This is a genomic window from Nocardia aurantiaca (assembly GCF_009708175.1).
Lineage (GTDB): Bacteria > Actinomycetota > Actinomycetes > Mycobacteriales > Mycobacteriaceae > Nocardia > Nocardia aurantiaca.
Window position 1 is genome coordinate 115,344 of sequence record NZ_WMBB01000005.1, and the last position, 113,310, is coordinate 228,653.

The window sequence follows — 113,310 nt, forward strand, 5'->3', positions numbered from 1 at the left end:
CGCAGTCGTCGGTGGCGGTGCGTTCGGGACGGCTGGTCGACATCCCGGATCTGTTCGGGCCGCGCACCGAACGGCACCTCGAGGCATCGTCCGGCGATACTGAATCGCCTCGTACGGAACGTCATTGGCCGGCGAAGACGCGGACCGTGGTGCTGCTCGGCGCCTGCCTGGCCGCGGCGCTGGGATTGGCGGCCTTCCTGTTCACGCCGTCGGGGAACACGGAGAAACCGAAAGCGCCCGCCGCCGAGATCGCCGAGATCAGCGCGAATTTCCCGGGGCTGGTCCCGCGCACGCCCGAACTGGGCGCGGGCTTCGCCGCCGCGAGTTGCCGGGTGGTGGATCACGACACCAAGGACTTCCTGCCGCCCTGGGCCTTCGAGGGGTGGTCGGCCGCCTGGGACTGCCAGTACTCGGCCGACCACGACGTCCGCGAGTATGTCCTGTTCGCCTACGGCTCGGGGGCGGCTGCCCGCTCCGTGGCCAATCGAATTCACCCGGCCGGCAGCGCCTCGGAGAATTTGAGCTTCAAGGAGTCGTGCGGGGCAAAGCAATACACCAATCTGCGCTTCGACGCCTCCCCCGATACTCCCTCCACCATCTTTGCCACTACCTTCTTCGATGATCCCGCGCGGGAGAAGTTCCTCCTGTACACCCGCGGCACGCCCACCACGCCGAGCGGTGTCCTGGATTGGTGGAAGTCCCTGCCGCTCACCCGATCCTGATCGACGGCGACGAGCGCCACACTGCGCGCGGACCAGCCAGAACGTACTGATAGGTTCGATTCTGGGACGGCAGAAGGGAACGCCATGTCGAATCGCTACGCGCGGATCGCCTTCTCGGCGGCGGCGCGGGAACGCCAGAAACTCGCGGGCAGCTACCGGGACTACGGCGCCCAGCTCGAGCACGGCCGCGACGAGCCGCAGCCGCTCGAGCCGCGGGAGATGGGTTTCATCCGCGCCGCGGACTCCTTCTTCCTCGGCACCGCCACCCCCGACGGCTGGCCCTACATCCAGCACCGCGGCGGCCCCAAGGGCTTCGTCCAGATCCTCGACGAGCGCACCCTCGCCTTCGCCGACTTGTCGGGCAATCGCCAGTACGTGACCGTGGGCAACCTGACCGAGAACGACCGCGTCGCCCTGTTCTTCATCGATTACCCGCTGCGCGAGCGTCTGAAGGTCTACGGCCGCGCCCGCATGGTCGAGCGCACCGAGGACCCCGAGCTGGTCGACCGGGTGTCCGGGGCCTACAGCGGCGCGATCCGGAAGATCGCCGAGCGCGCCCTCGTCATCACCGTCGAGGCCTGCAACTGGAACTGCGTCAAGTACATCCGCCCGCGCTTCACCAAGGAGCGCCTCGACGAGGCCATCGCCCTGGAGCGCCGTGACGCCGCGGCCGAACACCAGCGGCTCACCGCGGAACTGGAGGAGCTGCGCCGCGAGAACGAAACGCTGCGTGTGCGAGTGGAGGCACTGAGCTCCGTCGCGAAATAGGTTCGGCCATCTCGTCGGCACGCTCATTCGGTGGACGTGCGCGCGGCGGGCCGATGTCATCGGGCGGGGTCCCGGCAGCGCTGCTCAGTCGGTCGTCGGGGCGGCCTCGTTCGCGGCGGCCAGCACGGCGGCCAGCAGGCCGGGCAGTGCGGCGTTCAGGTCGTCGGCGCGCAGGCGGAGGTGCGTATTGCCGTCGATTGTCACGCGCGTGGTGACGCCGGCTTCGCGCAGGATCTTGAAGTGGTGGGCGGCGGTGGACTTGCTGATGCCGTCGTAGGTCATCCCGCAGCGCAGCGGGGTTCCGGCATTGGCCAGTCGCCGGACTATCTCGAGGCGGATCGGGTCCTGCAGTGCGCCGAGCACCGCGGGTAGCGGGGCCACCGCGGGCAGCGCTTCGGTGTCGGGCATGAGCTACCTCACTCGGATACCTAGTTTGATAATCGTCGAACCTCGCGTAGGGTTTGGTTCGATCAGAATCAAACTTACCTGATGGAGGGTTCGATGACATCGACGGCGGCGATGGCGACTCGAGCCGAACAAAGCAGCCAGACCTGGGCGTACGCGCTCGTGCTCGCGGCCAGTGGAGTAGCGCTGGGGGTTTCGGGCGCGCCCGCCCCGCTGTACGGAATTTATCAGCAGAGCTGGCATTTCTCCCCGCTCACAACGACATTCGTATTCGCCGCCTACGCGGTGGCGGCCCTGGGCGCGGTGCTGGTGTCGGGGCGCATCTCGGATGTGGTGGGCCGCAAGCCGGTCCTGCTGGGCGCCTTCGCGACCATGATCGTGGGCCTGGTGGTGTTCCTGCTCGCCGACAATGTCGCCATGCTGCTGCTGGCTCGGACGCTGCACGGGGCGGCGGTCGGCGCGACCGTGGTGGCCGGCGCGGCGGCGCTGCTGGATTTGCGCCCGCACCAGGGTGCGCGGTCCGGGCAGTTGTCCGGGGTGGCCTTCAATGTCGGTATGGCCGTGGCGATTCTGGGTTCGGCGGTGCTGGCCCAGTACGCGCCGCATCCGCTGCGCACGCCGTATGTGGTGATCACACTGGTATGCGTCCTCATCGCGGCGGGCGTGCTGGCGCTGCGCGAGCCACACGGGGCGCGGCGGAAGCAGCGCATCACCATCGCCAAACCGGCTGTGCCGCAGGAGATCCGCGGCGACTTCTGGTTCTCGGCGCTGGGCGTGATGGCGGCCTGGTCGGTGCTGGGCGTGCTGTTGTCGCTGTATCCGTCGCTGGCCTCGGCCGAGACGGGTATTCACAATCTGGTCTTCGGCGGTGCGGTGGTGGCCTCCACGGCGACCGCGGGCGCGGTGGCCCAGGCCGTCGCGGGCGGGATTCCGGCGCGGCGCGCGGCCATCGTCGGCGATATCGGCATGGCGATCGCGCTGGTGCTCACGATCCCGGCGCTCGACACCCACAGCTGGGTGCTGGTGCTGCTGGCCGGATTCGCCCTCGGCGGCACCTTCGGTCTCGGCTTCGGCGGCTCGCTGCGGCACCTGTCCAACGTTGTGCCGCAACACAAGCGGGGCGAGACCATGTCGGCCTATTACCTGCTGGCCTACTCGGCCATGGCGGTGCCCACGGTGGTGGCGGGCTGGGCGGCCACCACCTGGGGACTGAGCACGGTCTTTCCGTGGTTCGTGGTCGTGGTGGCGCTGGCCTGCCTGGGGGCCGCCGCGATCGGGCTGCGGCGCGATGCGGAGGCCGCCTGACCACTGGCGACAATTGCCGCATCCGATGCGTGATCCGGCCGGGATCGCTATTCTTCGGCTATGCGGCGGCGGAGGTTGGGTGGGGCGGTGAGCCGGACGGCACACAGGTCGGGACCGCCGGTGTCGGCGCTGGTCGCCGTGGTCGGCGGGCTCGCCCTAGCGGGGGTTACCTGGTGGGGGCTGTTCCATTTCCTCGGCGCCACCGCCGAGACGCCGAATCAGCTTGATCTGGGCAAGATTTCGCTCGCGGTGACCGCGGGCGTCTTCGGCGCGGTCGCCCTGGTGGTGGCGTACCGGCGGCAGCGCGATGCCGAACGCGGGCGCTTCGCGGAGGTCTTCGCCGCCGCCGCCCGCCAGCTCGGGGATCCCGATGTGGCGGTGCGCATCGCCGGGGTCTACGCCATGGCCGGGGTGGCCGACGAATTCTCCGCCCGCTGGCGGCGGCAGCAGTGCGTGGACGTGCTATGCGGGTATCTGCGGCTGCCGTATCAGCCGGAGGAGGGCGCCAGCCACCTGGTCTCCAAATCGCAGCGCATCGAGGATCACGGCACCGCGGTGGAGCGGGTGTACACCTTCCGGCAGAACGATCGGCAGGTGCGCGACACCATCGTGCGGGTGATCGCCGAGCGGCTGCGGCCCGCCGCCGAAACACAGTGGTGCGACTGTGATTTCGACTTCTCGGACGCGGTGTTCGAGGACGCCGACTTCCGGCACGCCGTCTTCGCGGGCCGCAATACCCGCTTCACCAACGCCGTGTTCCTCAGCGGCCGCACCGTCACCTTCGAGCAGGCGCGCTTCGTCGGCGAGCGGGTCACCTTCCGCGGGGCCGTCTTCCGCAGCGCCGCCGTCTTCGATCGGGCCGTCTTCGCGCACACCGAGGCCGGCGGGACCGACCGAGACAACGTCGGCGCCACCTTCACCGAGGCCACTTTCGGCGCCGGGGTCAGCTTCGAGAGCGCGCAATTCCGCGGCGCGCGAACGGCGTTCGATCGCACAACGTTCGCGGGGGAGCGCACCGGCTTCGCCAACGCGTCCTTCGCCGCCGCCCTGACCACCTTCGAACGCGCGGTCTTCGACGGCCGGCGGGTCACCTTCACCGGGGCCGAATTCACCGGTGCGCGAGTCACGTTCGCGGATTCCCGGTTCTACGCGGAGTCGGCCTCCTTCGAGTGCGCGCATCTGGGCGCGCAGGTCCGCTGGCGCACCGGCCGCACCCAGGAGGTGTCCTTCGCCCGCACCGAGTACCACGGCAAGGTCTCCTTCGCCGATGCGGTCTTCGCGGGCCGTTCGGTGACCTTCGTCGGCGGCGACTTCTTCGGCGACATCTCCTTCCGCCGCGCCGCCTTCGACGCCCGCGCCATCACCTTCGAACGGCCGAAGGCATGGGTCGGTGTCCAGTTCGACTGGGACGCCAGTCCCGCCACCAAACCGGCCAATATCACCCCGACCGCGTGGCCGCCCACCCTCGCCGAATCCACCCCCGAACTCACCTCCTGAGCGCTCGCGGACTGTCCGCCGGTTTTGCCCGGAACTCACTCATGCGATAGTTTGCAAGCGAAATGAGTTGAGACAGGGGATCGTGTGGTGGGGAGCCACGGCGTCGGTTGGGTTGTCGGTCTGGGGGTGCTGTTGCCCGGCATCGCGGCGGCGCTCGCGCGCCGCAGCGGCGCCCGCGGACGCATGGTGACGGCGGGCCTGGCCGTCGTGGGCTGGGTGCTCTTGTTCGCCGCGGCGACCGTCGTCATCTCGCCCGTGCCCCGGGACACCATCGCGGGCACCGCCATTGCCGCGCCCCCGGAACTCGTGCAGGCCGTTCAGCCCACCACCTCCGCCAAACCGGATGCCCCCGATCCCATGGCCGCGTTGAAAGCCGGGGACTGCGTCGAGGTGCCCATCGAACAGGCCAAGGACGTTACCGGCGCCCCCACCTGGAAGGCCGGTTCGCCGGAGCCGTCCGACTGCAATTCGGTGGACGCGAACTACCGGGTGCTGCAGAACGGCCCGGACCCGTGTGCGGGACCGCTGTACACGCTGGAATCCGCCCCGAAGGACAAGGCCGGCAAGGCCCGCTACCACCTGTGCCTCACCTTCGACTGGCGCGCCGGAGTCTGTTACGACACCACCACCATGGACGTCCCGTCCAAGGTCGACTGCGGGGTGCCGGGCGACCACATCGTCCAGGCGACCGCGGTCCTCGAGAACGCCACCTCGGGGGCGGGCTGTCCCCGGGACGGTCGCGGCGCGGTCTGGGTGGTCTGGAGCAAACTCCAGCTCACCGTCTGCTTTCGCGGCGGCGACAACCCCGGGAAGTGACCGCCTACCTCCGCCGCCCGACGGTGATGACGTCGGGAATCAGCCACGAGGGCATGGGCCGGGCGATCTTGCGCTGATCGACGACCTCGAAACCCGCGTCCTCGAGCAGTTTCCGGGTTTCGCGCGGTGAGGGCGCGTGCGCCGGGAAGCGCGGGCTGCGAGTCAGCCGCTGAATCGGCCGCGACATCGGGCCGGAGGGACGCATGGTCGTGATGGCCACCAGGCCGCCGGGCGCCAGCACGCGATGGAACTCGCGCAGCGCGACCGGATGGTCGAAGAAGTGAAAGGCGCTGGTGGAGACCACCGCGTCCAGCTCGCCCGTGGTGAAGGGCAGCTGCTCGGCGGCGGCCTGCCGCCACTGGACGGCCGCGGACCGGGCGCGGGCCTGGGCCAGCATGCCGGGGGAGGCGTCCACGCCGTAGACGGCCTCGGGGCGCAGGTCGCGCTGGATGCGGGAGGTGAGAATGCCGGTGCCGCAGCCGATATCGGCTATGCGGCGCGATCCGGCGGTGCGGAGTTCGGCGAGGACCTGATCCTGCGGCGGGCGGTAGACGATCTGCTGCAGGGCGGCGGTGTCATAGACGCGGGCGACCTTCCCGAAGAACTGCGTCACCACGTGATTGAAGGCTCGATTGCCGGTGGTCAGCGATGTGCTCATGGATGCTCCTGTCCAGCCTCCATGGAATCAGATTTCAAACTGTCTGGGAAGGTCTGATGGAGTAGCGTCGGGCGCATGAGGATTCGTGGTGCCGTCCTGGAACGCATCGGGGCGGAAATGCCGTTCGCCGACTCGAAACCGATCGCCATCAGTGAGCTGGAGCTGGGCGAACCCGGGGCCGGTGAACTGCTGGTCCGGATCGAGGCGGCGGGGCTGTGCCATTCGGATCTGTCGGTGGTCGACGGCAATCGCGTCCGGCCGGTGCCCATGCTGCTGGGCCACGAGGCCGCCGGGCGCGTCGAGGCGGTCGGGCCGGGAGACGCCGATATTCGTGTCGGCCAGCGGGTGGTCATGACCTTCCTGCCGCGCTGTGGCGCGTGCGCGGGCTGCGCCACCGAGGGCCGCACCCCCTGTGAGCCCGGCAGCCTGGCCAATAATGCGGGCGAATTGCTCTCCGGCGGAAGGCGATTGCTGCGCGACGGCGCGGAAGTCCATCACCACCTGGGTGTTTCGGCCTTCGCGACGCACGCCGTGGTGGACCGCCGCTCGGTGGTCCCGGTCGATGATGACGTCCCGCCGGAGGTGGCGGCCGTCCTCGGCTGTGCGGTGCTGACCGGCGGTGGGGCCCTGCTGAATTCGGCGAAGCCCGGGCCCGCGGACCGCATCATGGTGGTCGGTCTCGGCGGTGTCGGCATGGCCGCGGTCCTGGTGGCCGCCGCGCTGCGCGCGGGCACCGGCGGCGAGGTGATCGCCGTGGACACCGTCCCCGAGAAGCTGACGATCGCCAGGGAGCTGGGCGCGACCGCCGCCTACACCCCGCAGGAGATCGCGGCCGGGAACATCCAGGCCGATGCGGTGATCGAAGCGGCGGGCAATATCCGCGCCTTCGAAACCGCGGTCGCCGCCACCGCCCCCGGCGGCGTCACGGTCACCGTCGGCCTGCCCGCCCCCGACGCCCGGGCCAGCATCTCCCCGCTGGGCCTGGTGGCTCACGGCCGTGCGATCATCGGCAGCTATCTCGGCTCGGCCGTCCCCGCCCGCGACATCCCGGAATTCGTGCGCATGTGGCGCGAGGGCAGGCTCCCGGTGGAACGCCTGGTCTCCTCCCGCATCCGCCTCGAGGAGATCAACCAGGCCATGGACGAACTCGCCGCCGGCCACGCCCTCCGGCAGATCATCGTCTTCGACTGACCGCGTTACCGGGATGTCCGCCCGGGCCCCGCTCCGCGGACCACTGGCCGACTCGCATCGGGTTGTCGGGCCGGACGAGATCGCCCGGCTCGTGACCTTCGTCGCCCCGCCGCCGTGTCGATCAATGGCGCGAACGTCCGGGTCAACGGGGGCGACACCGACCCTCACGCGGATCGAGGCATGCCCGGCGCGAACCCCGCCTGAGTCACTTGACCGTCAGGCTGACGGTCTTGGTCTCGGTCTTGGCGGGCAGCTTGGTGGTGTCGACCGCGAGGATCTCGCCGGTGTCCTGGACGCCGTTGGCGAGGATCTTGGCCTTCAGACCGAAGGGCGGTTGGTCGCCGGTGACGGCCTCGATGCCGAAGTCGCTGTCATTGGAGATGTAGAGCGTCTTGCCGCCGTCGGTGGTGGCCACGCCCTCGATCTTGTCGTGGCCGAAGAATTTGCCGTCCGGGTTCAGGCCGTCGAGCAGACCGCCCAGGTCGAGGCTGGTGGTCTTGGCGACGGGGGTGATGCCCGCTTTCTTCAGGGCGGCGATACCGTCGGCGGTGGTGACGGTGCCGACATAGACCTCGAGCGGTTTGCCCTCGATCAGCAGGCCCTTCTCCGGATCGTATTGCGCGCCGGGGATTTTCGCCTGCGGCCCGATGTCGGTCGCGCCGGAGATGTCGATGGTCCACAGCTTCTTGTCGGCCTTGGGGGCCTTGTTGCCGTCGCGCTCGTCGACCAGGAAGGTGGTGTTGGACAGCGCGGTGATCTCCGAGACGGCCAGCTTCTCCTTGGGCGCCTCGAGCGGGTAGGCGAATTCCTTGACCGCCTTGGTCTTCAGGTCCACGGTGACGATGCGGGTCACCGGGGTCTCACGCGCGTTGGTGACGCCGGGCTCGTTCAGCGCGCTCTGGATCATCCCGACCAGGGTGTTGCCGTCGGGGGTGATGGTGAGGCCCTCCATGCCCTGGTTCGGGGTGCGGAACGAGAGTTCCTTGGGCAGACCGCGTCCCGGCGCGAGCCGCTCCAGTTCACCGCCCTTGGCGTCGAAATGCACCAGGAACGGGCCGTATTCGTCGGAGACCCAGAAGGTGCCGTCGGGCAGGGCGACCAGGCCCTCGCTGTCGATGCCGTGATCGGTGGGGGCCAGCGTCTTTCCGCTCAGGTCGCGCATGGTCTCACCGGTGGAGGCGGAGGTATCGACCAGGCCGTTGAACGGCTGTCCGGCCGGATTCTCGAGCAGGATGGTCGATTCCACCACGGCCTTGTTGCCGACCAGCTTGAACTTGGCGATCTGCGGGGTGAAGTCCGGGACGGGAGCGATCTTCTCGTTCTTGCCCTTGCCGTCCACGTTCGGGCCGCGGTCGGTGAGCCCGTAGAACTCGTCATGGGAGCCGGGCGCCGGCGTGAACGCGGAACCGTAGCCGCTGGCCTGCACCGTCACTCCGCCGAACTCGCCGAGCGGCGGAATGTCGGTGGTGAACAGCCGCACCGCGTCGGTGGTGGCGACGGTGATGCTGTCCGAACCGGTGTACCCCGCGGTGGGCGTGTACACCAGCGCGCCGTCGGTGCGCCGGCTCAGCGTGCCGTGCTGCGGGTCGGCGACGGCGACCGCGGCCCGGCCGCCGGTCTTGGCCAGCAGCTGGTCCAGCGAGATCACCAGCGGCTGGCCGGCCGTGGCGGTGAAGTCTGCGGAGTCGGACCCCGAGGAGCAGGCGGTTGTGACTGCGGAGGCGCAGACGACGGCGGCGACGAAGGCGCGGCGGGTGGCGGGACGAATTCTCACCTGGGTGTCGTATATGTCCGATCACACAGTTGGTTGACGTGTACTTGAACACCCTTCGCCCAGCTCGTGAACCATGCGGCCACCGGCCTGTCGTCCCAGCGTTTCGCCGACCCGATAGGCTCGACGCAGTCTTTCATGGGTCATAGCGAAGGAGACCAGGTGACCACGAACCGGATCCGGGTGGGTGTGCTCGGGGCGCGCGGCAAGGTCGGGCAGGCCATCTGCGCCGGCGTCGAGGCGGCCGCCGATCTGGAGCTGGTCGCGCAGGTCGACAAGGGCGATCCGCTGGGGGCGTTCACCGCCGCGGGCGCCGAGGTCGTGGTCGACTTCACCCACCCCGATGTGGTGATGCCCAATCTGAAGTGGCTGGTGGAGAACGGGATTCACGCCGTGGTCGGCACCACCGGCTTCGACGCCGAGCGGATCGAGCAGGTCAAGGGCTGGCTGGCCGCCAAGCCCGAGGTCGGCGTGCTGATCGCGCCGAATTTCGCCATCGGCGCGGTGCTCACTATGCGCTTCGCCGAGCAGGCCGCGCGCTTCTTCGACTCGGTCGAGGTCATCGAACTGCACCACCCGAACAAGGCGGATGCGCCGTCGGGCACCGCCTTCCGCACGGCCGGGCTCATCGCGGCCGCCCGTGAGAAGGCCGGGGTGGGCCGCAGTCCCGACGCCACCTCCCAGGAGCTGGAGGGCGCGCGCGGCGCGGACGTGGACGGGGTGCGGGTGCACTCGGTGCGGCTGGCCGGACTGGTCGCGCACCAGGAGGTGTTGTTCGGCACCCAGGGCGAGACGCTCACCATCCGCCACGACTCCCTCGACCGCACCTCGTTCGTGCCTGGTGTGCTGCTGGGCGTGCGCAAGACGCCGCTGCGCCCCGGCCTGACCGTGGGCCTCGACCCGCTGCTCGACCTGTGAGCGCGAACGCCGAGAACAATTCCCGCGAGGTCCTCGAGCGGGTCGGTTTCATCGCCGCCCTGGTGGTGGTGCTCGGGTTCTATTTCGTCCTGCTGGGCCGGATCGCGATCGACCTGATCGCGTCCGGCAAGGCGGCGGCAGTGGGACTGGGCGTCGGCGTGTTCATCCTGCCGGTGCTCGGCGTGTGGATCGTGGCGACCAGCGTCCGCGCCGCCTTCGCCCACCAGCACCTGGCCCGGCGCATGCATGAGGAAGGCGGCGAGCTGGATGTGTCCGACCTGCCCCGTCGTCCGTCCGGGCGGATCGAGAAGGCCGCCGCCGACGCGCTTTTCGAGCAGGTGAAGCAGGAGTTCGAGGCGGACCCGGAGAACTGGCGCACCAACTACCGCGCCGCCCGCGCCTACGACTACGCCGGCGATCGCACCCGCGCCCGCGAAATGATGAAGCGCGCAGTGGAATTGGAGCGCGCGGAGCGCTCCGGCGCGCGGTAGCCGGGATTTCGCAGGAAACCTGCCGGTAGGTTGCGACCGGGGTAAAGTCCGCCGGGTGAGGTTCATGGTGGGTTATGCGCTGGCGATAGCCTGCGCGACGATGGGGTCGCCTGCGGCGGGATCGGCCGTGGCGCGCGCGGACCCCGCGCCGTCATGCGTCGAGTCGGAGAACGGCTACAAACTGGAATGGCAGGTCAGCTGGTCGATCTATGAAGCCGAGCAGCAGAATCCGGCGGACGGGCGCTCGGTGACCGAAGTGGATCTGCCGATCACCATCGCCGCGCCACTGGACAAGGTGTGGGACGTGTACACCGATCTCCGCAACGACATCGGCCGCCACTCCTTCCTCAGGGACATCATCGTTCACCGCGGCTGCGATGACGGCGATACGGTCATCACGGATTTCACCGCGCTCGAGGACATTCCGATAGGCCCGGTGACCTTCCCGGGTCACACCCAGGCCGAGCAGCGCCTGCACCCGAACGAGCACTACTACACCGCCGACAGCTGGGACGTCCCGAATGTGACCACCCACCAGCTGATCACCTTCACCGACAATGGCGACGGCACCACCACCGTCAACGAGCACCTGACGTTCGTCGCCGACGCGGCCCTGATCGACTTCACCACCGACAATGGCGTGGCCGCACACCGGGCCACCCAGGCGGGTATCAAGCAGGACATCGAAAGCGGCGCGCTCTGAGGCGATTTCGCTTTCGGAACGCCAGGGCGGTGCTCAGGATGCCGGGTGCACGGTGCGCCAATGCTCGGCGATGTCGATGCGCCGGGCCAGCCACACCTTCTGGTGCGACCGCACGTGATCGAGGAAGCGCTCGAGCGCCTTCGCCCGGGCGGGCTTGCCGATGATCCGGCAGTGCAGGCCCACCGACAGCATCTTCGGCGTGCCCGCCTCACCCTCGGCGTAGAGCATGTCGAAGGCGTCCTTCAGGTAGGTGAAGAACTCTTCGCCATTGGCGAATCCGGCGGGGGAGGAGAACCGCATGTCATTGGATTCCAGGGTGTAGGGCACCACCAAATGGTTCTTGTCGCCGACCTTCACCCAGTAGGGCAGATCGTCGGCATAGGAGTCGGAGTCGTAGACGAATCCACCGTGCTCGACCACCAGCTCTCGGGTCCGCGGCGAGTCGCGGCCGGTGTACCAGCCCTTGGGCGCCTCACCGAAGAGCTCGGTGATGATGCGTACCGCCTCTTCCAGGTGCGCGCGCTCGGTCTCGGCGTCCATCATCTGGTAGGAGATCCAGCGCAGGCCGTGCGAGCAGATGTCGTAGCCGTTCCGCTTGAAGGCCGCGACCGCCTGCGGATTGCGCTCCAGCGCCCGCGCCACCCCGAAGATGGTCAGCGGGATGGCGCGCGATTCGAACAGCCGCAGCACCCGCCACAGTCCGGCGCGGGAGCCGTACTCGTAGATGCTCTCCATCGACATGTGCCGGTTCGGGAACGCCGCCGCCGGAACGATATCCGACAGGAAGGTCTCCGAGGCCTGGTCGCCGTCGAGCACATTGTTCTCGCCGCCCTCCTCGTAGTTGAGGACGAAGTTGACGGCGATGTTCGCCTTGCCCGGCCACTGCGGGTGCGGCGGGTTGGGGCCGTAGCCGACCATGTCCCGTGGGTAGTTCTGATCGACATCGCTCATGCCGGCTCATTTTCCAGCTCGGCGCGCAGTCGCGTCCGAGCTTCGTCGGTAAGGCTGCCGTACAGCCGCAGCCGGGCCAGCCCGCCGTCGGGGAAGGCGTCCAGGCGTACCTGCACGACCGACGCGCCGGAGTCGATGAGGAAGCGGTGGCGGGTGTCGGGTTGCAGGCGGGTGCGGCCCAGCAGTTCGACCTCGGTGCCGTCGGCGCGAATTCCGGTGAGGGAGCCCGCGCCCGGGCTGTTGAACAAGAAGTACGAGGTGTCGATCTCGACGGCGGTGATCACGCCCTCACCGGCCAACCGCACCAGCACCCAGTCGTTGGTGTTCTTGTCGCGGCGGCGCGCGGTCTCCCAGCCGTCGTCCATGCTGCGGGCGCGGCCGGGCATGAGCACGTTCTGGGGGTGTGAGAAGAAGCGGTTCGAGCAGTCGGCGATCAGGCCGCCGTTCTCCACCGCGGCCAGGTCGAACGGGCCGGACTCCAGCCAGTCCAGGTCCGGCTTGGCGATGCCGTGCACGCGCAGGCGGGCAATGCCGCCGTCGGGGAACATGCGCAGCCGCACGTGGGTCCAGCGCTTGGGGGAGTCCACCGCGAACGGGTTCCGCGCATCCCCGGACACCTTGGCGCGCTCGACGATAGTGGTCCAGCGCTCGGCGGAGACGAGCTCGTCGACCGACGGATTGCCCTCCACCGCAATGGCTTCCACCGACGCCTCGGGCGGGTAGTTGCCTTTGAACCAGGCGGTGTCCACCACGACGCCCCCGATCACACCGGGCACGCCCAGCCGGATGATCGCGGTGTCGCAGTCGTCGCCGGACGGATGGCCGCCGTCGCCGCCGCGGCGCCGACGGGTCTCCCAGCCGTCGTACACCTGGCCCTTGTGGCCGAAGGTGGCGGGGGAGTAGGTGGCCTGTTCGGGCCGGATGAGGTTCTCCTTCTCGGCGAAGGACTCGTCATTGGCCCACAGCACGGCGCCGCCCAGGGTGCGCACGGCCAGATCGGGAAGCAGTGTGAAGTCAGCGTCGCTCATAGCGCCGGAACCGTCCTTTCTCGCAGTTGACGCAATACCTCGACGGTGGCTTCGGGGGAGATCGCGGTCACCTCGGCGGGATCGAAGGCGCCGCACTCCAATCCGCGCAGCACCACGGTCGCCAGCGCCTGCGCGGTGGCCGGCTCGTCCATCACCGCGCCGCCCTGGCGGTCCAGGTAGCGGCCGATACGTGGGGCGGCGATGCCCAGGCCCGCACGGAAGAAGGCGAAGGTGGCCAGCCAGCGGGTGACCAGGTGACCGGCGCCCATGTCCCAGCCCTGGTAGTAGCCGCGCTCGAGCGAGCGGGTGACCAGGCGGAAGTGCCGCGATAACGCCGCGCGCACCTCCGCGTCGGCGCCGAGGGGCAGCACCTGGGTGGAGCCGTCGCACACCCACACCCCGGTGGCGGCGGCAGCGGCCTGCATGACGGCCTTGGCGTGGTCGGCGACCGGATGCTCCAGTGACTGGAAACTGGGCGCGATACCGCAGGCGGCGCTGTAATCGTAAGTGCCGTAGTGCAATCCGGTGCAGCGTCCGGCCGAGCGCTGGATCAGCCGCGCGACCGGCGCGGTGCCGTCGGCGGCGATGATGGCCTGCGGGCTCTCGATCTGCAGCTCGAACCTCAGCGACCCGGCTGCCAGCTCGTGCGCGGATTCGATGGCCTCGCACAGGTCCACGGCCAGAGCGGCCTGCTCGACGTGGCGGATCTTGGGCACGGTGAACACGAAGCCCCCGGGCACGCCACCCGCGCCTTCGAGGACCTTCTCCAGGGTGCGCACGGCGCGTGCCCATTCCGGGGTGGTGAGGCCCTTCATGCGAATGCCGCGCGAGGATACCTCGGAGGGAAGGGCTTTCAATACCGCACCGGCGTGCAGGGCATCGCGGTCCTCGATCTCGTCGCCGCGGGAGCCGTAGCCGTCCTCGAAATCGAAGCGCAGGTCCTGGATGGGGCGCTCGCGCAGGGTCGTGAAAACCCGGTCCACGACGTCCGCACCCGCCAGCCCGATCAGCAGGTCGTGCTGGCTGTGCGCGAGTTCCACTGCGGCCGCGCCCCATTGGGCGGGCAGGTCGGCCGAGGCGTTCGCACCGCAGACGTACGCGGTGTGCACCGGCTGGCCCGGGCGGTCGCCCGGATAGAGCCGCAGCAGCTCCGAATCCACGGCCTGCAAACGGGATTCGATCCCGTTCACTGTCTCCGGTGACAGCGTCACGCTCGGGCCTCCTGTTCCTCGAGGGCGAAATCGGCGAGCGATCTCACGGACGTCTGCGGTAACGGAACCGCCAATTCCCCGCGGTCGGACTTACGCAGCCTCATGGTGGCCGACGACTGCGCGGTCAGTGTGGTGGCGGCGCCCCGTCCGCCACGGGCACCCCGACCTTCTCGGTGTATTCACACAGATCCCCCATCCCCCCGTAGCCGAGCACGATGGCGTCCGAGCTGTCGGCCTGCGCGGCCTCGCGGCAGGCGTCGGCGATGACCTTGCGCGCCTCGTGGTCCTCGAGTTCCCGGGATCTCGCGGGCGCGCGCCTTCGCGCGAATGCGTTCCCACGGACCCAACCCTAGTCCGTCGACGAGCCGAGCCCGCGGCTCTCACCGGTGGTGACCGAGGGTGTGGCGGGTGCCCGACCGAGTGTGGGTCAGCTCTCGTCGGTGTCGTAGCCGAGGGCCTTGAGCGAAAGGCGGTGCAGGGTTTCCCTTTCCGTCGGCGTCAGGCGGGCGAGCAGCACATCGGTAGCGGCGAATATCTTCGCGTCGGTCTCCTCACGGACCCTATTGCCCGCGGCGGTGATGGCCAGACGGTATTTCCGGCGGTCCTCCGGGTCGCGATTGCGGGTGACCAGTCCGGCCTGCTCGAGGCTGTCGATCAGCCGCACCACCTCGCTGCGGTCGATCTCCATGACGTTGGCCATCTCCTGCTGGGAGATCTCGTTGCGCTCGGCGAGGTAGGTGAGCACCCAGTGCTCGCGCAGCGGCGTCCCGAGCTGGGCGTGCATGGCCTTGTGCAGTTTGCCCAGGGCGTAGGTCGGGTGGCGCAGCAGGCCGGTGGGGTGGAACTCGGCCGGGCCGGAAGGTTCTTCGGTCACCCGCCGATTATATCTATTGTTGAGTAGTTCAATCATTGTTAGTCTCTGCAATTGAGTTGCTCATCAACTATCGAAGGAGAGGTCCGATGACGCAAATGCGTTCGGACACCGAGACATCCGGCGTCGGAGTGCCGGCTGATGTTCCCGCGCCCGCCGATTCCGAGAAGATCCCCGCGCATGTCTGGCGCACCGCCGCGGTGGTGGTGTTCGGCGCGGTCATGGGCATGTTGGACACCTCACTGGTCAATATCGGCCTGCGCACCATCGGGTCCGATCTCGGCGCGTCGCTGGCCACGATTCAGTGGGTGGCGAGCGGATATCTGCTCGCCCTTGGTGTTTCGCTCACCGTGTGCGGATGGCTGGCGCGGCGCGTGGGCGTGACCCGGCTGTGGCTGTGGGCGCTGGTCGCCTTCACCGTGACCTCGGCGGTGTGCGCCTTCGCGCCGACCGCCGGCTGGCTGATCGGCCTGCGCATCCTGCAGGGGCTCGCCGCGGGTCTGATGATCCCGGCCGGGCAGACGATCCTGGGTCAGGCGGCCGGGCCGCAGCGCATGGGCCGGGTGATGGGCGTGGTCGGCATCGCCGTCGTGGGCGCACCCGCCATCGGGCCGACCATCGGCGGGGTCATGCTGGCGCACTGGAACTGGAAGTGGTTGTTCCTCATCAACATTCCGTTCGGGCTGGCCGGAATGGCGCTCGGGTTGCGATATCTGCCACGGTCCACCGGCGCGGCGGTGCAGCGGCTGGATGTGATCGGACTGGTGCTCGCGGGAGGCGGGGTGTCCGCGATCGTGTTCGGACTGTCCGAGATCGGCACGACCGGGTCGGTGACCTCGCTGTCGGTATGGCTGCCGGTGGTGTTGGGCCTCGCCGGTCTGACCGGGTTCCTCGTTCGCGCCCGGCGTACTGCGCGGCCGCTGCTGGATATCCGGTTGTTCGGCAACCGGGCCTTCGCCGCCGCCACCGGTGCCGGCTTCTTCGCGGGCGGGGCCATGTTCGGCGTGATGGTGTTGCTGCCCTTGTACTTCCAGGTCCTGCACGGCTCCGGACTGATCCGCACCGGCGTGGATCTGCTCGGCTACGGCCTCGGCGGCATCATCATGCTGCCGTTGGGCGGACGGTTGACCGACCGGTTCGGCGGCGGCCGGGTCGCGGTGATCGGCAATCTCTGCATTGCCGCCGCCGTGCTGCCGTTCGCCTTTCTGCCGGTCGACGCGAACGGGATCCTGATCCAGTTCCTGCTGTTCGCGGCGGGTATGGCCACGGGTGTGGGCGCCATGCCACTGGTGTCGGCGGCGTACGCGGCGGTCCGGCACGACCAGCTTCCCGACGCCACCGCCTTCGTGAACATCCTGCAGCGGGTGGGGGGCGCGGTCGGCGTGGCGCTGGTCGCGGTAATCCTCTCCCGCGCAACGGCATTCGGATGGGCGACCGTGTCCGGCTATCACCTCGCCTTCGGTGGCCTGGCCGTCCTCTCGATGGTGGCCTCCGCCGCCTCCACGGTCCTGCGCAGCCATCAGCGGCAGGCCTGATGTGACGAACGGGCCTGTCGCCGGTCGGGGTTCCGCGCGACACTGACCTGGTGAAGGATTCCGAACCCCTCGCATCCCGCAGCAGCCGCGTCGAGCGGTTCCTGCGGGATCGCGGCGCGGACACCATCGACCACCCGGGCGGCACCCTCCTAGCGCATTTGCGGCGCGTCGCCGGCACCCTCGCGGCATGGGGCCACGACGGCGATCTCCAGCTCGCCGGGCTCGCCCACGCCGTATACGGCACCGACGGGTTCGACCTCGCGCTGGTCGAATTGCCGGACCGCCCAATGGTTGTCGAGCTGGTCGGCGCCCGCGCCGAGGCCCTGATCTACCAGTACGCCGCCTGCGACCGTGGAACCGTCTATCCTCGTATCGACGCGACTCCCGTTGTCTTCCTGGACCGGTTCACCGGCGGCGAATTCGAGCCCACCGCACTGGATTTCAAGGCATTCCTCGAGCTTTCCGTCGCCAACGAGCTCGATGTGGTCACCCAGAACGCGAAACTGGGAGCCGAATACGGCCCAGGGCTGTATCAGCTCTTCTCCCGCATCCGCCCGCACCTCACTCTGGCCGCGTGGTCGGCCTGCGGGTCCCGACTCGCGTCCTTCGCCGTCCGTGATCCCCGCTCCAGCTAGGTTGGAGCCAACCGAGGCGACTGCCACCGAAACCCGATCCGAAGGAGCGGCATGCGCGCAGCAATCGTCTTCCCGGTACTGGCCGCACTGGTTGTAGCGGCGTGCGGCACATCCTCTCAGACGCACGCGCCGAAGACGGACTCGCCCGGATCCCTGGTATCACAGCGAGCAATGGGCAATCTGGATTCCACGCTGACGGCGGCCATGTCGTCGGCCACCTACATCCGGTACCGGTCGACCTCCCCGGCGGGAAAGCCGATCGAGGTATCGGGGGCCGTCTTCCTCCCCATCGGCGAGCCGCCGCCGGGCGGGTGGCCGGTCATCGCCTTCGGGCACGGCACCTCCGGCGTCGTAAGCGCCTGTGCCCCGACCAATTCGCCCACCCTGTTCGGGTCCGCGCCCACGGTGGCTCAACTCCTGGCCGGTCACCGAGCCGTGGTGATGACCAACTATCAGGGCCTGGACGGTCCCGGTGACGCGCCATATCTGGACACCCCGTCCTCCGGCTACGACGTTCTCGATTCGATCCGTGCCGCGCGCTCCACCGGGCTGCCGCTGTCGCCCGATGCCGTCCTCGTCGGCGCCTCCCAGGGCGGCCGCGCCGCCGAATCGGCCGCCGAGACCGTGAAATCCTATGCGCCGGAACTGAAGTTCCGCGGTGTCGTGCTGCTGTCGCCCGCCCTGGAACTCCAGCTCGTCGACACCGTCCGCACGGGCGCCCTCAAAGCTCCCGATCAATATCTGATCATCCCGTATGTTGTTGCGGCAGTGCGCTACAGCACCCCGGGGTACCGCTACGACCAGATCCTGCACGGCGATCTCCTCACCGCCGCGCCGCATCTCGAAGCACACTGCGCCGGCAATCTCACACCCGCCGATCTCGCTCTGGGCGTCACCGCAACCCCCGCCGAGGCCCGCTTCGTCGACGACGCCGCGGCCCGTCCCTTCATCGATCTCCAGTCCCGGACCAACCTCCCCCAATCCGCGACCCCGCTGCCGACCTACATAGTCCGCGGCGACGCCGACAAGCTGGTGGATACCGCCTGGTCCACCGCCGCGATCGCCAAGATGTGCACCCTCGGCACCCCTGTCCACGACCTGACGATCCCCGGCGGCCACGACGCTCCCGCGACGGTGACCGCCCAATGGCTGTCCTGGATCGACGATCTGTTCGCGGACAAGCCCTTTCCATCGACCTGCCCGCGCTGATCGAGTGATCTGGTTCGACGGTTCCGTCGTGCGACCTTCGGCGAGGGCGACCAGTGTGTCGATGGTCGACGACGGCGCCCGGGAAAGATCTTGAGCCGCTGTACGCCATAGGCAGGCGACGCCGCGTCGGACAACCGGTTCGGAGTCAGGAGTCGGCCCAGCTCAGTAGTTTGTCGACCGGCCAGGTGTTGATGATGCGGTCGGCGGGGACGGCGTTGTCGAGGGCTCGTTGGGCGCCGTAGCCGAGGAAGTCGAGTTGGCCGGGGGCGTGCGCGTCGGTGTCGATGGAGAAGTGGCAGCCCAGGTCGAGGGCTAGTTTCATGAGGCGGGTGGGTGGGTCTCGGCGTTCGGGGCGGGAGTTGATCTCGACGGCTACGTTGTGGTCGCGGCAGGCGGAGAAGACCCGTTCGGGATCGAATGCGGATTCGGGGCGAGTGCCGCGGTTGCCATCCACGAGGCGGCCGGTGCAGTGGCCGAGGACGGTGGCCCGATTGCCGGAGACCGCGCGGACCATGCGCCGGGTCATGGCGGCGGGGTCCATCCTGAGTTTGGAATGGACGCTGGCGACCACGATGTCGAGTCGGTCGAGTAGTCCGGGCTCCTGGTCGAGGGTGCCGTCGTCGAGGATGTCGACCTCGATGCCGCTGAGGATGCGCATGGGCGCGAACCGGTCTCGGAGCTCGTCGATGACGTCGAGTTGCTGTCGCAGGCGGTCGGGGGAGAGGCCGTTGGCGACGGTCAGACGGGGGGAGTGGTCGGTGACTGCGCAGTATTCGTGGCCGAGCGCCCGCGCAGTGGCCATCATCTCCACGATCGAGGCCGAGCCGTCCGACCAGTTCGAATGCACGTGGAGGTCGCCCTTCAGGGCGGCTCGCAGCTCACCGCCACCGAGATCCTTTGCCGCGGAGCGCAATTGGACCAGCGTGTCGGGCTCTCGCCCGGACCACGCCTGCGCGATCACGGCCGCTGTCTTCGGTCCGATTCCGGGCAGCGACTGCCAATCGCCGGAACGTCCCAACCGCTCCCGCTCCGCATCGTCGAGGCCCTCGACGATATCGGCGGCGTTCCGGTAAGCCATCACCCGGCGGGAATTCTCCCGGGCCCGGTCCTTGAAGAACGCGATCATCCGTAACGCGACGACGGGATCCATGCCTCTCAGTGTGCCCGCGGATCCCGGCGACGTCGTCGCGGCTACGGACGTGTGGTGCGGTGCAGCAGGACGGCGGAACCCGTCACGACCACCAGACCGCCGACGATGAGGAATCCGTCCGTCGTATCGCGCAGGGACCGTTGCTCATCGAAGGTCCGGACCACCGCGCGGCCTTTGACGGTGTCGTGACACACCTGCCCAGCCTCGAGGGCGTGTCCGGAGCATTCCAGTGGCAGGAACAACCGAACGATTCCGACGATCAGAAGCACCAGGCCGACGCCGATTCCGATGATGTGTGCGATCGTCAGTGAGTGCCGGGTAGGCCGCATGGCATTCCTCAGAGCGTGGATCAGGCTCCCGGAAGCGTAGAGGTTGTGGTCGCCATGCGCAGCCCTGTGTGACAGCCACCGCTCGTAAGCGGGGGATCCCAGCCGGTTACGCCGAGCGGCGCGATGCGTCCGGTCATGCTTGCGGGGCTCCTTCCGGAGTCAGGGCTACGTGGCGGCGCAGGAAGTCGAGTTGGTCGGCGACGACGCGTTCGAAGGCCGCGCCGCGGTAGATGTCGAAATGGCCGTCGGCACAGGTGCGAACCTCACCGCGTGGCGCCCGCGCCGCGTAGCGCAGCGTGGGTTTCGCCGGTGCGACGGAATCGGTTTCGCAGACCGCGAAGAGGATCGGCACCTCGATGCGATCGGTGAGCCTGCCCGGTCGATCGGTCAGGATGTCGAACACGACGCGGGCCGCGGCCTCGTTACGGAAATCCGACCCGGGCGGAACCAGCGCCAAATAGCCGGATTCGGCGTCGGGCGCGGTCATCAGGGCGGTGCCGTGCACGGGCCCGGCGGTGGTGATCATGTACGGGGCTCGGCCCAGCAGAGCGCCGACGACGTCTCGGACACCGGCGAGAGTGGCCTTCACCGAATTGATCGGCGGAATCGCCAGGGTGGAGGCGATGCCATCGGTGAAGGGGCACTGGGCGATGGCGGCGACCAGCCCGGCCGGGCGCTGGGCCGCGGTGTAGATGGCGTGCCCGCCGCCGAAGGAAGTGCCCCAGGCCACGATTCGATCGCCGTCCACCTGCGGCAGCCGGCGCGCGAAGGCGATCGCGGCGGCCCAGTCGGCGCGCTGTTCGCGTGTCGAGAGCAGGTAGCGCGGCATGCCCTCGCTGTCGCCGAAGTGGCGGTAGTCGAACACCAGGCACGCGTACCCGGCGGCGGTGAACCGTTCGGCGTAGGCGGCCAGGCCCATGGCGCGGATCGCGCCGAGCCCGTGCGCCATGACGATCACCGGCGGGCGCGCGCCGGATCGGCCGTCGGGCAGGTAGAGGGTCGCGGCGCAGCGAGCGCCGTCCTCGGACGGGAACCACACGTCGTGTCGGGTTGCGCCCGTACCGGTTTCGCTCATCGCCCCACCGCCTCGGCGTCGCGGTTCCGGCGCGCGGCGACGCTGGCGGTCGGGCGGTCGGCGCGCGAGAGCCCGCCCGGGCGGGTGGCGCCGCGTCGGCGTTCCAGGCGCAGATCGCGCATGTAGTCGTCGAAGTCGACCTGGATGGTGTGGCGTTTGGAGGCGACGTAGCGACGCTGGAGGCCGCGCTGGTGCGCGGTGATCTCCCGCTGCATCTCGGCCGGTCGGGGCAGGTGATAACGGCCCTCGAGATGGTCGGCGATGAGGTGGGCCTGGCGTTCGGCGATCGGCATGATCGCGCCCAGCGGCTGCACGAGTCCGACGAAGTACAGGCCCGGCACCTCGGGGTGGAACAGACGGCGGTACAGACGGATCCGGTTGTCGTCGGACGGGTCCAGGAATCCGGGGTCGAAGAACGGGAAGCTGATCTTGTAGCCCGTGCAGAACACCACCAGATCCGCGGTCACGCGGCGGCCGTCGGTGAACACCACCTCGTCGCCGTCGAAGCGGTCGATGTTCGGCATCGGGGTGATGGCGCCGTGCGCGAGCCGGTCCAGGATGCGGCTGGACATGGTCGGATGTGCCTGAGCGAACTTGTGATTCGGCTCCGGCAATCCGTAGCGGGTCATCGGGCCGGTCGCCGCGGCCATCAGCTTGCGCGCCAGCGGCCAGCGCAGCAGCGACGGGAACCATTCGGCGGCCCCGATCTGATCGTAGGGGCGGCCCCACACGTACTTGGGGATCACATGCACGCCGCTGCGCGCCGAAAGATAGGTCTGGGCAGCGTGATAGGAGGCGTCCACCGCGATGTCCATCGCGGAGTTGCCCATGCCCAGCACCACGACCCGGCGACCGGTCAACTGGGCTTCCTCGGTGTAGGCGTGCGAATGCATGATCTCGCCGCGGAATTCGCTCGCGCCCGGGAACATGGGCTCGGGCAGGCGCGGATCCCAGTGATGACCGTTGGCGACCAAGACCGCGTCATACAGCACGGTCTCACCGGTCGAGAGGGTCACCTCGAAGGTGCCGTCCGGCTGGGGCGCGACGTGGTCGACGCCGACACGGAAGCGGATGCGGTCGGCGAATCCGAAATGCCGCACGTACGAGTCGAAGTAGTCCGCGATCTGATCGTGGCGGGCGAAGTCGGGCAGATGCCCCGGCATCGGGAAATCGCTGAACTCCATGCGCTGGCGCGAGGTGTTGATGTGCAGCGACGTGTACGCCGCTGACACACCGTTGCTGTTGCCCCACACCCAGTTGCCGCCGACCCGGTCGGACAGCTCGTAGCAGTCGACGTCGATGCCGCGTTCGGCCAGCACCTTCACCGCGGCGATCCCCGAGGAGCCCGCGCCGATGACGCAGACCCTCGGCTCGTTGGAATTGATGGACATGACTCGCACTCCTTTATGACCGGCGGTCATATGACCGGTGGTCACTGTAAGATCGGAGCCGTCGCCCAGTCAATAGACCGCAGGCAGAGGAGGTCGGTCGTGCCGACAGGAACATGGGACCGGCTCGCGCCACAGCGCCGCGCCGCGGTGGTCGCCGCGGCCGAGGCCGAATTCGCCGCGCGCGGGTTCAGCGGAGGCAGCCTCAACACCATCTGCCGCGAGGCCGGCGTCTCCAAGGGCAGCCTGTTCCAGTACTTCGCCGACAAGGCCGACATGTACGTCCACCTGGCCGAACTGTCCAGCGAACGGATCCGCTCCGCCATCGAGGCCGTCGCGAACGAACTCGACTGGGAGGCCGACTTCTTCGGCTCCCTCGAGTCCCTGCTCGAAGCCTGGGTCCGCTACTTCTACGACCACCCGCTCGAACGCGCGATGACCGCCGCCGCCAATCTCGAGCCCGACCCGGTCGCCCGCACCGCGGTCCGCGAAGCCGTCAACCGCCACTACCTGGCCGTCCTGCAACCCCTGTTCGACGCGGCGTCCGCTCTCGGAGCCCTCCGCCCCGGCACCGACACCCAGGTCCTGCTCTCCCTGCTGCTCCTGCTGCTCCCGCACCTGGCCATAGCCCCCCACGTCCCCGGCCTGGACCCGCTGCTCGGCCTGGCAGACGGCGACGCCGACCACGCCGTCGCCATCGCCCACCGCATGGTGAACACGGTGTTGGACCCGTACCGCGCCGACGGCTGACCGGTAGGATCGGGTCATGACCGAGCGCAAACCGCCCGGGCTCTCCTTCGAATCATGGATCGACAAACAGGTTCGCGAGGCAACGGAGCGGGGCGAATTCGACAACCTCAGGGGTGCGGGCCAACCCATCCCGTCCGGCGCCGCCGACGAAGACTGGTGGCTCCGAAGCTATTTGAAGCGTGAGGGCGTTGGTGCCGACGCTCTCCTGCCGGAATCGATCGTCCTCCGCCGGGAACGCGAACGCATCCAGGAAACCGTCCGAGACATGCCCTCCGAGAGGGAAGTTCGCGAAACGGTGACCTCCCTCAACGACCGCATAGTCAGCTATCTTCGCATGCCCAGCGGCCCGCACGTCCCGATCGGCCCGCTGAAGGTGGACGAGGTCGTCCAAACCTGGCGTGGCGAACGTGATGCGGCCCGAGCAGCGCGCACATCGGCCGTACCGACGCCTGCCTCCACATCCGAGCAAACCGTCGGACGCCGATGGTGGCGTAGAGGTCCGAAAGGCGAATAGCCGACGCCGATCGGGCCTCCAGCAGGATTTCGACACGGCCGACAGGGATCTCATCTTTGCGCTCGGTCAGCGGCCGGTGAAGGTTTCGTCGTCCCAGTCCGCACGGTCTCGCCGTGCCCGGATGTCATCGGTCGAGAAGAGGGGCCTCTTCACGGGCTCGCATCTGCGGTGAATTCGCCTGGGCCTCATCTTCTTCACGGAACGGCCAACGGCAGGGCGGGCGGGAAGATCACCGGCACCGACACGGGTGCGCGGTGGAACGCGCTCGTCCGCCATTCGAGCTGGTCTGTCGGCATGGCCAATTCGAAATCGGGTAGCGCGTCGAGAAGTTGGTCGAGTGCCTCCTGCACGATGACCATGGCCACGGATTGGGCCGGGCACGAGCGTGATCCGGCCCCCCAGGCCAGATGAGAGCGGTTGCCGGTGCGGTCGCCCGCCACCGCGGGATCGGAATTGCACCCGGTCGAACTGATGATCACCGGTTGGTCGACCGGCAGCCACGCATTCTCGACCGCCTGGGGTTGACGGGGATAGCGAGCGCACGAATTGGCCAATGGGGGATTGGCGAACAACACCTCGTCGATCGCGTCCCGCACGGTCAGCGCGCCGGCGAGCAGGTCATCGTGGAACTGCCTGTCCGTCAGCATCAACAGCACCGTGTTGACGATCAGATTCCAGGTGGGTTCACCGCCTCGGGCATAGAGGACCGCGAGCTGCGCGACGATCTCGGTATCGTCGAGCCCGGCCGGATGGGAAACGAGCCGTGAGATCACGTCCGGGCCGGGATCGCGCCGCTTGGTGGCAACGGCCTCGCGCAGGATCTCGTTCCAGCTCTGGTTGCGCCGGTCCGAGGTCTCCGCGTCGGGCGCGTCGCGCAGGGCGGCCATCGCGACGAATACCCGCTCGCCCATCTCCTGCGACAGGCCGAGCACGCTGTTGACCACCCGCATGGTCAGCGGCACCGCGTACTGGTCGAGCAGATCGGCCTGTCCCGCACTGCAGAATTCGTTGATCAACGGCACCGCGACGGCCTCGACCTCGCGACGCAACTTGAAGAGATCGACAGCTCGCAGTGTCTCGAGGTACGCGGGCCGATAGCGTGTGCGGTGTTCGTTCTCCGCCCCGGATCCCACCGTGCCCCACTCCATGAGCGGCAGGACGGGGCAATGCTCGGGAAGACTCGACTGCCATCCTCGCGAATCGGCGGGAAACCGGTCCGGATCACTCAAAATGCGCAGTGCCGCGCGGTATCCGATCACCAGGGTCGCCGAAACCCCCTGCGCCACTTCCACGGGGACGAGCGGACCGTACCGGCTCCGCATCCGGTCGTACGCGGTATGGGGATCGGCTGCGAACTCGGGCGAATGCAATCTCATGCGCCCTCATCCCTCACCGCGTGGTGAGCATCTGACTCCGAACCCACACGCGCTCGGAAAACATAAGTTACCAAGGTGTAGCTCCCATGAACGGACGGTATGCGACCGTCTCCACGAGCCTCGGCGCAACGATCACCCAGGATCGAGAAAGGTCCCATCTTGCTGCTGGAACGCCAGCGGCACGTATCCACTTGCCTCGCGATGGGATACGTCGACGCCGTCGTCGGTTCGCCAGCGGCACTCCCACTTCGAGAAAACATTCAGCGCACACGCGTGAGACACGTCGACCTACGAGATGCGTTTCGCTGGAACGTGTTTCGATCGTGCCGGAATGGTACCGCAAACAATGGTGAAGGCGCAGCGAACACTGCGGTGCCAACCGCCGCCTCATCCGCCCTCACCCGCCACCGCCAATCGCCGAGGCCCGGCCCCGTCGACCCGACACCGCCCCACCCGCAACCCATCCCGACGTTCAACCCGATGTTGCGGCCCGTTCACCACCGCGCGATCCCGCCCACCCTCCCGTCCTCGAGTCACGTCCGTGCGTAGGAGACGTGAACTCCTCGAAAAGCAGGGGCCTTCGGACGAATTCTGGCTTTGGTCAACGACGTCTCCGACGCCGGCAAGACAAGGCTGCCGCCACCTGGATGAGCGGCCGGTTCGGCGGGTGAGGGCGGGTTAGGCTCGGGGGGTGCCGACTCTGTTGATCATTCATCACACGCCGTCGCCGTTCATGCAGGAGATGTTCGAGGCCGTGGTGGCGGGGGCTACGGATCCAGAGATCGAGGGGGTTGATGTCGTGCGGCGGGCGGCGCTGGGGGTCACTGCCAGCGATGTGCTCGAGGCGGACGGGTATCTGCTTGGGACGCCCGCGAATCTCGGATACATGAGTGGGGCGCTCAAGCACGCGTTCGACACCTTCTATTACCCGTGCCTGGATTCGACCGAGGGCCGGCCCTATGGGCTGTACATCCATGGGAATCAGGGGACCGAGGGGGCCCAGCGAAGTGTGGAGGGGGCCACTACCGGGCTCGGGTGGGAGAAGGTGGCGGCGCCGGTGATCGTCTCGGGGAAACCGGAGAAGGCGGATATCGAGCGGTGCTGGGAGCTTGGGGCTACGGTCGCGGCGCGGCTCATGGGGTGAGAGTCTGGTTCCCCCGAATTCTGGTGGCTGACACATTCGGCGGGGTGGCGGTCATACTCGAGAGGGCGTTCTCGGGGAACGTCGCTTTGGAGTGTGGGAAGAGGTGACGGCCGCCGTGGAGGCGCAAGAGTCGGGGATACGCCGGATCGGGCTGGTCGAGGACCATGAGTCGGTGGCGATCGGGTTGTCGGCCATGTTGGCTCCCGAGGCCGATCTGGAGTTGGTGATCACTGCGGGCACCGTGGCGGAATTGCTATCGGCAGGGCCACGATTGGATCTGGTGGTGCTGGATCTGCGGCTCGCGGACGGGTCCTCGCCCGAAGACAATGTGCGGGCGCTGCGGGCGCGGGGGATCGAGGTGCTGGTGTTCACCGGGGCGGACAATCCGTTCCTGGTGCGGTCGGCCGCTCGGGCGGGCGTGTTGGGTGTGGTCCGCAAGTCCGAGGACATGCCGACGGTGGTCGCGGCGGTGCGCCGGGCCGCGCACGGCGAACAGGTGGTGACCACCGACTGGGCCGCCGCGATCGACGGTGACCCGCAGCTGTCGGATGTCGGGTTGAGCCCGCGTCAGCAGCAGGTGCTGCAGCTGTACGCCTCGGGGGAGAAGGCATCGCGGGTCGCCCGCATGACCGGCCTGTCCGAGCAGACCGTCAACGACTATCTGGGTCGTATCCGGCAGAAGTACGCCGACGCCGGCCGCCCTGCCCCCACCAAGACCGATCTGTACAAGCGGGCCGTCGAGGACGGGTGGCTGCCCGTTCCCGAGCGGAATCCGCGGACATGACCGCCTCCGGCGCCCTCGATGCCCCGGCCGCATCCCGGCCGATGCCCTCCCTCGCGGCGTTCACCCAACGCTTGCGCGACCGCCTCATCATGCAAGAGGATCCGGCCACCGCCGCCTACGACCGCATCATGCGACGGCTGGGCATCTCGATCGGCATCGCCGGCATCATCGTCGGCGGTGTCGAGCTGCCGGAGGTCGCCGAGCAGGGCCGGTACGCACCGGCCTGGTGGACGGTGGCGGCGGTGGTGCTGGCCTTCGGGTGGTACCCGATCATCGCCGTGGTGTCGGCGGTGTCCGGCCCGCGGGCCATTCGTTTCGTCTGCGGTTGCGCCGCCATGAGTTTCCTCGGTGCGCTCGCCTCCATCCCGTTCGGGCTGAAACTGCACACCGTCGATGCCACCACCGTGTGGCCGTTCCGCGTGACCGCGCTGGCGGTGACCGCGGCCGTGCTGGCCTGGACCAGCCGGGTGACCGTCGTCTACCTGCTGACCGCTGCGACCTCGGCCGCCCTCGCCACGGTGTACACGGTCAGCGCGGTCACTCCGCAGCACGTCACCGAGAACTTCCTGCGCTCAGCGGGTTTGGCGGCCCTGTTCGTCTGGTGCGGCACCGCCGCCACCGGCGCCGCGGCCCGCGTCGACCGCGAATCCGCCATCGCCAGCCGCCGCGCCGCCTCCCAGGCCGCCGCGCATTCCCGCGATCGCGAACGTGCCCGCTTCGCCGCCCTCATCCACGACGCCGTGCTCTCCACGCTGCTCGAGGCGTCCCGCGCGGGCACCAAATCCGATGTGCTGCAACGCCAGGCCGAACGCACCCTCGAGCAGCTCGACGAATGTCGCGGCGCGCAACGAGATCCCGATCTGCTCGACGCCCGCTCGGCAGTGCTGTTCCTTCGCGCCGCCGTGCACGAGATCAATCCGAGCATCCGGTTCGCCACCCGCACCTGGCCCGGCTACGACGACCTGCGCATGCCCGTGCACTCGGCCAGCACGATCGCCGCCGCCCTCACCGAGGCCGTGCGAAACAGCCTGCGCCACGCCGCGGTTCCGGGCCGGGAGGTACGGCGCACCGTCACCGCCACGGTCAGCGCGGGCAGCATCCGCATCGTCTTCACCGATGACGGCGCGGGTTTCGACCTCGCCGCCGTCTCCGCAGACCGCCTCGGCATCTCCATGAGCATTCTGGGCCGCATGCGCCAGCTGGCGGGCGGCTCGGCGTTCGTGGAATCCCAGCGGGGCGAAGGCACCACCGTGACCCTGGTGTGGGGTGGCGATGGTTCCCGCTGACAACTCCGCGCTCGATCTCGAGCCCCGGTTCGGGCTGCGCGACCTGCTCGGCCTGCGCGGCAGCGCCGCCTGGCTGTTCCTGCTCATCCTGGAAGCCGTCATCGCGCTGTACATGATGCGCAATTTCGGCCAGACACCGCCCTGGGCGGCGTTCGTGAGCCTGGTGCTCATGCTCAGCGCGGGCGCACTGGTGACCGCGATTCCGGTGGATCCGCTCCCGGTTCCGGTGGCCCTGTACGCGGTCGCCGCACCGGCGGTCGCCACCGCCCTGACGGTCATGACCCCCACCCATGAACTCCCGAACGACACGGTGTGGTCGGCCTTCGCCTCGTCCTATGTGCTCGCGGTGCTGGTGCTGCGCGGGCGCATTCGCGCCGCGTGGGTGGGCGTCATCGCCGTCGCGGTCGTGCTGGTGACGCTCGGACTGGGCTCGCACCTGCAACCCGCCACCCTGGTCGGCTCACTCGTCCCCGTCGGCACGGTCAGCGCCATCTCGGTCTTCACCGCGGTCATGCGTCCCATGCAGCGTTCCCTGCGCGTCCTGCGCGAGGATGCCATGATGCGCGCCGCCGCCGAGGCCACCATGGCCGCCGCCGACGGCGAACGCACCCGCCAGCTCGCGCGGCTGGACCGGGTCGCCCGTCCGATCCTGGAACGCATCGCCGACGGTGCGGAGCTGACCGCCTCCGAACGCGAGGAATGCCGGTTGCTGGAAGCCGAACTCCGCGACGGGTTGCGCGCGCCCCAGCTGGTCACCGATGAGCTCAGCGGCGCGGCGCGCGGTGCGCGGGCCCGCGGGGTGGAGGTCGTGCTCCTGGACGACGGTGGTTTCTCGGGCGTCCCCGAATGGGTGCGTAAACGCGTAATCGATGCCGCCACAAGGGAACTCGACGCCATCAACTCGGGTCGCATCACCGTGCGCGTGCTGCCGCTGGGCCGTCACGTGCTGGCCACGGTTCTGGCCACCGCCCCCGACCAGGACCGCCGCACCGAGATCGACACCGACGGCAAGGTCACCACCATCACCGACTGACAGGGTCAGGGGGTGTCGCAACGACCCGGGCCGCCCTTCTTCATCTGATCGCGCAGCGCGGACTGGACGGTGGTGGACAGCCAGGAGTTCAGCGACTGCCCGCTCTGCGCGGCCGCCTCTTCGGCACGCGCCTTGATCTGCTCGACCAGGCGCAGGGTGACGCGGCTGATATCGCCGGTGACCTCCTCGAAGGTCGGGTGGTCCTCCTCGGCTGCGGTCTTGCGCACATCGACGTGGGCGTCGGTCCCGTCGACCGACACGTGGACCGTGCGATCGGGGAGGGTGGCGTTCACCTCCGCGGCCAGCTCGGAGAGCGCGGCCAGCAACACCAGCCGGGCGGAATTCTCGGTGGCGGCGGCCAGGGCCGCGGCCGTAGCCTGGGTTTTCTCATCGCCGAGAGCCGCGGCGGCAATCAGGTTCTCGCGTAGCTGGGCGGTGTACTTATTCAGATCCATGACACCAGTGTGGCGTCAAATCTGACGCCATTCAAGGAAGCTTTCGACGCCAGAAATGGGCGCTTGACGCGAATCGTCATCGCGCCGGGCACGGTTCGGGTATAACGATGCAAATCCCGTTCGGGCGACGCTGTAGCCTTCTGACTATGACGAACGGTGAATCGACGCAAACCGAGCTGCGCGCGTCCGGCACAGTAGGTGTCGCGATGGTGACCCCCTTTACCGCCGAAGGCAAGCTCGACGTCGATGCCGGTGTCGCGCTGGCCGCCCGCCTGATCGACGGCGGCGTCGATCTGCTCGCCATCTCGGGCACCACCGGCGAGTCGCCGACCACCACCGAGTCCGAGAAGTTCGATCTGCTGCACGCCGTCGTCGACGCCGTGGGCGACCGCGCCACCGTCATCGCGGGCGCCGGCACCTACGACACCGCCCACAGCATCGAGCTGGCCCGCAATGCCCAGCGCGCGGGCGCGCACGGTCTGCTGGTCGTCACCCCGTACTACTCGCGTCCCAGCCAGGACGGTCTGTTCGCCCACTTCACCGCCGTCGCGAACGCGACCGACCTCCCGGTCACCCTCTACGACATTCCGCCGCGCTCGGTGGTTCCCATCGCCACCGACACCATTCGCCGGCTCGCCGAACATCCGCGCATCGTCGCGGTCAAGGACGCCAAGGGCGACCTGGGCGCCGGCGCCGAGCTGATCGCCGAGACCGGACTGTCCTTCTACTCCGGTGACGATGTGCTCAACCTGCCGTGGCTGTCGGTGGGCGCGACCGGATTCATCAGCGTCATCGGCCATCTCGTGCCGGACCGCCTGCGCGCTCTGATCGACGCCTATCGCGCTGGTGACGTGCGGCGGGCCCGTGAGATCAATGTGAGCATGGCCCCGCTGAACCGGGCCATGGCCCGCCTCGGCGGTGTCGCTATGACCAAGGGGTCGCTGCGCCTGCTCGGCATCGAGACCGGGGAGCCGCGACTGCCGCAACTCATGCCGTCCCCGGAACAACTCGACGAACTCGCCCGGGACCTGCGCGCGGCCGGGGTGCTTGCATGACCGGCCCCGTTCGTCGCCCGCGCCGCACTGCCAGCCGCGCCGCCGGCGCCCCGACCCCGGCTCCGGAGACTCCGGTGCAGCCCGCTCCGACCGCGGCTGCGGCGGAGCCCGCCGTCGAGACCGCGAGTTCCGCTGCCGCCCAGCAGGAGTCGGTGAGCGCTCGCGCGGAATCGGCTGCGGCCGAACCGGTTCGGGAGCGTGGCGGCCGTGGCCGCGCCGGCGCGTCGGAGCGTAGGACCGCGCAGACCAGGCCGGCCGAGGACGCTTCGCGCTCGCGCCAGGACGATTCCCGCTCGCGCGGTGACCGCACCCGCCGCGGCGGCCGGTCCCGCCAGGGCGGCCGCGATCGCGAGCCGGCCCTGCGGCCGCACGACCCGCATGCGCTCGGCACCCCGCCCAAGGCCCCCAAGGGCGGCCTGCGGGTGTTCGCGCTCGGCGGCATCGGTGAAATCGGCCGCAACATGACCGTTTTCGAGTACGACGGCAAACTGCTCATCGTCGACTGCGGTGTGCTGTTCCCGGAGGATCAGCAGCCCGGCGTCGACCTGATCCTGCCCGACTTCGGTCCGATCGAGAACCGCATGGACGATATCGTCGCGGTTATCCTCACCCACGGTCACGAGGATCACATCGGCGCGGTGCCGTTCCTGCTGCGCCTGCGACGCGACATTCCGGTCATCGGCGCGAAGTTCACGCTGGCGCTGGTGGCGGCCAAATGCCGCGAACATCGGTTGCAGCCCAACCTTGTCGAGGTCACCGAGGGTGAGCGTACCCGGCACGGCGCCTTCGACTGCGAGTACTTCGCGGTCAACCACTCGATCCCGGACGCCATCGCGGTGTCCATCCGCACCCCCGCGGGCATCGCGCTGCACACCGGTGACATCAAGCTCGACCAGCTGCCGCTCGACGGTCGCCTGACCGACCTCGCCGGTTTCTCGCGCCTCGGTGACGAGGGCGTGGACCTGTTCCTGGTCGACTCCACCAATGCCGAGGTGCCGGGCTTCGTGACGCCCGAGCGTGAGATCGGCCCCGTGCTCGACAATGTCATCGGCAAGGCCAAGGGCCGGGTCATCGTGGCCTCCTTCGCCTCGCACGTGCACCGCATTCAGCAGGTGGTGGACGTCGCGCAGCGCTACGACCGCCGGGTGTGTTTCGTGGGCCGGTCCATGGTCCGCAATATGCAGATCGCGCAGGACCTCGGCTACCTGGACATCCCGGACGCTCTGGTGGTCGATCTGGACCAGGCCGCCAACCTGCCGGTGCACAAGCTGGTGCTGATCTCCACCGGCTCGCAGGGCGAGCCGCTGTCGGCGCTGTCGCGCATGGCGCGCGGCGACCACCGCCAGATCAACATCCGCCCGGACGATCTGGTGGTGCTGGCCTCCTCGCTGATCCCCGGCAACGAGAACGCGGTCTTCGCGGTCGTGAACGGCCTGGTCCGGCTGGGCGCGACGGTCGTCACCCAACAGAACGCGAAAGTCCATGTCTCCGGCCACGCTTCGGCCGGTGAGCTGCTCTACCTCTACAACGCGGTCCGCCCCACCAATGCCATGCCGGTGCACGGCGAGTGGCGGCACCTGCGCGCCAACGGCGCGCTCGCGGTGGCCACGGGCGTTCCCGAGGAACGGGTCATCCTGGCGGAGAACGGCGTGGTGGTGGACCTGGTGGACGGTATCGCCTCCGTCACCGGCCGCGTGCCGGTCGGCCAGGTCTATGTCGACGGTCTGTCGGTCGGCGATGTCGGCGAGTCCACCCTCTCCGACCGCCTGGTTCTCGGTGAGGGCGGCTTCGTCTCCATCAATGTCGCCGTCGACTCGGCCACAGGAAAGGCAGTCAGCACACCGGAGGTGAGCGGCCGGGGCTTCTCCGACGACCCCGAGGCCCTCTCCGGCGCGCAGGAGCTCGTCGAGAGCGAACTCCACCGCCTGGCCGTCGAGGGCGTCACCGACACTCACCGCATCGCCCAGGCGGTCCGCCGCGTGGTCGGCCGCTGGGTCGCCGAAACCTACCGCCGCCGCCCCATGATCGTTCCCACGGTCATCGGCGTCTAGGTCGCGAAAGGTTCAGCAGCACAAAGCGAATCGCTCCGGCTGTCGGGGTGATTCGCTTCTCCGGCAGCCAGTCTCGCCGCCGGAGAAGTGGCCGCAGACCCGCGCCGTCGGAATACGCGGGCCGCGGTCCTTGCGAGCTGCCGGCCGCGCCGCCACCGGGCGATACCGGTGACAGAGGCGGCGGGTGGAGCCATGAAACAGGCCGCCCCGACAGCATGTGCTGTCGGGGCGCGACATCTCCGCCAGAGGCGGGGCTACAAGGGTTCTCTACTTGTCCTGGCAGGCGGCCGAATCGAGCTTGGCGGCCTTGACGATGCTGCACGCGTAGTTGTGGTCGATCTTCCATTCGGTGCCGTCGGCGACGAAGGAGACGGTGGCGTTCTGGACCGGCTTGCCATCGATGGTGACGTCGGCGTCGGCCTTGAGCTTGCCGTCCTTGGGGTCACCGACGTTGGTGATCTTGACCTTCACGTTGTTGGCCTTGGCGGCGTCGACCAGCTTCTGAGCCAGCTGGGGATCCAGAGCGGCGTCTTCGATCCAGCCGGTCTTGGTCTTGGAGTCGATGGACGGGTCGAACGCCTTGGTGACCTTGTCGTTCAGGTCCTGCACGCTCGGCTTGGGCAGGTCGGCGACGGTGGTGGGCGCGGGGGCCGCGCCGGTGAGCTTGCCGTCGCCCTCGGTATTGCCGTCGAACTTGCCGGACGGGGCGGCGGCCGAGGTGGTGGACGCGGCCTTGGTGCTGTCATCGGACTTGCTGCAGGCCACCAGACCGAAGGCCGACGTGGCCAGCATCAGCGCGGCGGTCGCGCGAAAGATGGTGTGTTTCAAAGAAATTCTCCCCGTGTCTTTGGAATGTCGCCGTCGGATTACAGCTGGTAGCCGGTAGTGCAATTCCAGTGAATGATGGTGGCGTCGCCGGAGTTCCGGTTCAGCGCCTGGTTCTTCGCCGCGACCCGCGAGGACGCCGCGCCGAAGGTGTAGTAGCCATCGCGCGCCGAGTAGGCGATGGCGCCGCAGCCGTTGGCGAAGCGCGCCACGATCTTGCAGTCATCGAGCGTGCACGAGCTCATGGCGGCGTTCTGCGCAGAGGGACTGTCGGAGTAGTCGTAGGAGTAGCCGATTCGACCGGTGGACACCGACAGCGCGATGGCGCCGTAGTAGTAGTCCTGGTAGGCATTGGCCGGCGCCGCGGTCCCCGCCAGGAGGGAACCGGCGGCCGCGACCATCACGGCTGCGCCGCTGACGATCTTCTTCAAGTTGTTGCCCTTCTTGTGCTTTCGGGTCCACGACCCAATGGACCGAGGGATCAAGCTACCGATACGGAAACGTCGACGCCAACCCGGATCTGTGTTTCGTGAGCGGCACCGAGGCGGGCATCGCATCCGGATGCGCTGTCACAACCGGAGCCGGGATCGTGATCGACGGCGGGCCTTATGGCCGACCGAGTGGCTCGCGGGATGCCCCCGTGCGCAATCGGAGATCCCGGACTAAGGTTCCCCTTATGACTTTGGCTCAACGGGAGCGCCAGGCCCTGGTCCAAGCGATGTCCGAGGTCGGTCCGGACGCGCCCACGTTGTGCGGGGCATGGACGGTGCGAGATCTGGCCGCACACTTGATCGTCCGTGAACGCCGGCCCGACGCCGCCCCCGGCATCCTGTTGAAGCCCTTCGCGCCCCATCTGGAGAGCGTGCAGCGCAAGGTTGCCCAGCGCCCGTTCGCCGACCTGCTCGACGAGGTGCGCAGCGGCCCGCCGTTCTTCCTGCGCCCGGTCGACTCGCTGATGAACACCACCGAGATGTTCGTCCACCATGAGGATGTCCGCCGCGGCGTTCCTGGCTGGAAACCGCGCACCCTGTCCGCCGCCGACGAGAACCAACTCTGGAAGCTGCTGACGCGCTTGGCGCGCATGGCCTATCGCGCATCGCCGGTGACGGTCGCGCTCTCCACCCCGGACGGCCGCCGCACCGTGGCACGCCGGGCCGGTGAGCGCACCGTGGTGCTGGCCGGGCCGCCGTCGGAGCTGCTGCTGCACGCCTTCGGCCGCAATGCCGTCGAGCTCGAGGCCACCGGTGCGCCCGAGGACGTGGCTCTGGTGCACGCCCTCGATCGCAGCATCTGATCTCCCGGCGCTGGAATCGCTGTCCCGGCGCAAGTGGCAGCGCGCACGCCCGTCATGAAACGATCACGCGCCGAGCGGTAGCTTGCGTGCTCGGCGGTGGCCCGTGGGTGATGAGGTGGTAGGCGATGTCTTGGCGACCGGCGGTGCTCGGACCGGTCGAGTTGACGGCCGATGGCGTGCCGATTCCACCCAAACAGCGGGCGGCGCTGGCCATGCCGGCGTGTGCGCGCGGGCGCACGGTGTCGGTCGTCATCCCCGACTTCCACGCCGTACTCACCGCCTGGACCGCCGGCACCGCCCGCCCCGTGGCCCGCTGATCCACCGCGCCCATCGCACGCGCACCCGCCACGCCTGACGACTGGGCAACGGCGCAGGCGAATGCCGAGCGCGTTCTCGAGCACGCGCTTGCCGCGGACGCGGGTTTGCGTGGACATGGTTCGTGGGACGTGGTTTGCGCGGACGTGATGCTCGGTACCCTATTGCCGCGCAGGAGATCTCGATCAGGCCGCTACCTCGGCGCCGGCTCCGTGGCATGGGCCGCAGGCGGCGGGCCTCCGCGTTCTTCCGGCGCGGGTGGGCTTGGGCTCGGCATGGCGTGACGGGTGGCTTCGGGCCGCCTCGAGGTCGGTGATCGCGCCGTCGGTGCGGGTTTTCGGTTGTCTGCGCCACAGTTTCTGATTCGGGTGGGCCGGGTGTTGCGGATGGTCCGGGTGGTGCTGTTGCGGCTAGCCTGGGACGCATGGCAGGTAAGGCCCGCACCGGAACGTCACGTTCGCGAGCGGGGGCCACGCGGGGGCAGGCTCCTGCACAGGCCCGCGCACGCGGTCCGCGCACACCCACGAAGGGGCGCGGGGGAACGGGACGGAAGGCGCCGGCGCGGCGGCCCGCACCGCGGCGGGGGTCGAATACCGCACCGCTCGCGGTGGTCCGGCGGGGTGTGATCAGCGGCTGGACCATGATGGCCAAGGGATTGGGCGCTACGACGCGGGCGGTCAGCCGGGCGGGAGACATCGAGCACGGGCATCGGCGGGACGGGATCGCGCTGGGGCTGGTGGCTTTCGCCTTCGTCATCGCGGCGGCCGTGTGGATGTCGGCGGGCGGCCCGGTCGGGCACTGGGTGGATACGGCGGTGCGGTGGATCGCCGGATCCGCTTCGGCGGCATTGCCGTTCGTGGCGGTGGCCATCGCCGTGATTTTGATGCGGACCGAACCGCAGCCGGAGATCCGCCCGCGGCTGGTGTTGGGTGGCCTGCTCGCCGGGCTGCCGCTATTGGGCCTGTGGCATATGGCCGCGGGTTCGCCGACGGACGCGCACGGCCGCGCGCACGGCGCCGGGTTCGTCGGCTATGTGGTGGGCGGTCCGCTGCGCGATGGTTTGAGTGCTTTCCTGGCGGTGCCATTGCTGATGCTGGCCATCGGTTTCGGCCTGCTGCTGCTCACCGGCACCCAGGCGCGTGATGTGCCCGACCGCCTGCGGGAGATCTTCGGCACCGGTGCGGGCGGTGACGAATACGAGAGGTACTCCGAGGAACGCGGCCTCTATGACCCGGACAGTTACGACGCGGACGGCTTCCCGCTGCACCGTCCCGAGGTGCGCAAGCGCCGCGGCCGCACCCCGTCGGAGAACTACCCGACCGACGAGTTCGCTGGCTCCGACGCGGCCACCGAGGTCATCGGCGAGCCGCCGCTGCAGGACGCCAAGGACATCGCCCTGCCGGAGGAGAAGCCGAAGCCCAAGCCGCGCAAGGCCGCTCCGAAGGTCGTCGACCAGACCCCGCCGCCCCCGGAGCCGCAGCAGTTGGAGTTCGTCACCGACCGCGAGGTGGACGGCGACTACACCCTGCCGTCGCTGTCGCTGCTCACCGACGGCGATCCGCCGAAGAAGCGCAGCGCCGCAAACGAATCCATGATCGAGGCCATCACCGAGGTCCTGGTGCAGTTCAAGATCGACGCCGCGGTCACCGGTTTCGTGCGCGGCCCGACGGTCACCCGCTACGAGGTGGAGTTGGGTCCCGGCGTGAAGGTCGAGAAGATCACCGCGCTGGCCCGCAATATCGCCTACGCGGTGGCCACCGAGAATGTGCGCCTGCTGGCCCCCATTCCGGGCAAGTCGGCCGTCGGCATCGAGGTGCCGAACGCCGACCGCGAACTGGTGCGCCTGGCGGACGTACTGAAGGCATCGACCACCCGCAACGACCACCATCCGCTGGTGATCGGTCTGGGCAAGAACATCGAGGGCGAGTTCGTGGCGGCGAACCTGGCCAAGATGCCGCACCTGCTGGTGGCGGGTTCCACAGGTTCGGGTAAGTCCAGCTTCGTCAACTCCATGCTGGTCTCGCTGCTGTGCCGGGCCACCCCCGATGAGGTCCGCATGATCCTCATCGACCCCAAAATGGTGGAATTGACGCCCTACGAGGGCATTCCGCATCTGATCACGCCCATCATCACCCAGCCGAAGAAGGCCGCGGCGGCGCTGGCCTGGCTGGTGGAGGAGATGGAGCAGCGGTATCAGGACATGCAGGCCAACAAGGTCCGGCACATCGACGACTTCAACCGCAAGGTGAAGTCCGGCCAGATCACCGCGCCACTGGGCAGCGAAAGGATGTACCGCCCCTACCCGTACATCCTCGCGATCGTTGACGAGCTCGCCGACCTCATGATGACCGCGCCGCGTGACGTCGAGGACGCCATCGTCCGCATCACCCAGAAGGCCCGTGCGGCAGGCATTCACCTCGTGCTGGCCACCCAGCGGCCCTCGGTGGACGTCGTGACGGGTCTGATCAAGACGAATGTCCCGTCCCGCCTGGCGTTCGCGACCTCCTCACTGACCGACTCGCGCGTCATCCTGGATCAGCCGGGCGCGGAGAAGCTCATCGGCATGGGCGATGGCCTGTTCCTGCCCATGGGCGCGAGCAAGCCCACTCGTCTGCAGGGCGCGTTCATCTCCGACGAGGAGATCGCCGGGGTCGTCGACTTCGCCAAGACCCAGGCCGAACCCGACTATCAGGAAGGCGTCACGGCCGGAAAGCCCGGCGAGAAGAAGGACGTCGACCCGGACATCGGCGACGATCTTGACCTGCTGTTGCAGGCCATCGAGCTGGTGGTCACCTCCCAGTTCGGTTCCACCTCCATGTTGCAGCGCAAACTGCGCGTCGGCTTCGCCAAGGCGGGCCGGCTCATGGATCTGATGGAAACCAGGGGAGTGGTCGGCCCCTCGGAAGGCTCCAAGGCCCGCGACGTCCTCATCAAGCCCGATGAACTCGACGGCCTGCTCTGGACCATCCGAGGCGGCGACGGTGCACCGCCCCCCTCGGATGGTGCGGAGTCCGAGGACCTTTAGGCGCTTACTTTCCACCGGCACGGCGCCCAACAGCGGATTCAGCTATTGCCGCTGGCCTCGATCAGGGCGGGTGTGGCGTGGCGACGAGCACCGACGGATAGTGGCATGGTGCTCACCGGCCGAGGCCGAAATGCCCTGCCGATTCGCGGCGGTGCCCCGTGACCATGAGATATGACTTCCACGACCGAGGCTCGTCCGGCCGCCGCACCGGTGGTGGCCTGTAGCGGGTTGACCAAGGATTTCGGTTCCGGCCGTGGCGTATTCGACGTGGAACTGGTTGTCGCACGCGGTGAGACGTTCGGGTTCATCGGTCCCAACGGGGCCGGGAAGACGACCACGATCCGACTGCTGATGGATTTCACGCGTCCGGATCGAGGGCATGCGACCATCTTCGGTCTGGACACCCACGCCGACAGTGCCGAGATCAAACGCCGGGTCGGCTACCTGCCGGGCGAACTGGTGCAGTGGCCGCGAGTGACCGCGGGCTATGTGATCGGGCTGCTGGCGGGTCTGCGCGGCGGTGTGGACGAGGGATACATTCACGCCCTGGCCGAACGGCTGCGGCTGGACCTCGGTCGCCGCTACGAGGACCTGTCGCACGGCAACAAGCAGAAGGTCGGATTGATCCAGGCGTTCATGCATCGGCCCGAACTGCTGATCCTGGATGAGCCGACCCTGGGCCTGGATCCTTTGATACAGAGGGTCTTTCACGAAATGCTGCACGAGGCGGTCGCGGGCGGAGCGACGGTGTTGCTGTCCTCGCACGTGCTGTCGGAGGTGGAGTCGGTCTGCGACCGCATCGGTTTGATCCGCGACGGCCGGGTCTGGAAGGTCGGGTCGCTGAACGAGTTGCGGGCCAAACGGATTCATCGCGTCGAAGCGATCGTGACCGAGCCGTTGGATGCGATGCGGCTGCGTGAGATTCCAGGTGTCGGCGATCCCCGCTGCGATGGGCGGCTGCTCACCTGCTCGGTGCAGGGCTCGATCGGGCCGCTGCTGCAGGCGCTGAGTGCCGCCGGCGTGGTCGAACTCGACAGCCGCGAGCTCTCGCTCGAGGAGGTGTTCCTGCATGAGTACGAAACTGCCGCCCAGCCCGCGCCTGGCCATTGACACGCTCCGTGCCCATCGACGTGGCATCCTGGCGTGGATCCTGGGCGGCGCACTCGCCATGGTCTCGATCGCCGCCGGATTCCACAGCGAGGCAGGACGTTTCGAAGGCGGAGCGAAGGGGATGGCCGAAAGCATGCAGGCGGGGGTACAGGCGATGCGCCTGCTGCGCTGGCCGGGCGATCGGCTCGACACCCTGGGCGGGTACCTGACTTACCATAACGTCACGCTTTTCGTGTTGTTCCTCACCCTCTACGCGGCGGTGAACGGTGTCGGCGCCGTGCGCGCCGCCGAGGCCGGGCACTCGGTCGAGGTGATCCTCGCGACCGGCCGGACACGCGCCCAGCTGGTCCGCGCCCGCGCCCTAGGATTTGCGCTGGTCTCGGTAACTATCGGGCTTGGTTTGGGAGCGGGGCTGGCGTCGGCGATGATGCTCGGTGGCGAGCCCGATGTCGCGGGATCGTTCGCGATCGCGTTCGCCGCGGCGGCCTGCGCCATTGCCGGGTACGGCGTCGGCGCGGTGATCGGGCAGATCGGCGGCACCGCCCGATCGTCGAGTGCGGTGTCGGCGCTGATCGTGGTAGTGCTCTATCTCTACACCAATGTGTGGGATCGTTTCGGGCCGTTCGGGGCGCTGCGGTTCGTATCGCCGTTCTACTACTTCGTGCGCTGCCGGGCGCTGGTTCCCGGGGCAGGCTTCGATGTGCTGTCGTTGACGGCTCTGCTGCTGGGGGCGGCGCTGCTGGTGGGCGTCGCGGCATGGCTGTCCGAACGCCGCGATGTCGGACGCGCGCTCTGGTCGCGGCCCGAACGGGCTGCCGGTTCGAGGGTGCGCGTGCGGCACCCGGTGCTGAATCGACTGTGGTCGGCGACGCTGCTCCGCGAGCGCACCGGGTTGTCGGTATGGGCGGTGTCCGCCGCGGCCGCGCTCGGACTGATGGCATGGCTGGAACCCGAAGTGATCGATATGTGGGACAAATTCGACATCACCACTCGCATGCTGCAGGTCGACCCCGGTTTCAGCGCAGGCACCCAATATCTGGGCTTCATCTCCGAATTCACCGCCCCCATAGTGGCGGGATTCGTCGTCACCCAGGCCGCGGGCTGGGTGAGCGACCGTGAGGAGGGCCGACTCGCCATGGTCCTGTCCACTCCTCTGAGCCGCACCGCGCTGCTTCGACAGCGGTTGATCACGTTGCTCGCCGGCGCCGCGATCGTCGTCCTCGCCGCGCTCGCCGGACTGTTCATCGGCGCGCGGATCGTCGATGTCGATCTCGACGCCGCAGGAACGATTCGGGTGGCCGCGAGCGCGCTCCTGCTCGCAGTCGGACTGGGTGCGGTCGCGGTCTGGCTCGCCATGTGGATCCCGCGCTATGCCATTGCGGCGCTGTCGATCACGCTCGGAGCGTCCTACCTGCTGGTTCTGCTGGTGCCCATGTTCGACTGGCCGTCCTGGATCGCACGGCTGTCGCTGTTCGGCGCGACCGGGCACCCGTATCTGCAGATGCCCGCATGGGGCGGGACGCTGTTCCTGGCGGCGTCGGCGGTCGTGGGCTTCACGCTCGCCGCCACCGTTGCCGCGCGTGCCGAGGCCATCGCGTAATCCTGCGGCCGATGCCCGGGACTTCACGCAGCCACTCCGCGTCACCGCCCAGCGCCAGATGATCCGCGTGGTCCCGGTCTCGGTCAGTTCCGCCGCCGACCCCTGGGCGACCGCCCGCCCGTTCGCCAAACGCGACACAGGGACCCGCGATTACTTCGCAGTGTCTCTGGCCGCCTCCAGCGCGAGCTTCACCGAGGCCTACCGCGCGGTGCCCGGGCCGGCCCGGACGGTCCGCGGTCCCGTCATGTCGGCGACGCCGGGCAAGGTCGTCGTCGACGGCGTTACACCACGGTCGCGGACCGTCGCGACTTTGCTCTCCGATTCCTCCAGGCTCGCAACGAATCCCTGGTCGGCACCCCTTCTTCGCGGACTTCAGTGACACCGCGGGCCCGGTTTGACGACCTCGCACTCGCCTTCGCCGACCGCTTCCCCCGACCTGGAATCTCACTGATGTGGCGGTGGAGTCCCTCTCCACTCAGGATCGGCTCGAGGAGCTCGACGCCGGTGAACGTGCGGTCCGCGCCGCGTTCACGCTGTCATACCAGGATTTGCCGCCGCGTCGGCAGCGTCTGTTCCGGCGACTCGGACTGCATCCGGGCGACGATTTCGACGCGCCCGCCGCTGCCGCGCTGGACAATATCCCGGTCCCGGTCGCGCGGCGGGAACTTGGTGCCCTGTATGTGGATCACCTGCTGGAGGAGACCGCGGCCGGGCGGTTCCGGCTGCACGATCTACTGCGCGACTACGCGCGCACTCTGGTGGCTGAGGACGCGGACGACGATCGGGAGCGAGCGCAGGCGCGCTTGCTGTCGTACTACGAGCACACCGCGTTCCGGGCCAGCCGCCGCCTGGCCCGGATAACTCGCCTACGGGCCGTTCCGGTCGATGTTCCGCCATCATCGGTCCGGGTGTTCACGAACGCGCGGGAGGCGGCCCGATGGCTGCGCGTCGAGCAAGATAACCTGTTGGCTTGGCTCGATCATGGGGCCCGGCAACAGCTTTCGGAAATCACGATGCGTTGACGGCGGTTCTGGCGGAGTCGCTCGACCTGAACGGCGTACGCGCGAGTGCGATCGCGGTGCACGAGCGCGCCGCCGGTATCGCCCGCCTTCTCGGCGACCGTGTGGCCGAGTCCGACGCTCTGTTCAATCTCGGCGAAACATACTTGCGCACCGACGATTACGTGACCGGCATGGATCTGCTGGACCGGGCGCGCATAGGCTATCGGACCGCGAGTGAAGCCCTCGGCGAGGCGAACGCCCTGTGCTACTTGGGATTAGGGCGCTATCTGTCCGCCGATTACCCGGCGGCGATCACGATCCTGGAGCAGGCCATCGAGATGTACCGCGAACTCGGCGACCGTCGACGACGCGATGGTGCGCTGCCTCGAATCCGGGACGTCATCCTCGCCTCGACTCGGGCAGCGGCTATCACCGGCCCCAACCCGCCCGCCCGAGTTCCCGAGCTGATCTTCGCACCGGCCGAAGTAGAACGTGTTCTATATTCGGGGTGACTGACCGTTCCGCGAGCCCTCAGGAGTTCCGTACATGTACCAGTGGTCCGACGAAGACCTGATGTTCCGCGATGTGCTGCGGGGTTTCATCGACAAGGAGATCAAGCCACACGTCGATCAGCTGGAAAGCGGTGCGCTGCCGCCGTTCGACATCATTCGGAAGCTGTACGCCACCTTCGGGCTGGACGAGATGGCGCGCGAGGGGCTCGAGAAGGCGATTGCCCGGGAAGAGGCCGGGACCACGGGCAAGTCCGGTGGCGGGTTCAGCGGGTCGGGGTCGATGGGTGTCATTCTCAATAGCGAGCTGGCCGGGATCAGCCTCGGACTGGTGGCCTCGATGGGCGTGAGTCTCGGGCTGACCGCCGGCACCATTCGCAGCCGAGGCACGCTCGCGCAGAAGAAGCGTTGGCTGCCCGAGCTGGTCACCTTCGAGAAGGTCGGAGCGTGGGCCATCACCGAACCCGATTCGGGCTCGGACGCTTTCGGCGGCATGAAGTCCTACGTGCGCCGCGACGGCGAGGACTACATCCTCAACGGCCGCAAGACCTTCATCACCAACGGCCCGTACGCGGACGTCACCGTCGTCTACGCCAAGCTGGACGAGGAGGACGGCACCGACCGCCGCGACCGCAAGGTGCTGACCTTCGTGCTCGACAGGGGCATGCCCGGTTTCACTCAGAGCGCGCCGTTCAAGAAGATGGGCATGAACTCCTCGCCCACCGGCGAGCTGTTCTTCGACAATGTCCGCATCACCCCGGACCGTCTGCTCGGGGAGACCGAGAATCCGGCCAAGGGCGACGGAAAAGACAGTGCCAAGGAGTCTTTCGCCGCCGAGCGCATCGGCATCGCCTCGCTGGCGCTGGGCATCATCAACGAATGCCACCGGCTCTGTGTCGATTACGCGAAGTCGCGCAAGCTGTGGGGCAAGGAGATCGCCCAGTTCCAGCTCATCCAGCTCAAGCTGGCCGAGATGGAGATCGCGCGGATCAATGTGCAGAACATGGTGTTCAACGCCATCGAGCGCACCGCCGCGGGCGAGAAGGTGTCCCTCGCCGAGGCCTCGGCCATGAAGCTGTACTCCTCGCGCGCGGCCACCGAGGTCGCCATGGAGGCGGTGCAGTTGTTCGGCGGCAACGGCTACATGGCCGAGTACAAGGTCGAGCAGCTCGCCCGCGACGCCAAGTCGCTCATGATCTACGCGGGCAGCAATGAAATTCAGGTCACCCACATCGCCAAGGGTCTGCTCGGCGGATAGGCGCAGCTGATTCCTCAGCCCGTGCGTCCCGTCGACCCGTGCAGTGTTCGATCCCGGTCTCGGTTGCCGAGGGAACGAATGCTGCACGCGGGCAAGCTGTTCGATGATTGCATGATCGAGCGTCGGCTCGGTGCCCACGCGACCGGGGCCCATGACCTCAGGGCAATCGTTCTGCGCGCCAGCGCATCCGGCCGCCCGGCCCGGGCTGACCCGCTCGGCTTCCTGCAGACTTACGTCGGCGACGGCATTGCCTGGACCGCCGCGGGCGAACTCACGTCCCGGGTGTGGCTGTACAGGCGGTCGAAGTTCCCGTGAAACCATTCCGATCGCCACAGTGAAGCACTATTGTTTCTCATCGCTCACGTTCGTGTGGGCGATACGTGAGGAGCACAGTCATGAAGAATTCCCGCCGGGCCGGAATCGGTGCGACCGCATTCGGCGCCGTGGCCGCCGTCGCAGCCCTGACCGCCCCCAACGCCAGCGCACTGGTCACTGGAATCAGCGTCAGTGGCACCCAGTACTGCGTCAACCAGACCTACACCGTCACCGTCGACGTCACCGCCACCTCGTTCCTGTTCGATGTCTCCCTGACCGACAACGACACGTCGGTCGGCAGCTCCAAGGTCTCCAACAGCCAGGCCACCTTCTCCTGGACGCCCACCACCACCGGTTCCCACACCCTCAAGGCGACCCAGGAGGTGGTCAGCACCAAGTCCACCACCGTCAGCGTCGTCGACTGCACCCCCGCCGGCGGCAGCGGCTCCTCCGCCTCCAACCCCCTCGCGGGGCTGCTCAGCACCCTCTCGGCGCACTGAGCCCACCAATTCTCCTCGAAAGCCGCTGCAATGCAGCGGCTTTCGTGCTGCGTGGGAATCAGATTCCGTCGAGTTGGGCCACGATGTCGAAGGCGTGTTCGGCGGTTTGGTGTTCGAGTTCGATCTCGGCGGCTGTGACCTGGGTCAGCGCGGGGTTTTCGAGGGCCAGGCCATTGGCGAAGATGGTGACATTGGCTCCGAGGTCGCTGGCGACGAGCAGGGGTTTGGTGGCCACGCCCCTGCCCAGTACACGATCGAGGCCTTCACCGAAGAAGTAGAAGCGCCACAGCGGGCCCATTTTCGCGTTGTAGGTCCGGTCGGTGCGGTCGGTGATGAGGTCGCCGGTTTCGGCGATGTTGGCGACGATCTTGAAGTAGTCGCCGGCATTGGCCGGTGTCGATCCGGCCTCCGCGACGGCGCGGGGCAGATCGACAACGAGGTGGGCGTCGTATCCGGCGAGTGCGACGCGGGCGGGGGAGGCAGAGCAGTCGGCGGCGAGCGCGAAATAGTGGGCCCAGTGCGGTTCCGGTGTGCCACCGCTGAATTCGGCGTGCACATTGTCGAGGAAACGGCGGAGCAGGTCGAAGCTGATCCGGTGCGCGTATTCGGGGTCGGCGAACGACCGCGGGTCGCTTTGCAGCGGCATCACCGCGGCGCCTTCGACGGTATCGAGACCGCTGGCGAACGTGCCGCGGCGGTCGGCGTGCCGCTCGAAGATTTCGGTGATCCGGTGCTCGCGAGCGACCGCGTCCTGAAGTCTCGCGAGTTCGTCCTCGTCGTCGAGGGTGCTCGTATCGGACAGTCGGGCGATGTCGGCGTTCTCGGCGGGCGACAGTGTCGTCGTGCATTCGGAGGTCGAGGGCGGATCGGCGAGGGCCGTCGCCGGCGCGAGGACCGCGGCAGCGGTCATGGACAGTGTGGCAGCGAAACGCCAAAATGCGTCGGGCACGATGGAGTTTTAGCAGCGGCTGCCGGTCGGCACCGCCCGGACGAACCTGCCCGGGGTGGGGTTGGCATCGAAATCATCTGTCGTACAACGCCTTTTCGCGATCATGTGATCGCCATCACATCGGCGAGTCGCTGAGCCGCGCGGCCGGGTCGCGGCGTCCAGGACTTCGCCGGCCGCGACAGGCTCCTCCCTGTCGGGGGCGCGAGGATTGTCGGGATACATTTGCGCGGTCCGCATTCTCCTCAATGAAAGGGTTACCGCCATGTCGATCGCCGCTGACAAGGTCGTCGCCATCGAATACACCTTGACGGCCGATGACGGCGAGGTGCTGGACACTTCCGTCGGCGACGCGCCGCTGATCTACCTGCACGGGGCGGACAACATCGTGCCGGGCCTGGAACGTGCGCTGGAGGGCAAGGCCGTCGGCGACGAGGTTGTCGTCGTGGTGGAGCCCGAGGACGGTTACGGCGACTATCTGCCCGAACTGGTCAGCACGGTGGGCCGCGACATGTTCGAGGGTATCGACGAGATCGAGCCCGGCATGGAATTCCACGCCGAGGCGCCGGACGGCGAGTCCCAGATCGTCACCGTCCGTCAGGTGGACGGCCAGGATGTCACCATCGACGCCAACCACCCCCTCGCCGGCCAGCGCCTCCACTTCGCCGTCAAGGTCGTCGACATCCGTGATGCCGCCGAAGAGGAACTCGCCCACGGCCACCCTCACGATGAGGATGATCACGACCACTGAGATCAACCGCCGAGGCGGCATGAGGTCGTGCTCGTGCCGCTGCCGCCGTCGTGGCGCTGGTTCCAGTTCGGGCTCACCGTGGTCGGGGCAGTGCTCGGCGCGATCACGGCCATGCGCGTGATTCACGTCGAAATACGCTGCCCCGCAGCTGAATCGATGATCGGCGGGACCGCTACGCCCGGCTGAACGCCGATCGGAGCGAGGGCATCGGTTCCTGCTCGATCAGGTACAGCGGGGCGCTGGTATCCCGTTCGAGGACGCGATCGAGGTCGGCGAAGAATCGGGCGGGATCGATGACGGCGTCGGGGGCATGCGCCCCGGGACGGCGCGCGATCCCGTCGATCACCTGCGACATCCCCAATGCCAGCGGTATCCCCGTGACGCGAGCCATGTCGCCGAGTAGGCCGTGGGCCGGATCCGTCTGCGGGAGAGCCAGATTCAGGTGGGCGAGCGCCATGTGCGGGAGACCGCGCCTGAGTCCGGAGACCGCGGCGAAGAACGGCGGCAGCGTGCCGGGGCCCTTCGAACACATCGCTGTCGGCAGCGAGCGCAGGATGCGTCGCGTCTGCGGCTTGGCGAAGGCCAGCGCCGCTTGCTCGTTCGTCAATCTGCCGCGGTCGATGTCGCGGCGCAGGGTATCGAGGTGCGCCACGGTCCACGGGGTGATGACCATCAGGTTCACCGCCTCAGTCGCCCCGCGCACCGCCGTGATCGAGCCGCTGCTCTGCTCCGTCATTATCTATCATTTAAAATACGATCGTATATGAAATGATAGATACCGGGACTCGGATGCTTGGGTCGCTCATTCAGGAGGTCGCGAGCTCGCCGCCAGGTCCAGCGCCCACATCGAGCAGGTGAGCACCTGGTAGTTCGGCGAGGCGGAGCGAGGCGTGGGTCATGGGGGCCTCGTGAAAGGCCATTCGGCCGCATCGGTGAAACCTGACGTCGTTCATCGGCGAATCCCATCCCGCGCCGATGACAGCCGCCCGCATCATTCGGGAAATCCTCGGAGTAGCGCGGTGACGAGATCGGCGTGGACATCTGCAACCCTGGCCGCCTGAATATCCAGCGCGCCAACGCTTTCCGGAGCGCGCTAACCTCTTGCCCGCTGCCGAACGCGGCTGTATTCGGCATCGCCGCTTATCCACCGTCCACGAAACTCGGCCGAGAGCCGGAGCAGCCGGGTCACCACTCACCGGAGGCAACAAGCCGAACACCGGTCATGGTTCGTGCTCGGGGGTGAGATCAGTCGGCGATATGGCGCATCGCCCGATTCGGCAGGACTCCGGCCCGGACCAGTTCCTCGTAGATCCGCTGCTGCTCATCGTCGAGATTCGAGTACAGCATGTCGTACGCCAGATCCTCCTCGGCGAGCACCGCGACCGGATCCCAGTCGTCACCGAGCGCCGCGACGACAGCGGCGCGCCGTCGTACCTCGTCCAGCGTGAGGTCGTAAGCAAAATTGTGGTCGGCCATTCAGGCATCTCCAACCAGGCTCTTTCCAGAAACGAATTGCCGACGATGCCCAAGCACGCCTTCTCGGGCAATGACCTGCATCACGTTCCGCGGTTGGACTTCGTCACATTTGACGCCCGTGCGCGGACTGAACCGCGGAGTGAATGCGTCCACACAAATTCCAGCAGGCGCTCACGGGTTCCAGCAGGCGCTCACGGGACGGATCGGTGGTGTCCGCACCTTTCCGTAGCCTGGACGGGTGGGAACTGAGGACTCGGATCGCGATTCTGATGCGGGGTGGGATTTCGCGGGTCGGGCCGGCACCGTGCCGCCGGGCGCCGCGATCATCGGGTACCGCGACGTGCGCGACGCCGGGTTGGATCTTCGGGTCGCCGGGACCGCGGCGATCACCGTGCTGATCGAATTCGGGGATGGCGGGCTGATCGTCGACGATGCTCTCGGGCGGCGAACCCTCGGCGGCTTCGCCGTCGGGCTTCCTCTCGAGTCCATGCGCGTTCGTGGCGAGCGGGCAGAATGCATCGAGGTTCGCTTGTCGCCGATACAGGCCTATTCGGTATTGGGTGTTTCGCCAACGGAATTGGGCCGGGGCGTTGTCGCGCTGGAGGACCTGTGGGGTGTGCGAGTTCGGCGACTGCGTGAGCAACTCGCGTCCACCGGAACCTGGGACGACCGGTTCGCATTGACGGAATCGTTTCTGGCACAGTGTGACAAGCCGATGCGGACTCCTGACCCGGAGGTGGTCGAAGGCTGGAATCGCATAGTTGCCTCTCGCGGCCAGGTGCGGATCGGCGGGCTCGCCGAATCCCTCGGCTGGAGCCATAAGCGGCTGTGGGCGCGGTTCGAGTCGCAGATCGGCCTGACACCCAAGCGGGCGGCGATGCTGGTCCGATTCCGTTCCGCGGTCGACGGTCTGCTGGCGGGCAGGCCGGCCGCCGACGTCGCGATGGAGTGCGGGTACACCGATCAGGCTCATCTGTGCCGAGACGTATCGCTCTTCGCCGACCGCACGCCAGGGTCACTGACGGCGCACTACACGCCCGCCATCGCCCGGCACCGGTACCGGGCCTGGGGAAGATTCTTCCAATACGATGCGGGATCGCGCGGTCGATAGTGGTGCCGTGACCACCACATTCGATCCCGAGAAGCTACAGACCGCCCTGGAGACCCTCCACCTCGCGGGCATGCCCGGAGCATTCGCCGAGGTGCGCGACGACAACCGAATCTGGCGCGGCGCAGCCGGAGTCGCCGATGTCGCCACCGAACGTCCCGTCACGGCCGATATGCGACACCGTGTCGGCAGCATCACCAAGACGTTCACCGCTGCCGCCGTGCTGCAGCAGATCGACGATGGCGAAATAGAGCTCGATCGACCGATCGGCCACTACCTGCCAAGACTGGTCCCCGGCGAACGCGGTGCGGCGATCACGGTCCGGATGCTGATCAACCACACCAGCGGCCTCGCCGATTACCTCGCACATGCCTACCCTTCCCTCGCGGCCTTCCCCGCCCTGTCGAAAACGACACCGGAAAGCCTCGATGACAGCCGGTTCACCCGGTTTCATCCGACCGAACTGATCGAGATGGGCGTCTCGGCGCCCGCGACCGGGACCCCGGGTGGGACACCGGGGGTGTACTCGAACACCAATTACCTGCTCCTGTGCCAACTCTTGGAGTCTGTGACCGGTACGTCAGCGGAGAAATGCATCACCCGAAACGTCATCGAGCGCGCCGGGCTGCGGGGCACCGAACTCCCAGCCGGAACACATATCAACGGACCGCATGCACTGCACTATGAAGCGTGGTTCGGCATGATCGATCCGCCGCGCGACTACAGCGTCTATGACATGTCGTGGGTGGGGCCGGCGGCTTCGCTGATATCGACCGTCGCCGACCTGAACCGCTTCTTCGGGTTGCTGTTGTCCGGCGAGATCATCAGCCGATCGTCGCTGGCGCAGATGCAACACACCGTTCCGGTCGTCTCATTCGAGGGAAAGACACTCGACTACGGCCTGGGCCTGCAGAAGATGACGGTGCCCGGTCACGGAACCTACTGGGGCCATGAGGGTTCCGTCTGGGGCGGCGGAGCGATCTCCATGACCGGCGCGGACGGCAAACGGCAAGTGTCCATCGCAGTGAATCTGCAGCGATGGAATCGACTCGACTCGTCAGGGAACCCGCAGCCGCATCCCATCGACGACGCGCTCCGGGCTCTCATTCAGTTGGCGTTGTGTGGTTGATACATCGCATAGCGTCCTGAATTCGGCTGGTCAGAGACTGGTGTCGGGATACGAACCCGGCCAAGGACGCGATGGTCCGGCGGATTAACTTGTCCGCCAGCAGTATTCCCAGTCGATGCCGGAGAATCGGACCGGAGGGCGGCTCGACCCTGACAGGCCGGGAGGAGCCGCTCGCCGATCCGCCGGCGCGGCCGTCAGTCGTGCAGCGCCTGGCTCAGGACGCTGACCGCCTGGGCCACTGCGGCTTTGGCCGCGTTGGTGTCGTGCAGGGTATTGAGCATGACGAAGTCGTGGGTGATGGCGCCGTAACGGACCTGGGTGACGGGCACACCCGCGGCGCGCAGCTTGGCCGCGTACGCCTCACCCTCGTCACGCAGCACGTCGGCCTCGGCGGTGATGATCAGGGCGGGCGGAAGATCGGCCAATTGCGCCGGTGTGGCGCGCAGCGGGGATACGGTGATCCGCGCGCGCTCCTCCGCGCTGGTGGTGTACTGATCCCAGAACCATTGCATGCCTTCGCGGGTCAGGAAGTAGCCGGTCGCGAACTCGTGATAGGAGCCGGTGTCGAAGTTGGCGTCGGTGACGGGGTAGAACAGCACCTGCTGGCGGAAGGACACGTCACCGCGTTCCTTGGCCATGAGGGTCAGCGCGATGGCCATATTGCCGCCGACCGAGTCGCCCGCGACCGCGATGCGGGTGCTGTCCAGGCCCTTCTCGGTGCCTTCGGTGGTGACCCATTGGGCCACGCGGTAGGACTGCTCGTTGGCGACCGGGTAGCGCGCCTCGGGCGAGCGGTCGTATTCGGGGAACACCACGGCCGCGCCGACGCCGACGGCCAGATCGCGGACCAGCCGGTCGTGGGTGTGGGCGTCACCGAAAACCCAGCCCGCGCCGTGGGTGTAGACGATGACCGGCAGCGTGCCGGTCGCACCCCGCGGCTTGACGATACGCACCCGCACCGAGCCGGTCGGGCCGCCCGCGACGGTGACCCACTCCTCGTCGATCTCCGGTTTGAAGATGGGCGAATCCTGGACGCCGTCGACCGTCTTACGGCCCTCCTCCGGCGAAAGCTGATACAGGAAGGGCGGCTCCGAGGTCGCGTCCACAAATGCCTGGGCCGCGGGCTCGAGTGAGATGCCGTGCGGATTGCCTGCCATGGTCGTTTCTGCCTTTCGTCGCGTCGGCGTGCGCGCAGCGGGCGAGCACGCAGTCCAGTCTTCACGGCGCCGGCAGGCGACCGCACCGCTTCACGGGTCACGAATCCCTGAAAACGGGACACCGTGAATCGGTCAGCGGGAGGCGGCCTTTCGGGCCTCTAGGCGGTGGCGTCGACGCGGTCCGCCCAGGTGGCGGGAAGGGCGGTCAGGGAGATTTCGGCGATCTCATGCAGGCGCCGAACCGGGACGCCCAGCCGGCTCAACTGGATCAAGCCCTGGGCCACCACAATGATGTGGGCGCTGAGCGCTGGCACGGCATTGTCGCCGGGGGCGGTTCGGTGCAGCCGCTCGGCGACGCCGCCCTCCATGGCAGCGGTGGTGCGTGCCCCCAGTTCGGAGACTTCCGGGATCCGGCCACCGAGCGCGGCGATGCTGTTGATCATGAGGCAGCCGCGTCGATTCGGTTGTGCGGCGCAGTCTTCGACGATGGCGCGCAGCAGCGTCAGCACCGCCGTCCGCGCGGAGCCCGGTGCGGCGAGGACGGTGTCGCGGACGAAGGCGGCCCGACGTTCGCAGTAGCGTTCGAAGGCCGCGAGGAACAGCCCGCGCTTGCTGCCGTACGCAGCGTAGATGCTCCCGTTGCCGACACCGGCGACGAGCGAGACGTCCTCTACCGACGTGTCGTCGAATCCCTTGGACCAGAACTGCTCGATCGCGGCGTCGAGCAGTGTCGATTCATCGAACTGTCGCGGCCGTCCCATGGGGTCACCGTACCAATCGACGTGTGAGGATCCGCATAGCCCTTGTTCTGGAGGCGTGCCTCCAGAATACTGGTTGCCATGTCTTCCTCATTCGAAGGAAAGTCTCGTCGCCGCATCGGCTTCCTGGTCTTCGATGGCGTCAAAACGCTCGACTTCGTCGGTCCGGCGGAAGTTTTCGTCGAGGCGAATCAGTCGGTGTCCGACTACGAGGTGGTGCTGGTCTCGCCCGACGGATGCAGTGTGCTGACCTCATTGGGCAGCCGGATCGAGGTGAGCGGCGCGGCGGCCGATGCCGGACGCTTCGACACGGTCGTGATCCCGGGCAGCGAGCTGCCGCCCACGCGCTTCGTCACCGAGGAGTTGCTGGCCGCGGCGTGCGCGCTCTCCTCCAACACCCGGCGACTGGTGTCGGTCTGCAGCGGCGCGTTCGTGCTGGCCCGGCTCGGCCTACTGAACGGCAGGCAGGCCACCACGCACTGGAAGTTCACACGGGACCTGGCACACCGGTATCCCGAGATCGACGTGCGGCCCGATGCCATCTTCGTGCGCGACGGGAACCTGTACAGCTCAGCAGGTGTGGCGGCGGGTGTCGATGTGGCGCTGGCGCTCGTCGAAGAGGACCTCGGGGCCGATGTCGCGCGGCGGGTGGCGCAGTCACTGGTCGTCTACATGCAGCGGGCGGGTGGACAGTCGCAGTTCTCGGTATCGCTGACCGGACCCGCGCCGCGCAGCGCGCTGGTACGGCGAGTGGTGGACCTGATCTGCGCGGACCCGGCGTATCCGCACACCGTGCAGACGCTGGCCGCGCACGCGCAGGTCAGTCCGCGCCACCTCACCCGCCTGTTCCGTTCCGAGCTGGAACGGTCGCCCGCCGAATACGTCGGATTCGTTAGGTTCTGTACCGCCCGCGATCTGCTGCATGCCGGGCATTCCGTCACCGAGGCGGCCATCGCCACCGGCTACGGCAACAGCGAGGCCCTACGTCGGGCATTCATTGCGCGCCTGGGTATTTCACCACGCAAGTATCAGCAGCGGTTCCGTTCGACCGGCTCGGCGGTGTGGACCGAGGACGTGGTCGGGTTCGAGGACGAGGAGGCCATGGCAGTCTCCTGATCCGGCGGTGGCCGCCTTCGCCTTCACCGAGCCCGCTCGGCCCCATCGAAGGCCCGAGCGGGCTGGGGCATCGTCTCCGCCGCCGACGACACCATCAACCCTGATGTCGAGCGGTTCGGCTACCAGCGCGCCGGCCTGCGCAAAATAGTTGAACCCGACGCACCTCTCCTGGTCATGAAGACCCACCCCGAGGCCGCCGCTGTCATCGCCGGTGCCCTCGCCGCGTTGTCCTGACAACCCGAACGGGTGATCGACCCGCATTGAGCGGCGGCTCTATCCCCTCTGTACAGAACGTCTTTCCATGCCTGATGAGCGTATGACCGTCATGGTGAATCCAGAGCGAGCCGATCGCCGACGTTCGGGAGGCGACCTGTGCTGTGCATGTTGCGCGCAGATGCCAAGGAGTTACTTCTGGGCGGCCAGGAGGATGAGGTCGGCGACCGCGGTGGGGTTGGAGACGGAGACCGCGTGGGATGCGGGGATTTCGACGGTGTGCGCGGCGGCTCGGGCGGACATGAAACGCTGGGATTCCAGTGGGATGTTCTTGTCGTCGGTGGTCACGAGAGAGTAGGCGGGGATGCTGCGCCACGCCGCGGCCGTAGCCGATTGTTGAAGGGCGGCAAGGGAAACCGGGCGCTGGGTGATCGCCATGTTGTCCGCGACGTGGGCGGGCACGTCGGCGGCGAATTGGGCGGGAAACTCGTTCTGGCGAATGTAGAGTTCGGTACCCGCCGTGTCGCCGGGAAGCGGGCGCGAGACGGTGGTGGGTGCGAGGGTGGAGCCGGCGAACTTGTCGGTCAGTTCGAGGGCGTTCTCGCCCTCGGCGGGGATGAAGGCGGCGATGTAGACCAAGGCCTTGACGGAGGCCATTTCATGGGCGGCCACCGTGATGACACTGCCGCCGTAGGAATGGCCCGCGAGGACGATCGGGCCCTCGATGGTGTCGAGAACCGAAGCCACGTAGGCGGCGTCGGCGTCGAGGCCACGCAACGGGTTGGCGGCGGCCAGAACGGAATAGCCCTCGGCGCGCAGCCGTGCGATGACGCCGTTCCAACTGGAGGAATCGGCGAAGGCGCCGTGAACGAGGACGATGGTCGGCTTCGTAGTCATGCAGGTGCTCCTGTGGAGTATCGGGTCGAGGGTCAGCTCGGTTCGGAGAAGGTGGCGGTGATGAGCGACGACCGTCTCGGAACCCCGCGACAGCGAGTGGCTGTGCGTCTCCTAGAGTTTCGATCACGCGCCGTGTTGTCGGCCCCTCGCCGCGGGCCAGGAATCCACTGAATCGGGACACGGCGTGACACGTGACCGTCGTGTGTCCAGGTGAGCCGGTCAGCCTGGCCGGTCTCTCGGTCGCCCACTGGCAACGCGGAGCCGTGTGGCCAATCGATGGTGCGCGGCAACGACTTCCGCGTGCCATGTCAGGTCCGCGTTGGTGATGGATTCGGGCAGGACGGCGGCCTCGACGAGGACGCGCCGACTCGTTCGGGTCGGCGGTCGACAGCCGGTTCGCGCCGGCCGAACGATACCCGCGGCGCTCTGAAGGGAAGGTCGTAAATGATTGGCAGAGCGAGCAATTCGGTCGATCTTCGTACCCGTAGGGGTGTCATCGCTGCGGCGGAACACTCATGCGAAACTCGTGCCGATGATCACCTACTTGCAAGCCGCTGTCATCGGCGCCGTACAGGGTGTCACCGAACTCTTCCCGATCTCGAGCCTGGGGCACTCGGTGCTGGTCGCGGACTGGATCGGGGGTAGCTGGAAGCAGGTGACCCTGGGCAGATCCGGCAGGGGCGCAACGTATCTGGCCTTCGTGGTGGCGTTGCACGTGGCCACGGCGGTAACGCTGCTGGGCTACTACTGGCGTGATTGGCTGGCCATCATCGCCGGTTTCGTATCCACGCTGCGGACCGGGCGCGCGGTCACCGTTCCGCAGCGCCTCGCGTGGCTGATCGTTCTCGCCACCCTCCCCGTCGCGGTCCTGGGCCCCCTGCTGGACCGTTCGCTGCACGCGCTGACCGATTCCCCCGTCGACACCGGCTTCTTCCTGACCTTGAACGGTGTCGTGCTCGTCCTCGGCGAGGGATTGCGCAGGCGCAACGAACCGACGCTGGTGGAATACGGTCGCCGATTCGGCCGGCGTGAGGCCCACCGGTCGGTTCTCGCTACCGAACCGAATCTTCCCCGCCAGGCAGACCGCCCGCTGGCGGCCTTGGGAGCCGTGGACGCCATCGGTATCGGCTTCGCCCAAGCCGGCGCGCTGCTGACCGGGTTCAGTCGCGCCGGGCTCACCATGGTCGGCGGTCTGTGGCGTGGTCTGGAAAACGAGCATGCCGCCAAATTCGCTTTTCTGCTCGCCACCCCGACGATTCTGGGCGCGGGGCTGGTCGAACTGCCGGAACTCGCCGAACCGAGGATCGCCGCCATCCGTGGCCCGGTACTGCTCGGCGCCTTCGTATCCGGAACATGCTCATGGCTGGCGGTGCGATACCTGGAACGATACTTCCGGACCCGCACACTTCTTCCGTTCGCGACCTACTGCATCATCGCGGGAACGCTGTCGATCATCCGATTCCTGTGAGGCCTCCGCCATCCCGCCGCGCGCCGGCCTCCGGCACGCAACGCCGGAAACCGGCCGCGCGGAGGCCTGCCGAGCGGCATCCACATCAGGCCATAGAGGGATCCGAATGGTGGCGTCTCGCGCTGCCGGGCCTTCCGGTCCGCCGTGAGTCCGAAGCCATCGGCGTGCACCGCCCTGGGCTCGGTGGTCCGAGAACGAGAGGTCAAATTCTGTTATAGAACAAGCTTTGTCTGATAGGAGAGGATAAATGCACCAGCATTCAAGGCGAGATCATTCTGTTCTAGAATAATCTCGCTGAATGGTTGTGTGCGGAGGTTGTGGTGTTCGTCGAGTCGGCTCGTCCGCTGCTCGTCCGTGAGCATCCGAACGCCGGTTGGCTCGCGGTCGGGGCGGTATGCCTGGGCGCGTTCATGGGCCAGCTCGACGCCAGCATCGTGACCTTGACCTTCCCGGCGGTCCAACGGGAATTCGGGGCGCCGCTGGCCGGCGTGCAATGGGTGTCGCTGGCGTACCTGCTGACCGTCGTCGGGCTGGTCGTCTCGGCGGGGCGGGTGGCGGATGCGGTGGGGCGCAAGTTCGTCTATCTGCAGGGCTTCGTGGTGTTCACGCTCGCGTCGGCGGCATGTGCGCTCGCGCCCGGACTGGGATGGCTGATCGGGTTCCGGGTGGTGCAGGCCGTGGGGGCGGCGATGTTGCAGGCCAACAGCGTGGCGCTGGTGGTGACGAGTGTGCCGCCGCACCGCATGCGGTCCGCGCTGGGCGTGCAGGCCGGGGCGCAGGCGTTGGGGCTGGCATTGGGCCCGGCCCTCGGCGGTGTGCTGGTGGCGTCGGCCGGGTGGCGCTGGGTGTACGGAGTGAACGTGCCCATCGGAGTGCTGGCGCTGGCGGCGGGCCGCTATCTGCTTCCGCGGACCCGTGAGCGCAACGCCCTGCGGGAATTCGACTGGCGTGGACTGCTTCTGCTGATCGGCAGCACGACCGGCGCCCTGGTGGCGGTGTCGGCGATGTCCGGCCTGCCGCTGCCGGTGTGGGCCGCCGTCGCGGCGGCGGCCCTCGCGGCGGCGTGCGCGACCGGCGCGGTCTGGTGGGCGCGACGCGCCCGCGATCCCCTCGTGGATCCGGTGCTGCTGCGGCCACCGGCGGTATCGGCCGGGCTGGTCGGGGCGTTCGCGGCGTATCTGGTGCTGTTCGGTCCGCTGGCACTGTTCCCGCAGCTGCACGAGGCGACACCCGCGGCGACCGGCGTGGTGCTCACCGCGCTCCCGACGGGTTTCGCGGTGGCCGCCGTCGCCGGGGCCCGCCTGCTCCCGCGCCACGGGGACGGCCGTCAACGCCTGGGAGTGCTCGCCATGGTGACAGCGCTCGGCGCGCTTGCCCTGTCACCGACCACGCCATGGTGGGCGTTCGCCTGCCTCTGGCTGCTGGGCTTGGGGCTCGGGGTGTTCATCCCCAGCAACAACGCGGGCATCATGAGCGCCATCGCCCCGGGCCGATCGGGAACCAGCGGCGGACTGGTGAATATGAGCCGGGGGCTGGGAACCGCCGGTGGCGTCGCCGTGGTCACCTTGGCCCTGCACCTCGGCGGCCATGCCGAAAGCCCTTCGACCGCACCGCGGATCGCCTTGCTGGGACTACTGGCCTTCGCGGTCCTGGCGGCGGGGACGACCTTCGTGAACGGCAGGGCACAATTCCAGGGATCATCCGAGCGTGAGGAGTCATCGATGACCACATCCGCCGCCGAACCGCTGCCCGCGTTGCTGGTGCGGCCGGACGAGAGCGCGCTCGCGGAGGTCATCGCCTGCCTGCGGCGGGCCATGCGCCGCGCCGCCCGCGCCACCGATCCGGCCAACACGCTCTCGGTCGCCCAATTGGAGTTGCTGTCCTGCGTCTGCGAGCATCCCGGGATCCGCCCCGGGCAGCTGGCCCGCCAGCTGCGCCTGGCTCCGAACTCGGTCACCACGCTGGTCAACGGTCTGGCCGGACAGGGCATGATCATCCGGGGCGCGGGGGAGGCGGGCGAGGATCGGCGCGCGGTCACCTTGACCCTGACCGAGGCGGGGCGGGAAGCGGTGCGATCCTGGCAGTCCACCAACACCGATATCCTGCGCGCCGCCCTGGCCGACCTGCACCCCGGATGGCAGCACTTGCTCAGTGCCGCCATGCCCGCGCTCGAGGAACTCACGCGCGCGATCGACACCCGGGCCGACCCGCCCGCGCAGTCGAGCTCGCCGGCCCACGCCTGAGGTCGCGCCGGTCACACCGGATCTCGGCGAGTCATCGTCGAATACGGCTGAGCCGAGCAATCCGACCAGTAGCCTCGTAAGGTCGATTACTTCGCATTTGGCTGTGCGGCGGAACGTTTGCCGCCGATCGGGTTGTGGAAGACCGGGTTCGTCGATGACTCCGGAGGAACCGTGCTCGGTGTGCTGCTCGCGTCGACCATGTGGGGTTTGTCATCGGTTTTCATGAAGGTGGCGCTGCCGGGGATGCCGCCGTTCGGGGTGGCGTTCATTCGCGTGCTGCTGTCCGGATTGATCCTGACACCGGCCGCGCTGCTGCGCGCCCGCGGCCGGACCGCGCCCGAAGTGCCCGCGTCCGGCGGGCGCGAGCGCGTGCATCTGGCCGTGCTGGCCGTGACCACCGTGGCGTTGCCGTTCTGCCTGACCGCCTGGGCGCAGCAGCAGGTCGAAGCCTCCCTGTCGGCCGTGCTGCACGCGACGGTGCCGCTGTGGACCCTCGGCTTCGCGATCCTCATGCTGGGGCATCGCCCATGCGGGCGGCAACTCGGAGCCGTCGCGATCGGATTGCTCGGCGTCGCCGTGCTGGCGGGACCGGGCTCGCACGACCTCACCGGCTGCTCATGGGGCGGATGCCTGGCCGTGCTCGCCGCATCGGCGTGCTACGGATTCGGCTGGACCTACATGCGCCGCAACCTGTCTCACCGGCAGCCGCTCTACATCACGGCCGTCATCCAGGTCGGCGCGCTCCTGGTACTGGCACCACTGGCGGCCGCCACCACCGACACCGGCCACGTCGAGCTGACGCCGGTGCGCATCGCGAGCCTGCTCGCCCTGGGCGTGATCAGCACCGCCGGGGCCGAACTGCTGAACTACCGCAATGTCATCCGGCTGGGCCCCACCAGCGCGGCGCTGACCGCGTACCTGATCCCGGTCGTCGGCGTATCCGCGGGCATCTGCGTCCTCGGCGAGCCGCTGACGGCACGGTTGCTGATCGGTGCGGCGATCGTGCTCGGATCAGTGGGACTCGCGGTGCAGCGACGTCACGATCGGGAGAAGCCGTCGGACCGTCATGGCCGGACGAAACCCGCATGGGCAGAATAGGATTCAGTTGAAATCCGACGCATCGCATGGAAGGGCACGGTTCTCGCTCGATACTGTGACCGCCTGCTGCGGGCGTGGGGTGGGCGAGCGGACCGGGCACCCGCCGGACCGGGGCCGCCAACTCCGAGGGCTCGACGGACAACGCGGCGAAGGGCGCGATGGTCCCGAACGCGCGCACGATCGGAGCCGGATCTCATGCCGCGATGAGGAGGTTCTCGATCCGAGTGGCTGCCTCATGCCGAAGGCCGGAACCCTCGCAGGTCGGCGCTGACCGGGCCGAACGCCACGCACACCGGCAGCCTGGACGAATTCCACCTCATTACCGCTGCGCGGGCAGCCCGGTGCGAACCGGCCAGCGTCTGACGGCGGCGTTACGATCGTGCTGTCGGGGCCGATTCTCACGGCAAGAGGTGAGCAGGCCATGGTCGAGCGAGACGTCGAAGGCACGCAACGGGACCTGCGTATCGGGGTGGACGCGGAGTTGGCCGCTGCGGGATTCGATGACGCGCGGGAAATCGGGCGCGGGGGGTTCGGGGTCGTTTACCGGTGCGTCGAACATCTGCTGAATCGGCCGGTTGCGGTGAAGGTGCTCGAGGCGTCGTCGAGCGCGGAGGAGCGGGAGCGGTTTCTGCGAGAGCAGCGGGCGCTGGGGCTGTTCAGCGGCCATCCGCACATCGTGCAGGTGCTGTCCGCGGATATCACCCCTACGGGTCGGCCCTACCTGGTCATGCCGTACTTCGCGCTCGGGTCGCTGCTGACGCGAATCCGGGAGCACGGGCCGCTGCCCTGGCAGGAGGTCCTGTCCATCGGAGTGAAGATCGCCGGGGCGCTGGCGGCCGCGCACGCCTATGGCATGGTGCATCGGGATGTGAATCCATCCAACATCCTGGTGTCGGACTACGGCGAGCCCCAGCTGAGCGATTTCGGCATCGCCCGCATGCGAGGTGCGTTCGAGACCGCGGCGGGGCTGGTGGCGGGAACCCCGGCGTTCACCGCGCCCGAGGTGTTTCGCGGTGAGCAGCCGACGGCGGCCGCGGACGTGTACGGGCTGGGCGCGACGATGTTCTGTCTGCTGACCGCGCATGCGGCGTTCGAACGCCGCGAAGGCGAATCGCTGGTCACGCAGTTCGTGCGGATCGCCTCCGAGCCGGTGCCGGATCTGCGCCACCACGGGGTGCCCGCCCAACTCGCCGCCGCGCTCGAAGCGGCCATGGCACAGGACCCGGGGGAGCGACCCTCCTCCGCCAGGGAGTTCGGCGATCGGCTGCGCAATATCCAGTTCTCGTCCGGCCTGACGGTGGATTCCATGGCATTGCCTGCCGAGGACGGCGACAAACGGGGAGCAGAGCCCGTCGTGCCGTCCGCACCGGCGGAGACCACGGGCGGCATCACGCAGTGCGCGGGGCCGACACCGTCGACCCGGTACCGGCCGCCGAGTTCGCCGCGCCGGCCGGTGCAACGGGAGCGGCTGCTCGGGCGACTGCGGGACGGGGGCGCGCGGCGGCTCGTGCTGATCCATGGTCCGGTCGGGTTCGGCAAGAGCACCCTCGCCGCGGAATGGGTGAATATGCTTGCCGCCGAAGGCATCCGGGTCGCCTGGCTCAGCGTGGACAGCGACGACGACAATGTCGTGTGGTTCCTGTCCCACGTGATCGAGGCGATTCGCTACGCGCATCCGGGCGTCGCGGCCGACCTGGAAAGGCTGCTCGAGGAGCATGCCAGCGATGCCGCACGGCACGTGATGACCACCCTCATCGACGAGATCCATCGCAGCGGCGAGACAGTGGCCCTGGTCATCGACGACTGGAATCGGGTGACCGGGCCCGCCACCATCGCGGCGCTCGAATTCCTGCTCGACCACGGCTGCCATCACCTACGGCTCATCGTCACCAGCCGCAGCCGCACCGGACTTCCCCTGGGCCGCATGCGAGTTCACGACGAGCTCACCGAGATCGACGAGTCCGACCTGCGCTTCGACCGCACCGAGACCTCGGAGTTCCTGGCGGACACGAGTGGGCTGTCGCTGGGGTCCACGGACGTCGAGCGACTGCGCGAGTCGACCGAAGGCTGGGCCGCCGCACTGCAATTGGCGACACTGTCGCTGCGCGGGCGCGACGACCCCGGCGCCTACATCGATCAGATCTCCGGGCGGCACTACGCCATCGGCGAGTACCTGATGGAGAACGTGATCGACTCGCTCGAACCCGACCTGCTCGACTTCGTCATGCGCACCGCGGTGCCCGACCGCATCTGCGGCGAACTCGCCGAGGCGCTGACCGGCGTCGACTCCGGACAGGACATGCTCGAGCAGGTGCGAGCGCAGGACCTGTTCCTGCGCAGCATCGATGACGATCTGCGCTGGTTCCGCTACCACGGACTGTTCGCGCAGTTCCTGCGCAATCGGCTCGCTCGCAAGCACCCCGGGCTGCTCGAAGAGTTGCACCTGATCGCCTCGCAGTGGTTCGCCGCCCACGACAAGCTCACCGAGGCCGTGGACCATGCGCTCGCCGCCAACGCGCCGGAACGTGCCACGACGATCGTGGCCGAACACGCCGAACGGCTGATGGAGCAGTCGCGCACCGCGACCCTGCTCGGACTCGCGGCCAAGCTGCCCGACTCCTACCTGGCGCTGAACGCGCCGTTGCAGGTCCGGATCGCCTGGGCGAATGTCGCTGTGCAACGCCCGGCTCCCGCGCTGGCCGCCCTGGATCGCGCCGACCTGGCCTTGGCGGCGGCGCCGCAGGACGAGCGGTCGGCGCACACGCGAACCGAGCTCGAGTTTGTCCGCACCGCCGTGGATCTGATCAGCGACCGGGCCGCGGAAGCTCCCGTCCGCACGCCACCGCAGGGCCCGCTGCGGCCCTTCCTGGCGCACGGAATCGCCGTGGTGGCAATGGTTTCCGCGTTGTACCGTTTCGACTTCGACGAGGTGCAGCGTTGGCACCGATGGATCGAGCCGTACCGGTTGCAGGCGCGCGGTCCCTTCGGGGTGATGTACTGCGACTGCATCGCCGGGATCGCCTCGTACGAGCAACTCGACATCCACGGAGCCGAATCCTGCTTCCGGACGGCGCGCCGGCTGGCCCTGGAGACGGGAGAACGGTCCCACGCCACCCGGCTGGCCGGCGCCCTGCTCGGCGAATTGCTCTATGAGAAAGGGCAATTCATCGAAGCCGAGGAACTGCTGGCAGCCGGGCTCACCCTCGAGGGCGGCACGGTCGAATTCCTCATGGCCGCGTACGCCACCGGCGCCCGGCTGGCCGCGGTGCGCGGGGATCTCGACACCCTGCACGCGCGTCTCGACGAAGGCTCGAAAATCGCGACCAACTCGTCACTTCCGCGCCTGGCCGCCCAAATCCTCAACGAGCGGATCCGCTGCGGCCTGCCGATCGACGACGACGACCGCCGTGAACTCGAGCAACTCGAGCCCTATACCGCCCATCCCGACCTGCCCTCCGCGAGAACCGCGGAGATCGAACACGACTCCGCCATCCGGCTGCTGCTCGCGACCGGCACCCCGGCCGCGGCGGAGCTGGCCACCGGTCGCGCCGAACAATTGCGCCGGGTCATCGCCACGCAAGACCGTCCGCATGCACTGCTCAACGCCGAACTCATGCACGCCTGCTGCCTGGCGGCGACCGGCCGTATCGAGCAAGCGGCCGAACAGGTGACCCCTGCGCTGATCCGATGCGCGGAGCTGGGATTGGTGCGGTGCGTCGTCGACACCGGGGTGCAACTCCAACCGGTGATCGAAAACATCTCCAGCACAATGGAATCCATGCCACACCCGCTGCGCGCATTTCTGAATCAGGTGCAAGCGGAGTTCGAGCGATGACCGCCGACGTCCCCCTGAGGTTGTGGCCGCCCGCATCAGACGCGCCGTATTCGTGACAGTTTCCGCGTCGGGTGCTGTGTCATCGGCATGGAGGGTCACCGAACCCGAAGACCTCTCCGGGCGGTAACCGATCTTGCCGAACAGTTCAGCGGTCGTGACCCCCGGCGTCCGGGTCCCGGGCCGCTGCTCTCGGCCGATCACCGTGATATGTGGCGTTGCCCAGGTATTGCCGGCATTCACGTGCGCGGGCACACTCCTCCCTATGCGCAGCGCACTGGATTCGCCGGAAATCGTGGAGTTGATGGGCGCGGTCGCCGAGGTGGCGCTCGCCGAGCTCGACGAGCTCGTCGTGGAGATGGACGCCGACGAGATCGCCCGTAATCCCGCCATGGGCGCCGATGCGGCCTTCCTGGCGGACATGTCGGCGAGCAACCGCGCCAATGCCGCGCGGGTGCTGACCACCTTCGCCCGTCGGGAGGCGCCGACCGCGGTCGACATCCCGCCGGAGGCGCTCGACGTCGCGCGCACGGTCGCGCGGCGCGGGTTCGATCTCAATGCGATCTTCCAGTCCTACCGGCGGGGTCAGAACATCGTGTGGCGGCGCTACATGATGCATGCCATCCGGCTTTCGCCATCGGGCCCGGTGCTGGGGCAGCTGCTCGAGGCGGCCTCGGAGCGCATGTTCGAATACGTCGATGGCGTGATCGGCAAGGTCATCGCGGCGGCCCAGCGAGAACGTGAGGAACTGCTCGGCGGCGTGCTCGCGCGCCGCACCGAGACGGTGCGGCTGATCCTCGACGGGGCGCCGATCGACAGCCACCGGGCGAGTGAACGGTTGGGCTACGCGCTGTCGCGTCGGCATACCGCGCTGGTGGTGTGGACGAGTTCCGCTGCCGCGCAAGGTGTTCTCGAATCGACAGCCACGCTGTTGGCGCGGTCGGTCGGGGCGCGGCAGCCGCTGACCGTGAGCGCGGGTGCGTCGACCCTGTGGGCGTGGCTGGGCACCGATTCCGATCCGGACACCGCCGCGTTCCACGCCGCGGTCGCGGCCGCGCCGGCGGAGGTTCGGGTGGCGGTCGGCCCGACGGCTCCGGGGATCGCCGGTTTCCGGCGTTCGCACGCCGCGGCGCTGGACCTGCAGGGCCTGCTCGCCGGTTATCCAGACGGCGGGCGGCTGGCGTTGCATCGCGACCTGGAGGTCACCGTGCTGGCCGCGCAGGATCACGGCCGGGCGGTTGATTTCGTCGCCTCGACACTGGGCCCGCTCGCCACGGACACCCCGGCCGCGGCGCGGCTGCGGGAGACGCTGCGGGTCTTCCTCGACGAGGCCGAGAACGCGCCTCGTGCCGCCGCCCGGCTGCACACGCACCGGAACACGGTGCTGCAGCGGGTCGCTCGGGCGGCGACGCTGCTCGGTTACCGGCCCGGTGAACACCGGTTGGCGGTCGAACTCGCGCTCGAACTCGCGCACCAGCTCAGCCCACGGGTGCTCTCGCCGCGGGCACGCCACGACTGAGTGTGCCCCCGCACATTGTCCTCGGCGAAGACTGGGCGGCTCCACATGTACCGGTGAATGACTCTGTTCTAGCGTGAACCAACGTCACCGGCGGCAGCCCGAAGCCCGCCTGCCTCGGTGCCGCAACGCCCGCAGACGCGCCCGGAAAGAGAACCACGCATGGACACAGATCCGCTTCGCTCGCAGCCACGAGGCGTGCCCGTGACCAGTGCGGTCCGGCCGATCGAGCGATCGCGTAATCCGTTCCCGCGCACGGCGACCGCGCCGCAGACGCACGGGGTTCAGCACTATCCGAACCTGCCGGCGATCTCGACATCGACGACGTGATCGCGCATTGCCGGGAACGGCTGGCCGACTTCGAGGCTCCCGGCAGTCACGTGTCCGGCGAGCCGTTGCCGCGCAATGCCGACGGCAAGCTGCGCCAGAGCGAGCTGCGCCGGCACGCACCGCTGCGCTGAATCCCTGAGATCTGAGGAGTTTTCGATGTCGTTGCACCCTGCACCGCCCGTCGGTATCGACGTCGTCGCGGTCGAACGGTGGCTGGCCGAGCTGGGAATCCCGGCCGTGGCGCCGCTGCGGTTCGAGCGGATCGGTCTGGGGCAGTCGAATCTGACCTACCGGGTCACCGATGCCTCCGGCGCCGCATGGGTGCTGCGCCGGCCTCCGCTCGGGCGGATTCTGGCCTCGGCGCACGATGTCGCGCGCGAGGCGCGCATCATGGCGGCCCTGGCGGACACCGGGGTGCGCGTGCCGCGCATCTTCGGCGTCACCGCCGAGTCCGAGTACTCACAGGTGCCGTTGGCGCTCATGGAGTTCATCGACGGCATGACCGTCGACACCATGAACAGCGCGCGCGCCCTGACACCGCGGCAACGGCACGCGATCGCCTCGACCCTGCCGGGTGCTCTCGCCGCCGTGCACGCGATCGATCTCGACGAGACCGGTCTGCGAAACCTCGCGGGGCACAAGCCCTATGCGCCACGCCAGCTCGCCCGCTGGGCAAAACAGCTCGAACAGTCCAAGACTCGCGAACTGCCCGAACTGGACGATCTCACTGGCCGACTGGCCGCCGCGGTGCCCGAACAGCGGGATCTGACCCTGGTGCACGGTGACTTCCATCTGCGGAACCTGATCTTCTCCCGGGACACGGAGGAGATCGTGGCCGTCCTCGACTGGGAACTATCCACCCTGGGCGACCCGCTGGCCGATATGGGGACCCTGCTCACCTATTGGCCGGAGCCGGGTGAGACGACGGGCGGCGACTTCGCGCCCTCGACCCTGGAAGGGTTCCCGGACCGCGCGGAAATGGCGAAGTTGTACCTGGCCGAAACCGGTCGCGACCCCGACGCACTCGCCTACTGGCACGTGCTCGGACTGTGGAAGCTCGCCATCATCGGCGAAGGCGTGCGACGAAGGGCGCTCGACGACCCACGCAACGACGGCGGCGCGGGCATCCCCACCGTCGCCCGTATCGACGCGGTGGTCGAGAAGGCTCTGGAAGTCGCGGCCTCAGTGGGACTCTGATCCTCTCCCGGAATCACCGACCGATGAACAGACACGAGAACGACATCCTGGAATTCGCCACCGCCTGGGCGCCTTATGGCGGCAATGACGCAGAGGCCTTCGTCCGATTCGGTTTGTCCTCCAGGGAATTCCACACGCGCCTGCTGCGCCTGCTGTGTTCCCCCGCCGCACGCATACTCGCCAACACCACGGTCGCACGGCTCCGCGCCCAATGCGTCGACCGCCTCGAACACCGCTGAATTCGGCCGGTGCACTCCATGCCGCACACGGTATGGAGTGCACCGAATTCGTTTGCCCCCCAGGCTATTCGAGGATCAGCGGAAAGCGGTAGGCCACCGCGGCGACCAGCGAATCCGTCCATTGCGTCAGCACCTCGTGCCCGGCGGCGCGGTCAGCATCGTTTCGGCGTCCGCACCTCTGGAAGCCGTCGGCGATCAGGATGACGCCGAGGGGTAGGCCGGGCATGTCGTCGATGTTCATCGGGGAGCGGTTGCCTTGCGGGCAAGCAGGAACGGCCCATCCGGTGCGAGAGGACCGCCGGTATCACGGCCGCGAGGACGACGACGGCGGCCGCCGCGGGTGTGGCGCGCAGCCGGCCCGCGTTCACCATGACCCCGCCGAGCGCGGAGCCGGCGGCGATGCCGATGTTGAACGCGGCGATGTTGAGGGTGGCCGCCAGGGTGCTGGTCGGCCCGGCGATGGTGACCACCCGGGCCTGCAGCGCGGGGACCAGGGCGAAGGCGCTGACGCCCCAGCCGATCAGCAGGATCACCGTCAGGGCCTGGCTGTGATCGGCGGCGCGCACCAGGGCCAGCACGGTGGCGAGCAGCAGGAGGATGACGGGCAGCGCGGCGAGGGGGTGGCGGTCGTCGGCCCTCCCACCCAGTACACCGCCGACGGCGGAGGCCGTGCCGAACAGCAGCAGTAGGAGCGTGACCGCGCTCTGGTCGAATCCGCTCACCGTCTCCAGATAGGGGGCGATGAAGGTGTAGGGCACGAAGATCGCTCCCCAGCCGAGGACGGTCGTCATCAGCGCAAGCGCGAGAGCGGCCGGCGCCCGCCGCGTCGCCGCGACGGGCCCGCCGACCGCAGGCGCGGTCTGTGGCCCGGGCAGCAGACGGTGCAGAGTGAGGGCGGCGACGGCCGAGAGGATGGCGACCGCGGCGAACGGTGCTCGCCAGGAGAGATGCTGCCCGAGCAGGGTGCCGCCGGGGACGCCGATCACGGTGGCCACGCTGAGGCCGGTGAACATCAGGGCGATCGCCGCGCCGCGCCGCGCCTGCGGCACGGCGGCTGCCGCGACCACGGAACCGGTGCCGAAGAATGCTCCGTGCGCGGAGGCGGTCACCAGTCGGGCGACCAACAGCACTGGGAAGTCGGGCGCCAGTGCCATCACCAGGTGTCCGGCGCTGAAAAGCGTCATCAGGGCGAGGAGGGTGGTGCGCGGTGGCAGCCGCCGGGCCGCGAGGGCCAGGACCGGCCCGCCGATCGCGACGCCGGCGGCGTAGCCGGTCACCAGGTAGCCGGCGGTCGGCACCGAGACCGACAGCGTGTCGGCCAGTGTGGGCAGCAGGCCGACGACAACGAACTCGGTGGTGCCGATGGCGAAGGCCGCGAGGGCGAGGGCGTACAGGAGCAGAGGCATCAGCCGTTGACACCCAACTGGGCCAGCAGGGTCTGGTTGTCCTCGATATGCCAGTCCTCGATGATCTTGTCGGTGCCGACGTGCTGGATGTCGATGGCGTTGAAGTCGACGTTCTGGCCCTTGCCCTGGGCGCCATTGAAGATACCCGTGAAGTGGCCGCGGAAGACCAGCCGGGCGGTGATCTTGTCTCCGGTGACCAACAGGTCCGACAGCTCGCAGGTCAGGTCCGGCACGGCGGTGCGGAAATTCTTCGAGGCGAAGGCCGGGCCGGTGGGCCCCTGCGGTCGTCCGGTGGGCAGGGTGTTGTCCCTGAACTGGGGGCTGACGGCGGCGTCGAGGTACGTCTGCTGACCGGTGTTCCAGAAGGTGTACAGCTGCTGGGCCAGCTGAACCTCCTGGGCCGCTCGCTTCTCGCCGATCGAGCGGTCCACGGTGAGCGCCTGGGGCTGCACCAAGCCGGGCGAACGGTCGATCAGATTCTGCGGCCAGGGGTCCGAGGACCGGTAGTGGGCGTGGGCGGCCGCGGCGGTGCCACCGGCCAGGCAGGCGGCGAGGACAGCGGTGAGGATCAGGGTGCGCGAACGCATGGGATCACTCCTCGAATCAGTCGGTCACGCATCCGGTTTCGGGCGTGCCGGGGTGGCCGGCCAGCCTTCTCGACAGGCCGGAATGGATTGAGCTGTGCGTCAGATCTGGCGCAGTGCGCCGCCGTCGACGGCCCATTCGGCGCCGGTGACCTGGCCTGCGAGCGGGGAGAGCAGGTAGGTGATGACCCGGGCGACGTCTTCGGGTTCGCCGAGCCGGGCGCTGGGCAGTCGCCGCACCTCGTGCACGAAGTGGTCGATCGCCGCTTCCGGCGCGAGGCCGAACTGGGCGCCGAGCTGCTCGGCGAACCCGCCCGGGGCGTCCCACAGCCTGGTGCGGGTCGGGCCGGGTGCGACCACATTGGAGCGCACCCCGCGTGGGCCGAACTCGCTCGCGAGGGTCTTGTTCAGTGACAGCAGGGCCGTCTTGGCGGAGGCGTAGTCCACCAGGGGCACGTCGGGCAGCCGGGCGGCCTCGCTTGTCACGTGGACCAGTGAGCCGCCGTGCTCCAGCAGGGCAGGCAGCGCTGCGCGGGTCATCCGGACGACCGAGTGGAAATTGAGGTCGAATGCGGCCTGCCACTGTTCGTCGGTCACCTCCAGGAAGCCGGCGCGTGCGTGAAGACCGCCGACATTGTTGACCAGGCCGTCCAGGCGTCCGTGGCGGGTCAGTACTTCGGCCACGACCTGCGCGGGCGCTTGCGGATCGGTCGCGTCGGCCGCGAGGACGCTCGCCCGCTCGCTGAGCCCCGCGATGCCCTCGATGCTGCGGGCCGTGCCGATCACGGTGGCCCCCTCGGCGACGAGGGTGCGGACCGTGGCCGCGCCGATGCCGGCGGAGGCTCCCGTGACCAGGAAGACCTTGCCGTCCAGTTGGAGATCCATCAGCTGTTCCTTCGCGTCATTGGGATCGGCCGCCGTCTTTCCGGCGGCCACACCACAACCCTCGCTCAGGCTCCACTGATAAGTCCAAGGCTTGTTTTCTACGTCAACGATAAAATCTGCTCATGGCAATACCGACCTTCCGGCAGCTCGAATACCTGGTCACGGTCGTCGACACCGGTTCCTTCACCCGCGCCGCCGAGCACCTGCATGTCACCCAGCCCGCGCTCTCCCATCAGATGCGGGCCTTGGAGAGCGCGGTCGGCGGCCCGCTGCTCGAGCGCCTGCCGCGCTCGGTGCGGCTGACTCCGATGGGCCGGGCGGTACTGCCGCATGCCCGCGCCGCGCTCGCCGAGGCCGGACGCCTGCACACCGTCGCACGGCGCACGGCCGGCCTCGAGGAAGGCGAGCTGGAGATCGCCGCCATCTACTCGGTCAGCCTCGGCATCCTGCCGCCCGTCCTGCGCGCCTGGCGCCAGCGTCACCCGGGTGTGCGGATCCGGCTGCGCGAGTACCCGCACACCGATCGGCTCCAGGCCGCCATCGCCGGAGGCCGCGCCGACCTCGCCATCGGTCCCGTTCCGGTCGCCTGGGAGGGGCCGATCCACGAACTCGGCGCCGAGGAGTTCGCGATCGTCCTGTCGGCCGACGATCCGCTGGCCGACCACCCCACGGGCAGCGTCGTGCTCACCGATCTCGCGGACCGTGCCTGGGTCCACTACGCCCCCGACCATGGTCTCGCCGATCTGCTCGACCACGTCTGCGTTGAGGCCGGCTTTCATCCGCAGGCGGCGATCCGCGTCGAACAGACCTCCGCCGCACCCCTGCTCGCCGCCGCCGGGCTCGGCCCGGCTCTGGTACCGGCCAACATCATCCCGCCTCACTTCGACGGCGTCCTGCTCCGCCCCGATCCTCCGGTTCGCCGCACTCTCACCGCCTACACCCGCGCCCGGCCAGACCCTCTCACGGTGGCTTTCGCCGACTTCCTGGCCGACCAGGCCCGCGTCGACCCGACCGGATTCGCGGCGGCCGCCACGCTTGTCGACCGGACGGACACCCCCGCGCGCGGACAGAACCTCTAATGCCGCAATGTCGCGCTCGCACACCGTGTTCCGCACATCCACGGTCGCGCGCGCCTTGCGGGAACCGCGGGTTCGCCTCGAACTGCTACGACCGAGTCGATGTCCGCGTCGGCCAGCACATCCAGGCCGGCACCCATCGTGACCGGATGCCGGACTGCTTCGTCAGCGACGCCGCCTGATCCCTGCGAGGACACCGCGACTCATCCCTGCGGGTCACAAGCCGACCAGTGTGAACAGCCCCGGATCCCGTTCCGGAAGTCGTGCCGGATGTGTTCCGCAATGACCGTATGGCGACGATGTCAGTCGCTACTCGATCTCGGATGTGTGAGGTCGGGCGATGCCGGATTCGACCGGGCCTGTGGGGGATCCAGCGTCACCGCCCGAGATGGCGGAGCGCTGCGGCGGCGGCATTGGCGCCGCACATGCCGTGGGCGCCGGGGCCGGGCGGGGTTGCCGCCGAGCAGATGTACATGCCTGGCACGCCGACGCTGTAGGGCGACACTGTGATTCGCGGACCGAAGATGAGTTGGCGAATGTCCTTGGACCCGGTCATGATGTCGCCGCCGACGTAATTGGGGTTGTAGGCGGTCATATCGGTGGCGGTGCGGACGGTGTGGCCGATGATCCGGTCGCGGAAACCGGGGGCGAAACGTTCGATCTGGGCGATGATCGCGGCGGTCGCGTCTCCGGTATAGCCGTGGGGAACATGGGCATAGGTCCACACCGGCTGGATGTCGCCGATCGAGCGTTGCGGATCGGCCAGGTACTGCTGGCCCACCAGGACGAACGGCCGCTGCGGCATACGGCCGATGTGGATGTCGCGTTCGGCGGCGGCCAGTTCGGCGTACGCGCCCGCGAGATGGACGGTCCCGGCGCGGCGGGCGTCCGGATTGGTCCACGGCACACCGCCCTGCACGGCGAAGTCGACCTTGAACGCGCCGGGGCCACGTCGGAATCGCCGGTAGGCGCGGGCGATTCGTGCGGGCAGCCGGTCGCCGAGGATGTTCGCGACCGCGTCGGGTGCGAGGTCGAACAGGGTCAGGTCGGCGCTCGGCAGCTGTGATGCGGCGTCGATACGGACCCCGGTTTCGATCTTGCCGCCCAGGTCGGTCAGCAGGGCGGCCAGCGCGTCGGCGATCGACTGGGAACCGCCCGCCGCGACCGGCCAGCCGTGGCGGTGCCCGGCGGTGATGATGCCGAGCCCGATGGCGGAGGTCATCGGATAGTGCAGCGGCCGGAAGGCATGGGCGGCAATGCCTCCGAAGAGTGCGCGGGCCTGTTCGGTGCGGAAGGTCCGGGCCAGGGTGGACGCGGGGAGCAGGGTCGGTGCGCCGAACCGCGCCAGCGTCAGCGGATGGCGCGGAATCCGCAGCAGGGGCCGCATGATGTCCGCGCCCAAATCGTCGTACCGGGCGGCCGGGCCTTCGAACAGCGTCCGCCAGCGCCGTCCGTCCGCGCCGAGTCCTGCCGCGGTGTGCCCGACCGAGCGGTGCAATACTCCGGCCGAACCATCGTCGAGTGGATGCACGCAGTCCAGTTCCGCGGTGCGCCAGGACAATCCGTACTTCTCCAGCCCGAGCTCGGCCAGGAACGGCGACCCGACGGCCATCGGGTGGATGGCCGAGCACTGGTCGTGGAACAGTCCGGGCAGGATGGCCTCCTGGGTGCGGGTGCCGCCGCCGATCTCGGCCATCGCCTCCAGAACGGTGACCTGCACGCCCGACCGCGCGAGCGCGACCGCCGCGGCGAGCCCGTTGGGGCCCGCCCCGACCACGGTCGCCGTGCTCATGCCGTCGCCTCGTATTCGCCCCGGGGAACCGCCTCGGCGGCACCGGTTTCCGGCCTGGTCCATGTGACCTGCACCGGGATGGGGCCGTTGGGCAGCCAGGGCTGTTCGGCGACGGCGTCGGCCACCTTCCAGGCTCCGCGTTCGACCACGCCGAGTGCCGCATCGATCACCTTGTAATGCTGCACCTTGCTGCCCCAGGCCTGCGACTCCACCCAGACGATGACGAGTTCACCCGGTTCGAACCGGGCCTCGCTCTGCACCGCGGCGATGAGGTCCTCGTTGTGCAGGTGACCGTCACCGAAGTTGAAGCCGATCAGCGAGTTGCAGGTGAACTCGGCCTCGCGCACGGTGCGGGTGTCGATGTCGGGCAGGTTCTTCAGCAGCACCGAGAACAGGCCGCGGCCCTGGCTGTGCATGGTCCGCCAGCCGATGGTCTGTTGCATGGTGATCTCGGCCCATAGCGGTTCATAGCCGAACGCGACGAACTGGTCGACCTGGTTGGCCGCCGAACGGGTGACCCGGTTCAGTTTGGCCTCCGCGCCCGGCGCGAACGCCCACACCGCCGAGGCCCAGTTGCCCGCGTACTGCCGCATCGACGGCAGGAACGACACCTTGTCGGGCCGGAAGTTGCCCAGGATCGGGAAGAACAGCAGCCCGGCCAGCAGCGCCGCGGCCAGCCACGGCGAGGAGAGGTCGGTGACGGCGTAGCCCTGCTGGTTGGGGAAACCGAGGAACAGGAACACCGACGTGTAGGCGAACAGGACATTCCATTCGAGCGGCACCGCCAGCGGGAAGGTGGAGGCGATGAACAGGTGGAACAGCACCATGACCGCCACGGCGACGCCGGTGAGCCACGGGTAGGGGGAGAACAGCAGCGTCAGCGGGGCGAGGATCTCGACGGTCGTGCCGCCCACGTGCGCCATCAGATCCGCGAGGCGGGAGGGCCGCAGGTCGCGCGGGAAGTCGCGATAGTGCGCGCGCTTGATCCAGGCGAACGGAATCGACGGGCTGTTGCTGACCATCGGCGGCACCACATGGGAGAAGTGCTTGCCCAGCTTGGAAACTCCCGCGCCGATCCACACGACCACGATCAGCAGTTTGAGCGCGATGATCATGTCGACGAACGGCAGCACGGCGAAGAAGAACAGCGCGGGCAGGTACTGCTCACCGCGGGCGGCGAGGAAAACGGTCTTGTCCCGCAGGCCGTTGAGGATCAGCAGCGCGATCGGTGCGACGAGCAGCGCGGGATTCACCAGGCCGGAGGTGTTCGCGGGCAGCGCGGCCACCAGCGAATCGCTGTGCACCCCTGGGGAGAGCAGCGCCACCGCGACGCTCAGCAGCAGCCCGGCGTAGAGCGCCACGTCGAACGCGCCGCGCCGGTCGCCCGCGGTGAAAGGCACCCATTTCCACGGGCGTAGCCGGATGGTGCCGCGACGCGCCCAGAACAGGATGCCGCCGGTCATCGGTTTGACCTTGCCCGCCAGCGGACCCCAGGACCCCGCCACGCCGATCGCCTCCAGCAGCACGGTCCACAGGATGAGCTTCTGATAGACGATCGGCTGATTCCACCACTGCGAAACATGCCAGAAGGCGGGCAGATTCGAGGTGGCGGTCGCGACGATCACGCCGCCGAGCGCGTACAGCGCGATCAGCTTGACGATGTAGACGACGTGCACCATGCGCGGTGACCCGAATCCCTGCTCCGCCCAGGTGGTGGCGAGGATTCGCATGCGCTCCATGAGCGGCAGGTGCAGGAACGTCTCCGGATCGACCTTCGGCAGATCCGGTGTGGTGAACCCCATGGTTCGTTCTCCTTGTCGGCGAGAGGTTTTCGTTGGTCAGGACGCGGCGGCGAGACGGCGCAGCGCGGGTTTGTCGATCTTTCCGACCGGGTTCTTGGGCAGATCGTCGAGAATCGTGATCGAGCGGGGCAGCTTGTATTTCGACAGAGAGCGCCGCAGATGCCGATCGATCTCGGCGGGTTCGAGGTCGCCGCCGGCGGTGAGCGCGACGTACAGGGCCGGTTGCTCGCCGTACAGCGGATCCGCGACTCCGATGGCGGCGGCCTCGGCGATCTGCGGCAATTGGTATGCGGCGGTCTCGATTTCCTTGGGATAGATGTTCTCGCCGCCGCGAATGATCATGTCCTTGGCGCGATCGACCAGCACCAGGTAGCCGTCGGAGTCGATGCGGCCGATATCGCCGGTCCGCAGCCAGCCGTCGACCACCGTGCGCGCGGTGTCCTCGGGACGATTCAGGTAGCCGCGCATGACATTCGGGCCCGCGATCCACACCTCGCCGGGCGTTCCGTCGGTGACCGGAGACCCGTCCTGGTCGGCGATGCGAATCCGCTGTCCGGGCAAGGGCGGACCGACCGTTCCCGGCTTGCGGAGTCCGGTCGCCGGGTTGAGCGTGCTGGCGCAGGTGCCCTCCGACAGCCCGTAGCCCTCGATGATCGGTACGCCGTACCGGGACTCGAAGCTGTCGAGTAGTTCCACGCTCGCCGGCGCCGCCCCGCAGATCGCGAACCGCACCGCTGACAGGTCCGGCCGCACCGAGGGGGGCAGATTCGACAGCATCGTGTAGATCGTCGGCACCGCCGAGAAGTACGTGGCGCGTGCGGCTTCGAGCCGGCCGAAGAAGGTCTGTGCGTCGAACCGCCCGGCAATGGTGGTGCGGCCGCCCGCCAGCAGCGGCGACAATACCGAGACGACGATGCCGTTGACGTGGAACAGCGGCAGGATCAGCAGGCAGTGGTCGGTGGCGGACAGCGACAGCGCGTCGATCACCATGCCGCACATGGCGTTCAGATTCGAGTGGTCGAGCATGACGCCCTTGGGGCGGCCGGTGGTGCCACTGGTGTAGATCACCAGCGCCAGTTCGTCTCCGGCGCATTCCGACGGCGGCACGGCATCCGGTTCGGCATCGGCCAGGTCGTGCACGGGGATCGTCACCGCCGCCGGGAGGTTCTCCGAGCGGTCCAGAGCGACCAGGACTTTCGCCCCGGAATCGGTGATCTGATAGGACGCCTCCGACGTGACCAGCGACGGGTTGAGCGGTGTCACGGCCGCACCGAGCCGCCAGGCGGCGAACAGGATGACGACGAGGTCGGCGGTATTGGGCAGCATGACCGCGACCACATCGCCCGCCGAGACGCCGTGTGCGCGCAGCGCACTCGCGGCCCGGCGCACCGCGATCAGGAACTCGGTGTTGTTCAGGTCGCCGCCGTCGTCGCTGAGAGCCGGCGCGTGCGGATTCACGGCGGCCCGGAGATCGGGAAGGGCGGGAAGGTTCATGGCGCTCCTCGCTGAGTGATGCGGTGGAGCGCCCACGGTAGGAGTGTGACCGGCAACCCGTCTTCGTCCGGAAGTGACGACGTTCACATCCGGTTTCGTCTCCGGAGGACGAACCTGCGGCGAATTGCCCATCTCGTCCGGCCAGGTTCTAGGGTGAGGCTGTGACGAGCACACGTCACGATGACGTCGACGCAGACCGCTACATCGAGGCGATTGCCGCCCGGATGTCCGAACGGGTGACCGATGTCAGCGTGTCCATCCGCGAATTCCTGGAGAGCGACATCGCCGAACTGCGCGGCGATGTGCGCACCGGTGAGCTACTCGGCGCCAGCGTCGAGGCCAATGTCGGCACGATCCTGCACGCGCTGCGCTACGACCTGCCGGTCGCCGGAATCCACGCACCGCCCGCCGCCGTGGAATACGCCAGACGCCTTGCCCAGCAAGCGGTGCCGGCCACCGCCCTGATCCGGGCCTACCGGCTCGGCCAGCGTCGCATGACCGAGTTGGTCTTCGCCGAACTCCGTGCCCTGACCATTCCGGCGGCTGAGCGGATCACCGTGGTCGAGCGGATCACCGCGATGCTGTTCGAGTACATCGATCGCATTACCGAGCAGGTCGTGGCCATCTACGCCGAGGAGCGGGAACGCTGGCTCGAACACCAGAACAGCCTGCGGGCCGTGCGCGTGCGCGAAATCCTGGCCGGCCACAAGAGCATCGACGTGGAAGCGGTCGGCGAGACCATCCGCTACCCCCTGCGCTGGTATCACCTCGCGCTCGTGGCCTGGTATCCCGAGGGCGACGGCGATGCCATCGCCCGCCTGCAACGCGTCATCGGGGACCTCGCCGAGAGCGTCGGCGCGGAATCCGCCCCGCTCATCATCGCCATCGACCGCGCCACCACCTGGGCATGGCTGCCCTACCGCGCCGAACCGGCCGACGTGGCCGCCCGAATCCGCGCCTTCGCCACCGCCCACCGCGACACCCCGGCCATCGCGCTCGGTACCCTCGCCGCCGGACTCGACGGATTTCGCCTGTCCCACCGAGCGGCTCAACGCGCCCGCTCCGTCGCGATGGTGCGCGGCCTGTCGGCGGCCACGGTCGTCGCCGTGGACGATCCGGGCCTCGCCGCCGCCGGCCTCTTGGGTGGCAACCTCCCCGAAGCCCGCGAATGGGTCGCCGAGGTTCTCGGCGACCTGGCCGCCGACACCGACAACGACTCCCGCCTCCGCGACACCCTCCGAGTCTTCCTGCGCGCCGGTTCCAGCTACAAAGCCGCTTCCGCCGAACTGGACCTCCACGTCAACTCGGTCAAATACCGCATCAGCCGCGCCATAGCCCGCCGCGGCCGCCCGATCGCCGACGACCGCCTCGATGTGGAACTGGCCCTCCTGCTGTGCCATTGGTACGGCCCGGCCGTGTTGCGGTCGACGACTTCTTGACGCCCGGCTCGTTCAGGGTTTGCGGCCGATTCCCGCCCAATACCAGGCGCTTTCGGCATCGGCCACGGGGGTGGGGCGGTCGGTGAGTTCGGGGTGCCAGGTCGCCACCGGGACCAGGCCCGGGTCCACGAGAGTGGTTCCGGCGAAAAGCTTTCCGGTGTCGGATTTGCTGCGGGGTTCGAAGGGGATTCCCGACGATTCGGCGGCGGCCTTGACCCCGGCCATGGCTTGCGGGGCGAAATCGGCTGTGGGATGGGTGATCACGATATAGCTGCCGGAGGGGACCGCGTCGAGGAGGGTGGCGATGATGTCGGAGGGATGGTCGCTGTCGCGGAAGTACATCATGATCGCGATCAGCATGATGGCGACCGGTTCGGACAGGTCCAGCGTCGCGGCCAGGTCGGGATGGTCCAGGATCGACCGCGGATCGTGCAGGTCGGCGTGGATGAATCGGGTGCGGCCCTGCGGGGTGCTCGCCATCAGCGCCCGCGCATGGGCCAGCACGATGGGATCCTTGTCGACGTAGACGACGCGCGCCCCGGGATCGAGGACCTGCGCGACCTCGTGGGTGTTTCCGGCTGTCGGAATGCCGGTACCGATGTCGAGGAACTGGGTGATGCCGGCCTCGGCGACGAGGTGGCGGACCGCCCGGCCGAGGAATGCGCGATTGGCGCGGGCCATCGTCTTGATGGTGGGCACGTGCTGGGCGATGGCATCGCCCAGCGCGCGGTCGGCCGGATAGTTCTCCTTGCCGCCGAGCCAGTAGTCGTAGACGCGGGCCTCGTGGGCGACGGTGGTGTCGATCTCGATCGGCAGGTGTCCACCGAAGGGACTGTCGGACATGGATTCTCTGTTCTGGTCGAGACGCTAGTTCGCGTCGGGAGGAAGGGGTGTGCGAAGCCGGTCGAGGAAGTCGGCGGTCTGCATCGGCGGTGCCGCGCAGACACACAGCCGGTCCCAGACCTCGTTGAAACGATCCAGGTCACCGCGTTTGTCCAGGAACTGTGCGCCGTTCGGATGTTGCAGGTAGGCGATATCGCCGAATTCGGGCGCCGCGAAACGCAGCAGGGTGAAGGCGGAGCCGCTGATGGCGGGGCCGCCCACGTGGTCGGGCAGCACCTGCACGGTGACACTGGGCCGGGCCGACAGTTCGGCGAGATGCTCCAATTGCCCCTGCCAGACCTCGAATCCACCGATCGGCCGCCGCAGCGCGGCCTCCTCGATGACGAGCCACACCCGGGGGGAATCGGCTCGGTCGAGCAGTTGCTGACGGCGGACCAGCAATTCGACGCGCCGGTGGATCTCGATCGCCGAGCCGCGCTCCGCGATGGCGAGCAGGGTGTGCGCGTATGACGGCGTGCGCGCCAGATCGGGCACCAGACACGGTGCGTAACAGCGGATCAGTGACGAGGCGTCCTCGAGCGCCAGATAGGTGTCCGCCCGTGCCGTCGTCAGATCCGGACCCGCCTGCCAGCGCCCGACCGCATTCGCCCGCTGCGCCAGTCGTAGCAGCTCGGTCCGGGCGCCGTCCTCGTCGACACCGTATCGCGTCAGCAGGTCCTCGATATCCCTCGCGCGGAAGGTGACTCGGCCCGCTTCCATCCGGCTGATCTTCGAATGCGAAGCCCGGATCGCCCTCCCCGCGGCCTCCCCGCTGATACCGGCGTCTTCCCGCAGTCTTCGCAGACGCAGCCCGACGGCGCGCCGCAATAGGGCCGGATCATCGTCCGAGTCGGGCTCATCGTCGGCCCCCACATCCACGGACTCGTTGATCACTGGCACTCCTGTCGGCGTGAGCATCGCGTATCAGAGTGTGCCACAACGTATTACCGGGCACCTGTCGAAGACTTGCACGTGCCGATGCACGTGCATCCCGGTAGACTCGGCACGAGATCAGCTTGGGGGAACGGTGGAAACACCCAGCATCACACGAGAATTCAACTCGAACATGGATCGCCGAATCGGAATCGCCGATGTCGTCCTCGCATACGGCATCCAGGAGGTTCGGCGCAGAGTCGAACAGCTGCGCGCTGCCGGGCAGTACTACGCCGCCACGGCCATCGAACGTGAACTTCGGGCGGTAGCTCCTCCCGTCGCTCGTGACGACGACGTGGATGCCCCTCGACGTCGGCCGGACGCGACCGAGACGGGCAGAGCGCACGGGACTGCCGCGCTGCTGGCCCGCTGAGCGGAGGTATGACAAGGGCCGCTGTCCGTGGCGGAGTGCCCGCTGAGCGGCCCTTGCCGACTCGAAGGTCAGTAGGTGTAGAAGCCGCGGCCGGTCTTGCGGCCGAGGTAGCCCGCGTCGACCATGCGGCGCAACAGCACCGGGGGTGCGTACTGGGGTTCGCCGAATTCGGCGTACAGCGATTCGGCCACCGCGAGAGTGACGTCGAGGCCGACGGTGTCGGTCAGGCGCAGCGGGCCCATGGGGTGGGCGCAGCCGCTGACCATGCCCTCGTCGATGTCCTCGGCGCTGGCGAAGCCGGTCTCGAACATCCGGATGGCATTGCAGAGGTAGGGGATCAGCAGGGCGTTGACGATGAAGCCCGCCTGGTCCTTGGACTCGATGGTGCGCTTGCCCAGCACGTCGCGGGCGTAGGCGGTCACCTTGTCCACGACCTCGCGATCGGTCTTGAGGGTCACCACGATTTCGACCAGCGGCAGCACCGGAACCGGGTTGAAGAAGTGGACGCCCACCACGCGGCCCGGGTTGGCGGTGGCGTTGGCCAGGCGGATGACCGGGATGGAGGAGGTGTTGGTGGCCAGGATGGTCTCGGGCGAGACGATGGCGTCCAGCTTGGCGAAGAACTCGGTCTTGAGCGCCTCGATCTCCGGGGCCGCCTCGATGACCAGCTCGCGGTCGGCGAAGTCATCGATCGAGGTGGTGACGGTGATGCGGGCGCGCGCCTCGTCGGCCGCGGCCTGCTCGAGCCGGCCGGACTTCACCGCGCGCGCCAGCGACGTCTCGATGCGCGCGACGGCGGCGTCGGCCGCCTCGGTGTCGCGTTCCAGAACCAGGACCGACCCGCCTGCGCGGGCGGCCACCTCGGCGATACCGGCACCCATGGTGCCGCCGCCGATCACGCCGATGCGTTGCACTTGCTTCTCCTTGTACCTGGGGGAAATCGCCGTCTATCTTGCTCGACCGGAAAGCCCGGCCGTCCGCCGGGCGGCTGTCGTGAGCTTCGCCACGCCCCTTGCCGTCCCCACAGCCACTGGACAGTGTGCGTGTCGCAGGCCACAGCACCCGCGAACAAGGGCACAAAGCCCGGTACTGTCCTGATGCGTCAAACATGCTGAGCGATCACCATGGGCGATTACCCCCGAGCGAGCCCCGAGCCGACGCAGACCGGTCCGGGGCTCGATCGGTCACAGTTCGTCGGAGCGCCGGATATCGACTGTGCGGCGGTGGTTTCCGTAACTGTCACAGCTTCGGCGCCATGCCCCGGCGGCGAACGGTTCGGGCCCCGATTTCCGCACGCCTTTCACCGGCTCGGACATCTTCGGACGCTGGATCGATTCTTTGACCATGTCCGGCGCGACAACCGGCAGCGCCGGCGACCCAGGCGTCGGCGCGGTGGAGGACGCACAACCACTTCTGTGTTGTACTCGTCGAATCCGAGCACGGAAGGAGACCTTCGCGGGATGGTCGATCGAATGGTGGTGTCACGGCTGATGGCGGCGTGTGCGGTTCCGGTGCTCCTCACCGCGGGGTGCGGTAGGGGCGAGACGGCATCGGACGGCAGCATCCCGAACGGCGAGGTGCAGGCCGTCACCACGACCTTCGAGCGGTTCTTCGACAGCTCGATCGCCGTCGACCAGAAGGCGGCGCTGCTGGAGAACGGTCAGGCTTTCACGGAAACACTGGAGCGCCAGGCGAATTCGTCGATCGCGGGCGGTGCGACGGCGAGTGTCTCGCAGGTGGACGGGGCCGGGCCCGCTCGCGCGACGGTCACCTTCACCATCAAGAAGCATGGGATTCCGCTGCTTGTCAACCGCCATGGCATCGCACTGCAGATCGACGGCTCGTGGAAGGTCGCCGCGCAAACCTTCTGCGATCTCCTACGGGTCCAGGGCAGTCCTCCGGCGGTCTGCGACGCCGGGCCGACGACCACGCCGTCACCGACCAGCTGACCGCCCTCGATTCGGCCCGAGAGGCCGTGGTGGCGCTGTCGGATGGCGCCGCGCGCCCGATCGGAATCGGCCTGTTCACGATGCCGCGCGGACGACTCGGTGCGGTTCGCACACCTCACGGTCCGACATGGGGTGCTATCTGTTTCGTCGGATAGCGACGAGCTCCCACGTCATTAGGCATATGACCAGCCGCGGATCGAGTCGACGGCAATCTGGACGAGCGGCCCCGCCGGTGGAACAGCTTGGTACTGAGAGTATTTCGCTGCCAACCAGCTGAGGGGGAGCGCGCGGGCGGCCGGGTCGGTGAGGATTTCGGCGATGCCGTCCAGCCGGGACCACCACAGCCGGGTCCAGTCTTCGTCGTAGTGATCCGCGAGCAATGAGACGCGGGGGTTGGCGGCGATATTGCGAAGGCGGCGGAGATCGGTGGTGGTCTTGGGTTTGTGGTCGATCGCAAAGACCACGAGCAGCGGCGAATCGGTAGGGGAGACCGCGAAAGTGACGGGGACCAGGTGAGGTAGGCCCGCGGCGTCGGCGGTGGCCAGGCGGGCCACCCGAGCGGCGCGGAACCGGGACACGGCGGTGGATTCGTCCGATCGCACGGATCGACGGTAGACCGCCGGTGGCGATGCACGGTGACCGGTCCCGCCAGCGGGCTCGGGGGAGATGGGACAGCGGCGCGCGGACAGGCCGTCCACCACGATGCGCAGGTCGCGGTGCCACTGGTCGGCAGCGGCGCTGGGGCCGACAGTGTAGCCGACGATGGGACTTCGGCCAGCGCGAAAGCCACGTCCTCCCCAGTGATGTCGCCTCGCATCGAGCCGATTTTCCGTGCCCTGCCGGCCAATTCGCGCAGCTCTCCGATGCGGCGGTCCGCATCGCGGCTGCCCGCGCCGCCCAGGTCATCGTTCACACCACGGCTTTCGGCCGGCCGGTCTCGGCTCAGATCCACGACGCCAAGGTCGTCGGCGGCCGCACCCGGATCGAAATCTCCGGCGCCGAAGACGATCTGGCCACCCGCACGGCGGGTGGGATTCGTGCCTCGCTCAGGACACGAACGCGCCCATGGTCGGCAGCCACTCGACGATGCGCTTGTCGGTCAGCAGCCCCTGCCGGTTGAACGGGTCGTCCTCGAAGAGCTCGGTCACCGACTCCAGGTCGTCGGCCTTGACCAGGATCAGCGCGCCCGAACCATCCGGGTACGGACCGCTGGTGAGCACGGTGCCCGCGTCGACGAGGCTGTTCAGCCAGGCGCGGTGGTCGGGCCGGTGGATGTCACGGGCGGGGACGGTGGCGTCGGAGTAGACGTAGTGGACGGCGAAGACGGCCATGGGCTCATCGCTCCTGATCGAAGTCGGTACGGATACGGAAAGGTCAGAGCGTCAACAGCATTCGGGTATTCCCGAGCGTGTTCGGCTTGACGTAGGACAGGTCCAGGAATTCGGCGACACCGGTGTCGTAGGACCGGCACATCTCCGCGTACACCTCGGCGGTCACCGGCGTGCCCTCGATCTCCACGAACCCGTGCCGGGCGAAGAAATCCACTTCGAATGTCAGCACGAACAACCGCTTCAGCTGCAGTTCCCGCGCGACCGCGATGAGTTGCTCCACGATCAGCCGCCCCGCGCCCGTCCCCTTGATATCCGGATGGACCGCGACAGTGCGCACCTCACCGAGGTCGGCCCACAGCACGTGCAGCGCGCCGCAGCCGAGGATCTGCCCATCGCGTTCGGCCACCCAGAATTCCTGTACCGCCTCGTACAGGGTCACCAGATTCTTCTCGAGCAGGATCCGGCCGGCGTAGATGTCGATGAGCCGCTTGATCTCGGGCACGTCAGAGGTTCGCGCTCGACGGACGATCGGCGCGACCGCCGCCTGCCCGTCGATCGAACCACTGTCAGGTGCCCGTGTTGTCATGGGGTGCACAGTAGTCGGCCCGCGTACCGATAGGCTTGTCGGTGTGTCACTCATCCAGCTCTCCCGCACACCGGCATGGTCCGGAAACCATGGCCGGTGTCTCGGCCGGTGGGGGCGCTGGTGACTGTGCAGCGTGACGAGTTGGAGGGTCGCTGGACCGATGCCGGTCCCGCGGTGAGTCCGGGATTCGCATCCGTGCCCCGGCCCGACGCGACGGTGGAACCGGCGCCGGTGCCGGTGATGAACATCGCCAATGTGCTCACCGTGCTGCGCATCCTGGTCGTCCCCCTGTTCCTGCTGGCCCTGTTCGTCGGCGGCGGGCATGAGACCGAGTGGCGCTGGATCGCGGCCGGGCTGTTCGGCGTCGCCGCCATCACCGACCGCATCGACGGGCAGTTGGCTCGCAAATACGGCCTGGTCACCGACTTCGGCAAGCTGGCCGACCCGATCGCCGACAAGGCGCTCATCGGCGCGGCGCTCGTCGGGCTGTCGATGCTGCACGACCTGCCCTGGTGGATCACGATCGTGATCGTGGCCCGGGAATTGGGCGTCACGCTGCTGCGGCTGGCCGTGGTCCGGCGCGGGGTGATTCCCGCGGGCCGGGGCGGCAAACTCAAGACGCTGGTCCAGTCGGTCGCCATCGCCGTGCTGCTGCTGCCGCTCTCCGGCGGATTCGCTTCGGCCGGAATGGACTTGATGTATGGGGCCGTGGTGCTGACGGTCGTCACCGGCGTGGATTACGTCGTGCAAGCGGCCCGCCTCTGGTTCGGGTCGCCGGGCGGCAGTCGTGCGCCCTGACGTCGAGGCCGCGCTGTCCCGCGTAGCGACCGCTGCGCCGATTCCGCCGGACTTGCTGGTCACCTCGGCACCCGCCGCCGACCTGGTGGCCGCTCTGGCCGCCGCTGGTCAGACCGTGGCCACCGCGGAATCGCTGACCGCCGGGCTGCTCAGCGCCACCATCGCGGGAATTCCGGGCGCGAGCGCGGTGTTGCGGGGTGGACTGATCGTTTACGCCACCGACCTCAAGGAGTCACTCGCCGGTGTGAGTGCGGACACCCTGGCAGCCGACGGACCGGTGGCCGCGACCACCGCCGAACAGCTGGCGGTCGGGGCTCGTCGCCGCTGCGGAGCGGACTGGGGAATCGCACTCACCGGCGTCGCCGGACCGGAACCTCAGGACGGCAGGCCGGTCGGCACGGTATTTCTTGGTATAGCGGGTCCGGAGTCCACCGAGGTACTGCGGTTGAAGTTGTCGGGGGACCGGTGGACGATCAGGGTGGGCGCGGTTCGCGCCGCGGTCACCGAGCTCGTCCGCATCGTCAGGGACGAGTGACGAGGCCGGGAACGCGCGGCCGACGCCGGACGTTGTCCAGTCAAACGCTGAGTCCGGCGAGACGAGTGTGAGGAGAACGAGATGACGCTGCTGCGAGAAGCGATCGGGGAAAGCCTGCGGCGCGCTCGGGTCGCCCAGAGCCGGACGCTGCGTGAGGTCTCCACCTCCGCGCGCGTGAGCCTGGGGTATCTGTCGGAAGTCGAGCGCGGCCGCAAGGAAGCGTCCAGTGAACTGCTGGCCGCCATCTGCCAGGCATTGGACGTGCCGCTATCGCAGGTGCTCTTCGATGTGAGCGCGGCCATGGCCGACGCCGACAAAGCCACCGCGCTGGCCGCCGGCAAGGCCACCGCGAGCGTGGCGACCGGCAAGGCCGCCGCGAAGGTTACTCCCCGGGGTGGCGATGGTGACGTGGCACTGGCCGCGGACGGAACTTTCGGCCCCCGCATTGTGATTCCGGCCCCGAAGTCGGATCGTCTGGTACTGGTGGCCGCCAAGTGATCACTGTGCTGTGGAGCCGAAAGGGATAAATTCTCTGTAGGCTTCGTGCCGGAGACGTCGTGCTGCTGCCGAAATCTCCGGAACAGCCGTTGCACAGTGGAGATAGGGACAACAGGGGTGCGCGAGGGTCGCGCACTACTGTCGCGCTACCGGGCGCGGCACGTCATATGGAGGCGGGATCAATCGATGGCTAATCCGTTCGTGAAGGCCTGGAAGTACCTGATGGCCCTCTTCGATTCGAAGATCGAGGAGCATGCGGATCCGAAGGTTCAGATCCAGCAGGCCATCGAGGAAGCCCAGCGCCAGCATCAGGCTCTGTCGCAGCAGGCCGCGTCGGTGATCGGCAACCAGCGCCAGCTGGAGATGAAGCTGAACCGCCAGCTGGACGAGGTCGAGAAGCTCAATGCCAATGCGCGCCAGGCGGTTATGCTGGCCGACCAGGCGACCGGCGCCGGTGACACCGAGAAGGCGATCCAGTACACCAATGCCGCAGAGGCTTTCGCCGCGCAGCTGGTGACCGCCGAGCAGGCCGTCGAGGATCTGAAGGTGCTGCACGACCAGTCGCTGCAGGCCGCCGCGCAGGCCAAGAAGGCCGTCGAGCAGAACGCCATGCTGCTGCAGCAGAAGGTCGCCGAGCGCACCAAGCTGCTGTCCCAGCTGGAGCAGGCCAAGATGCAGGAGCAGGTCTCCGCCTCCCTGCAGCAGATGGACTCCACCCTGTCGGCCCCCGGCACCACCCCGAGCCTGGACGCGGTGCGCGAGAAGATCGAGCGCCGCTACGCCAACGCCCTCGGCGCCGCCGAGCTGGCCCAGAACACGGTCCAGGGCCGCATGATGGAGGTCCAGCAGGCGTCGGTCCAGATGGCCGGCCACAACCGCCTCGAGCAGATCCGCGCCTCCATGCGCGGCGACTCCCTCCCCGCCGGCGGCGCCCAGCCCCAGATCCAGCAGGGGCAGCCCGCCCAGCCGGCCGCCCAGCCCAACTTCAACAAGGGTCAGGCCGCCCAGCAGTAACTGCTGCGCGAAAGGTAGTACGACGATGGGGAGATCGCGGGCCGACAACAGTCCCGCGAACTCCCCTGTGCGCTTTCTGCGCCGAACCCGCGCCGAAACCCCCGACTCCATCCCCGGTTTCCCTTCCTCCTTCCCCCCGCCCGTTACCCCTCAGCCGCCTGCCCCGACCGAAACCGCCGGGCATGGAATGGCTTCCGCCCCGATGGCGGGCACTGTCCCCGCGCCGGAGTACCCCGCGAATCCTCACCAGGATTCCGCCGCGCGGGCGCCGCAACCGAATTCGCCGACGGCCTCGACCGACCGGTCCGCGCGGAAGCGTCTGATCGGACGCAAGCCGGATGTCCGCCCATCGGCGCCCGCGGCGCGATCACAATCGAGTGCGGACCAGACCTCCGGCGCCACACGGCAATTCGACGCCGGCTCTGCGGGCATGAGTCCGGCGGGAACCCCGAACGCGAATCCTGCCATGCAGCCGCGGTCGACGACGGGGCCGGAGATGGGCTGGGCCGCACAATCCGACGCTCATCGAACCGACCACCGATCGCCGCTGGGTGCCGGGCGGTCACCGCATGGGTCCGCGGTGCAGCCACCCGGGTACCCGCGGCCGATGTCCGGGTCCGAGGCGGGCATGGGCGATGCCGAGTTCGCCGATGGCGGCGGCCGCCGGAAACGGGCGCGGCGGGAGCGGGTTGCCGAGACGGTACGGGAGGTGTTGGCTCCCACCGGGTTCGAACCCGAGGAAGTGGCGCAGCGATTGCCGGATACTCTGCGGGGCGTGGGGGAGCAGGCGTTGGTGGCTGTGCGGAAGTGGGCGGATCCGCGGGAGCGCGAACTGCGCAGGCGTCGCCGGGCCCGGCGTCGAAGCTTCCGGCTGGGGACGGCATCCGGTTTGACGACGGCCGGAACCGTTGGACTGGTATTGATTTCGGCGCCGGCCTGGGCGGTGGTCGTGGTCGGCAGCGGTGCGGTCGCGCTCGTCACCGGTACGGCGGTGACCGCCCGCCGCTATTTGGAGATGCGCAAGCAACCCTTGCCGCAGGCCACGTTCGTCCCTCGTAAGCTGCCGCCCATCCGCTCCGCCGCGCGGGCCTCCATCGCCCGATTGGTCCGGGCTGAGCGCGCGCTCCACGGCCTGCATTCGCAGATCGCACGTTCAGGGCGACTCTCCGAAGACGACCTCGACGACACTCTGGAAACAGCTGCCTCCGGTGCTGCCGCACTGCACGCCTTGGCGCAGGATGTCGTCGCCATGGAGCGCGCAGCCGAGGCCCTCGGCGCGAATTCGCCCCTGGGCGAGCACGTCCGAGCCGTCTCCATCCGCCTGGACGGCGGAGTCATCGAGTACGAGGGCATGGTCGCCGCCGCGGCCCGGGTCCTCGCCGTCCCCGAGAGCGCGGCCGTCACCGACGATCTCGGCTGGGCCATGGTTCACCTCCGCGACGCCGCCGACCGCCTCGACGGCTGGGCGCAGGCCCTCACCGAGCTCGCCGACAACCGCTACCGCGCCAATCCATAAGGCCCGGAGCGGCATTGGGGCGCCGGGCGCACTACACGGTGCCGCGTCGGGCCCGGTGAGACCATCGAAGCGTGGGAGTCCTCAGCGTCTGGCACCTTCTGATCATCCTGCTCGTTCTGCCGGTCGTCGTCGGCCCAGTTGGGGCGGTGCGTCGAGTTCGGGCCCCCGATCCGGGTGGGGAGTGCTGGTGCGTCAACTGCGGGCTGGTCTTCCGATAACCTCCGGCACGGTTGCGCTGGTTCGATGGATACCGGTGGACGGATCAGACCAGAACTCGGTGACCCCGATTGCGGCTCGGAGTTGCGCCGCGGACTCGGGGTGAACCCTGATTCTGTCCCGGATATTGGTGCTGACCTGGTGATTTTGTGACGTGAGGGACGCAGTATGGATGGTGTCGAATCGCGCGGACGGCGGTTCGGAGACTAGGGAGGTCAGTTATGTTCTGGAAGATCCTCGGCGTCGTCGTCCTCGTATGGATCGCCTTCGCGGTGCTCGGGTGGCTGATCAAGGCGCTGTTCCCGATCCTGCTGGTGAGCGCCATTATTTTCGGTCTGTACGTGCTGTACAAGGCGCTGTCGGGGTCCAAGGACAAGTCGCCGCTGAGCAAGTTCTGAACGGTCGAGTCGTGGACCGTCCCCCCTGGATGGCCAGGGGGGACGGTCTTTTTTCGTATGATCGCCACATGGCTATCGCTGTCGTTGCCACCGCCTACGGTGGACCGGAAGTCTTGTCGCTCATCGAGGTCGAGGTTCCCGAGCCGGGGCCGGGTGAGGTCACCATCGCGGTGCGTGCCGCGGGAGTGAATCCCTTCGACTACAAGCTCTATAGCGGCGCGTTCGGGACGGATCCGGGCAAGCTGCCGATCCGGCTCGGGTTGGAGGTGGCCGGCGTGGTCACCGCCGTCGGTCCGGACGCGGTGGGTCCGGCCGGGCCGATCTCGGTCGGCGACGAGGTGATCGCGCCGGTGGTCGGCGGCTACGCGACCGCCGTCACCGCGAACGCCGCCCGCGTCGTGCCCAAGCCCGCCGACGTGGACTGGAAACAGGCGGCCGGTGTGCTCAGCGTAGGCGCGACCGCCGTGCACATGCTCGCCGCGACCGGCGTCGGCCCGGGCGATACCGTGCTGATCCACGGCGCCGCGGGCAGTGTCGGCGCATTGGCGGCGCAGTTGGCGGTGGCGCGGGGTGCGCGGGTGATCGGCACGGCCTCGCCGAGCCGCCACGAACGGTTGCGCGCCTACGGCGTCGAGCCTGTCGAGTACGGCCCCGGGCTGGCCGATCGCGTCAAGGCGTTGGCCCCCAACGGAATCGACGCCGCTCTCGACACGGTCGCCACCGATGAGGCCGTCGATGTCTCCCTCGAACTGGTCCCCGACCGGAGCCGGATCGCGACCATCGTCGCATTCGGCCGGGCGGCCGCGGACGGCTTCAAGGCGCTCGGCCAGGCGCCGGGCGCAGATCCGGGCACCGAGATTCGCGGCAATGCCTGGCGCGAATTGCTGCCGCTCTTGTCGGCGGGCAAGCTCGATCTGGCGATCGCGAAGACGTTCCCCTTGGCCGAGGTGGCCGCGGCGCACGAGTTCGTGATGGCGGGCCACGCGGGCGGAAAGGTCATCCTGCTGCCCTGAACCGGTCCGCATCTATTTGACGAAACGTCCCATATGAGTGACGCATACGGCATATGTTGTTGCCCACAACATATGCCGTGTGCGCGGTCGCAACCCAGTGGCCGCCGCGTGAAAGGTCACCCTGATGAGGACGAAAAGCGCGCTCCCGCCGAAGAAGTCCGGACGCCGACGGGGTTGCGCCGCCGCGTTGGCCCTGTCCGGCCTGCTCACCCTCACCGCCTGCGGATCCAACTCCAGCAGCACGACCTCCTCGTCGAACGCGCCCTCCGGCGGCGGTGCCAATGGCACGGTCGGGGTCATCCTCCCCGAGACCGCCACCTCGGCCCGCTGGGAGTCCTTCGACAAACCGCTGCTCCGGAAAGCCTTGAACGAGGCCGGTTTCGACGCCGACGTGCAGAACGCGCAGGGCGACGTCCAGAAGTTCTCCACCCTCGCCGACGGCATGATCGCCAAGGGCGTGAAGGTGCTGCTCATCGCCTCGATCAATGGCGAGGTCGGCAGCGCGGTAGCCGCCAAGGCCAAGAAGGCGGGCATCCCGACCATCGACTACGACCGCCTCAACCTCGGCGGATCCTCCGACTACTACGTGTCTTTCGACAATGTGAAGGTCGGCGAGCTGCAGGGCCAGGGTCTGGCCAAGGCGCTCGCGGACAAGCCGGGCGCGCAGGTCGTGGAGATCGAGGGCGCCCCGACCGACAACAACGCCACCCTGTTCCATCAGGGCCAGCGGAAAGTCTTGCAGCCCCTCTATGATTCGGGCGCGCTGAAGCTGGTGCGCAGTCAGGCCATCGACGACTGGAACAACCAGAAGGGTGGCACCACCTTCGAGCAGATCCTCACCGGCAACAACGGCAAGGTCGACGGCGTGGTCGCGGCCAATGACGGCCTGGCCGGCGCGGTGATCACGGTGTTGAAGAAGAACGGCCTCAACGGCAAGGTGCCGGTCACCGGTCAGGACGCCACCGTCGACGGGCTCCAGGCCGTCCTGCGCGGGGACCAGTACATGACCGTGTTCAAGCCCATCGAGGACGAGGCCAGGAACGCCGCCGAACTCGCTGTGGCCCTGGCCAAGGGCGACACGGCCGCCGCGGATGCGCTGGCGCAAGGCGTGAGTCAGGATCCCAAGGGCAAGCGTGATGTGAAATCGGTGTTGCTGCAACCGAAGTTGATCACCAAGTCCGAGGTCAAGCAGGTGGTGGACTCGGGCTTCGTGAAGGCCTCCGACGTCTGTTCGGGCGACGTGAAGTCCGTCTGCGCCGAACTCGGCATCGGCTGAGGATCGAGACATGAGTGAGCCGCTGCTCCAGATCACCGGCCTGAACAAGAGTTTCGGACCGGTGCGCGTGCTGTACGACGTGGACCTCACCGTGCCGGCGGGAGAGGTCACCGCGCTCGTCGGAGACAATGGCGCGGGCAAATCCACGCTGGTGAAATGTGTTGCCGGAATCCACGCCGCCGACTCCGGCGAGGTGCGATTCCGTGGCGAACCCGTGCACCTGCGTGGCGCCAAGGACGCGGCGGCGCTCGGCATCGAGGTGGTCTACCAGGACCTGGCCCTGGCCGACAACCTCGACATCGTGGCCAATATGTTCCTCGGCCGGGAGCGCGGCAAGCCGTGGCTGCTGGACGAGGCGAGCATGGAGGAGGCGGCGCGGCGCACCCTGGCCTCGTTGGGGGTGCGCACCGTGAAATCGGTGCGCACCCCGGTCGCAGCTCTCTCCGGCGGGCAACGCCAGACCGTGGCGATCGCGAAGGCCGTGCTGTGGAACAGCAATCTGGTATTGCTGGACGAACCCACCGCGGCGCTCGGTGTGGCGCAGACGCGGCAGGTGCTGGATCTGGTCCGGCGGCTGGCCGAGCAGGGACTGGGAGTGGTGCTGATCAGCCACAACCTGGCCGACGTGTTCGAGGTCGCCGATCGGATCGCGGTGCTGTACCTGGGCCGGATGGCCGCGCAGGTGCGGACCGCGGATGTCACCACCGGCCAGGTGGTGGAGTTGATCACCGCCGGGCGCTCCGGCGATCTTGGCTTGGCGCGGCCGGAAGCCGCGGTGCTGTGAGGAAACCACTGCCATGACCAATGTTTCGGAATCGGCGGCCGAACCGGGCACCGCCATCACCGACTTCGGCATCGACACCACCACACTGTCGACCCGAGATGCCCTGCGCGACTACGCGTCCCGGCTGCGTGGCGGCGATATCGGGTCACTGCCCGCGATCCTCGGCCTGATCGCGCTGGTGGTGCTGTTCTCGTTGATGTCGAATGTGTTCTTCTCGCTCAACAACATCGCGAACCTGCTGGCACAGGGGGCAGGGCAGACCATCATCGCCATCGGGATCGTGTTCGTGCTGCTGATCGGGGAGATCGATCTGTCGGCGGGCACCGCGTCCGGCGTGGCGGGGGCGGTGCTGGCCATGCACTACGTGGACAACGGAAACCTGTTGAACGGCATGGGTTCCACGGTGTTCTACATCTTCAACGCCATGCTGGTGCTGGCCGCGATCCTGGCGGGGCTGCTGCGGATCTGGCCGGGCGTGGCATTCTCGGTGCTGGGGATAGTGCTGACAGTCATCGGATTCCAGGCGAATCCGTGGATCGAGATGCTGCTCGCGGTGTGCGTGGGCGCGGCCATCGGCTGCATCACCGGGTTTCTGATCGCCAAGATCGGGATGCCGTCGTTCGTGGTGACGCTGGCGTTGTTCCTCGCGTGGCAGGGTGTGATTCTGCAGCTCATCGGTGAGGGCGGGGTCCTCGGGATCAGTTCCTCGCACGTGCTCAACGAGGTGGCGAACGGGAACCTGTCCACGGCGGGGAGCTGGGTGCTGTGCGCGGTGGCGGCCGGTGGGTACACGGCGGTCACGCTGGGCGGGCATCTGCGACGCAGGCGTCGCGGGCTGGTCACCGCGCCGACGCCGCTGGTGGTCGCGAAAGTGGTGGCGCTCGGCGGGTTCGCGGTCGCGGTGACGGCGCTGCTCACCGCGAATCGTTCGCCGAGCAAGCTGATCGTGATTTCCGGTGTGCCGTATGTGGTTCCGATCGTGCTGGTGCTGCTGGTCGCGGGAACCTATGTGCTGACTCGCACGACCTACGGCCGTCACATCTACGCCATCGGCGGCAATATGGAGGCGGCGCGGCGCGCGGGTATCGACGTGACCCAGCTGCGGGCAAGCGTTTTCGTGATCTGCTCGGCGTGTGCGGCGGTCGGGGCCATCGTCTACTCCTCGAAGGTCGGCTCGGTCGACCCGCAGGCAGGCGGGCTCAATACCCTGCTGTTCGCGGTCGGCGCGGCCGTGATCGGCGGCACCTCGCTGTTCGGCGGCCGGGGTCGGGTGGCGGACGCGGTGATCGGTGGTGCGGTGCTGGCCGTCGTGTCCAATGGCCTGGGCCTGCTGCGGCAGCCCGCGGCGGTGGTGTCCATCGTGACCGGGCTGGTGCTGCTGCTCGCCGCGACCGTCGACGCGCTCTCGAGACGCCGCGTGGCGATTGCGGGTCATTGAGCCGCGCGATGGTATTACCGAATCCATGACCGTCGCCCGACCGGACGAGGTGCGCCGGTTCAACCGGTCGAGCCTCCTGCGGCTGCTACACATCCGAGGCCCCGCCACCCGGGCGGCGCTGGCGGCCGAGCTCGGGCTCAATCGGTCCACCATCAAGATGCTCGTCGACGGGCTCGCCGAGGACGGCGTGGTGGAGGAGAAGGTGCCGCGGATGGCGCGCGGGGCCGGGCGGCCGTCGCTGCTGGTGCTGCCGCAACCGCAGGCGGCGGTGGTGCTGGCGGTGGACGTGCAGGTCGAGCACGTGGGGATCGCGCTGGTCGGTTTCGGTGGGCAGATCATGGGACGCAACAGTTGGAATCTGCGTGGGCGGCAACGGGAACCGGACGAGCTGATCACGCACGTCGCGGAATCCTCGGCCATGCTCGCCGAGGATCTCGGGTTGCGGCCGGTGGCGGCAGGGGTGTGCGTGCCCGGCGTGGTGCGGCGCGCGGATGGGCTGGTGCACAATGCCGCCAACCTGCGCTGGGGTGAGGTGGCGCTCGGGCAGCGGTTGCGCACGGTGTTGGACCTGCCCGTCACTGTCGGCAACGATGCCGAATTCGGTGCGCTCGCAGAGCATGCCAGGGGTGTCGGGCGCGCGGCCGCCGACGCGGTCTTCGTCTCCGCCGATGTCGGCGTCGGGGGCGGTCTCATCGCCCAGCGCGCGCTGCTGCGCGGGTCCGCCGGCTACCTCGGTGAGATCGGCCATATGACCGTGCGACCCGGCGGTCGAAAGTGCTACTGCGGCAACGAGGGCTGCTGGGAAACCGAGGTGGGCGAGGCCGCCCTGTGCCGCGCCCTGGGCATGCCCGAGCACGGCCCCCGCGGCGCCATCGTGGCCGAACTGCGTGAACTGCACGGCGATTGGGAAACCCGCCTCGCCGACTATCTCGGCTGGATGACCCTCGGCCTGGTGAACGTCGTCAACATCCTCGGCCCCGAACTGGTGGTGCTCGGCGATCTCTTCGCCGCCCTCCCCGAACCGGCCATCGCCCGAGTCCGCGACCAGGTCCACCGCCGTAGCATGGTCAGCCGCGCCTTCGGTGGGGTACGCATCGAAAAGTCCGGTCTGGGGCCCGATCTGAAACTGCTCGGTGCCGCCGAGGCCGCCTTCGAAGGCGTCCTCACCATGCTCTGACGGGGCGCAAGGGTGCGGAGTTCGCGGCTCCCCTCCAGGGCGACCGCGGCTCGTGTTCAATCGAGATATGGAGCAGCTTCCCGAGGACTGGCAGCGCGGGATCGTCATCGCCGCGCATCCCGACGACATCGAATACGGGGCGGCCGCGGCGGTCGCGCGGTGGACCGGACAGGGCAAGGACATTCGCTATGTACTGGTCAGCAGTGGTGAGGCCGGGATCGCCGGGCTACCACCCGCGGAGTGCGGGCCATTGCGGGAGGACGAGGAGCGGGCCTCCGCCAAGATCGTCGGCGTCAGCGAGGTGGAGTTCCTCGGGCATCCGGACGGCCGGATCGAGGAATCCCTGGCCCTGCGCCGGGATCTGGCCGCCGCCATCCGCCGCCACCGCCCGGAGATGGTGGTGCTGTTCAACTTCAGCGGCACCTGGGCCCGCGGCTACGCCAACTCCGCCGACCACCGTGCCGTCGGCCGCGCAGCCCTCGACGCGGTGTCCGACGCCGGCAACGAATGGATCCACCCTGACCTCACGGATCTCCCCATCTGGTCGCCTCGCTGGGCGGCCGTCTACGGCGTCGCCGACGGCAGCCACGGCCTGGACGTCACCGACACCTTCGAGACCGCCGTCGCATCCCTCACCGCCCACCACCGGTACCTCGAGGCCCTGAGTCCCGAACCCGTCGCAGCGCAGGCCCGCGCCGTCCTCGAGATGACAGCCGGTCCGAAGGAAGGGATACCCGCCGCCCACGCTCTCACCTTCGAGCTCTACTACTTCGCCGGCTGAACTCGACGTCCTGGCGGGTCTGTAGGGGGCCGGTCTCCTCACCGCCGCCGCGTACGCGAGTGACGCGGGTCGCCGAATCGGGTGATGTGCCGGTGGCGTCGGTGGGGTGTGGCACCCTGGGGCCGTGCGAGTAGCGGTGGTGGCCGGGCCTGATCCCGGGCATGCGTTCCCAGCGATTGCGTTGTGCGTGCGATTGCTGGCGGCGGGCGATGAGCCGGTGTTGTTCACCAGCCCGCGCTGGTTCGACGCGGCGCGGGAGATCGGGATCGGGGTGCGGCGGCTCAAGGGGCTCGCGCCCCGGGCCGAGGATGACGACAATGACGCTGGCTCGAAGATTCATCAACGCGCCGCGCATATTTCGACCGAGATCCTGCCCGACCTGAGCGCCATGCTGCCGGAACTGGTGGTGTCGGACGTGCTCACCGCCGGGGGCGGCATGGCCGCGGAGCGGCTCAAGCTGCCCTGGGTCGAGCTGTCGCCGCATCCGCTGTACCTGCCGTCGAAGGGATTGCCGCCCATCGGGAGTGGGCTCGCCGCGGGGGAGGGCATGCGCGGACGCGCTCGCGATTCGGTGCTGCGCGGGCTGAGTTCGCGGTCCATCCGGCGTGGAGAACTGCAACGCGAGCAGGCGCGAGCGAGCATCGGCCTGCCACCGCAGGATCCGGGGCCCACCGCCCGCCTCGTCGCCACCCTGCCCGCCCTCGAGGTGCCGCGCCCCGACTGGCCGGACAACGCGCACCTGGTCGGCCCCCTGCTGTGGGAGCCCACCGACCACATTCTCGAGCTGCCGCCCGGCGACGAACCGCTGGTCATGGTCGCCCCCTCCACCGCCCAGACCGGCACCGCGGGCCTGGCCGACCTCGCCCTCGAGGCCCTCGAAGGCGCGGGCGTCCGTGTCGCCATTTCCATGCTCGACACCCCGCCCGCCGACCTTCCGCCCTGGGCCACAGCCGGTTTGGGCCGCCAGGACGAACTCCTCCGCCACGCCTCGGTTGTCATCGGCGGCGGCGGCCACGGCCTGCTCGCCAAAACCCTGCTCGCCGGCGTCCCCATCGTCACCGTTCCCGGCGGCGGCGATCAGTGGGAACTCGCCAATCGTGCCGCTCGCCAAGGCAGTTCGATCCTGGTCCGCCCCGTCACCTCCGAATCCCTTCGAGACGCCGTCGAACGCGTCCTCGACGATCCCTCCTACACCGCCGCCGCCCGCTCCGCCGCCACCGGTATAGCGGTCGTCTCGGACCCGGTCGAGGTTTGCCACGCCGTCGTCGAATCCCCCCACACCAGCTGACTTCCGGTCATGCGCGCGACGGTCGTCTCAGGTCCGTCGTGCCCCGCTCCCTCGCGCCCCGGCATCACGGCGGTCTGCGATCCGGTCGAGATCTGGGCGCGTGCGCGTCATCGGATCGTGCGGGCCTGAGGTCGAGAGCGGGACGGTGGTCGGATCCGGGCCGGCGCGTGGGTTCTCGCGGACTGCGTGCGTGGTGCGCCCGCAACTGACCGCCGGGCTGGGCGTGGTCGGGCGTGGGGTGGTTGTGGGACCGTGGCGTAGGCTCGCGGCCGTGCGGTTGACGGAGTTCCAGGAGCTGTTGCATACCGAGTTCGGAACGGCGCGGGGAGATGCGCTGCTGACCGATCACGTGTTGCCGTCCATGGGGCGGACGGGGGCGCAGGCCATTGAGGCCGGGGTGGATCCGCGCGATGTGTGGCGGGCGCTGTGCGCGGAATTCGACGTGCCGAAGTCGCGATGGTGACGGTGGAGTGATCGCCGCCGCGGGTGAGCGCGCTGCTCGGCACCGATCCCGTGCGGTCGGGTGATCGCGAGGGGCTCACGGGCGGGGTTGTCCAGGTCAACGGCACCCATGGGTCCGTAGGCCGTGGCGGAGTTCGAGCGGTACTGCCGAGCGGGCGATCTCCGCGACTGGCCCACTACCGCCCGCTCGGCGAATCGTTCTGAGCCTCAGCGGATTCGCCTACTCCGAGTGCCTCTTCTTGGCGTAATGCCGCGTGGCCTTGGCGCGGTTGCCGCAGGAGGCCATGGAATGCCAGCGTCGGGCGCCGTTCTTCGACGTGTCCAGGAAGAACAGGACGCACTGCGGGTGAGCGCACTGCTTGATGCGATCCGGGGTGCTCGCCAGCAGATGCAGCAGATTGTCGGCGGCGAGCCAGCCGGGTAGCCAGGCCGGATCGCCGACTTCCGGGAGCGAGGCCGGGCCGTTCGGGGTGAGGCTGCGGCGGATGCGGCCGTGTGCGAGGACGGCGTTGAGATCCTCGGCGGTCTCACCCTTGACCGCGCGCAGGATCGCCTCGCGCGTCCGCACCAGCGCGTGCAGCGTCGCCTCGTCGGCGGGCAGGTCGAGGCCGTTGTCGGCCAGCCACTCCCGCAGCCCGGTCAGATCAGTGAGCAGGTCCTGTGGGCCCGTCGCCGCGATCCAGCGGGTATTGAGCAGATCCAGGGCGAGCGGTTCACCCAGGTGGGGGCGTGGTTCTGGCACGCCTGAGGGTAACCGCCGCATTGCGCTCATCGGATCCGCTACTCCCTTCTAACCGACAAAACAGCGATAGGGGTTGACGGCAGCTACTCGCCGTCGCTAACTTCTAACTTGTCAAACAATCTAAGATGGTTAGATAATCCGAAGGGGTTCACCATGACCACACCTGTTCTCGCCACCGGGCACATCGGCCTCAATGTCACCGACCTCGACCGTTCGCTGGACTTCTACCGCCGCGCCCTCGGCTTCGAACAGCTCGGCGCCGGTGGTGAAGGCGCCCAGCGATTCGCCTTCCTCGGCCGCGACGGCAAGCTCCAGGTCACCCTGTGGCAACAGAGCGATGGCGAGTTCTCACCGAAAACCCCTGGCCTGCACCATCTCTCGTTCCAGGTGGACAGCATCGACCAGGTGCGCGCGATCGAATCGGCCCTGAAGGCCCTGGATGTCGCCTTCGCCCACGATGGCGTGGTCGCCCACCGCGAGGGCGCGGCCTCGGGCGGCATCTTCTTCATCGACCCCGACGGCATCCGTCTCGAGGTCTACGCCCCCACCGGCGCCGACCACGCCCCGGCCCCGTCCGGCGCCGCCCCCACCTGCGGCTTCTTCTGAGCCGGAACATCGGCCACCATCGGAATTCGCGGCCGCGGCGCGACAGGCCCTGAGGGGAGCTCACATGAACGACATATCGACCCGGGTCGCGTACCACCCGGGTGAGCTGGCCGTGCAGCAGCGGATGGGGCAGGCCGATATCGCTCAGCGCGTCGGCCGGATGATCCGGGCCGATATTCCGGCCGCCGCGGCGCAATTCCTGGCCGAGCAGCCCATGATCGTGGTGGCCACGGCCGATGACGCCGGGAGGATGTGGGCGAGTCAGCTGGTCGGCCCGCCCGGCTTCGTCCACGCCTCCGGTGCGCGCACCATCGAGGTGGAGGCGGTCCCGGTGGATGGTGATCCGCTCGCTGAATCGCTGCGGGGCCCGAGGCACGTCGGCATGATCGCGCTGCGGCCGCAACTGCGCCGGCGTATGCGGGTCAATGGCGTGATCACACCCACCGCGACCGGTCTGCGCATCGACACCGACCAGGTGTATTCGAACTGCCCGAAATACATCTCCCGGCGCGGCATCGAGGCCGTGGCGACCGGCGAAACCTCCTCGGTCCGCCGCGCCACCGCGCTGAATGACGCCCAGCGGCATCTCATCTCACGCGCCGACGCCTTCTTCGTCGCCTCCGCCGACGCCGACGGCAATGCCGACGCCTCCCATCGCGGCGGCAATCCCGGCTTCCTGCAGGTGCTTTCCTCGACCCGCCTGCGCTGGCCCGACTACCGCGGCAACTCCATGTTCATGACCCTCGGCAATATCGCCGCCGACCCCCGCTGCGGCCTGCTCATCCCCGATTGGCGTACGGGCGCCACCCTGCAGCTCACCGGCACCGCCGAGATCACCTGGGACGATGCCGCTTTCACCGCCGGTGCCCAATGCGCCATCGACTTCACCCTCACCGAGGTCGTCGAGATCTCGGCAGCCACTCCGCTGCGGTGGAGCGCCCCCGAGCTGTCCCCGGCCAACCCCTGACCGCTCCCTGGCGGGTGTCCCCGCGCACCACGATGAACACACGCCGGCCGATCCCGGCCGACCACTCGACTCGAAAGGTCCCGACCCATGCGTCCTCCACTGCCGCCCTTCGACCTCGAATCCGCCGAACTCAAGGTTCGAGCCGCCGAAAATGCCTGGAACACACGCGATCCCGAGAAGGTCGCGCAGGCGTATACCGAGGATTCCGTCTGGCGCAACCGCGACGAGTTCCTCACCGGTCACGCCGAAATCGTCGACTTCCTGAAGCGCAAGTGGGCCAAGGAGAACGGCTACGCCCTCCGCAAGGATCTCTGGACCTACACGGGCAACCGCATCGCCGTCCGCTTCCAATACGAATGGCACGACGACAACGGCCAGTGGCACCGCAGCTATGGCAACGAACTCTGGGAATTCGCCCCCGACGGCCGCATGTCCCGCCGCGAGGCCAGCATCAACGACGTCCCCATTGCCGAGGATGAGCGCCGGATCTTCGGCCCCCGCACCCCGGAAGAGGACTCCGAAGCCCTCCCCCTTCAGTGATACCGAGATCAAGGGGCTCTGCCGTGGTGAATGTCGCCACCAGACCGGTGTGACGCAGTAGGGGCAGCGGCAGCATCGATGCGGTGCTGCGGGATTCGATGATCAGGAACGAAATCGATGCCGCCGCACCGGGTGGCGCTCCACCCCGTCGCGGCGGCCGGCCCGCGACGGGCGGGTGCATCCGGCGCATCTGGAACAGGTCGGCACGGCGATCAGCGAGCATCCGGAGGTCGCGTATCTGGCCGCGGTCACCGGGCCCGCGAATCTGACGGCGTCGGTGGTGTGCCGGGACAATGCGCACCTCTACCGGTATGTCACCGAGCGGCTGGGGGCGCTGCCGGGGATCAATGACATCGAGGTGACGCCCGCGCTGCGCATCTTCAAGCAGTCACAGAGCCTGATCGACGCTCGCAAGATCGCGGTCGCGCCCTGAGCGCTCGGGGAGACGAATGGGCGCTTGCCGATCGTTTGCTATCAGGTCATTCGTGTGTCGTCCAGCGCGTCACTTGCATCGAACACCTGTTCGTCTAAGCTCGTCGTCGGAACTTGTCGGTGCCTCCCTCTAACGTGAGCGCCAACCACAGCATGAGACAACCCGTCGAGAAGGGGACCAGACGATGGCACCACAGGCTTTCGACCGCGACAAAGCGCTCGAACTGGCGTTGGCCCAGGTCGAGAAGAGCTTCGGCAAGGGCGCGGTGATGCGCCTGGGGGAGGAGCAGCGTCAGCCGATCGCGGTGATCCCCACCGGATCCATCTCGCTGGACGTCGCCCTGGGCATCGGTGGTCTGCCGCGTGGCCGCGTCGTCGAGATCTACGGTCCGGAATCTTCGGGTAAGACCACCGTCGCCCTGCACGCGGTCGCCAACGCGCAGGCCGCCGGCGGTGTCGCCGCCTTCATCGACGCCGAGCACGCGCTGGATCCCGACTACGCCCGCAAGCTGGGTGTCGACACCGACGCACTGCTGGTCTCCCAGCCCGATACCGGTGAGCAGGCCCTCGAAATCGCCGACATGCTGGTGCGTTCCGGCGCCATCGACATCATCGTCATCGACTCCGTCGCCGCCCTGGTGCCGCGCGCCGAGATCGAGGGCGAAATGGGCGATAGCCACGTCGGCCTCCAGGCCCGCCTGATGAGCCAGGCCCTGCGCAAGATGACCAGCGCCCTGAACAACTCCGGCACCACCGCCATCTTCATCAACCAGTTGCGCGAGAAGATCGGTGTCATGTTCGGCTGTTTCAACTACGGCACTCGGGTGCAGTTGGCGGACGGCACCACCGAGAAGATCGGCAAGATCGTCAACCAGAGGATGGATGTCGAGGTGCTGTCCTACGACCCCGACACGAACCGGGTCGTGCCGCGCCGTGTGGTGAACTGGTTCGACAATGGTCCGGCCGATCACTTCCTGCAGTTCACCGTTGAAAAGTCCAGTGGCAACGGACGTTCCCAATTCGCCGCTACCCCGAACCATCTCATCCGCACACCGGGCGGTTGGGCCGAAGCAAGTGACATCATCGCCGGTGACCGGGTGCTCGCAGCGGAGACCTTCCGGCTGAGCGAGCAACAGCTGCAGGTCGTGCTCGGCTCGTTGATGGGTGATGGCAACCTGTCGCCGAACCGCAACGACCGCAACGGAGTTCACTTCCGGATGGGGCATGGCGCGAAGCAGCATGAGTACCTGGATTGGAAGTTGTCGCTGCTCAGCAACATCGAGCATTCGGTCCGAGTGAACGACAAGGGTGCGAAGTTCGCCGACTTCACCCCGTTGCCCGAACTGGGTGACCTTCAACGCGCTGTGTACCTGGGCGATGGCAAGAAGTTCCTCTCCGAGGAGTACCTGAAGGCTCTCACCCCCTTGGCCTTGGCCATCTGGTACATGGATGATGGTTCGTTCACCTTGCGCTCCAAGGGATTGCAGGAGCGGACCGCTGGCGGCAGCGGCCGCATCGAAATCTGTGTCGAAGCCATGAGTGAGGGCTCACGCACACGTTTGCGCGACTACCTGCGTGACACCTACCGATTGAATGTGCGGCTGCGCGAGGCGGGTACCGCGGGTAAAGCGGTCCTTGTCTTCTCGACTGAGGCGACCGCACAGTTCCAGGAACTCGTGGCCCCATATATGGCACCGTCGATGGAATACAAGTTGCTGCCGCGCTTCCGTGGCCAGAGCACCGTCGTTGCGGAGTTTGTCGAACCCGTTCAGAAGCTGGTCCCCGCACGAGTTCTCGATGTGCATGTCAAGCCGCGGACCGGCTCGATGCACCGTTTCGATATCGAGGTCGAGGGTAATCACAACTACTTCGTCGACGGCGTCATGGTGCACAACTCCCCCGAAACCACCACCGGTGGTAAAGCGCTGAAGTTCTACGCTTCGGTCCGTCTGGACGTCCGCCGTATCGAGACGTTGAAGGACGGTTCGGACGCGGTCGGTAACCGCACCCGCGTGAAGGTCGTCAAGAACAAGGTGAGCCCGCCGTTCAAGCAGGCCGAGTTCGACATCCTCTACGGCATCGGCATCTCCAAGGAGGGCTCGATCATCGACATGGGTGTCGACCAGGGCTTCATTCGCAAGTCGGGCTCCTGGTACACCTACGAGGGCGACCAGCTCGGCCAGGGCAAGGAGAACGCCCGCAAGTTCCTTATCGAGAACACCGACGTCCGCGACGAGATCGAGAAGAAGATCAAGGAGAAGCTCGGCATCGGCGCCGACGTCACCGCCGACGAGGCTCCCGCAGACTTCTGACCATGACCTCTCGGGAAGAAGGGCCCCGGCCGAACTCGCCGGGGCCCCGCCTGGAAGCAGTGGAACGCCTCCGCCGCCAACTGGAGTCGACCGCCGACCGAGCGTCGCGCCCCACCGCTTCCAGGCTCCGGCACCCCGAGCCCGGCCACGACCTCTTCGGCGACAGCTCCGACGACCCCTACACCGCCGGCATCGGCACCTGGAACTACGGCCCCGCCGACCACCCCGCGTCCTATCTTCCTGTCCCCGAAGACAATTCGGTGGATGCCCATCGCTCCACCTGGCGAACAACAGACGACGCGCCCTCCGTAACCGAACCCTTCCTGTCACAACGGCCCCTGCCCTCCGACGAATCCCGGCGGCGGATCTCCAACCCTTCGCGGCCGGAATCCCCCGACTCGAGTTCGCCCATCGCGGAACCTGCGGCCGCAGAGCCGATCTCGCCGATTGCGAACCGGGATGACAAGTTGCGCGCGGCGCGGGCTGCGTTGGCCGAGGCGACTGCGGCGGTGGCGGCGAAGGCGGCGGGGGAGACGGCGGGCTCGGAGCGGGATCGTCACCGGAGGACTCGCACATCCGAGTCGGCCTCCTTCGAGCGGGAGAGGCGGGGCTTCCGCGACGAGGCGCCCGCGGCGGAGGAGTTCACGAATGGGGGAGATGGGGACGTCGGTCAGGTTCCTGTGGCGAAACGAGATGGCGCGCAAGCGGATCGGCGGGCACGTGGAGGGCGGCCGCGGCGCGGGGCGGAGCCGACGAGCGGCGGAGATGGTCGTGGCGCTTCTGGCGACATTGATCAGGAGGGGGCCGGCCCGGCGGAGGACGAGTTCGGGCAGGGCACCCGGTGGGGTAGACGTGGTCGGGCGCGGCCGGATTCCGGAGGGGGCTCGGGGGAGCCGGGTGTTGCGACGGGTGGGGGGACCGACGCGCAGGCGAAGGATGTGTGTCTGCGGTTGCTGACCGATCGGTCTCGGAGCCGGGCCGAGTTGGCGGATCGATTGGCGGAGCAGGGGTTCAGTGCCGCGGTCGTGAAGCGGGTGCTGGATCGGCTGGCCGAGGTGGGGTTGGTCGATGACGCGGCCTTCGCTCAGCAATGGGTGCGGTCGCGGCACACCTATTCGGGCAAGGGCAAGAAGGTTCTGGCCGAGGAGTTGCGGCGCAAGGGAATCGCGCCCGAGCATGCCGAGCCAGCCCTCGAGTCGTTGACCGCCGAGGACGAGACCATCCGCGCGGCGGAGCTGGTCCGCCGCAAACTGCAAACCCTCGCCCCGGACCTCGACCGCGACAAAGCCATCCGCCGCCTCGTGGCGATGCTGGCCCGCCGCGGATACAACCCTGTCACCGCCTACGCGGTGGTGACGGCAGAGCTCCCCGCACCACGTCCCCGTGACGCGGAAGCCTCGCCTGTCCAGCGTCCCGCCGCATCCCGCCACGAGTCCCCTTGCGACGACGCGGATTCCGCGACGGAGCTGGTCCGCGCCAAGCTCCGCACCCTCTCCCCGCGCCTCGACCGCGACACGGCCACCCGCCGCCTGGTAGGCATGCTGGCCCGCCGCGGCTACAACTCCGGCACCGCCTACGCCGTGGTGACGGCGGAGCTGGCCGCGTCAGCCGTACTCGACACGACCGAGCAGAGGCCCGATCGCCGCGAACAGACCGGCGAGAGCCCGGGCCCGTCCGCGACTCGCCGCGCCGGGTTCGCGCCGCGTCGCGAGCCTGTTCCGATCGACGATTCGGGCGACGATGATTCCGCGGACGCGTCGGAGCCCAGCTCATTCGATGACGAGCAGGCCCGCGCGGCCGAACTGGTTCGCGCCAAACTTCGCACCCTGCCCCGAGACCTGGACCGCGAGAAGGCCATACGGCGCCTGGTCGGTGTGCTGGCCCGCCGCGGCTTCAGCCAATCCCTCGCCTACACAGTAGTGAAGGCCGAATTGGCGGATGCCGGGCCGGGTGGTGACTGACAGAATCGGGGGATGAACGAGGGGGTCGTCGCGGCCTTGCGGGAGCTCGGGCGGGTGTTCACCGGGTATCCCCGGCGTCCGGTGCTCGAGCGGTGCCCGCATTGCGGGCCGCCGGTGCGGGTCGAGGATGTGGACCTGTTCTGGCTGAGCATCAAGCTCGGGAACACCGTTGGAGATGGTGATGATGTGAAGGCGCTCTTGCCCTCGCTATTCGAGCGACTCGTCATGAGCGATGAGCTCGATCCCGGCGTCGTGCTGAACAAGCTTCCGCATCAGAATTGGCAGTCTTGGCCGGCGGCGGAACAGTCGGCCGTCCACGGATTCCTCGATCAGGTGTGGCGGGCGGTCCTCTCCGAATTCCCTTCCAGAACAGGCGCCTTCGCCGATCCCGCCGATTTCCTGCGAGCAGTGGCCGCTGCGGACCTACCACTCGACCGGTTCTTGGCGATCTGGGACGAGCAGGCCGGCGAGGCCCCGGACCGCCATCTCGCCGAGTTCGTGAACAACACCCTGCCCTCGTGCCGCGTCGAGACGGTGATTCTCGTCTGGGTCGGCCGGAAAGCAGTACGGAACAGGCTGTTTCGCGCATACGAGCGTGAGCATGAGAATCCGGAATGGGCGGACATCTTCGCGCGCGCTTACGATCTCGCGGCCACTTTCGGCGCGGACCTCGGGTCTATCTCCACTTGAACGCCAAGGTGATCACCGCGGCCACGATGGCGAGTCCGAGGGAGGCCGCGCCCCAGACCGGACCACGTCGTGCCCACGGCCGGTTGTGGTCGAGCGAGAATCGGCCCGGCCCTGCGATCGCGATGGTCAGCGCGGCGACGGCGAACAACAGGGCGCTCTCATAGCCCATCAGCCCGTGATGCCAGGTCGCGTTCATGGCATTGATCATGGTGCCGATGGCGACAGCCGCCCCGAGCGGCGTGAGCAGGCCGAGAAACAGCAGTGTGCCGCCTGTGAATTCGCACAGCCCGGCCAGCGTGCCGAACAACCGGCCGGGGTGATACCCGAGCTTCTCGAAACCCGCGGTGGTCTGCCGCCACCCGGCCCCATTGAACCAGCCGAACAGCTTCTGGCTCCCGTGCACGAACATCAGCCCGCCGAAGAACACCCGCAACACCAGCAACCCGACATCAACGGCGACGGAATCGGTGTTCTCGCGCGGACCGCTGATGTGCTTGCCGGTGACGTTGGTGGCCATGACGCCCCACTTCGATCGATGAAGCGGATTGATGAAACAATCCGTTTTCCGTCCCACGGATAGATACGCGGCAGCCCCCGAGATGGTTCAACCGCGGGTTCGCCGCCTCTCCGTGTCGGTGATTCTGGCTGATTCCCGGGGAGGCCGCCGAAATGAACTGGTTTCGGGGTGCGTCGCCGATGAGTACGCGGTGCAGGAACGCCACCCGTCATGACGGCTGAGATCGTCGGATGGGCGAATTGGTTCCGCGATTTCGACCGATGGGCGACGGTGCTGACGGATCAGGGCACGATCGTCCAGGTGGCCGACCGGCGGGAAGGAGGTTGTTGTTCCTGCCGGAGTAGCCGCTCGCGATCGGTCGATGCGGGGGGGGGGGGGGGTCAGTGCAGGACGCCGCCCGGTCGCCGGGTGGACAGGGCTCGTCGGGCGTGGCGGTGGCCGGTGTGCCGCAGGGCGCGTTGGGTGGCGGAGGGCGGTGGGGAGAGCCGACCGGGAGGGGCGGGTTTCCGGCGGCGCGCGGCCAGAACGCGTTCCAGCCCTTCGGAGATGAAGAATGCGCCGAGGATCGCGGCGAAGGCGGCGAGGCCCGCGATCAGCGGCGTGGCAATGGTGATCAGAAACAGCCCGAGGACGAATTCTCTTCGAGCGCTGTCGTCTTCGTTCATGAAAATCAGTATGCGAGCTGGGCGGACCACTTGTCCGCCGGACGGGCGAGCATTCCCGGAATGGCCGGTCCCGGTTCGGAGACGGAGCTCGCGAACCGGGACGAGCGGGTCACTTCGGCGGCTGGACCGCGTTCGAGATCGCGCCCAGGGCGGTCTGCTCGGCCATGACGACGTCCATGCCGGGCGGAGCGGCGACGGTGCCCGCCGCGAGAACGGCCCGTGAGCCGCGCTTGCGGGTGCGCAGCCACTTCTCCACGCGTGTGGCGATCACGGTCAGCGCGTAGTTGATGATGATCATGATGATCGCCACCACCATCAGCGACGGGATCGGATTCTGTTCCGCCGCACCGAGTTGCGCGCCCGCGCGCACCATCTCCAGATAGGTGATCTGGTAGGCCAGCGCGGAGTCCTTCAGCGCCACCACCATCTGCGAGATGAGCGCCGGCAGCATGGCGGTGACGGCCTGCGGCAGCAGGATCGACACCATCACCTGCGTTTTGCGCATGCCCAGCGCGACCGCCGCCTCGTTCTGCCCCTTGGGCAGCGAACGAATGCCGGAGCGCACGATCTCGGCGATGACCGACCCGTTGTAGATGGTCAATGCCGCCACCGCGGCCGAGAGCGCCAGCTGGTTCGAGGGAAAGACGTTCTGCTTGGCGAACAGGTTGTACAGGAAGATCATCAGGATCAGCACCGGAATGGCCCGCGAGATCTCGACGATGAATCCCGCCACCCACCGGACCACGCGATGGTCCGAGAGCCGCAGAATTCCGAATGTCATGCCCAGCACCAGCGCCAGCACGATCGACAGCGCCGCCGCCTCCAGCGTGCCGCGCAGACCCGGCAGCAGGTAGGTATTCCAGACCTGGCTCTCGGCGAATGGCTTCCACTTGGCGGAGGTGAACTGCCCCTTATCGGCGAGCCCGTGGTACACGAACCACATCGCCGCCACCACCGCCACGACGACGAGGACCGAATAGACGCGGTTGCGCAGCCGCGCGCGGGGACCCGGCGCGTCGTAGAGGACCGATGCCGCGGTCATCGCGCCACCTCGAATCGCTTGGCCAGCCAACCGAACAACAGACCGGTCGGCAGGGTCAGAATGATGAACCCGAGCGCGAAGATGGCGCCGATGTTCAGCACCGCCGCCTCGTTCTCGTTCATCTCCGACATGAGCAGCGCGGCCTCACCGACGCCGATGGCCGAGGCGATGGTCGAATTCTTGGTCAGCGCGATGAACACGCTGCCCAGCGGTGCGATGACCGCCCGAAACGCCTGCGGCAGCACCACGAAGCGCAGATTCTGCCCGAAGGTGAACCCCAGCGAGCGCCCCGCCTCCGACTGCCCGAACGGCACGGTATTGATGCCCGACCGCAGCGACTCGCACACGAAAGCCGCGGTGTAGACGCTCAATCCGACGATGGCGAACCGGAAACTGTTCTCCGAGATGCTGTCCGGCCCCTCGGGCGCGAGCCGCAGCCCGAGCGTCGAGTACAGGCCCAGCGAGCAGAACACGATGATCAGCGTGAGCGGCGTATTGCGAATGATGTTGACGTACAGGGTGCCGATCCAGCGGGCGATCGGAATCGGTGACACCCGCATGGCCGCGACGACGGTGCCGAGAATCAGCGCCCAGAATGCCGAATACAGCGTCAATTCGATGGTCACCCAGAACGCATTGAGCAGTTTGGTGTGATAGTTGGAGATCAAGTCGAACACGACTGCCCCATTCCTCCGATCGGAAAACGAAGCGGGCCAGATGATTTCGACAACCGATGCCGGTCGAAATCACCCGGCCCGCGTCCGTGCATCAGTACCGGTCGACCTTGGGCGGCTCCGGGATCTGGAAGCCGGTGCTGCCGAAGTTCTTCTCCAGCGCGGCCTTCCACGCGCCGGAGGTGATCATGGCGTCGATGGCGTCATTGATCTTGCCGCGCGACTCGGTGTCGCCCTTCTTCACGCCGATGCCGTACTTCTCGGTGGTGAAGGTGTTGCCGACCACCTTCAGCGCGCCCGGCGACTGCGCCGCGTAACCGCGCAGGATGATGTCGTCGGTGCTGACCGCGTCGACCGCGCCGGACTTCAGCGCCTCCACACACAGCGAGTAGGTGTCGTACTCCTGCAGCTGAACTTCCTTGGCGCTGACGTACTTCTCCTTGATGTTCTGCGCCGGGGTGGAGCCCTTGACCGAGCACAGCTTCTTGTTGCCGTTCAGCGATTCCGGCCCGGTGATGTCGGTGTTGTCCGACCGCACCAGCAGCGACTGCCCGGTAATGAAGTAGGGGCCCGCGAAGTCGACCTTCTGCTTGCGCGCATCGGTGATCGAGTAGGTGGCGACAATGAAGTCGACCTGCCCGTTCTGGATCAGCGTCTCGCGCTGCGCCGACGGCGATTCCTTGAATGTGATGTTCTCCGGCTTCACACCCATCTTGTCGGCCACGTACGTGGCGACGTCGACGTCGAAACCGCTGTGGCTGCCGTCCTTGTTCAGCAGTCCCAGACCCGGCTGGTCGTACTTGATGCCGATGGTGAGTTTGCCGTCGGCCGCATGCTGGCTGGCAGTCTTGTTGCTGCTGCCGCCACAGGCGGTGACGGTGAGCGCCAGGGCAGCCACTCCGGCGGCGATCCGGATTGCGTGGTTGATCCTCATCGAACGTCCTGTTCTCTCGTGGAGTGCGGGAGTCTTCCCTTGTGGAGTGGAATCAGTGGGAGAGGATCTTGCCCAGGAAGTCCCTGGCGCGATCCGATTTCGGTGCGGTGAAGAAGGATTCGGGCTCGGTGTCCTCGACGATCTGCCCGTCGGCCATGAACAGCACCCGATTGCCCGCGCGCCGTGCGAACCCCATCTCGTGCGTGACGACCAGCATGGTCATGCCGTCCTTGGCCAGTCCGACCATGACCTCGAGCACCTCGGACACCATCTCCGGGTCCAGCGCGGAGGTCGGCTCGTCGAACAGCATCACCTTCGGGCTCATGGCCAGTGCGCGCGCGATGGCAACGCGCTGCTGCTGCCCGCCGGACAGCTGCGCCGGATACTTGTCGGCCTGATTGGCGATGCCCACCCGGTCGAGCAACTCCAGCGCCCTGGCGCGGGCCGCGGTCTTGTCGACGCGCCGCACCTTGACCGGCGCGAGCATGACGTTGTCGAGAATGGTCTTGTGCGCGAACAGGTTGAACTGCTGGAACACCATGCCCACGTCGGCGCGCAGCTTCGCGAGGGCCTTGCCTTCCTCGGGCAGTTTCACGCCGTCGACGGCGATTTCCCCGGAGTCGATGGTCTCGAGCCGGTTGATGGTTCGGCACAGGGTCGACTTGCCGGAGCCCGAGGGTCCCACCACGATCACGACCTGCCCCTTGGGCACCTCGAGATTGATGTCACGCAATACGTGCAGCGAGCCGAAGTGCTTGTCCACGTTCCGCATCGAGATCATCGGCGCGGGAATGCTGATGGGATCGGCCACGTCGGTCATGACCAGTGACCCTAACCACCTCGCGCCCGAAATGCTTGCCTTTGCCGGGGTAGCTCGCACTGTGGCAGGACTCGTATACCCGCGCAACCAGCGATTGACGCTGCTGAGAACACCGCCGCCCGGTCGGACGATGATTCGGTGACGATTCCATGACCGCCACCCGGCCGCTGCGAGACCCGGATCACGCAGCCCGGACGGGGTTCATGGTCTCCGCGGGGCAGCTATTACCCTGGTTGGGTGAATTCCCCGGCCCGGACCTACGAGGTCCGCACCTATGGCTGCCAGATGAACGTGCACGACTCCGAGCGGCTCTCGGGTCTGCTCGAGGACGCCGGTTACGTCAAAGCCGTGGCCGGCGACACCGCTGACCTGGTCGTCTTCAATACCTGCGCGGTGCGTGAGAACGCCGACAACAAGCTGTACGGCACCCTCGGCCACCTCGCGCCCATCAAGGCCGGCCGTCCGGGCATGCAGATCGCCGTCGGCGGCTGCCTGGCGCAGAAGGACCGCGACACCGTGGTCAAGAAGGCGCCCTGGGTGGATGTGGTGTTCGGCACCCACAACATCGGCTCGCTGCCGGTGCTGCTGGAGCGGGCCCGCCACAATGAGGAAGCCCAGGTCGAGATCATCGAATCCCTGGAGGCGTTCCCGTCGACGCTGCCCGCCAAGCGCGAGTCCGCGTACGCGGGCTGGGTGTCGATCTCGGTGGGCTGCAACAACACCTGCACGTTCTGCATCGTCCCGGCACTGCGTGGCAAGGAGGTCGACCGGAGGCCCGGCGACGTGCTCGCCGAGGTGCAGGCGCTGGTCGAGCAGGGCGTGCTGGAGGTGACGCTGCTCGGCCAGAACGTGAACTCCTACGGCGTCTCCTTCGCCGATCCCGAGGAGCCCCGCGACCGCGGCGCTTTCGCGAAACTGTTGCGCGCCACCGGAAATATCGAGGGCCTCGAGCGCGTGCGCTTCACCTCCCCGCACCCGGCCGAGTTCACCGACGACGTCATCGAGGCCATGGCCGAGACCCCGAACGTCTGCCCGCAGCTGCACATGCCGCTGCAGTCCGGCTCGGACCGGGTGCTCAAGGCCATGCGCCGCTCGTACCGCAGCGCCAAGTTCCTGGGGATCATCGAGAAGGTGCGCGCGGCCATGCCGCATGCCGCCATCACCACCGACATCATCGTCGGCTTCCCGGGCGAGACCGAGGAGGACTTCCAGGCGACGCTGGATGTGGTGCGGCAGGCGCGATTCACCAGCGCCTACACCTTCCAGTACTCGATCCGGCCGGGCACGCCCGCGGCGACCATGCCGGATCAGCTGCCGAAGGAGGTCGTGCAGGAGCGCTACGACCGGCTCATCGCACTGCAGGAGCAGATTTCGCTCGAGGGCAATCAGGCGTTGATCGGCTCGACGGTCGAACTGCTGGTCGCCGAGGGCGCGGGCAAGAAGAACGACAGGACCGCGCGCATGTCGGGTCGCGCTCGCGACGGCCGCCTCGTGCACTTCCGGCCGCCCGTGGATCCGGCTTCGGGCAATGAGATCCGGCCCGGCGATGTGATCACCGTCGATGTCACCGGTGCGGCTCCGCACTACCTGATCGCCGACGGCGAGGTGCTGAGCCACCGCCGGACCCGGGCCGGTGACGCGCATGAGCGGGGCATCACGCCCAAGACCGCGCCCATTGGCGTCGGCCTGGGCTTGCCGCGCGTCGGCGTGCCCGTGGTGGAGCCGGTGGCGTCGGGCTGCGGCTCCGCCTGCGGTGAGTAGCGGCCCCGTCATACGGCATGCTGTCGGCCGGGGTCCAGGATTCCACGGCGGACCGGTGGATTCCGGCCGACAACGCGCCGGAGGGACAAGGGATCGCTGGCGACGTCGCGCGGCGGATCCCGGCAATCGTGGGGTCGGTGTCAACTACGCAACGTCATAGGGCAGGATCCCTGGGGGGACGTGCGGTGGATTCGCCGTCGCGGGAACTCCGCCCACGCCGACCCATCAGCGCGGCGCGGGAGCGCTGTGCAGGAATTCGAGCAGCCACCGGCGTGAGCGAGGATCGCAGCGGTTATGACCGAGCAGCAGCCCACCGGCCCCGACGAGCCTCGTGACCGGCCGGAGAACCCGGAAGACGAAGCAGCACAATCGGACACGGCGTCGGAGCAGGCGCCCGAGGCGAATGAGGAGAGCATGAAGGCCGCCGAGAACAGTCAAGACTTCGAGGCGTTCCGCGCGGACCTCGAGGCCGTCGAACGCAAGATCGCCGGAGAGATCGACCCGGGCATGCGCGCCATGGTCGTGGCCGGCTCGGTGTTCGTGCTGCTGGCCACGCTGGTGCTGCCGCACGCGGGCAAGACCCGCGGCTTCGATGTGCTGCTGTACGACACGGTCGCCCAGAGCGACCACATCGGACTGCCCTCCCGTGTGTTCGTCTGGTTCGTGGTCGTCTTCGGCATCGGCTTCTCCATGCTGGCGCTCATCACCCGCCGCTGGCTGCTCGCCTGGATCGCGGTCGCGGGTTCGGCCGTCGGCAGCGTGTTCGGCGTGCTGTCCATCTGGCACCGCCAGACCCCGGGCCTCGGCAACTACCACGGCGCGGGCCCGGGCATCGGCCTGATCATCGCCACCATCGCCATCATCGTGCTGACCTTCCACTGGGTCCGGGTAGTGTGGGCGCGCACCTCGGTGCAGCTGGCCGCCGAGGAACAGCGCCGCTCGGCCGAGGCCCACGCCGAGGAGCAGCGGCGCCGCCGCCTGTTCGGCGAGGACTGAGATTTCCGCGAGAGGCTCGGCGGCAACCGAATGAGGTTGCCGCCGAGCCTTTTTCGTGCCGGCTTGCCGGGTCAGGCCGATGCGCGGTCGGGACGGTAGGCGAGTCCGGCGATCATGGCTGCCAGGCCTGCGACCACCATGTAGAGCCAGCCCGCGCGGAACTCGGTCATGGTGCGGTGGGCGGCGTCGCCGAGGATGGCGGTCAGGATGGCGACGCCGAGGGCGGAGCTGGTCTGGCGGGCCATCATCACGGTGCCGGAGCCCAGCGAGATCTGGTCGGCGGGCAGCAGGGTCGACGCGCCGAACAGCGGCGGTTGCAGCAGCGCGGTGCTGGCGCCGGCCAGGATCGCGCCCGGGACCATCACCACCGCATACGAGTTCGAGAAGCCGCTGGCCAGCACCCACCAGGCGCAGCCCAGGGCGATGGTCGCGCCGCCCAGCGCGGCCGAGGCGCGGGGCCCGACCAGGGCGATGAAACGGCCGGACAGCGGGGACAGCAGCAGACAGGTGATCGGCATGGCGGCCACGCCGAGGCTGGCACGCAGGGTCGAATAGTGCCATTCCTCGGTCATGAACAGCGTCGCCTCCAGGATCATGGCGGCGAAGGCCAGGTAGTAGCAGAAGACGCCGAGGGTAGCGGTGCGAAACGGGCGGTGCCGCAACACGATCGGGCTCACCACCGGGTCGGGGTGGTGGCGCACGTGGCGGGCGAACAGGGCGGTCGACGCGATGGCGGCGACGAGGCAGCCCAGGGTGCCCGGCGCGGTGTAGCCCCAGTCGGTGGCCTGCACGAACACCGTGGTGAAGGCAGCGGTGGCCCCGAGGATCAGGGCCGCGCCCAGCAGATCCAATCGGCGGTTGGCCCGCTGCCGGATATCGGGCAGCACGCGCAGTCCGAAGGCGAAGGCCACCACCGCGAACGGCACGTTCAGCAGGAAGATCCAGCGCCATCCGGCCTGGAGCAGCAGCCCGCCGATGACCGGGCCGCTCGCGCCGCCCGCCGCGGCGATGGCGGTCCAGATGCCCATGACGGTGGCGTGCTCGTGCTTCGGGAAGACCGGCAGCACCAGGCCGAGGCCGGTCGGAATGAGCAGGGCGGCGGCCGCGGCCTGGAGCACGCGGGCGACGATGAGCACCGCCAGGTTCGGGGCCAGGCCACAGGCGACGGAGGCCAGACCGAAAAGCGCTATGCCGAGCAGGAATCCGCGCTTGCGACCGGTATCGTCGGCGAACCGACCGGCCGGAACCAGCAGCGCGGCCATCACGATGGTGTAGGCGTTCAGGGTCCACGAGACCGCGCCGGTCGAGGCGTGCCCGAAGGACTGCTCCAGGGCGGGGAAGGCGACGATGACCGCGAACAGATCCAGAATGGCCAGGTATTGGGCGATCGCGGCGATCGCCAGCACCCGCCATCGACGCGGGTCGGCAAACGTATCCGATTGGGGGAGTGCGGGTATCGATTCGGTCGTCGTGGTCATGTCTTCGACTATGCGAAGCCGCGGACCGATCCACGAGTGGCAGGAATGCCACACAGCGCTAGATTTCTGACATCTTGCGGCGTTAGATTCGAGCCATGGATTCGAACGGTGCTGGAACCCTGGCGGTCGCCGTCGCGCCCGGCATG

The 113,310-nt window shown here is 68.2% G+C and carries 112 protein-coding genes and 3 pseudogenes (2 of these 115 running past the window's edge); 74 read left to right on the top strand and 41 right to left on the bottom strand.

All coding sequences use genetic code 11. From position 1 onward, the window contains the following. Both GLP40_RS11660 and GLP40_RS11665 read left to right on the top strand, forming a co-directional pair. Nucleotides 1-722: the final stretch of a serine/threonine-protein kinase gene (locus GLP40_RS11660; protein WP_328290023.1), read on the top strand. Its footprint begins 976 nt before the window's first position; 722 of the gene's 1,698 nt are visible here — the last part of the coding sequence; its start codon lies beyond the left edge, outside the window; it ends in the stop codon at nt 720-722. Nucleotides 723-806: 84 nt separating this feature from the next. After that, entirely contained in the window at nt 807-1,490 is a 684-nt protein-coding gene (locus GLP40_RS11665) for a pyridoxamine 5'-phosphate oxidase family protein (protein WP_154787904.1), read from the top strand. Between the two features lie 84 nt (nt 1,491-1,574). On the opposite strand, the gene GLP40_RS11670 is transcribed toward GLP40_RS11665, so the two are convergent. After that, nucleotides 1,575-1,898 carry an ArsR/SmtB family transcription factor gene (locus GLP40_RS11670; protein WP_154787905.1) on the bottom strand — a complete coding sequence of 108 codons (324 nt, stop codon included), beginning with the start codon at nt 1,896-1,898 and terminating at the stop codon, nt 1,575-1,577. Nucleotides 1,899-1,991: 93 nt separating this feature from the next. Here GLP40_RS11670 and GLP40_RS11675 point away from each other — a divergent pair, with 93 nt between their 5' ends. The 3 genes from GLP40_RS11675 to GLP40_RS11685 all read left to right on the top strand — a co-directional run bounded on the left by GLP40_RS11675 (nt 1,992) and on the right by GLP40_RS11685 (nt 5,513). Further along, nucleotides 1,992-3,200: an MFS transporter gene (locus GLP40_RS11675; protein WP_230329484.1), complete on the top strand. Its 1,209-nt coding sequence runs from the start codon at nt 1,992-1,994 to the stop codon at nt 3,198-3,200. 87 nt (nt 3,201-3,287) lie between these two features. Then, entirely contained in the window at nt 3,288-4,697 is a 1,410-nt protein-coding gene (locus GLP40_RS11680; protein ID WP_328290024.1) for a pentapeptide repeat-containing protein, read from the top strand. An 87-nt stretch (nt 4,698-4,784) separates the two neighbouring features. Next, nucleotides 4,785-5,513, top strand: coding sequence for an LppU/SCO3897 family protein (locus GLP40_RS11685; RefSeq protein WP_154787907.1), 729 nt, complete (start codon nt 4,785-4,787; stop codon nt 5,511-5,513). Between the two features lie 4 nt (nt 5,514-5,517). Here GLP40_RS11685 and GLP40_RS11690 read toward each other — a convergent pair whose 3' ends face one another. Beyond that, complete coding sequence (locus tag GLP40_RS11690) at nt 5,518-6,171, bottom strand: class I SAM-dependent methyltransferase (protein WP_154787908.1); 654 nt, start codon at nt 6,169-6,171, stop codon at nt 5,518-5,520. Nucleotides 6,172-6,246: 75 nt separating this feature from the next. On the opposite strand from GLP40_RS11690, the gene GLP40_RS11695 reads away from it, so the two are divergent. Next, entirely contained in the window at nt 6,247-7,362 is a 1,116-nt protein-coding gene (locus tag GLP40_RS11695; protein ID WP_154787909.1) for an alcohol dehydrogenase catalytic domain-containing protein, read from the top strand. A 205-nt stretch (nt 7,363-7,567) separates the two neighbouring features. On the opposite strand, the gene GLP40_RS11700 is transcribed toward GLP40_RS11695, so the two are convergent. Continuing rightward, nucleotides 7,568-9,136, bottom strand: a complete 1,569-nt coding sequence (locus tag GLP40_RS11700; protein ID WP_328290025.1) for an esterase-like activity of phytase family protein — start codon at nt 9,134-9,136, stop codon at nt 7,568-7,570. Between the two features lie 135 nt (nt 9,137-9,271). Between GLP40_RS11700 and dapB the strand changes: the two genes are divergently transcribed. The 3 genes from dapB to GLP40_RS11715 are packed head-to-tail and all read left to right on the top strand — an operon-like array spanning nt 9,272 to nt 11,245. After that, nucleotides 9,272-10,051 (top strand): 4-hydroxy-tetrahydrodipicolinate reductase, encoded by a 780-nt coding sequence (gene dapB / locus GLP40_RS11705; protein ID WP_154787910.1) that lies wholly within the window; start codon nt 9,272-9,274, stop codon nt 10,049-10,051. Beyond that, a complete protein-coding gene (locus GLP40_RS11710; RefSeq protein ID WP_328290026.1) occupies nt 10,048-10,542 on the top strand; it encodes a hypothetical protein in 495 nt (164 codons plus the stop codon). Before dapB ends, GLP40_RS11710 begins: the two co-directional genes overlap by 4 nt. A gap of 55 nt (nt 10,543-10,597) precedes the next feature. Then, nucleotides 10,598-11,245, top strand: coding sequence for an SRPBCC family protein (locus GLP40_RS11715; protein WP_154787911.1), 648 nt, complete (start codon nt 10,598-10,600; stop codon nt 11,243-11,245). Nucleotides 11,246-11,278: 33 nt separating this feature from the next. Here the strand turns inward: GLP40_RS11715 and puuE are convergent, their stop codons facing one another. From puuE to GLP40_RS11735, 4 genes are all read right to left on the bottom strand, one after another. After that, nucleotides 11,279-12,196, bottom strand: coding sequence for an allantoinase PuuE (gene puuE, locus GLP40_RS11720; protein ID WP_154787912.1), 918 nt, complete (start codon nt 12,194-12,196; stop codon nt 11,279-11,281). Next, nucleotides 12,193-13,224, bottom strand: a complete 1,032-nt coding sequence (alc, locus tag GLP40_RS11725) for an allantoicase (RefSeq protein ID WP_154787913.1) — start codon at nt 13,222-13,224, stop codon at nt 12,193-12,195. Before alc ends, puuE begins: the two co-directional genes overlap by 4 nt. Further along, nucleotides 13,221-14,435 (bottom strand): DUF6986 family protein, encoded by a 1,215-nt coding sequence (locus tag GLP40_RS11730; protein ID WP_328290027.1) that lies wholly within the window; start codon nt 14,433-14,435, stop codon nt 13,221-13,223. The genes alc and GLP40_RS11730 overlap by 4 nt, the downstream gene beginning before the upstream one ends. Before the next feature lie 427 nt (nt 14,436-14,862). Then, complete coding sequence (locus tag GLP40_RS11735; RefSeq protein WP_328290028.1) at nt 14,863-15,309, bottom strand: MarR family winged helix-turn-helix transcriptional regulator; 447 nt, start codon at nt 15,307-15,309, stop codon at nt 14,863-14,865. A gap of 86 nt (nt 15,310-15,395) precedes the next feature. Here GLP40_RS11735 and GLP40_RS11740 point away from each other — a divergent pair, with 86 nt between their 5' ends. Genes GLP40_RS11740 through GLP40_RS11750 form a run of 3 tightly spaced genes read left to right on the top strand, consistent with a single transcriptional unit; the run spans nt 15,396 to nt 18,685 of the window. Beyond that, the gene (locus GLP40_RS11740) at nt 15,396-16,841 is read left to right on the top strand and encodes a DHA2 family efflux MFS transporter permease subunit (protein ID WP_230329485.1); all 1,446 of its coding nucleotides are present in this window, start codon (nt 15,396-15,398) and stop codon (nt 16,839-16,841) included. A gap of 50 nt (nt 16,842-16,891) precedes the next feature. Then, nucleotides 16,892-17,476, top strand: coding sequence for a DUF6817 domain-containing protein (locus GLP40_RS11745; RefSeq protein ID WP_230329486.1), 585 nt, complete (start codon nt 16,892-16,894; stop codon nt 17,474-17,476). Nucleotides 17,477-17,527: 51 nt separating this feature from the next. Further along, complete coding sequence (locus tag GLP40_RS11750) at nt 17,528-18,685, top strand: lipase family protein (protein WP_154787916.1); 1,158 nt, start codon at nt 17,528-17,530, stop codon at nt 18,683-18,685. Nucleotides 18,686-18,830: 145 nt separating this feature from the next. Here the strand turns inward: GLP40_RS11750 and GLP40_RS11755 are convergent, their stop codons facing one another. The 4 genes from GLP40_RS11755 to GLP40_RS11770 form a co-directional block, all read right to left on the bottom strand. Further along, nucleotides 18,831-19,835 (bottom strand): PHP domain-containing protein, encoded by a 1,005-nt coding sequence (locus GLP40_RS11755; protein WP_154787917.1) that lies wholly within the window; start codon nt 19,833-19,835, stop codon nt 18,831-18,833. Nucleotides 19,836-19,876: 41 nt separating this feature from the next. Beyond that, entirely contained in the window at nt 19,877-20,164 is a 288-nt protein-coding gene (locus tag GLP40_RS11760) for a hypothetical protein (protein ID WP_154787918.1), read from the bottom strand. Between the two features lie 133 nt (nt 20,165-20,297). After that, entirely contained in the window at nt 20,298-21,239 is a 942-nt protein-coding gene (locus GLP40_RS11765; protein WP_154787919.1) for an alpha/beta hydrolase, read from the bottom strand. Beyond that, entirely contained in the window at nt 21,236-22,630 is a 1,395-nt protein-coding gene (locus GLP40_RS11770; RefSeq protein WP_154787920.1) for a flavin-containing monooxygenase, read from the bottom strand. Before GLP40_RS11770 ends, GLP40_RS11765 begins: the two co-directional genes overlap by 4 nt. 99 nt (nt 22,631-22,729) lie before the next feature. Here GLP40_RS11770 and GLP40_RS11775 point away from each other — a divergent pair, with 99 nt between their 5' ends. Together GLP40_RS11775 and GLP40_RS11780 are read left to right on the top strand one after the other, a co-directional pair. Next, nucleotides 22,730-23,377 carry a TetR/AcrR family transcriptional regulator gene (locus GLP40_RS11775; RefSeq protein ID WP_328290029.1) on the top strand — a complete coding sequence of 216 codons (648 nt, stop codon included), beginning with the start codon at nt 22,730-22,732 and terminating at the stop codon, nt 23,375-23,377. Nucleotides 23,378-23,393: 16 nt separating this feature from the next. Further along, nucleotides 23,394-23,891, top strand: a complete 498-nt coding sequence (locus GLP40_RS11780) for a DnaJ family domain-containing protein (protein WP_154787922.1) — start codon at nt 23,394-23,396, stop codon at nt 23,889-23,891. A gap of 194 nt (nt 23,892-24,085) precedes the next feature. Here GLP40_RS11780 and GLP40_RS11785 read toward each other — a convergent pair whose 3' ends face one another. Then, nucleotides 24,086-25,267, bottom strand: a complete 1,182-nt coding sequence (locus tag GLP40_RS11785; protein ID WP_154787923.1) for a cytochrome P450 family protein — start codon at nt 25,265-25,267, stop codon at nt 24,086-24,088. A 691-nt stretch (nt 25,268-25,958) separates the two neighbouring features. On the opposite strand from GLP40_RS11785, the gene GLP40_RS11790 reads away from it, so the two are divergent. From GLP40_RS11790 to GLP40_RS11805, 4 genes are all read left to right on the top strand, one after another. Then, nucleotides 25,959-26,411, top strand: coding sequence for a flavodoxin family protein (locus tag GLP40_RS11790; protein WP_328290030.1), 453 nt, complete (start codon nt 25,959-25,961; stop codon nt 26,409-26,411). A gap of 103 nt (nt 26,412-26,514) precedes the next feature. After that, nucleotides 26,515-27,195 carry a response regulator transcription factor gene (locus GLP40_RS11795; protein WP_328290031.1) on the top strand — a complete coding sequence of 227 codons (681 nt, stop codon included), beginning with the start codon at nt 26,515-26,517 and terminating at the stop codon, nt 27,193-27,195. Then, nucleotides 27,192-28,481 (top strand): sensor histidine kinase, encoded by a 1,290-nt coding sequence (locus GLP40_RS11800; RefSeq protein ID WP_154787924.1) that lies wholly within the window; start codon nt 27,192-27,194, stop codon nt 28,479-28,481. Before GLP40_RS11795 ends, GLP40_RS11800 begins: the two co-directional genes overlap by 4 nt. Next, complete coding sequence (locus tag GLP40_RS11805; protein WP_154787925.1) at nt 28,468-29,514, top strand: hypothetical protein; 1,047 nt, start codon at nt 28,468-28,470, stop codon at nt 29,512-29,514. Before GLP40_RS11800 ends, GLP40_RS11805 begins: the two co-directional genes overlap by 14 nt. Nucleotides 29,515-29,519: 5 nt before the next feature. Here GLP40_RS11805 and GLP40_RS11810 read toward each other — a convergent pair whose 3' ends face one another. After that, complete coding sequence (locus tag GLP40_RS11810) at nt 29,520-29,969, bottom strand: hypothetical protein (protein WP_154787926.1); 450 nt, start codon at nt 29,967-29,969, stop codon at nt 29,520-29,522. 146 nt (nt 29,970-30,115) lie between these two features. On the opposite strand from GLP40_RS11810, the gene dapA reads away from it, so the two are divergent. Both dapA and GLP40_RS11820 read left to right on the top strand, forming a co-directional pair. Then, complete coding sequence (gene dapA / locus GLP40_RS11815; RefSeq protein ID WP_154787927.1) at nt 30,116-31,024, top strand: 4-hydroxy-tetrahydrodipicolinate synthase; 909 nt, start codon at nt 30,116-30,118, stop codon at nt 31,022-31,024. Then, nucleotides 31,021-33,075: a ribonuclease J gene (locus GLP40_RS11820; protein WP_154787928.1), complete on the top strand. Its 2,055-nt coding sequence runs from the start codon at nt 31,021-31,023 to the stop codon at nt 33,073-33,075. Before dapA ends, GLP40_RS11820 begins: the two co-directional genes overlap by 4 nt. A 267-nt stretch (nt 33,076-33,342) precedes the next feature. Here GLP40_RS11820 and GLP40_RS11825 read toward each other — a convergent pair whose 3' ends face one another. Next, nucleotides 33,343-33,903, bottom strand: a complete 561-nt coding sequence (locus GLP40_RS11825; RefSeq protein ID WP_154787929.1) for a hypothetical protein — start codon at nt 33,901-33,903, stop codon at nt 33,343-33,345. 38 nt (nt 33,904-33,941) lie between these two features. Then, complete coding sequence (locus tag GLP40_RS11830) at nt 33,942-34,331, bottom strand: DUF4189 domain-containing protein (RefSeq protein WP_230329487.1); 390 nt, start codon at nt 34,329-34,331, stop codon at nt 33,942-33,944. A 245-nt stretch (nt 34,332-34,576) separates the two neighbouring features. On the opposite strand from GLP40_RS11830, the gene GLP40_RS11835 reads away from it, so the two are divergent. The 10 genes from GLP40_RS11835 (at nt 34,577) to GLP40_RS11880 (ending at nt 44,827) form a co-directional block, all read left to right on the top strand. Next, nucleotides 34,577-35,194 (top strand): TIGR03085 family metal-binding protein, encoded by a 618-nt coding sequence (locus GLP40_RS11835; protein WP_154787930.1) that lies wholly within the window; start codon nt 34,577-34,579, stop codon nt 35,192-35,194. Nucleotides 35,195-35,319: 125 nt separating this feature from the next. After that, a complete protein-coding gene (locus GLP40_RS11840) occupies nt 35,320-35,511 on the top strand; it encodes a hypothetical protein (protein WP_154787931.1) in 192 nt (63 codons plus the stop codon). 422 nt (nt 35,512-35,933) lie between these two features. Then, the gene (locus GLP40_RS11845) at nt 35,934-38,534 is read left to right on the top strand and encodes a DNA translocase FtsK (protein WP_154787932.1); all 2,601 of its coding nucleotides are present in this window, start codon (nt 35,934-35,936) and stop codon (nt 38,532-38,534) included. A 171-nt stretch (nt 38,535-38,705) separates the two neighbouring features. Next, on the top strand, nt 38,706-39,644 hold the full coding sequence (locus GLP40_RS11850; RefSeq protein ID WP_154787933.1) for an ABC transporter ATP-binding protein: 939 nt from the start codon (nt 38,706-38,708) through the stop codon (nt 39,642-39,644). Next, on the top strand, nt 39,604-41,244 hold the full coding sequence (locus GLP40_RS11855) for an ABC transporter permease subunit (RefSeq protein WP_154787934.1): 1,641 nt from the start codon (nt 39,604-39,606) through the stop codon (nt 41,242-41,244). The genes GLP40_RS11850 and GLP40_RS11855 overlap by 41 nt, the downstream gene beginning before the upstream one ends. 452 nt (nt 41,245-41,696) lie before the next feature. Continuing rightward, nucleotides 41,697-42,266 (top strand): hypothetical protein, encoded by a 570-nt coding sequence (locus GLP40_RS11860; protein ID WP_154787935.1) that lies wholly within the window; start codon nt 41,697-41,699, stop codon nt 42,264-42,266. After that, nucleotides 42,263-42,757, top strand: a complete 495-nt coding sequence (locus GLP40_RS11865; RefSeq protein ID WP_154787936.1) for a tetratricopeptide repeat protein — start codon at nt 42,263-42,265, stop codon at nt 42,755-42,757. Before GLP40_RS11860 ends, GLP40_RS11865 begins: the two co-directional genes overlap by 4 nt. Before the next feature lie 34 nt (nt 42,758-42,791). Next, nucleotides 42,792-44,012 carry an acyl-CoA dehydrogenase family protein gene (locus GLP40_RS11870; RefSeq protein WP_154787937.1) on the top strand — a complete coding sequence of 407 codons (1,221 nt, stop codon included), beginning with the start codon at nt 42,792-42,794 and terminating at the stop codon, nt 44,010-44,012. A gap of 78 nt (nt 44,013-44,090) precedes the next feature. Beyond that, nucleotides 44,091-44,327: a hypothetical protein gene (locus GLP40_RS11875; RefSeq protein ID WP_154787938.1), complete on the top strand. Its 237-nt coding sequence runs from the start codon at nt 44,091-44,093 to the stop codon at nt 44,325-44,327. Between the two features lie 80 nt (nt 44,328-44,407). Then, the gene (locus GLP40_RS11880) at nt 44,408-44,827 is read left to right on the top strand and encodes a hypothetical protein (RefSeq protein WP_154787939.1); all 420 of its coding nucleotides are present in this window, start codon (nt 44,408-44,410) and stop codon (nt 44,825-44,827) included. A 58-nt stretch (nt 44,828-44,885) separates the two neighbouring features. Here GLP40_RS11880 and GLP40_RS11885 read toward each other — a convergent pair whose 3' ends face one another. Continuing rightward, nucleotides 44,886-45,776: a DUF5995 family protein gene (locus GLP40_RS11885; RefSeq protein ID WP_328290032.1), complete on the bottom strand. Its 891-nt coding sequence runs from the start codon at nt 45,774-45,776 to the stop codon at nt 44,886-44,888. A gap of 262 nt (nt 45,777-46,038) precedes the next feature. Here GLP40_RS11885 and GLP40_RS11890 point away from each other — a divergent pair, with 262 nt between their 5' ends. Together GLP40_RS11890 and GLP40_RS11895 are read left to right on the top strand one after the other, a co-directional pair. Next, the gene (locus GLP40_RS11890) at nt 46,039-46,524 is read left to right on the top strand and encodes an FKBP-type peptidyl-prolyl cis-trans isomerase (protein ID WP_154787940.1); all 486 of its coding nucleotides are present in this window, start codon (nt 46,039-46,041) and stop codon (nt 46,522-46,524) included. Nucleotides 46,525-46,551: 27 nt separating this feature from the next. Further along, nucleotides 46,552-46,710 carry a hypothetical protein gene (locus GLP40_RS11895; protein ID WP_154787941.1) on the top strand — a complete coding sequence of 53 codons (159 nt, stop codon included), beginning with the start codon at nt 46,552-46,554 and terminating at the stop codon, nt 46,708-46,710. On the opposite strand, the pseudogene GLP40_RS11900 reads toward GLP40_RS11895, so the two are convergent. Both GLP40_RS11900 and GLP40_RS11905 read right to left on the bottom strand, forming a co-directional pair. Continuing rightward, nucleotides 46,697-47,212 (bottom strand): annotated as a pseudogene (locus GLP40_RS11900) (saccharopine dehydrogenase); the annotation flags it as partial. The gene GLP40_RS11895 and the pseudogene GLP40_RS11900 overlap by 14 nt on opposite strands. Nucleotides 47,213-47,769: 557 nt before the next feature. Then, complete coding sequence (locus GLP40_RS11905) at nt 47,770-48,000, bottom strand: DUF6400 family protein (RefSeq protein ID WP_154787943.1); 231 nt, start codon at nt 47,998-48,000, stop codon at nt 47,770-47,772. A 238-nt stretch (nt 48,001-48,238) separates the two neighbouring features. On the opposite strand from GLP40_RS11905, the gene GLP40_RS11910 reads away from it, so the two are divergent. Beyond that, nucleotides 48,239-49,111: an AraC family transcriptional regulator gene (locus GLP40_RS11910; protein WP_328290033.1), complete on the top strand. Its 873-nt coding sequence runs from the start codon at nt 48,239-48,241 to the stop codon at nt 49,109-49,111. Between the two features lie 70 nt (nt 49,112-49,181). Beyond that, the gene (locus tag GLP40_RS11915) at nt 49,182-50,237 is read left to right on the top strand and encodes a serine hydrolase domain-containing protein (RefSeq protein ID WP_230329526.1); all 1,056 of its coding nucleotides are present in this window, start codon (nt 49,182-49,184) and stop codon (nt 50,235-50,237) included. A gap of 194 nt (nt 50,238-50,431) precedes the next feature. Here the strand turns inward: GLP40_RS11915 and GLP40_RS11920 are convergent, their stop codons facing one another. Next, entirely contained in the window at nt 50,432-51,394 is a 963-nt protein-coding gene (locus GLP40_RS11920; protein WP_154787945.1) for an alpha/beta hydrolase, read from the bottom strand. 158 nt (nt 51,395-51,552) lie between these two features. Beyond that, nucleotides 51,553-52,155 (bottom strand): TetR/AcrR family transcriptional regulator, encoded by a 603-nt coding sequence (locus tag GLP40_RS11925; protein ID WP_154787946.1) that lies wholly within the window; start codon nt 52,153-52,155, stop codon nt 51,553-51,555. A 78-nt stretch (nt 52,156-52,233) separates the two neighbouring features. Between GLP40_RS11925 and GLP40_RS11930 the strand changes: the two genes are divergently transcribed. After that, nucleotides 52,234-53,268: a GlxA family transcriptional regulator gene (locus GLP40_RS11930; RefSeq protein ID WP_154787947.1), complete on the top strand. Its 1,035-nt coding sequence runs from the start codon at nt 52,234-52,236 to the stop codon at nt 53,266-53,268. Between the two features lie 405 nt (nt 53,269-53,673). Here the strand turns inward: GLP40_RS11930 and GLP40_RS11935 are convergent, their stop codons facing one another. Continuing rightward, nucleotides 53,674-54,378, bottom strand: a complete 705-nt coding sequence (locus GLP40_RS11935) for an alpha/beta fold hydrolase (protein WP_154787948.1) — start codon at nt 54,376-54,378, stop codon at nt 53,674-53,676. Between the two features lie 532 nt (nt 54,379-54,910). Between GLP40_RS11935 and GLP40_RS11940 the strand changes: the two genes are divergently transcribed. The 9 genes from GLP40_RS11940 (at nt 54,911) to GLP40_RS11970 (ending at nt 66,301) form a co-directional block, all read left to right on the top strand. Next, nucleotides 54,911-55,846: an undecaprenyl-diphosphate phosphatase gene (locus GLP40_RS11940; protein WP_154787949.1), complete on the top strand. Its 936-nt coding sequence runs from the start codon at nt 54,911-54,913 to the stop codon at nt 55,844-55,846. 320 nt (nt 55,847-56,166) lie between these two features. Further along, nucleotides 56,167-58,089 carry an MFS transporter gene (locus GLP40_RS11945; RefSeq protein ID WP_328290035.1) on the top strand — a complete coding sequence of 641 codons (1,923 nt, stop codon included), beginning with the start codon at nt 56,167-56,169 and terminating at the stop codon, nt 58,087-58,089. Nucleotides 58,090-58,260: 171 nt separating this feature from the next. Beyond that, a complete protein-coding gene (locus GLP40_RS11950; protein ID WP_154787951.1) occupies nt 58,261-59,187 on the top strand; it encodes a DMT family transporter in 927 nt (308 codons plus the stop codon). Between the two features lie 421 nt (nt 59,188-59,608). Beyond that, nucleotides 59,609-63,022: a serine/threonine-protein kinase gene (locus GLP40_RS11955; protein ID WP_154787952.1), complete on the top strand. Its 3,414-nt coding sequence runs from the start codon at nt 59,609-59,611 to the stop codon at nt 63,020-63,022. Between the two features lie 262 nt (nt 63,023-63,284). Continuing rightward, entirely contained in the window at nt 63,285-64,538 is a 1,254-nt protein-coding gene (locus GLP40_RS11960) for a PucR family transcriptional regulator (RefSeq protein ID WP_196054634.1), read from the top strand. Between the two features lie 201 nt (nt 64,539-64,739). Continuing rightward, nucleotides 64,740-64,865 carry a hypothetical protein gene (locus GLP40_RS34425; RefSeq protein WP_268867103.1) on the top strand — a complete coding sequence of 42 codons (126 nt, stop codon included), beginning with the start codon at nt 64,740-64,742 and terminating at the stop codon, nt 64,863-64,865. Next, on the top strand, nt 64,862-64,996 hold the full coding sequence (locus tag GLP40_RS34430; RefSeq protein ID WP_268867104.1) for a hypothetical protein: 135 nt from the start codon (nt 64,862-64,864) through the stop codon (nt 64,994-64,996). The genes GLP40_RS34425 and GLP40_RS34430 overlap by 4 nt, the downstream gene beginning before the upstream one ends. A gap of 25 nt (nt 64,997-65,021) precedes the next feature. Next, nucleotides 65,022-66,062 (top strand): phosphotransferase family protein, encoded by a 1,041-nt coding sequence (locus GLP40_RS11965; protein WP_154787953.1) that lies wholly within the window; start codon nt 65,022-65,024, stop codon nt 66,060-66,062. Between the two features lie 23 nt (nt 66,063-66,085). Then, nucleotides 66,086-66,301 carry a DUF3263 domain-containing protein gene (locus GLP40_RS11970; protein WP_154787954.1) on the top strand — a complete coding sequence of 72 codons (216 nt, stop codon included), beginning with the start codon at nt 66,086-66,088 and terminating at the stop codon, nt 66,299-66,301. A gap of 152 nt (nt 66,302-66,453) precedes the next feature. Here the strand turns inward: GLP40_RS11970 and GLP40_RS11980 are convergent, their stop codons facing one another. From GLP40_RS11980 to GLP40_RS11990, 3 genes are all read right to left on the bottom strand, one after another. Then, on the bottom strand, nt 66,454-67,707 hold the full coding sequence (locus GLP40_RS11980; protein ID WP_154787956.1) for an MFS transporter: 1,254 nt from the start codon (nt 67,705-67,707) through the stop codon (nt 66,454-66,456). Further along, the gene (locus tag GLP40_RS11985) at nt 67,707-68,294 is read right to left on the bottom strand and encodes an ester cyclase (protein WP_154787957.1); all 588 of its coding nucleotides are present in this window, start codon (nt 68,292-68,294) and stop codon (nt 67,707-67,709) included. The genes GLP40_RS11980 and GLP40_RS11985 overlap by 1 nt, the downstream gene beginning before the upstream one ends. 99 nt (nt 68,295-68,393) lie before the next feature. Further along, nucleotides 68,394-69,227 carry an SDR family NAD(P)-dependent oxidoreductase gene (locus tag GLP40_RS11990; protein WP_328290036.1) on the bottom strand — a complete coding sequence of 278 codons (834 nt, stop codon included), beginning with the start codon at nt 69,225-69,227 and terminating at the stop codon, nt 68,394-68,396. A gap of 71 nt (nt 69,228-69,298) precedes the next feature. Between GLP40_RS11990 and GLP40_RS11995 the strand changes: the two genes are divergently transcribed. Continuing rightward, nucleotides 69,299-70,255: a LysR family transcriptional regulator gene (locus GLP40_RS11995; RefSeq protein WP_154787958.1), complete on the top strand. Its 957-nt coding sequence runs from the start codon at nt 69,299-69,301 to the stop codon at nt 70,253-70,255. A 373-nt stretch (nt 70,256-70,628) separates the two neighbouring features. On the opposite strand, the gene GLP40_RS12000 is transcribed toward GLP40_RS11995, so the two are convergent. The 3 genes from GLP40_RS12000 to GLP40_RS12010 are packed head-to-tail and all read right to left on the bottom strand — an operon-like array spanning nt 70,629 to nt 75,340. Next, nucleotides 70,629-72,044 (bottom strand): phytoene desaturase family protein, encoded by a 1,416-nt coding sequence (locus GLP40_RS12000; protein ID WP_154787959.1) that lies wholly within the window; start codon nt 72,042-72,044, stop codon nt 70,629-70,631. After that, nucleotides 72,041-73,846 (bottom strand): DUF3556 domain-containing protein, encoded by a 1,806-nt coding sequence (locus tag GLP40_RS12005; protein WP_154787960.1) that lies wholly within the window; start codon nt 73,844-73,846, stop codon nt 72,041-72,043. Before GLP40_RS12005 ends, GLP40_RS12000 begins: the two co-directional genes overlap by 4 nt. A 36-nt stretch (nt 73,847-73,882) precedes the next feature. After that, on the bottom strand, nt 73,883-75,340 hold the full coding sequence (locus GLP40_RS12010; protein ID WP_154787961.1) for a class I adenylate-forming enzyme family protein: 1,458 nt from the start codon (nt 75,338-75,340) through the stop codon (nt 73,883-73,885). Nucleotides 75,341-75,501: 161 nt separating this feature from the next. On the opposite strand from GLP40_RS12010, the gene GLP40_RS12015 reads away from it, so the two are divergent. After that, a complete protein-coding gene (locus GLP40_RS12015; RefSeq protein WP_328290037.1) occupies nt 75,502-76,779 on the top strand; it encodes a PucR family transcriptional regulator in 1,278 nt (425 codons plus the stop codon). Nucleotides 76,780-76,791: 12 nt separating this feature from the next. On the opposite strand, the gene GLP40_RS12020 is transcribed toward GLP40_RS12015, so the two are convergent. Both GLP40_RS12020 and GLP40_RS12025 read right to left on the bottom strand, forming a co-directional pair. After that, nucleotides 76,792-77,622, bottom strand: a complete 831-nt coding sequence (locus tag GLP40_RS12020) for an SAM-dependent methyltransferase (protein WP_154787962.1) — start codon at nt 77,620-77,622, stop codon at nt 76,792-76,794. Between the two features lie 24 nt (nt 77,623-77,646). Beyond that, complete coding sequence (locus GLP40_RS12025; protein ID WP_328290038.1) at nt 77,647-78,555, bottom strand: helix-turn-helix domain-containing protein; 909 nt, start codon at nt 78,553-78,555, stop codon at nt 77,647-77,649. Between the two features lie 172 nt (nt 78,556-78,727). Between GLP40_RS12025 and GLP40_RS12030 the strand changes: the two genes are divergently transcribed. Beyond that, nucleotides 78,728-78,967, top strand: a complete 240-nt coding sequence (locus GLP40_RS12030) for a hypothetical protein (protein WP_154787964.1) — start codon at nt 78,728-78,730, stop codon at nt 78,965-78,967. Nucleotides 78,968-79,035: 68 nt separating this feature from the next. Here the strand turns inward: GLP40_RS12030 and GLP40_RS12035 are convergent, their stop codons facing one another. Continuing rightward, the gene (locus tag GLP40_RS12035) at nt 79,036-79,881 is read right to left on the bottom strand and encodes a 3-hydroxybutyryl-CoA dehydrogenase (protein ID WP_328290039.1); all 846 of its coding nucleotides are present in this window, start codon (nt 79,879-79,881) and stop codon (nt 79,036-79,038) included. Nucleotides 79,882-80,427: 546 nt separating this feature from the next. On the opposite strand from GLP40_RS12035, the gene GLP40_RS12040 reads away from it, so the two are divergent. Next, nucleotides 80,428-80,916 (top strand): hypothetical protein, encoded by a 489-nt coding sequence (locus GLP40_RS12040; protein ID WP_154787965.1) that lies wholly within the window; start codon nt 80,428-80,430, stop codon nt 80,914-80,916. A 173-nt stretch (nt 80,917-81,089) separates the two neighbouring features. Here GLP40_RS12040 and GLP40_RS12045 read toward each other — a convergent pair whose 3' ends face one another. The 3 genes from GLP40_RS12045 to GLP40_RS12055 all read right to left on the bottom strand — a co-directional run bounded on the left by GLP40_RS12045 (nt 81,090) and on the right by GLP40_RS12055 (nt 82,833). Next, nucleotides 81,090-81,518 carry a TIGR03668 family PPOX class F420-dependent oxidoreductase gene (locus tag GLP40_RS12045; RefSeq protein ID WP_328290040.1) on the bottom strand — a complete coding sequence of 143 codons (429 nt, stop codon included), beginning with the start codon at nt 81,516-81,518 and terminating at the stop codon, nt 81,090-81,092. A gap of 444 nt (nt 81,519-81,962) precedes the next feature. Next, on the bottom strand, nt 81,963-82,247 hold the full coding sequence (locus GLP40_RS12050) for a YciI family protein (RefSeq protein WP_154787966.1): 285 nt from the start codon (nt 82,245-82,247) through the stop codon (nt 81,963-81,965). Between the two features lie 43 nt (nt 82,248-82,290). Beyond that, nucleotides 82,291-82,833, bottom strand: coding sequence for an amino-acid N-acetyltransferase (locus tag GLP40_RS12055; protein ID WP_154787967.1), 543 nt, complete (start codon nt 82,831-82,833; stop codon nt 82,291-82,293). A 120-nt stretch (nt 82,834-82,953) separates the two neighbouring features. Here GLP40_RS12055 and pgsA point away from each other — a divergent pair, with 120 nt between their 5' ends. The 15 genes and pseudogenes from pgsA (at nt 82,954) to GLP40_RS12125 (ending at nt 96,028) form a co-directional block, all read left to right on the top strand. Continuing rightward, on the top strand, nt 82,954-83,631 hold the full coding sequence (pgsA, locus tag GLP40_RS12060; RefSeq protein ID WP_407671576.1) for a CDP-diacylglycerol--glycerol-3-phosphate 3-phosphatidyltransferase: 678 nt from the start codon (nt 82,954-82,956) through the stop codon (nt 83,629-83,631). 40 nt (nt 83,632-83,671) lie between these two features. Continuing rightward, on the top strand, nt 83,672-84,166 hold the full coding sequence (locus GLP40_RS12065) for a CinA family protein (RefSeq protein ID WP_407671582.1): 495 nt from the start codon (nt 83,672-83,674) through the stop codon (nt 84,164-84,166). Between the two features lie 81 nt (nt 84,167-84,247). Then, a complete protein-coding gene (locus tag GLP40_RS12070; RefSeq protein ID WP_154787969.1) occupies nt 84,248-84,664 on the top strand; it encodes a helix-turn-helix domain-containing protein in 417 nt (138 codons plus the stop codon). Between the two features lie 186 nt (nt 84,665-84,850). Beyond that, entirely contained in the window at nt 84,851-85,678 is an 828-nt protein-coding gene (gene pspA, locus GLP40_RS12075; RefSeq protein ID WP_154787970.1) for a phage shock protein PspA, read from the top strand. Between the two features lie 607 nt (nt 85,679-86,285). Next, nucleotides 86,286-87,194 carry a phage shock envelope stress response protein PspM gene (gene pspM / locus GLP40_RS12080; protein WP_230329488.1) on the top strand — a complete coding sequence of 303 codons (909 nt, stop codon included), beginning with the start codon at nt 86,286-86,288 and terminating at the stop codon, nt 87,192-87,194. A 221-nt stretch (nt 87,195-87,415) separates the two neighbouring features. Then, nucleotides 87,416-87,475 (top strand): annotated as a pseudogene (locus GLP40_RS35060) (hypothetical protein); the annotation flags it as partial. 156 nt (nt 87,476-87,631) lie between these two features. Continuing rightward, complete coding sequence (locus GLP40_RS33225) at nt 87,632-87,808, top strand: hypothetical protein (protein WP_196054635.1); 177 nt, start codon at nt 87,632-87,634, stop codon at nt 87,806-87,808. 68 nt (nt 87,809-87,876) lie between these two features. After that, nucleotides 87,877-88,821: an NADP-dependent oxidoreductase gene (locus GLP40_RS12090; protein WP_154787971.1), complete on the top strand. Its 945-nt coding sequence runs from the start codon at nt 87,877-87,879 to the stop codon at nt 88,819-88,821. 124 nt (nt 88,822-88,945) lie between these two features. Beyond that, entirely contained in the window at nt 88,946-90,097 is a 1,152-nt protein-coding gene (locus GLP40_RS12095) for a sugar ABC transporter substrate-binding protein (protein ID WP_154787972.1), read from the top strand. A 10-nt stretch (nt 90,098-90,107) separates the two neighbouring features. Continuing rightward, on the top strand, nt 90,108-90,881 hold the full coding sequence (locus GLP40_RS12100; RefSeq protein ID WP_154787973.1) for an ATP-binding cassette domain-containing protein: 774 nt from the start codon (nt 90,108-90,110) through the stop codon (nt 90,879-90,881). A 13-nt stretch (nt 90,882-90,894) separates the two neighbouring features. After that, a complete protein-coding gene (locus GLP40_RS12105) occupies nt 90,895-92,319 on the top strand; it encodes a sugar ABC transporter permease (RefSeq protein ID WP_154787974.1) in 1,425 nt (474 codons plus the stop codon). A gap of 25 nt (nt 92,320-92,344) precedes the next feature. Next, entirely contained in the window at nt 92,345-93,496 is a 1,152-nt protein-coding gene (locus tag GLP40_RS12110) for an ROK family transcriptional regulator (RefSeq protein ID WP_154787975.1), read from the top strand. A gap of 67 nt (nt 93,497-93,563) precedes the next feature. Further along, entirely contained in the window at nt 93,564-94,277 is a 714-nt protein-coding gene (locus tag GLP40_RS12115; RefSeq protein WP_154787976.1) for a PIG-L deacetylase family protein, read from the top strand. A 124-nt stretch (nt 94,278-94,401) separates the two neighbouring features. After that, entirely contained in the window at nt 94,402-95,565 is a 1,164-nt protein-coding gene (locus tag GLP40_RS12120; RefSeq protein ID WP_328290041.1) for a glycosyltransferase, read from the top strand. Nucleotides 95,566-95,836: 271 nt separating this feature from the next. Further along, the gene (locus tag GLP40_RS12125) at nt 95,837-96,028 is read left to right on the top strand and encodes a DUF3046 domain-containing protein (protein ID WP_328290102.1); all 192 of its coding nucleotides are present in this window, start codon (nt 95,837-95,839) and stop codon (nt 96,026-96,028) included. A gap of 219 nt (nt 96,029-96,247) precedes the next feature. On the opposite strand, the gene GLP40_RS12130 is transcribed toward GLP40_RS12125, so the two are convergent. After that, the gene (locus GLP40_RS12130) at nt 96,248-96,769 is read right to left on the bottom strand and encodes a CGNR zinc finger domain-containing protein (protein WP_328290042.1); all 522 of its coding nucleotides are present in this window, start codon (nt 96,767-96,769) and stop codon (nt 96,248-96,250) included. Between the two features lie 153 nt (nt 96,770-96,922). Between GLP40_RS12130 and GLP40_RS12135 the strand changes: the two genes are divergently transcribed. From GLP40_RS12135 to GLP40_RS12170, 8 genes and pseudogenes are all read left to right on the top strand, one after another. After that, entirely contained in the window at nt 96,923-97,375 is a 453-nt protein-coding gene (locus tag GLP40_RS12135; RefSeq protein ID WP_154787977.1) for a VOC family protein, read from the top strand. 64 nt (nt 97,376-97,439) lie between these two features. Further along, the gene (locus GLP40_RS12140; RefSeq protein ID WP_154787978.1) at nt 97,440-98,342 is read left to right on the top strand and encodes a pyridoxamine 5'-phosphate oxidase family protein; all 903 of its coding nucleotides are present in this window, start codon (nt 97,440-97,442) and stop codon (nt 98,340-98,342) included. 87 nt (nt 98,343-98,429) lie between these two features. Then, nucleotides 98,430-98,882, top strand: a complete 453-nt coding sequence (locus GLP40_RS12145; RefSeq protein ID WP_154787979.1) for a nuclear transport factor 2 family protein — start codon at nt 98,430-98,432, stop codon at nt 98,880-98,882. A gap of 175 nt (nt 98,883-99,057) precedes the next feature. After that, nucleotides 99,058-99,315, top strand: coding sequence for an Lrp/AsnC family transcriptional regulator (locus GLP40_RS12150; RefSeq protein WP_328290043.1), 258 nt, complete (start codon nt 99,058-99,060; stop codon nt 99,313-99,315). 184 nt (nt 99,316-99,499) lie between these two features. Continuing rightward, nucleotides 99,500-101,626: an intein-containing recombinase RecA gene (gene recA, locus GLP40_RS12155; protein ID WP_154787980.1), complete on the top strand. Its 2,127-nt coding sequence runs from the start codon at nt 99,500-99,502 to the stop codon at nt 101,624-101,626. A gap of 938 nt (nt 101,627-102,564) precedes the next feature. Continuing rightward, nucleotides 102,565-102,993 (top strand): annotated as a pseudogene (locus tag GLP40_RS35065) (regulatory protein RecX); the annotation flags it as partial. A 171-nt stretch (nt 102,994-103,164) separates the two neighbouring features. Then, complete coding sequence (locus tag GLP40_RS35070; RefSeq protein WP_154788225.1) at nt 103,165-103,587, top strand: regulatory protein RecX; 423 nt, start codon at nt 103,165-103,167, stop codon at nt 103,585-103,587. 129 nt (nt 103,588-103,716) lie between these two features. Then, nucleotides 103,717-104,277 carry a hypothetical protein gene (locus tag GLP40_RS12170; protein WP_154787981.1) on the top strand — a complete coding sequence of 187 codons (561 nt, stop codon included), beginning with the start codon at nt 103,717-103,719 and terminating at the stop codon, nt 104,275-104,277. On the opposite strand, the gene GLP40_RS12175 is transcribed toward GLP40_RS12170, so the two are convergent. The 6 genes from GLP40_RS12175 to GLP40_RS12200 form a co-directional block, all read right to left on the bottom strand. Continuing rightward, nucleotides 104,264-104,794, bottom strand: a complete 531-nt coding sequence (locus GLP40_RS12175; protein ID WP_154787982.1) for a DoxX family protein — start codon at nt 104,792-104,794, stop codon at nt 104,264-104,266. The genes GLP40_RS12170 and GLP40_RS12175 overlap by 14 nt on opposite strands. Nucleotides 104,795-105,174: 380 nt before the next feature. Next, nucleotides 105,175-105,459, bottom strand: a complete 285-nt coding sequence (locus tag GLP40_RS12180; RefSeq protein WP_154787983.1) for a hypothetical protein — start codon at nt 105,457-105,459, stop codon at nt 105,175-105,177. A gap of 109 nt (nt 105,460-105,568) precedes the next feature. After that, the gene (locus GLP40_RS12185; protein ID WP_154787984.1) at nt 105,569-106,501 is read right to left on the bottom strand and encodes an amino acid ABC transporter permease; all 933 of its coding nucleotides are present in this window, start codon (nt 106,499-106,501) and stop codon (nt 105,569-105,571) included. Then, nucleotides 106,498-107,178, bottom strand: coding sequence for an amino acid ABC transporter permease (locus tag GLP40_RS12190; RefSeq protein WP_328290044.1), 681 nt, complete (start codon nt 107,176-107,178; stop codon nt 106,498-106,500). Before GLP40_RS12190 ends, GLP40_RS12185 begins: the two co-directional genes overlap by 4 nt. A 91-nt stretch (nt 107,179-107,269) precedes the next feature. Continuing rightward, complete coding sequence (locus tag GLP40_RS12195) at nt 107,270-108,109, bottom strand: glutamate ABC transporter substrate-binding protein (protein WP_154787985.1); 840 nt, start codon at nt 108,107-108,109, stop codon at nt 107,270-107,272. A 52-nt stretch (nt 108,110-108,161) separates the two neighbouring features. Next, on the bottom strand, nt 108,162-108,890 hold the full coding sequence (locus GLP40_RS12200) for an amino acid ABC transporter ATP-binding protein (RefSeq protein WP_154788227.1): 729 nt from the start codon (nt 108,888-108,890) through the stop codon (nt 108,162-108,164). A gap of 276 nt (nt 108,891-109,166) precedes the next feature. On the opposite strand from GLP40_RS12200, the gene miaB reads away from it, so the two are divergent. Both miaB and GLP40_RS12210 read left to right on the top strand, forming a co-directional pair. Next, complete coding sequence (gene miaB, locus GLP40_RS12205; protein WP_328290045.1) at nt 109,167-110,690, top strand: tRNA (N6-isopentenyl adenosine(37)-C2)-methylthiotransferase MiaB; 1,524 nt, start codon at nt 109,167-109,169, stop codon at nt 110,688-110,690. Nucleotides 110,691-111,104: 414 nt separating this feature from the next. Beyond that, the gene (locus tag GLP40_RS12210; protein WP_154788229.1) at nt 111,105-111,686 is read left to right on the top strand and encodes an Rv2732c family membrane protein; all 582 of its coding nucleotides are present in this window, start codon (nt 111,105-111,107) and stop codon (nt 111,684-111,686) included. 71 nt (nt 111,687-111,757) lie between these two features. Here GLP40_RS12210 and GLP40_RS12215 read toward each other — a convergent pair whose 3' ends face one another. Then, a complete protein-coding gene (locus GLP40_RS12215) occupies nt 111,758-113,164 on the bottom strand; it encodes an MFS transporter (protein WP_154787986.1) in 1,407 nt (468 codons plus the stop codon). 95 nt (nt 113,165-113,259) lie between these two features. Between GLP40_RS12215 and GLP40_RS12220 the strand changes: the two genes are divergently transcribed. Then, nucleotides 113,260-113,310 carry the 5' portion of a GlxA family transcriptional regulator gene (locus tag GLP40_RS12220; RefSeq protein WP_154787987.1) on the top strand. Its footprint extends 957 nt past the window's final position, so only the first 51 of its 1,008 coding nucleotides appear in the window; it begins with the start codon at nt 113,260-113,262; the stop codon falls past the right edge of the window.

Coding starts and splice junctions, on each gene's coding strand:
- pspA (WP_154787970.1), top strand. CDS start 84,851: ATGGCTAATCCGTTCGTGAAGGCCTGGAAGTACCTGATGGCCCTCTTC.
- GLP40_RS11675 (WP_230329484.1), top strand. CDS start 1,992: ATGACATCGACGGCGGCGATGGCGACTCGAGCCGAACAAAGCAGCCAG.
- GLP40_RS11690 (WP_154787908.1), bottom strand. CDS start 6,171: ATGAGCACATCGCTGACCACCGGCAATCGAGCCTTCAATCACGTGGTG.
- GLP40_RS11750 (WP_154787916.1), top strand. CDS start 17,528: ATGCGCGCAGCAATCGTCTTCCCGGTACTGGCCGCACTGGTTGTAGCG.
- GLP40_RS11850 (WP_154787933.1), top strand. CDS start 38,706: ATGACTTCCACGACCGAGGCTCGTCCGGCCGCCGCACCGGTGGTGGCC.
- GLP40_RS11785 (WP_154787923.1), bottom strand. CDS start 25,267: ATGAGATTGCATTCGCCCGAGTTCGCAGCCGATCCCCATACCGCGTAC.
- GLP40_RS12030 (WP_154787964.1), top strand. CDS start 78,728: ATGGATCGCCGAATCGGAATCGCCGATGTCGTCCTCGCATACGGCATC.
- GLP40_RS11665 (WP_154787904.1), top strand. CDS start 807: ATGTCGAATCGCTACGCGCGGATCGCCTTCTCGGCGGCGGCGCGGGAA.
- puuE (WP_154787912.1), bottom strand. CDS start 12,196: ATGAGCGATGTCGATCAGAACTACCCACGGGACATGGTCGGCTACGGC.
- GLP40_RS11905 (WP_154787943.1), bottom strand. CDS start 48,000: ATGGCCGACCACAATTTTGCTTACGACCTCACGCTGGACGAGGTACGA.
- GLP40_RS12005 (WP_154787960.1), bottom strand. CDS start 73,846: ATGGGGTTCACCACACCGGATCTGCCGAAGGTCGATCCGGAGACGTTC.
- GLP40_RS12055 (WP_154787967.1), bottom strand. CDS start 82,833: ATGACAACACGGGCACCTGACAGTGGTTCGATCGACGGGCAGGCGGCG.
- GLP40_RS11870 (WP_154787937.1), top strand. CDS start 42,792: ATGTACCAGTGGTCCGACGAAGACCTGATGTTCCGCGATGTGCTGCGG.
- GLP40_RS11985 (WP_154787957.1), bottom strand. CDS start 68,294: ATGCGTTCGCGCACCCTGATCCTCACCGCTGTCCTCGCCGCCTGCCTG.
- GLP40_RS12175 (WP_154787982.1), bottom strand. CDS start 104,794: ATGGCCACCAACGTCACCGGCAAGCACATCAGCGGTCCGCGCGAGAAC.
- GLP40_RS12105 (WP_154787974.1), top strand. CDS start 90,895: ATGACCAATGTTTCGGAATCGGCGGCCGAACCGGGCACCGCCATCACC.
- GLP40_RS11965 (WP_154787953.1), top strand. CDS start 65,022: ATGTCGTTGCACCCTGCACCGCCCGTCGGTATCGACGTCGTCGCGGTC.
- GLP40_RS11770 (WP_154787920.1), bottom strand. CDS start 22,630: ATGTCCATCAATTCCAACGAGCCGAGGGTCTGCGTCATCGGCGCGGGC.
- GLP40_RS11980 (WP_154787956.1), bottom strand. CDS start 67,707: ATGCCTCTGCTCCTGTACGCCCTCGCCCTCGCGGCCTTCGCCATCGGC.
- GLP40_RS11840 (WP_154787931.1), top strand. CDS start 35,320: ATGTCTTGGCGACCGGCGGTGCTCGGACCGGTCGAGTTGACGGCCGAT.
- GLP40_RS11930 (WP_154787947.1), top strand. CDS start 52,234: ATGTCTTCCTCATTCGAAGGAAAGTCTCGTCGCCGCATCGGCTTCCTG.
- GLP40_RS11780 (WP_154787922.1), top strand. CDS start 23,394: ATGACCGAGCGCAAACCGCCCGGGCTCTCCTTCGAATCATGGATCGAC.
- GLP40_RS11915 (WP_230329526.1), top strand. CDS start 49,182: ATGCCCGGAGCATTCGCCGAGGTGCGCGACGACAACCGAATCTGGCGC.
- GLP40_RS11760 (WP_154787918.1), bottom strand. CDS start 20,164: ATGCGGCCTACCCGGCACTCACTGACGATCGCACACATCATCGGAATC.
- GLP40_RS11970 (WP_154787954.1), top strand. CDS start 66,086: ATGAACAGACACGAGAACGACATCCTGGAATTCGCCACCGCCTGGGCG.
- GLP40_RS12010 (WP_154787961.1), bottom strand. CDS start 75,340: ATGAACCTTCCCGCCCTTCCCGATCTCCGGGCCGCCGTGAATCCGCAC.
- GLP40_RS33225 (WP_196054635.1), top strand. CDS start 87,632: ATGTTCTGGAAGATCCTCGGCGTCGTCGTCCTCGTATGGATCGCCTTC.
- GLP40_RS11755 (WP_154787917.1), bottom strand. CDS start 19,835: ATGGATCCCGTCGTCGCGTTACGGATGATCGCGTTCTTCAAGGACCGG.
- GLP40_RS11995 (WP_154787958.1), top strand. CDS start 69,299: ATGGCAATACCGACCTTCCGGCAGCTCGAATACCTGGTCACGGTCGTC.
- GLP40_RS11855 (WP_154787934.1), top strand. CDS start 39,604: ATGAGTACGAAACTGCCGCCCAGCCCGCGCCTGGCCATTGACACGCTC.
- GLP40_RS12040 (WP_154787965.1), top strand. CDS start 80,428: ATGGTCGATCGAATGGTGGTGTCACGGCTGATGGCGGCGTGTGCGGTT.
- GLP40_RS11890 (WP_154787940.1), top strand. CDS start 46,039: ATGTCGATCGCCGCTGACAAGGTCGTCGCCATCGAATACACCTTGACG.
- recA (WP_154787980.1), top strand. CDS start 99,500: ATGGCACCACAGGCTTTCGACCGCGACAAAGCGCTCGAACTGGCGTTG.
- GLP40_RS12180 (WP_154787983.1), bottom strand. CDS start 105,459: ATGAACGAAGACGACAGCGCTCGAAGAGAATTCGTCCTCGGGCTGTTT.
- GLP40_RS12195 (WP_154787985.1), bottom strand. CDS start 108,109: ATGAGGATCAACCACGCAATCCGGATCGCCGCCGGAGTGGCTGCCCTG.
- GLP40_RS12050 (WP_154787966.1), bottom strand. CDS start 82,247: ATGGCCGTCTTCGCCGTCCACTACGTCTACTCCGACGCCACCGTCCCC.
- alc (WP_154787913.1), bottom strand. CDS start 13,224: ATGAGCGACGCTGACTTCACACTGCTTCCCGATCTGGCCGTGCGCACC.
- GLP40_RS11940 (WP_154787949.1), top strand. CDS start 54,911: ATGATCACCTACTTGCAAGCCGCTGTCATCGGCGCCGTACAGGGTGTC.
- GLP40_RS11960 (WP_196054634.1), top strand. CDS start 63,285: ATGCGCAGCGCACTGGATTCGCCGGAAATCGTGGAGTTGATGGGCGCG.
- GLP40_RS11695 (WP_154787909.1), top strand. CDS start 6,247: ATGAGGATTCGTGGTGCCGTCCTGGAACGCATCGGGGCGGAAATGCCG.
- GLP40_RS12215 (WP_154787986.1), bottom strand. CDS start 113,164: ATGACCACGACGACCGAATCGATACCCGCACTCCCCCAATCGGATACG.
- GLP40_RS11740 (WP_230329485.1), top strand. CDS start 15,396: ATGACGCAAATGCGTTCGGACACCGAGACATCCGGCGTCGGAGTGCCG.
- GLP40_RS11765 (WP_154787919.1), bottom strand. CDS start 21,239: ATGAGCGAAACCGGTACGGGCGCAACCCGACACGACGTGTGGTTCCCG.
- GLP40_RS12210 (WP_154788229.1), top strand. CDS start 111,105: ATGAAGGCCGCCGAGAACAGTCAAGACTTCGAGGCGTTCCGCGCGGAC.
- GLP40_RS11955 (WP_154787952.1), top strand. CDS start 59,609: ATGGTCGAGCGAGACGTCGAAGGCACGCAACGGGACCTGCGTATCGGG.
- GLP40_RS12095 (WP_154787972.1), top strand. CDS start 88,946: ATGAGGACGAAAAGCGCGCTCCCGCCGAAGAAGTCCGGACGCCGACGG.
- GLP40_RS12185 (WP_154787984.1), bottom strand. CDS start 106,501: ATGACCGCGGCATCGGTCCTCTACGACGCGCCGGGTCCCCGCGCGCGG.
- pspM (WP_230329488.1), top strand. CDS start 86,286: ATGTCCGGGTCCGAGGCGGGCATGGGCGATGCCGAGTTCGCCGATGGC.
- dapB (WP_154787910.1), top strand. CDS start 9,272: ATGGGTCATAGCGAAGGAGACCAGGTGACCACGAACCGGATCCGGGTG.
- GLP40_RS11835 (WP_154787930.1), top strand. CDS start 34,577: ATGACTTTGGCTCAACGGGAGCGCCAGGCCCTGGTCCAAGCGATGTCC.
- GLP40_RS11880 (WP_154787939.1), top strand. CDS start 44,408: ATGAAGAATTCCCGCCGGGCCGGAATCGGTGCGACCGCATTCGGCGCC.
- GLP40_RS11925 (WP_154787946.1), bottom strand. CDS start 52,155: ATGGGACGGCCGCGACAGTTCGATGAATCGACACTGCTCGACGCCGCG.
- GLP40_RS11935 (WP_154787948.1), bottom strand. CDS start 54,378: ATGACTACGAAGCCGACCATCGTCCTCGTTCACGGCGCCTTCGCCGAT.
- GLP40_RS12110 (WP_154787975.1), top strand. CDS start 92,345: ATGACCGTCGCCCGACCGGACGAGGTGCGCCGGTTCAACCGGTCGAGC.
- GLP40_RS12070 (WP_154787969.1), top strand. CDS start 84,248: ATGACGCTGCTGCGAGAAGCGATCGGGGAAAGCCTGCGGCGCGCTCGG.
- GLP40_RS11810 (WP_154787926.1), bottom strand. CDS start 29,969: ATGGATCTGAATAAGTACACCGCCCAGCTACGCGAGAACCTGATTGCC.
- GLP40_RS11805 (WP_154787925.1), top strand. CDS start 28,468: ATGGTTCCCGCTGACAACTCCGCGCTCGATCTCGAGCCCCGGTTCGGG.
- GLP40_RS12115 (WP_154787976.1), top strand. CDS start 93,564: ATGGAGCAGCTTCCCGAGGACTGGCAGCGCGGGATCGTCATCGCCGCG.
- GLP40_RS12140 (WP_154787978.1), top strand. CDS start 97,440: ATGAACGACATATCGACCCGGGTCGCGTACCACCCGGGTGAGCTGGCC.
- GLP40_RS11670 (WP_154787905.1), bottom strand. CDS start 1,898: ATGCCCGACACCGAAGCGCTGCCCGCGGTGGCCCCGCTACCCGCGGTG.
- GLP40_RS11800 (WP_154787924.1), top strand. CDS start 27,192: ATGACCGCCTCCGGCGCCCTCGATGCCCCGGCCGCATCCCGGCCGATG.
- GLP40_RS11845 (WP_154787932.1), top strand. CDS start 35,934: ATGGCAGGTAAGGCCCGCACCGGAACGTCACGTTCGCGAGCGGGGGCC.
- GLP40_RS12090 (WP_154787971.1), top strand. CDS start 87,877: ATGGCTATCGCTGTCGTTGCCACCGCCTACGGTGGACCGGAAGTCTTG.
- GLP40_RS12135 (WP_154787977.1), top strand. CDS start 96,923: ATGACCACACCTGTTCTCGCCACCGGGCACATCGGCCTCAATGTCACC.
- GLP40_RS12000 (WP_154787959.1), bottom strand. CDS start 72,044: ATGAGCACGGCGACCGTGGTCGGGGCGGGCCCCAACGGGCTCGCCGCG.
- GLP40_RS12020 (WP_154787962.1), bottom strand. CDS start 77,622: ATGTCCGACAGTCCCTTCGGTGGACACCTGCCGATCGAGATCGACACC.
- GLP40_RS11820 (WP_154787928.1), top strand. CDS start 31,021: ATGACCGGCCCCGTTCGTCGCCCGCGCCGCACTGCCAGCCGCGCCGCC.
- GLP40_RS12200 (WP_154788227.1), bottom strand. CDS start 108,890: ATGATCTCGATGCGGAACGTGGACAAGCACTTCGGCTCGCTGCACGTA.
- dapA (WP_154787927.1), top strand. CDS start 30,116: ATGACGAACGGTGAATCGACGCAAACCGAGCTGCGCGCGTCCGGCACA.
- GLP40_RS11920 (WP_154787945.1), bottom strand. CDS start 51,394: ATGGCAGGCAATCCGCACGGCATCTCACTCGAGCCCGCGGCCCAGGCA.
- GLP40_RS12145 (WP_154787979.1), top strand. CDS start 98,430: ATGCGTCCTCCACTGCCGCCCTTCGACCTCGAATCCGCCGAACTCAAG.
- GLP40_RS12100 (WP_154787973.1), top strand. CDS start 90,108: ATGAGTGAGCCGCTGCTCCAGATCACCGGCCTGAACAAGAGTTTCGGA.
- GLP40_RS35070 (WP_154788225.1), top strand. CDS start 103,165: ATGCTGGCCCGCCGCGGCTACAACTCCGGCACCGCCTACGCCGTGGTG.
- GLP40_RS11875 (WP_154787938.1), top strand. CDS start 44,091: ATGCTGCACGCGGGCAAGCTGTTCGATGATTGCATGATCGAGCGTCGG.